At 73.4% G+C, this 115,343-nt stretch carries 85 protein-coding genes and 6 pseudogenes; 52 read left to right on the top strand and 39 right to left on the bottom strand.

Annotated elements, in window-relative coordinates:
• The first annotated feature begins 410 nt into the window (after positions 1 to 410).
• Complete coding sequence (locus ACZ7C5_RS18445) at positions 411 to 674, top strand: hypothetical protein (protein WP_401082731.1); 264 nt, start codon at positions 411 to 413, stop codon at positions 672 to 674.
• Positions 675 to 786: 112 nt separating this feature from the next.
• Here the strand turns inward: ACZ7C5_RS18445 and ACZ7C5_RS18450 are convergent, their stop codons facing one another.
• The gene (locus tag ACZ7C5_RS18450; RefSeq protein ID WP_401082734.1) at positions 787 to 969 is read right to left on the bottom strand and encodes a hypothetical protein; all 183 of its coding nucleotides are present in this window, start codon (positions 967 to 969) and stop codon (positions 787 to 789) included.
• Between the two features lie 510 nt (positions 970 to 1,479).
• On the opposite strand from ACZ7C5_RS18450, the gene ACZ7C5_RS18455 reads away from it, so the two are divergent.
• The 9 genes from ACZ7C5_RS18455 to ACZ7C5_RS18495 all read left to right on the top strand — a co-directional run bounded on the left by ACZ7C5_RS18455 (position 1,480) and on the right by ACZ7C5_RS18495 (position 15,089).
• Entirely contained in the window at positions 1,480 to 3,318 is a 1,839-nt protein-coding gene (locus ACZ7C5_RS18455) for a non-ribosomal peptide synthetase (RefSeq protein WP_470322970.1), read from the top strand.
• The gene (locus tag ACZ7C5_RS18460) at positions 3,315 to 6,278 is read left to right on the top strand and encodes a type I polyketide synthase (RefSeq protein WP_470322971.1); all 2,964 of its coding nucleotides are present in this window, start codon (positions 3,315 to 3,317) and stop codon (positions 6,276 to 6,278) included. The genes ACZ7C5_RS18455 and ACZ7C5_RS18460 overlap by 4 nt, the downstream gene beginning before the upstream one ends.
• Before the next feature lie 33 nt (positions 6,279 to 6,311).
• Positions 6,312 to 6,518, top strand: coding sequence for an MbtH family protein (locus ACZ7C5_RS18465; RefSeq protein ID WP_401082742.1), 207 nt, complete (start codon positions 6,312 to 6,314; stop codon positions 6,516 to 6,518).
• Positions 6,515 to 7,804 (top strand): MFS transporter, encoded by a 1,290-nt coding sequence (locus tag ACZ7C5_RS18470; RefSeq protein WP_470322972.1) that lies wholly within the window; start codon positions 6,515 to 6,517, stop codon positions 7,802 to 7,804. The genes ACZ7C5_RS18465 and ACZ7C5_RS18470 overlap by 4 nt, the downstream gene beginning before the upstream one ends.
• Positions 7,797 to 8,591 carry a thioesterase II family protein gene (locus ACZ7C5_RS18475; RefSeq protein WP_401082747.1) on the top strand — a complete coding sequence of 265 codons (795 nt, stop codon included), beginning with the start codon at positions 7,797 to 7,799 and terminating at the stop codon, positions 8,589 to 8,591. The genes ACZ7C5_RS18470 and ACZ7C5_RS18475 overlap by 8 nt, the downstream gene beginning before the upstream one ends.
• A gap of 8 nt (positions 8,592 to 8,599) precedes the next feature.
• A complete protein-coding gene (locus tag ACZ7C5_RS18480) occupies positions 8,600 to 10,345 on the top strand; it encodes an acyl-CoA dehydrogenase family protein (RefSeq protein ID WP_401082750.1) in 1,746 nt (581 codons plus the stop codon).
• Between the two features lie 76 nt (positions 10,346 to 10,421).
• Entirely contained in the window at positions 10,422 to 11,771 is a 1,350-nt protein-coding gene (locus ACZ7C5_RS18485; RefSeq protein WP_401082753.1) for a condensation domain-containing protein, read from the top strand.
• A 34-nt stretch (positions 11,772 to 11,805) separates the two neighbouring features.
• On the top strand, positions 11,806 to 13,668 hold the full coding sequence (locus ACZ7C5_RS18490; RefSeq protein ID WP_470322973.1) for a non-ribosomal peptide synthetase: 1,863 nt from the start codon (positions 11,806 to 11,808) through the stop codon (positions 13,666 to 13,668).
• A gap of 44 nt (positions 13,669 to 13,712) precedes the next feature.
• Complete coding sequence (locus ACZ7C5_RS18495; protein ID WP_470322974.1) at positions 13,713 to 15,089, top strand: hypothetical protein; 1,377 nt, start codon at positions 13,713 to 13,715, stop codon at positions 15,087 to 15,089.
• A 182-nt stretch (positions 15,090 to 15,271) separates the two neighbouring features.
• Here the strand turns inward: ACZ7C5_RS18495 and ACZ7C5_RS18500 are convergent, their stop codons facing one another.
• Both ACZ7C5_RS18500 and ACZ7C5_RS18505 read right to left on the bottom strand, forming a co-directional pair.
• The gene (locus tag ACZ7C5_RS18500; protein WP_470322975.1) at positions 15,272 to 16,849 is read right to left on the bottom strand and encodes an RICIN domain-containing protein; all 1,578 of its coding nucleotides are present in this window, start codon (positions 16,847 to 16,849) and stop codon (positions 15,272 to 15,274) included.
• 479 nt (positions 16,850 to 17,328) lie between these two features.
• Positions 17,329 to 18,519 carry a hypothetical protein gene (locus ACZ7C5_RS18505; RefSeq protein ID WP_470322976.1) on the bottom strand — a complete coding sequence of 397 codons (1,191 nt, stop codon included), beginning with the start codon at positions 18,517 to 18,519 and terminating at the stop codon, positions 17,329 to 17,331.
• Between the two features lie 466 nt (positions 18,520 to 18,985).
• Here ACZ7C5_RS18505 and ACZ7C5_RS18510 point away from each other — a divergent pair, with 466 nt between their 5' ends.
• Positions 18,986 to 19,873, top strand: a complete 888-nt coding sequence (locus ACZ7C5_RS18510; protein ID WP_470322977.1) for a YhjD/YihY/BrkB family envelope integrity protein — start codon at positions 18,986 to 18,988, stop codon at positions 19,871 to 19,873.
• Between the two features lie 503 nt (positions 19,874 to 20,376).
• On the opposite strand, the gene ACZ7C5_RS18515 is transcribed toward ACZ7C5_RS18510, so the two are convergent.
• Positions 20,377 to 20,934, bottom strand: coding sequence for an SMI1/KNR4 family protein (locus tag ACZ7C5_RS18515; protein WP_401082769.1), 558 nt, complete (start codon positions 20,932 to 20,934; stop codon positions 20,377 to 20,379).
• A gap of 350 nt (positions 20,935 to 21,284) precedes the next feature.
• Positions 21,285 to 22,388, bottom strand: a complete 1,104-nt coding sequence (locus ACZ7C5_RS18520; protein WP_470322978.1) for a hypothetical protein — start codon at positions 22,386 to 22,388, stop codon at positions 21,285 to 21,287.
• 254 nt (positions 22,389 to 22,642) lie between these two features.
• On the opposite strand from ACZ7C5_RS18520, the gene ACZ7C5_RS18525 reads away from it, so the two are divergent.
• A complete protein-coding gene (locus tag ACZ7C5_RS18525) occupies positions 22,643 to 23,944 on the top strand; it encodes an esterase/lipase family protein (protein ID WP_401082775.1) in 1,302 nt (433 codons plus the stop codon).
• A 404-nt stretch (positions 23,945 to 24,348) separates the two neighbouring features.
• Positions 24,349 to 25,791, top strand: coding sequence for an endonuclease/exonuclease/phosphatase family protein (locus ACZ7C5_RS18530; RefSeq protein WP_470322979.1), 1,443 nt, complete (start codon positions 24,349 to 24,351; stop codon positions 25,789 to 25,791).
• Between the two features lie 284 nt (positions 25,792 to 26,075).
• Here ACZ7C5_RS18530 and ACZ7C5_RS18535 read toward each other — a convergent pair.
• Positions 26,076 to 26,231, bottom strand: a pseudogene (locus tag ACZ7C5_RS18535) (DUF2637 domain-containing protein); the annotation flags it as partial.
• Positions 26,232 to 26,311: 80 nt separating this feature from the next.
• Here ACZ7C5_RS18535 and ACZ7C5_RS18540 point away from each other — a divergent pair.
• A complete protein-coding gene (locus ACZ7C5_RS18540; RefSeq protein WP_401082781.1) occupies positions 26,312 to 26,980 on the top strand; it encodes a 5'-3' exonuclease H3TH domain-containing protein in 669 nt (222 codons plus the stop codon).
• Between the two features lie 471 nt (positions 26,981 to 27,451).
• Here the strand turns inward: ACZ7C5_RS18540 and ACZ7C5_RS18545 are convergent, their stop codons facing one another.
• A complete protein-coding gene (locus ACZ7C5_RS18545) occupies positions 27,452 to 28,168 on the bottom strand; it encodes a flavodoxin family protein (RefSeq protein ID WP_401082784.1) in 717 nt (238 codons plus the stop codon).
• A 289-nt stretch (positions 28,169 to 28,457) separates the two neighbouring features.
• Between ACZ7C5_RS18545 and ACZ7C5_RS18550 the strand changes: the two genes are divergently transcribed.
• The 4 genes from ACZ7C5_RS18550 to ACZ7C5_RS18565 all read left to right on the top strand — a co-directional run bounded on the left by ACZ7C5_RS18550 (position 28,458) and on the right by ACZ7C5_RS18565 (position 31,948).
• The gene (locus ACZ7C5_RS18550; RefSeq protein ID WP_470322980.1) at positions 28,458 to 29,747 is read left to right on the top strand and encodes an extracellular solute-binding protein; all 1,290 of its coding nucleotides are present in this window, start codon (positions 28,458 to 28,460) and stop codon (positions 29,745 to 29,747) included.
• Entirely contained in the window at positions 29,737 to 30,654 is a 918-nt protein-coding gene (locus ACZ7C5_RS18555; RefSeq protein WP_470322981.1) for a carbohydrate ABC transporter permease, read from the top strand. The genes ACZ7C5_RS18550 and ACZ7C5_RS18555 overlap by 11 nt, the downstream gene beginning before the upstream one ends.
• Entirely contained in the window at positions 30,651 to 31,475 is an 825-nt protein-coding gene (locus ACZ7C5_RS18560) for a carbohydrate ABC transporter permease (protein WP_188301454.1), read from the top strand. Before ACZ7C5_RS18555 ends, ACZ7C5_RS18560 begins: the two co-directional genes overlap by 4 nt.
• Positions 31,476 to 31,606: 131 nt before the next feature.
• On the top strand, positions 31,607 to 31,948 hold the full coding sequence (locus tag ACZ7C5_RS18565) for a hypothetical protein (RefSeq protein ID WP_470322982.1): 342 nt from the start codon (positions 31,607 to 31,609) through the stop codon (positions 31,946 to 31,948).
• 65 nt (positions 31,949 to 32,013) lie between these two features.
• Here ACZ7C5_RS18565 and ACZ7C5_RS18570 read toward each other — a convergent pair whose 3' ends face one another.
• A complete protein-coding gene (locus ACZ7C5_RS18570) occupies positions 32,014 to 32,877 on the bottom strand; it encodes a PIG-L family deacetylase (RefSeq protein ID WP_470323114.1) in 864 nt (287 codons plus the stop codon).
• 331 nt (positions 32,878 to 33,208) lie between these two features.
• Between ACZ7C5_RS18570 and ACZ7C5_RS18575 the strand changes: the two genes are divergently transcribed.
• Positions 33,209 to 35,410: an SAM-dependent methyltransferase gene (locus ACZ7C5_RS18575; protein ID WP_470323115.1), complete on the top strand. Its 2,202-nt coding sequence runs from the start codon at positions 33,209 to 33,211 to the stop codon at positions 35,408 to 35,410.
• A gap of 18 nt (positions 35,411 to 35,428) precedes the next feature.
• Here the strand turns inward: ACZ7C5_RS18575 and ACZ7C5_RS18580 are convergent, their stop codons facing one another.
• Positions 35,429 to 36,214, bottom strand: a complete 786-nt coding sequence (locus ACZ7C5_RS18580; RefSeq protein WP_470322983.1) for a class I SAM-dependent methyltransferase — start codon at positions 36,212 to 36,214, stop codon at positions 35,429 to 35,431.
• A gap of 293 nt (positions 36,215 to 36,507) precedes the next feature.
• Here ACZ7C5_RS18580 and ACZ7C5_RS18585 point away from each other — a divergent pair, with 293 nt between their 5' ends.
• The 4 genes from ACZ7C5_RS18585 (at position 36,508) to ACZ7C5_RS18600 (ending at position 41,142) form a co-directional block, all read left to right on the top strand.
• Entirely contained in the window at positions 36,508 to 37,398 is an 891-nt protein-coding gene (locus ACZ7C5_RS18585) for a transglutaminase-like domain-containing protein (RefSeq protein WP_401082797.1), read from the top strand.
• Positions 37,399 to 37,494: 96 nt separating this feature from the next.
• A complete protein-coding gene (locus ACZ7C5_RS18590; protein ID WP_470322984.1) occupies positions 37,495 to 38,088 on the top strand; it encodes an ArsR/SmtB family transcription factor in 594 nt (197 codons plus the stop codon).
• Positions 38,089 to 38,127: 39 nt separating this feature from the next.
• The gene (locus ACZ7C5_RS18595; RefSeq protein WP_470322985.1) at positions 38,128 to 39,423 is read left to right on the top strand and encodes an MFS transporter; all 1,296 of its coding nucleotides are present in this window, start codon (positions 38,128 to 38,130) and stop codon (positions 39,421 to 39,423) included.
• Between the two features lie 294 nt (positions 39,424 to 39,717).
• On the top strand, positions 39,718 to 41,142 hold the full coding sequence (locus tag ACZ7C5_RS18600) for a pyridoxal phosphate-dependent decarboxylase family protein (protein ID WP_470322986.1): 1,425 nt from the start codon (positions 39,718 to 39,720) through the stop codon (positions 41,140 to 41,142).
• A 15-nt stretch (positions 41,143 to 41,157) separates the two neighbouring features.
• Here ACZ7C5_RS18600 and ACZ7C5_RS18605 read toward each other — a convergent pair whose 3' ends face one another.
• Positions 41,158 to 41,661 (bottom strand): DinB family protein, encoded by a 504-nt coding sequence (locus ACZ7C5_RS18605; RefSeq protein ID WP_470322987.1) that lies wholly within the window; start codon positions 41,659 to 41,661, stop codon positions 41,158 to 41,160.
• A gap of 113 nt (positions 41,662 to 41,774) precedes the next feature.
• Here ACZ7C5_RS18605 and ACZ7C5_RS18610 point away from each other — a divergent pair, with 113 nt between their 5' ends.
• Positions 41,775 to 42,203, top strand: a complete 429-nt coding sequence (locus tag ACZ7C5_RS18610) for a PPOX class F420-dependent oxidoreductase (protein WP_401082811.1) — start codon at positions 41,775 to 41,777, stop codon at positions 42,201 to 42,203.
• 81 nt (positions 42,204 to 42,284) lie between these two features.
• On the opposite strand, the gene ACZ7C5_RS18615 is transcribed toward ACZ7C5_RS18610, so the two are convergent.
• The gene (locus tag ACZ7C5_RS18615; protein ID WP_470322988.1) at positions 42,285 to 43,076 is read right to left on the bottom strand and encodes a putative protein N(5)-glutamine methyltransferase; all 792 of its coding nucleotides are present in this window, start codon (positions 43,074 to 43,076) and stop codon (positions 42,285 to 42,287) included.
• 338 nt (positions 43,077 to 43,414) lie between these two features.
• Here ACZ7C5_RS18615 and ACZ7C5_RS18620 point away from each other — a divergent pair, with 338 nt between their 5' ends.
• Positions 43,415 to 46,438, top strand: coding sequence for a DUF7507 domain-containing protein (locus tag ACZ7C5_RS18620; protein WP_470322989.1), 3,024 nt, complete (start codon positions 43,415 to 43,417; stop codon positions 46,436 to 46,438).
• Between the two features lie 103 nt (positions 46,439 to 46,541).
• On the opposite strand, the gene ACZ7C5_RS18625 is transcribed toward ACZ7C5_RS18620, so the two are convergent.
• From ACZ7C5_RS18625 to ACZ7C5_RS18645, 5 genes are all read right to left on the bottom strand, one after another.
• A complete protein-coding gene (locus ACZ7C5_RS18625) occupies positions 46,542 to 47,273 on the bottom strand; it encodes a TetR family transcriptional regulator (RefSeq protein WP_470322990.1) in 732 nt (243 codons plus the stop codon).
• Positions 47,274 to 47,404: 131 nt separating this feature from the next.
• A complete protein-coding gene (locus ACZ7C5_RS18630; RefSeq protein ID WP_470322991.1) occupies positions 47,405 to 48,256 on the bottom strand; it encodes an AfsR/SARP family transcriptional regulator in 852 nt (283 codons plus the stop codon).
• 315 nt (positions 48,257 to 48,571) lie between these two features.
• A complete protein-coding gene (locus ACZ7C5_RS18635; RefSeq protein WP_401082825.1) occupies positions 48,572 to 49,330 on the bottom strand; it encodes a ScbR family autoregulator-binding transcription factor in 759 nt (252 codons plus the stop codon).
• Positions 49,331 to 49,726: 396 nt separating this feature from the next.
• Positions 49,727 to 53,764, bottom strand: a complete 4,038-nt coding sequence (locus tag ACZ7C5_RS18640; protein WP_470322992.1) for an AAA domain-containing protein — start codon at positions 53,762 to 53,764, stop codon at positions 49,727 to 49,729.
• A 1,000-nt stretch (positions 53,765 to 54,764) separates the two neighbouring features.
• Positions 54,765 to 55,202, bottom strand: a complete 438-nt coding sequence (locus ACZ7C5_RS18645) for a hypothetical protein (protein ID WP_401082831.1) — start codon at positions 55,200 to 55,202, stop codon at positions 54,765 to 54,767.
• 341 nt (positions 55,203 to 55,543) lie between these two features.
• Here ACZ7C5_RS18645 and ACZ7C5_RS18650 point away from each other — a divergent pair, with 341 nt between their 5' ends.
• The 3 genes from ACZ7C5_RS18650 (at position 55,544) to ACZ7C5_RS18660 (ending at position 58,519) form a co-directional block, all read left to right on the top strand.
• Positions 55,544 to 55,960 carry an ArsR/SmtB family transcription factor gene (locus ACZ7C5_RS18650; RefSeq protein WP_401082834.1) on the top strand — a complete coding sequence of 139 codons (417 nt, stop codon included), beginning with the start codon at positions 55,544 to 55,546 and terminating at the stop codon, positions 55,958 to 55,960.
• The gene (locus ACZ7C5_RS18655; protein ID WP_470322993.1) at positions 55,957 to 56,445 is read left to right on the top strand and encodes an SRPBCC family protein; all 489 of its coding nucleotides are present in this window, start codon (positions 55,957 to 55,959) and stop codon (positions 56,443 to 56,445) included. Before ACZ7C5_RS18650 ends, ACZ7C5_RS18655 begins: the two co-directional genes overlap by 4 nt.
• A 283-nt stretch (positions 56,446 to 56,728) precedes the next feature.
• Positions 56,729 to 58,519, top strand: a complete 1,791-nt coding sequence (locus ACZ7C5_RS18660) for a glycoside hydrolase family 35 protein (protein ID WP_470322994.1) — start codon at positions 56,729 to 56,731, stop codon at positions 58,517 to 58,519.
• A 197-nt stretch (positions 58,520 to 58,716) separates the two neighbouring features.
• Here the strand turns inward: ACZ7C5_RS18660 and ACZ7C5_RS18665 are convergent, their stop codons facing one another.
• The 4 genes from ACZ7C5_RS18665 to ACZ7C5_RS18680 form a co-directional block, all read right to left on the bottom strand.
• Complete coding sequence (locus ACZ7C5_RS18665; RefSeq protein ID WP_470323116.1) at positions 58,717 to 59,697, bottom strand: hydroxyacid dehydrogenase; 981 nt, start codon at positions 59,695 to 59,697, stop codon at positions 58,717 to 58,719.
• A 122-nt stretch (positions 59,698 to 59,819) separates the two neighbouring features.
• Positions 59,820 to 60,749 (bottom strand): carbohydrate ABC transporter permease, encoded by a 930-nt coding sequence (locus ACZ7C5_RS18670; RefSeq protein ID WP_401085919.1) that lies wholly within the window; start codon positions 60,747 to 60,749, stop codon positions 59,820 to 59,822.
• Positions 60,746 to 61,705 carry a carbohydrate ABC transporter permease gene (locus ACZ7C5_RS18675; protein ID WP_401085922.1) on the bottom strand — a complete coding sequence of 320 codons (960 nt, stop codon included), beginning with the start codon at positions 61,703 to 61,705 and terminating at the stop codon, positions 60,746 to 60,748. The genes ACZ7C5_RS18670 and ACZ7C5_RS18675 overlap by 4 nt, the downstream gene beginning before the upstream one ends.
• Positions 61,702 to 63,045: an ABC transporter substrate-binding protein gene (locus tag ACZ7C5_RS18680; protein ID WP_188301890.1), complete on the bottom strand. Its 1,344-nt coding sequence runs from the start codon at positions 63,043 to 63,045 to the stop codon at positions 61,702 to 61,704. Before ACZ7C5_RS18680 ends, ACZ7C5_RS18675 begins: the two co-directional genes overlap by 4 nt.
• 252 nt (positions 63,046 to 63,297) lie before the next feature.
• Between ACZ7C5_RS18680 and ACZ7C5_RS18685 the strand changes: the two genes are divergently transcribed.
• Positions 63,298 to 65,238, top strand: a complete 1,941-nt coding sequence (locus ACZ7C5_RS18685; RefSeq protein WP_470322995.1) for a DUF2264 domain-containing protein — start codon at positions 63,298 to 63,300, stop codon at positions 65,236 to 65,238.
• A 5-nt stretch (positions 65,239 to 65,243) separates the two neighbouring features.
• Positions 65,244 to 66,023 (top strand): sugar phosphate isomerase/epimerase family protein, encoded by a 780-nt coding sequence (locus tag ACZ7C5_RS18690; RefSeq protein WP_470322996.1) that lies wholly within the window; start codon positions 65,244 to 65,246, stop codon positions 66,021 to 66,023.
• Positions 66,024 to 66,093: 70 nt separating this feature from the next.
• Here ACZ7C5_RS18690 and ACZ7C5_RS18695 read toward each other — a convergent pair whose 3' ends face one another.
• Together ACZ7C5_RS18695 and ACZ7C5_RS18700 are read right to left on the bottom strand one after the other, a co-directional pair.
• Positions 66,094 to 67,152, bottom strand: a complete 1,059-nt coding sequence (locus ACZ7C5_RS18695) for a substrate-binding domain-containing protein (RefSeq protein ID WP_401085933.1) — start codon at positions 67,150 to 67,152, stop codon at positions 66,094 to 66,096.
• A gap of 258 nt (positions 67,153 to 67,410) precedes the next feature.
• Positions 67,411 to 68,451, bottom strand: coding sequence for a LacI family DNA-binding transcriptional regulator (locus tag ACZ7C5_RS18700; RefSeq protein WP_401085936.1), 1,041 nt, complete (start codon positions 68,449 to 68,451; stop codon positions 67,411 to 67,413).
• A 120-nt stretch (positions 68,452 to 68,571) separates the two neighbouring features.
• Between ACZ7C5_RS18700 and ACZ7C5_RS18705 the strand changes: the two genes are divergently transcribed.
• Genes ACZ7C5_RS18705 through ACZ7C5_RS18720 form a run of 4 tightly spaced genes read left to right on the top strand, consistent with a single transcriptional unit; the run spans position 68,572 to position 72,765 of the window.
• A complete protein-coding gene (locus tag ACZ7C5_RS18705; RefSeq protein ID WP_401085939.1) occupies positions 68,572 to 69,726 on the top strand; it encodes a Gfo/Idh/MocA family protein in 1,155 nt (384 codons plus the stop codon).
• The gene (locus tag ACZ7C5_RS18710; protein WP_401085942.1) at positions 69,723 to 70,871 is read left to right on the top strand and encodes a dihydrodipicolinate synthase family protein; all 1,149 of its coding nucleotides are present in this window, start codon (positions 69,723 to 69,725) and stop codon (positions 70,869 to 70,871) included. Before ACZ7C5_RS18705 ends, ACZ7C5_RS18710 begins: the two co-directional genes overlap by 4 nt.
• Positions 70,868 to 71,689 (top strand): sugar phosphate isomerase/epimerase family protein, encoded by an 822-nt coding sequence (locus ACZ7C5_RS18715; protein WP_470322997.1) that lies wholly within the window; start codon positions 70,868 to 70,870, stop codon positions 71,687 to 71,689. Before ACZ7C5_RS18710 ends, ACZ7C5_RS18715 begins: the two co-directional genes overlap by 4 nt.
• On the top strand, positions 71,686 to 72,765 hold the full coding sequence (locus ACZ7C5_RS18720) for a glycerate kinase (RefSeq protein WP_470322998.1): 1,080 nt from the start codon (positions 71,686 to 71,688) through the stop codon (positions 72,763 to 72,765). The genes ACZ7C5_RS18715 and ACZ7C5_RS18720 overlap by 4 nt, the downstream gene beginning before the upstream one ends.
• A 111-nt stretch (positions 72,766 to 72,876) precedes the next feature.
• On the opposite strand, the gene ACZ7C5_RS18725 is transcribed toward ACZ7C5_RS18720, so the two are convergent.
• A complete protein-coding gene (locus ACZ7C5_RS18725; protein WP_401085948.1) occupies positions 72,877 to 73,290 on the bottom strand; it encodes a RidA family protein in 414 nt (137 codons plus the stop codon).
• A 230-nt stretch (positions 73,291 to 73,520) separates the two neighbouring features.
• On the opposite strand from ACZ7C5_RS18725, the gene ACZ7C5_RS18730 reads away from it, so the two are divergent.
• The gene (locus ACZ7C5_RS18730) at positions 73,521 to 74,153 is read left to right on the top strand and encodes a C40 family peptidase (RefSeq protein ID WP_401085951.1); all 633 of its coding nucleotides are present in this window, start codon (positions 73,521 to 73,523) and stop codon (positions 74,151 to 74,153) included.
• Between the two features lie 26 nt (positions 74,154 to 74,179).
• On the opposite strand, the gene ACZ7C5_RS18735 is transcribed toward ACZ7C5_RS18730, so the two are convergent.
• Entirely contained in the window at positions 74,180 to 74,656 is a 477-nt protein-coding gene (locus ACZ7C5_RS18735; protein WP_470322999.1) for a MarR family winged helix-turn-helix transcriptional regulator, read from the bottom strand.
• A gap of 90 nt (positions 74,657 to 74,746) precedes the next feature.
• Here ACZ7C5_RS18735 and ACZ7C5_RS18740 point away from each other — a divergent pair, with 90 nt between their 5' ends.
• The gene (locus ACZ7C5_RS18740; RefSeq protein WP_470323000.1) at positions 74,747 to 75,157 is read left to right on the top strand and encodes a VOC family protein; all 411 of its coding nucleotides are present in this window, start codon (positions 74,747 to 74,749) and stop codon (positions 75,155 to 75,157) included.
• 74 nt (positions 75,158 to 75,231) lie between these two features.
• Here the strand turns inward: ACZ7C5_RS18740 and ACZ7C5_RS18745 are convergent, their stop codons facing one another.
• From ACZ7C5_RS18745 to ACZ7C5_RS18775, 7 genes are all read right to left on the bottom strand, one after another.
• Positions 75,232 to 75,513: a hypothetical protein gene (locus tag ACZ7C5_RS18745; protein ID WP_470323001.1), complete on the bottom strand. Its 282-nt coding sequence runs from the start codon at positions 75,511 to 75,513 to the stop codon at positions 75,232 to 75,234.
• Positions 75,514 to 75,716: 203 nt separating this feature from the next.
• Positions 75,717 to 77,051, bottom strand: coding sequence for a threonine--tRNA ligase (gene thrS / locus ACZ7C5_RS18750; protein WP_470323002.1), 1,335 nt, complete (start codon positions 77,049 to 77,051; stop codon positions 75,717 to 75,719).
• A gap of 245 nt (positions 77,052 to 77,296) precedes the next feature.
• Positions 77,297 to 78,034, bottom strand: a complete 738-nt coding sequence (locus tag ACZ7C5_RS18755; RefSeq protein ID WP_470323003.1) for a leucine-rich repeat domain-containing protein — start codon at positions 78,032 to 78,034, stop codon at positions 77,297 to 77,299.
• Positions 78,031 to 78,606, bottom strand: a complete 576-nt coding sequence (locus ACZ7C5_RS18760) for a GNAT family N-acetyltransferase (protein WP_470323004.1) — start codon at positions 78,604 to 78,606, stop codon at positions 78,031 to 78,033. The genes ACZ7C5_RS18755 and ACZ7C5_RS18760 overlap by 4 nt, the downstream gene beginning before the upstream one ends.
• Positions 78,607 to 78,706: 100 nt before the next feature.
• Complete coding sequence (locus ACZ7C5_RS18765) at positions 78,707 to 79,504, bottom strand: hypothetical protein (protein ID WP_401085970.1); 798 nt, start codon at positions 79,502 to 79,504, stop codon at positions 78,707 to 78,709.
• Positions 79,505 to 79,745: 241 nt separating this feature from the next.
• Positions 79,746 to 80,954 (bottom strand): serine hydrolase domain-containing protein, encoded by a 1,209-nt coding sequence (locus tag ACZ7C5_RS18770; RefSeq protein WP_401085972.1) that lies wholly within the window; start codon positions 80,952 to 80,954, stop codon positions 79,746 to 79,748.
• Between the two features lie 224 nt (positions 80,955 to 81,178).
• The gene (locus ACZ7C5_RS18775; protein ID WP_470323005.1) at positions 81,179 to 81,667 is read right to left on the bottom strand and encodes a carboxymuconolactone decarboxylase family protein; all 489 of its coding nucleotides are present in this window, start codon (positions 81,665 to 81,667) and stop codon (positions 81,179 to 81,181) included.
• A 108-nt stretch (positions 81,668 to 81,775) separates the two neighbouring features.
• Between ACZ7C5_RS18775 and ACZ7C5_RS18780 the strand changes: the two genes are divergently transcribed.
• Positions 81,776 to 82,729: a pirin family protein gene (locus tag ACZ7C5_RS18780; protein WP_470323006.1), complete on the top strand. Its 954-nt coding sequence runs from the start codon at positions 81,776 to 81,778 to the stop codon at positions 82,727 to 82,729.
• Positions 82,730 to 83,188: 459 nt separating this feature from the next.
• Positions 83,189 to 84,223: a site-specific integrase gene (locus tag ACZ7C5_RS18785; protein ID WP_470323007.1), complete on the top strand. Its 1,035-nt coding sequence runs from the start codon at positions 83,189 to 83,191 to the stop codon at positions 84,221 to 84,223.
• Between the two features lie 886 nt (positions 84,224 to 85,109).
• Here the strand turns inward: ACZ7C5_RS18785 and ACZ7C5_RS18790 are convergent.
• Positions 85,110 to 92,543 (bottom strand): LamG-like jellyroll fold domain-containing protein, encoded by a 7,434-nt coding sequence (locus ACZ7C5_RS18790; RefSeq protein WP_470323008.1) that lies wholly within the window; start codon positions 92,541 to 92,543, stop codon positions 85,110 to 85,112.
• 200 nt (positions 92,544 to 92,743) lie between these two features.
• Here ACZ7C5_RS18790 and ACZ7C5_RS18795 point away from each other — a divergent pair, with 200 nt between their 5' ends.
• From ACZ7C5_RS18795 to ACZ7C5_RS18805, 3 genes and pseudogenes are all read left to right on the top strand, one after another.
• Positions 92,744 to 92,902, top strand: coding sequence for a hypothetical protein (locus ACZ7C5_RS18795; RefSeq protein WP_401086200.1), 159 nt, complete (start codon positions 92,744 to 92,746; stop codon positions 92,900 to 92,902).
• A gap of 345 nt (positions 92,903 to 93,247) precedes the next feature.
• Positions 93,248 to 93,409 (top strand): annotated as a pseudogene (locus ACZ7C5_RS18800) (pirin family protein); the annotation flags it as partial.
• Between the two features lie 307 nt (positions 93,410 to 93,716).
• Positions 93,717 to 93,974: pseudogene (locus ACZ7C5_RS18805) on the top strand (NAD(P)-dependent oxidoreductase); the annotation flags it as partial.
• 769 nt (positions 93,975 to 94,743) lie between these two features.
• Here ACZ7C5_RS18805 and ACZ7C5_RS18810 read toward each other — a convergent pair.
• Positions 94,744 to 94,995, bottom strand: a pseudogene (locus tag ACZ7C5_RS18810) (NF041680 family putative transposase); the annotation flags it as partial.
• A gap of 541 nt (positions 94,996 to 95,536) precedes the next feature.
• A complete protein-coding gene (locus ACZ7C5_RS18815; protein WP_470323009.1) occupies positions 95,537 to 96,502 on the bottom strand; it encodes an NmrA family NAD(P)-binding protein in 966 nt (321 codons plus the stop codon).
• A 102-nt stretch (positions 96,503 to 96,604) separates the two neighbouring features.
• Between ACZ7C5_RS18815 and ACZ7C5_RS18820 the strand changes: the two genes are divergently transcribed.
• Entirely contained in the window at positions 96,605 to 97,165 is a 561-nt protein-coding gene (locus ACZ7C5_RS18820; RefSeq protein WP_470323010.1) for a TetR/AcrR family transcriptional regulator, read from the top strand.
• A gap of 26 nt (positions 97,166 to 97,191) precedes the next feature.
• On the opposite strand, the gene ACZ7C5_RS18825 is transcribed toward ACZ7C5_RS18820, so the two are convergent.
• Positions 97,192 to 98,154 carry a zinc-binding dehydrogenase gene (locus tag ACZ7C5_RS18825; protein WP_401086207.1) on the bottom strand — a complete coding sequence of 321 codons (963 nt, stop codon included), beginning with the start codon at positions 98,152 to 98,154 and terminating at the stop codon, positions 97,192 to 97,194.
• Between the two features lie 87 nt (positions 98,155 to 98,241).
• On the opposite strand from ACZ7C5_RS18825, the gene ACZ7C5_RS18830 reads away from it, so the two are divergent.
• Positions 98,242 to 98,886 carry a TetR/AcrR family transcriptional regulator gene (locus tag ACZ7C5_RS18830; protein ID WP_401086210.1) on the top strand — a complete coding sequence of 215 codons (645 nt, stop codon included), beginning with the start codon at positions 98,242 to 98,244 and terminating at the stop codon, positions 98,884 to 98,886.
• A 198-nt stretch (positions 98,887 to 99,084) separates the two neighbouring features.
• Here ACZ7C5_RS18830 and ACZ7C5_RS18835 read toward each other — a convergent pair whose 3' ends face one another.
• The gene (locus ACZ7C5_RS18835; RefSeq protein ID WP_470323011.1) at positions 99,085 to 99,222 is read right to left on the bottom strand and encodes a hypothetical protein; all 138 of its coding nucleotides are present in this window, start codon (positions 99,220 to 99,222) and stop codon (positions 99,085 to 99,087) included.
• Between the two features lie 371 nt (positions 99,223 to 99,593).
• Here ACZ7C5_RS18835 and ACZ7C5_RS18840 point away from each other — a divergent pair.
• Together ACZ7C5_RS18840 and ACZ7C5_RS18845 are read left to right on the top strand one after the other, a co-directional pair.
• Positions 99,594 to 100,191: pseudogene (locus ACZ7C5_RS18840) on the top strand (IS5 family transposase); the annotation flags it as partial.
• The gene (locus ACZ7C5_RS18845) at positions 100,181 to 100,306 is read left to right on the top strand and encodes a hypothetical protein (protein WP_401086215.1); all 126 of its coding nucleotides are present in this window, start codon (positions 100,181 to 100,183) and stop codon (positions 100,304 to 100,306) included. The pseudogene ACZ7C5_RS18840 and the gene ACZ7C5_RS18845, both read left to right, overlap by 11 nt.
• 105 nt (positions 100,307 to 100,411) lie before the next feature.
• On the opposite strand, the gene ACZ7C5_RS18850 is transcribed toward ACZ7C5_RS18845, so the two are convergent.
• Positions 100,412 to 101,992 (bottom strand): MFS transporter, encoded by a 1,581-nt coding sequence (locus ACZ7C5_RS18850; RefSeq protein WP_470323012.1) that lies wholly within the window; start codon positions 101,990 to 101,992, stop codon positions 100,412 to 100,414.
• A gap of 86 nt (positions 101,993 to 102,078) precedes the next feature.
• Between ACZ7C5_RS18850 and ACZ7C5_RS18855 the strand changes: the two genes are divergently transcribed.
• From ACZ7C5_RS18855 to ACZ7C5_RS18870, 4 genes and pseudogenes are all read left to right on the top strand, one after another.
• On the top strand, positions 102,079 to 102,738 hold the full coding sequence (locus ACZ7C5_RS18855) for a TetR/AcrR family transcriptional regulator (protein WP_401086220.1): 660 nt from the start codon (positions 102,079 to 102,081) through the stop codon (positions 102,736 to 102,738).
• 162 nt (positions 102,739 to 102,900) lie between these two features.
• On the top strand, positions 102,901 to 103,332 hold the full coding sequence (locus ACZ7C5_RS18860; RefSeq protein ID WP_401086223.1) for a GNAT family N-acetyltransferase: 432 nt from the start codon (positions 102,901 to 102,903) through the stop codon (positions 103,330 to 103,332).
• 80 nt (positions 103,333 to 103,412) lie between these two features.
• A pseudogene (locus tag ACZ7C5_RS18865) lies at positions 103,413 to 103,709 on the top strand (IS982 family transposase); the annotation flags it as partial.
• Positions 103,710 to 103,795: 86 nt separating this feature from the next.
• Positions 103,796 to 104,170 (top strand): hypothetical protein, encoded by a 375-nt coding sequence (locus tag ACZ7C5_RS18870; protein ID WP_401086226.1) that lies wholly within the window; start codon positions 103,796 to 103,798, stop codon positions 104,168 to 104,170.
• 530 nt (positions 104,171 to 104,700) lie between these two features.
• Here the strand turns inward: ACZ7C5_RS18870 and ACZ7C5_RS18875 are convergent.
• On the bottom strand, positions 104,701 to 105,891 hold the full coding sequence (locus ACZ7C5_RS18875) for a cytochrome P450 family protein (protein WP_470323013.1): 1,191 nt from the start codon (positions 105,889 to 105,891) through the stop codon (positions 104,701 to 104,703).
• Positions 105,892 to 105,980: 89 nt separating this feature from the next.
• Entirely contained in the window at positions 105,981 to 106,859 is an 879-nt protein-coding gene (locus ACZ7C5_RS18880) for an alpha/beta fold hydrolase (RefSeq protein WP_401086231.1), read from the bottom strand.
• A gap of 170 nt (positions 106,860 to 107,029) precedes the next feature.
• On the opposite strand from ACZ7C5_RS18880, the gene ACZ7C5_RS18885 reads away from it, so the two are divergent.
• The 3 genes from ACZ7C5_RS18885 to ACZ7C5_RS18895 all read left to right on the top strand — a co-directional run bounded on the left by ACZ7C5_RS18885 (position 107,030) and on the right by ACZ7C5_RS18895 (position 115,276).
• A complete protein-coding gene (locus tag ACZ7C5_RS18885; RefSeq protein ID WP_470323014.1) occupies positions 107,030 to 108,967 on the top strand; it encodes an AfsR/SARP family transcriptional regulator in 1,938 nt (645 codons plus the stop codon).
• A 443-nt stretch (positions 108,968 to 109,410) separates the two neighbouring features.
• A complete protein-coding gene (locus ACZ7C5_RS18890) occupies positions 109,411 to 110,946 on the top strand; it encodes a lipase/acyltransferase domain-containing protein (protein WP_470323015.1) in 1,536 nt (511 codons plus the stop codon).
• A 31-nt stretch (positions 110,947 to 110,977) separates the two neighbouring features.
• Positions 110,978 to 115,276, top strand: coding sequence for an AAA family ATPase (locus tag ACZ7C5_RS18895; protein WP_470323016.1), 4,299 nt, complete (start codon positions 110,978 to 110,980; stop codon positions 115,274 to 115,276).
• Positions 115,277 to 115,343: the final 67 nt, after the last annotated feature.

Consider the following 115,343-nt stretch of genomic DNA (forward strand, 5'->3'; position numbering starts at 1 on the left):
GGGCATCCGTCACCCCGGTCGCCCGACGGCATCGGCCAGATGCCGATCACCCGGGGTGGCGCGTCCGGGCCGATCCCGTCGGTACACGCACAGCGGCGGCTCCCCGGATGTTCGCCCGCGTCAGGGCCCCGGCCGGCTCGCCGTGGCCGCCACCGGCCTTCACCGCGACAGGCATCCGGCCGGATGAAGTCGATCATCCTTCTCGTCCCCGAGGGGTGACAGGATGGCCGCGCCACGCACCCACCCTGACGGCAACGTCCGGAGATCTCGGAGGAACGGAATGAACCTGCGTCGCCCGGCCGCGACACTCGTGGCGGCCACTGCCCTTCTGCTCTGCGGTCCCCGCCCACGCCTCGGCAGATGACGGGAAGGCGCAACGGGAAAAGATCGTCACATGCGTCAACGCGGAGATGGAGAAGGAGAACACCGCGCGCAAGGGAAGGGAGGGACATCTCACCGACGTCCAGCTCAAGGCGCTCCAGAGGATCGTCGACGCCGAAGTCATGAACGGCCCCCTGCGGAAGGTATCGGTTGACGAGCAGAAGAAGATCCTGAAGAGGATTGAGACTGCGGCCAAGAAGGACAAGGACCTGCAGGACATCCCCACGGCGACGATCGACAGGATCCTGGTGGAGCTCAAGGACAAGGGGGCGTATTGCGAAGACCAGAAGTGAGACCTTCCGGGCCGGGAAGTGGCGCGGCGCGGTGCCTCACACCCTGCCGCACACCGGTCCCCGGCCCTCCCGAGGAGCCGGCGTACGGTCGGGCGCCGGTACCGAAGAAGAGTCAGTGGAACACGATGGCGTGACCGCCGGCGATGCTCGCCAGGCATGCCCGGTAGAGCTGGTACCAGGCGAAACGCTCGCTCTCGAACGGTCCGTCCACCGCGGGATCCGCAACCGGCCCGGCCTCCCCCGTCGCGAGGGGAACGCCCTCGTCGTCGAGGTCGATGCCGATCGACGACGCCATGCCCGACGGCGCCATGCCCGACGGCGCTGATCGCCAACGGCCCCGTGAACGCCGGCGCCACCTCGCCGAACCGGGTGATCGCCTCCGGTGCGGCGGCGATCGCGCTGGGCACCTACCTCGGCAGCCGAAGCTTCGGGGTTCGGCGGGGCAGGCGGCGATGGGGGGTGCGCCCGGACGCCGGGCACCCGGGACGACGAGGGCGCAGCAGCCACACATCCTGACGCAGGGCCAGGTCCAGGGCGGCGCCACCCCGATGTGCCTGGGCGAGAGTTCCCGGGGTTTCCGGGGAGTGTCCTGCGTGCTTGTTGATCGGATGTCTACCGGCGATTCCTACGCTCCGGTGCAAGCCCGACAGCAGCCATCCACAGCTGCCGTGACGTCGGAGGCCGCAGTGCCCCCGCCCGTCGGTTGTCCGGCGGACTGCCACGCGCCCTGTTTTGGAGAGGAGTTGGCCTCGTGAGGCCTGAACTGAGTCAAGAGGACGAGAGCCGAGCCGCTACCGCGGTCTGTGTGCCGCAACTGTTCGAGGAGCGGGTACGGGCCAGCCCTGACGCTGTGGCCGTCGTCGACCGCGACGGGTGCCTGACGTACGCGGGGCTCGACGCTGCCGCCGACCGGCTGGCCGGGGTGCTGGTGGCGCGTGGTGCGGGCGCCGAGAGCGTGGTCGCGGTGAACCTGCCGCGCGGGCGGGGACTGGTGACGGCGGTGCTGGCCGTGTTGAAGTCCGGTGCCGCCTACCTGCCGCTCGACCCGGCCCTGCCGGCCGAGCGCCGCAGGTACCAGTTGGAGGCCGCCGGTGTCACCCTGCGGATCGGCCCCGGGGGCGGTGAGGGGGTCGAGGTGGTCGACCTGCCGGCCGGCGAGCCGGCCGGGGGGTCCGCGCGGAACCCGGCGGTGGCGGTCATCCCGGGCGACCTCGCCTATGTGATCTTCACTTCGGGTTCGACCGGGCGCCCCAAGCCGGTGGCCGTCACCCACGGCTCGCTGGCCAACCACGCGGTCGCCGTCGGCGCGGCCTTCGAACTGACCGCGGCCGATCGGGTGCTGCAGTTCGCCGGTCCGGGGTTCGACGTGTTCGGCGAGGAGGTGTTCCCGACCCTGCTGGCCGGCGCCCGGGTGGTGGTGGCTCCCGACGCGGTGCCGTCCCCCGCGGAGCTGGAGGAGTACCTGCGCCGTGAGCGGGTCACGGTGGCCAACTTGCCGACGCCGTACTGGGACCAGTGGGTCCGCGACCTCGACGCCGAACCGCGGGAGGTACCCGAGGCCCTGCGGCTCCTGGTCGTGGGCAGCGACACCGGGCACACCCGTACGCTGGCCGGCTGGCGAGGGCACACCCCGGTGCCCGTGGTCAACGCCTACGGCTTGACGGAGACCACCATCACCGCCACGCTCCAGGCGTTCACCGGGGACTCGGTCCCCGAGGGGGAGACGCTGCCGATCGGGCGGCCGCTGGCCGGGGCACGGGCGTACGTGCTGGACGCCGACCTGGAGCCGGTCGCGGCGGGCGCCCGGGGCGAGCTCTACCTGGGTGGGGCGGTGCTGGCTCGTGGGTACCTGGGGCTGCCGGGGCTCACCGCCGACCGTTTCGTACCGGACCCGTTCGGCGAGGCTCCGGGCGGGCGGCTCTACCGCACCGGCGACCTCGTGGTGCTGCGCGCCGACGGTGCCCTGGCCTTCGTCGGGCGGGCCGACGACCAGCTGAAGATCCGCGGCCAGCGGGTCGAACCGGCGGAGGTCGGCGCGGCCCTGTGCACGCACCCCGCGGTGCGTCAGGCGCACGTGCGGGCGGTGGACGACGAGGCGGACGGCAAGCGGCTGGTCGCCTACGTGGTCGCCGCCGAGGTCGAGTCGTCGCAGCTGCGCGCCCACCTGGCCATGAGCCTGCCCGCCGCGATGGTCCCGTCCTCCTACGTGGTGCTCGACGAGCTGCCGCTGACCGCGAACGGCAAGATCGACCACCGGGCGCTCCCGGTGCCGACCGCCGGCGACGCCGCGTCCGGCGCACCGCGGGCAGTGGCGCTGACCGGCCTGGAGGAGCAGATAGCGGCCCTGTGGCGTGAGGTGCTGGGGGTCGGCCACGTGGGGCCGGACGACAGCTTCTTCGAGATCGGCGGTCACTCGCTGCTGCTCGTCCAGGTGCAGCGCAAGCTCAGCGGGGCGCTGGGGCGCCGGGTTCCCGGCGTCGCGCTCTTCGCCCATCCGACCGTCCGCAAGCTCGCCGCCCATCTGCGCGACGGCTCCGGGCCGGCCGACGGCGCGCTCGGTGACGAGCGTGCCGATCAACGCCGCAGCGGGAACTCCCGGCTCCAGCGGCGCCGCGCCCGCCAGAGCGCCGGGGGTGCCCGATGACGGAGGCCGCGCAGCCGGTGGATCCGGACAGCCCCTTCCTCGCCGTCGTCGGGATGGCCGGGCGGTATCCGGGAGCGCGCGACCTCGGCGAGTTCTGGGACAACCTGGTCAAGGGCACGGAATCGGTCACCCGCTTCCCCGGCGACCCGTCCACGCCCGAGTACGTCCCCGCACTCGGAGTACTGGAGGACGCGGACGGGTTCGACGCGGCGTTCTTCGGCTACTCGCCGCGCGAGGCACTGATCCTCGACCCGCAGCAGCGGCTGTTCCTGACCTGCGCCTGGGAGGCGCTGGAGGACGCCGGGTACGACCCCCGGTCCTGTGCCGGGCCGGTCGGCGTGTACGCGGGCAGCAGCCAGACCGGCTACCTGGACACGCTGATGGCCCACCGCGACCGGCTCGGCCCGGTCAGCGAGTGGCAGCTGCGGCTGGCGACCGGCATCGACTTCCTCACGTCGCGGGTCGCCCACCGGCTCGGTCTGACCGGGCCGGCGGTGACGGTGCAGACCGCCTGCTCCACCTCCCTGGTCGCCGTCCACCTCGCCGCGCAGGCGCTGCTGTCCGGCGAGTGCGACCTGGCCCTGGCCGGCGGGGCCAGTGTCAACGTCCCGGCGCGGCTGCCCGAGTACTCCGAGGGCGGTGTCATCTCGCCCGACGGGCGCTGCCGGGCCTTCGACGCCCGGGCCCGTGGCACCGTGGCGGGCAACGGTGTCGGCATCGTGGTCCTCAAACGGCTCGCCGACGCACTCCGGGACGGCGACCACGTCCGTGCCGTCCTGCGCGGCACCGCGGTGAACAACGACGGCCTGGACAAGGTGGGCTTCACCGCTCCGGGGGTGGCCGGCCAGGCGGAGGTCATCCGCGCGGCCCACCTGGTGGCCGAGGTCGAGCCGGACAGCATCGGCTACGTCGAGACGCACGGGACCGGGACGCCGCTGGGCGACCCGATCGAACTGGCCGCGCTGACCCAGGCCTTCCGGCGCGGCACCGACCGGCGCGGGTTCTGCCGGATCGGGTCGGTCAAGACCAACATCGGCCACACCGACGCGGCCGCCGGGGTGGCGGGCTTCATCAAGGCGGTGCTCGCCGTCCGGCACGGCCTGATCCCGCCGAGCCTGCACCACACCTCGCCCAACCCCGAGATCCCCTTCGCGGACGGCCCGTTCGTGGTGAACACCGAACTGCACCGGTGGCGCCCCGACGGTCCCCGACGGGCCGGGGTCAGCTCGTTCGGGATCGGAGGCACCAACGCGCACGCGATCCTGGAGGAGCCGCCCGCGCGGCCTCGCCCGCCCGCCGCGCCCGCGGACCATCTGCTGGTGCTGTCCGCCCGGACCGCCCCCGAGCTGGACCGCGCCGCCGCCAGGCTCGCCGAGCACCTACAGCGGCAGGCCGCCGGCGCCGCCGACCCCGGCCGGGAACTGGCCGACACTGCCTGGACGTTGCAGACCGGCCGCCGCGCCTTCGCGCACCGCCGGTTCGCCGTGGCCGCCGACCACACCGAGGCGGTCGAAGCACTGACCGGGGCCGGCGCCTCCGTCCACCCGCCGGTGGGCGGCGAGCGGCCGGTGGCGTTCGTCTTCCCCGGGCAGGGCGGACAGCACGTCGGCATGGGCCGCGAACTGTACGAGAACGACCCGGTCTTCCGTGCCGAGGTCGACGCGTGCTGTGCGCAGCTCGAACCCACACTCGGTCTGGACCTGCGGACGGTCCTGTACCCCGCCGGCGAGCAGCAGGGCGCGGCGGCCGAGGAGTCGCTGCGCGACATGGGCGTGGCCCAGCCGGCCGTCTTCGTGGTGGAGTACGCGCTCGCCCGGATGTGGGAGCAGCGAGGGGTACGGCCGGCGGCTGTCGCCGGGCACAGCCTCGGTGCCTTCGCCGCTGCCTGTGTGGCCGGTGTGCTCCGCCCGCCCGACGCCCTGCGGCTGGTCGCCGAGCGCGGCAGGCTGCTGCAGAGCCTGCCCGTCGGGGCGATGCTGGCCGTGCCGCTGGCCGAGCGCGACGCCACCGGACTCCTCGGCGACGGCCTGGAGCTCGCGGCCGTCAACGGACCGAACCAGTGCGTCCTGTCCGGGCCGCGGGGGACGGTCGACGCGGTGTTCGCACGGCTGACGGAGGCCGGTGTCGACGCGCGCCGGCTGCACATCGCCACCGCCGGACACAGCGCCCTGGTGGAGCCGATCCTCGACCGGTTCGCCTCCCTGGTCGCCGGACTCGACGTCAAGGCGCCTTCGATCCCCTGGGTCGGGGACACCACCGGGGAGTGGGTCCGCACGGACCGCGCCCCTGACGTCGGGTTCTGGACCGCCCACATGCGCCGGGCGGTGCGCTTCGGCGACACCCTCGCCACCCTGTTCGCCGAGCCCGACCGGATCCTGCTCGAAGTCGGCCCCGGCCTGACCCTGACCACCCTGGCCCGCCGGCACCCGGCCCGCACCGAGGCCCACCTGGCGCTGCCCAGCCTGCCGCACCCCGCCGGCGAGCAGTCCGCCCTGCGGACCACGCTGGCCGCCGCCGGACAGCTGTGGGCGGCCGGCGTCGAACTCGACTGGCCGCGGCTGCACGAAGGCCGCCGGCCGGGCCGGACTCCGCTGCCGACCTACCCGTTCAGCCCGCGGCCGTACTCACCGCTCCCCGCCGACGACCCCGCGCCGGCCGTGACCGCCCAGCCCGCGCCGACCGTCACAGACGACCCCGCGCAGACCGTCACCGCCGAGCCCGTACAGGACGGCGACACCGAGACACGACTCGCCCTGATCTTCGGTCAACTGCTCGGACTGGAGCACGTGGCGGCGCGGGACGACTTCTTCGAACTGGGCGGCGACTCCCTGATCGCCGTCCAACTCGCCTCTGCCGTCCGCGCGGCCTTCGACGTCCGCATCACCGTCAAGCAGGTCTTCACCGCCCCCTCCCCGCGCCGACTGGCCCGGGTGGTCGACGCCGCCCGGCAACCGGCCTGAACCGTCACCGACACACCGACCCGGAGGACAGCCATGTTCGAGGACGACGACGACCGGACCTACCAGGTGGTCCGTAACACCGAGGAGCAGTACTCCATCTGGCCGGCCGGCCGAGCGCTGCCCGCCGGGTGGGAGCGAACGGGCGGAGGGGGCAGCAAAGCGGACTGCCTCACCCTGATCGACGGCCTGTGGCGTGACCTCCGGCCGAGGAGCGTACGTGAACGGGCGGCCGCCCGATGACCCGAGCGGCCGCCCCGCCGGGACTGCTGCGCCACCAGGGCTTCCGACGGCTGTGGGCCGCCCAGACGGTCAGCGTGCTCGGCGCCCAGATCTCCGAACTCGCGCTGCCCCTCGCGGCCGTGACGGTACTGGAAGCCACCCCGTTCCAGGTGGGACTGCTGGCCGCCGTGCAGTACCTGCCGTTCCTGCTGGTCGGCCTGCCGGCCGGGGCGTGGGTGGACCGGATGCGCCGGCGGCCCGTCATGATCGTGGCGGACCTGGTCCGCTGCGCGGTCCTGCTGACCGTGCCGGCGGCCGCGCTCTACGGGGTCCTGAACCTGTGGCTGCTGTATCCGGTCGCCTTCGCGGTCGGGGTCATGACGGTCTTCTTCGACCTGGCGGCACAGTCCTTCCTGCCGACCCTGGTCGGCGAGGAGCGGCTCGTCGAGGCCAACACCAGACTCCAGCTGTCCCAGACCTCCGGCCAGCTGGCCGGCCCCAGCGTCGGCGGATTCCTGGTCCAGCTGTTGACCGCGCCACTCGCCGTGCTCGCCGACGCGCTCAGCTACGCCGGGTCGGCGGTCCTGCTCCTGCTGGTCCGGGTGGAGGAGCGGCCGGTCCGCGACGCGGTCCGGCCAGGACTGGTGGCGGAGGTCAGGGAGGGCCTCGGGTACGTGTTCCGGCATCGGCTGCTGCGTCCGATCGCGCTGAGTGCGGGGATCACCAACCTCTTCGGCCTGTTCGGCATGGTCCAGGCGATCCTGGTGCTCTACGCGGTCCGTGACCTGCGGCTCTCACCGGCCGGGTTGGGCACCACGCTCGCGATCGCGAACGCGGGCGTGCTGCTCGGCTCGCTCGCCAACGGCCGGGTGGTGCGGCGCCTCGGCGTCGGGCCGGCGCTCACCTGGTCCATCTTCGCGCTGGGCGGCACCCTCCTGCTGCTGCCGCTGGCCACCCCCGGCACCGCGATGCCCGTCCTGGCGGTCGCGATGGCCCTGGCCGGGCTGTGCGCCTCCGTCTTCAACATCAACCAGATCAGCCTGCGGCTGTCCGTCACCCCCGCCCCGATGCGCGGGCGCATGACGGCGACGCTGCGGTTCGTGGTCTGGGGCGTCATCCCCGTCGGGACCTTCCTCGGAGGCGCGCTGGTCGGCCCGCTCGGACTGCGCGGCGTCCTCTGGCTCGCCGGTACGGGCAGCGTCCTCGCCGGACTGCCGCTGCTGTTCTCCGCCGTGCACCCGCTGCGGGCCATGCCCGACGCCGCACCGACCGCCCGTCCGACGAACCAGGAGACCCTTCATGCCTGACGTTCCGGGGCACACCGCCCCACGCTGGCTGGTCAACCGCCGCAAGCGCCCCGACGCCGCGGTCCGGCTGTACTGCTTCGCCCACAGCGGCGGCTCGGCCGCCGAGTACGTCCGCTGGGGCGACGACGTGCCGGGCATCGAGGTGTGGGGCGTGCAACTGCCCGGCCGCGGCTCGCGGCTCGACGAACCGCGGTACACCCGGACCGGCCCGCTGGTTCACGATCTGGTGGAACAGGCCGCGTTCCGCGCACCGTTCGCCTTCTTCGGGCACAGCCTCGGCGCCCTGCTGGCCTACGAGACCGCGCGCGCCCTGCGCGCGCACGGCCTGCCCGGCCCCGAACGCCTGCTGCTGTCCGCCTGCCCGGCCCCGCACCGGCCCCGCGGACTGCCGCCGATCCACCACCTCGGCGACCGGGAGCTGTTCACCGCCATCCAGGGCCAGTACGGCTCGCTCCCCGACGAGGTGGCCGAGGACCCGGACCTGCTCGCGATCATGATGGCCTCGCACCGCTGCGACTTCGACATGGTCGACAGCTACCGCCACACCCCCGGCGAGCCCCTCGACCTGCCGCTGCACGTCTTCGGCGGCACCGAGGACCGGCTCCCCGCCGAGGAACTCGCCCGGTGGCAGGGCCACAGCCGCGGACCGTTCGCCCTGAACCTGCTGCCAGGCGGCCACTTCTACCTCCGCGAGCACCGCGCCGCCCTGCTCGCACTGGTCCGGGCCGCACTCACCGACCGCCGGCACGCCGGGTCGCCCGTCGACTCGCTCTCCCACGACCTGTGAAGGCAGACATGACTCACGACACCACCACCCCGGCCGGCTTCCTCGCCGAGCTCCACCTGGGGCACGTGCGCTGGGACCTGATCAGCCCCTTCCCCGCCCCGTCCGACGAGGACCGCGCCCGCGGTGACGCCGCCGTCGCCGAGCTGATGCGCTTCCTCCAGGAGACCGTCGACCCGACCGAGGTGGACCGCACCGCGAGGCTGCCCGACGGCTTCCACGAAGCCTGCGCCGCCCGCGGCTACTTCAAGCTCCAGGACCCGCTCGAACGCGGCGGTCTGGGCCTGACCGCCCACAACGCCTTCCGGATGATCCAGGCCGCCGCCAGTTGGTCGGTGACCGCCTGCTACGCCATGTCCGTCCACCTCGGACTGGGCGCCGGCGCCTACCTGCCGGTCCTGGCCGACGGCGAGCTGAAGTCCGAACTCGAACGGCTGCTCGCCTCCGGCGCGATCTCCGGCGACGCCGACACCGAGCCCACCGGTGCGATCAACCGGACCCGGGCCACCACCGCGGTGCCGACCGAGGACGGCACCGGATACCGGATCAGCGGCGAGAAGGTGTTCATCCAGAACGGCCCGATCGCCGGCCTGCTGAGGGTCTCGGCCACCGTGCACGACGGGGACCGGGAGTACATCCGGCTGTTCTTCGTCGACACCGCCGACCCCGGCTTCACGGTCAGCTCCTGGCACGAGTACCTGGGTCTCAAGGGCCTGCCCAACGCGGCCCTCACCTTCGACCGGGTCTTCGTCCCGCACAGCCGGGTCTTCACCCTCGACGGCCTGACCGCCGAGGACGAGTGGCGGCTGGCCCCCGAACTGCACACCATCAGCGTCCGGGGCCGGATGTACCCCATCTCGGCGCCCGCCCTGGCGATCGGGCGGCTCTGCCTGCACTGGTCCCGGGAGTTCGTCCGGCGGCGCTCGGTCGGCGGGCTCGGGCTGGAACGGTACGACGAGATCCAGCGCATCATCGCCGCCAACCTCGCCGAGACCTTCGCCATGGAGAGCGTGGTGGAGTGGTGCCTGCTGGCCGAGGAACGCCACCCGGGGATCGACCTGGACCCGGAGCAGACGGTGGCCAAGAACATCAACTCGATGACCAGCTGGCGCATCGTCGACCGCACCCTGTCCCTGCTGGCCGCCGAGGGCTTCGAGACGGCGACGAGCAAGGCCCGGCGCGGCGCCCAGCCCTTGCCGGTGGAACGGTTCTTCCGCGACGCGCGTGCCCTGCGGGTGGCCGGCGGGGTGGACTTCCTCGTGGACCACTGGGCGGCCAGGCACCTGCTCTCCCGCCACTACCCGAAGCCGCGGGCCATCGCCGAGGCCGCGACCGACCTCACCGCGGCGGACGACTGCCTGTCCCCGCGCAACCGGGACCACCTGCGCTTCGTCGCCGAACAGGCCGTGCGGTTCGCCCGCCTCAGCCGCGACCTGGTGGACCGGCACCCCGACCCCGAGGAGCTGTTCGCCGAGGAACGCGTGCTGATCCTCCTCAACCAGCTCTCCGCCGAGCTGTTCAGCATGTCCGCGGTGCTGGCCAATGCCGCCCGGCTGCACCGCGAGGGCACCGGACCGGCCCAGGACCTCGCCGACGTGTTCTGCACCGAAGCACGCCACCGCATGGCGGACGCCCGACGGCGCCTGGCCGACACCGACGGACCCGACCACGCCGGCGCCTGCGCCCAGTGGCTCCACGGCGACGGCCTGGAGTTCCTGCTCCGCGACACCGTCACCGCCACCCCACCCGCCTGCTGAGCAGGTGGTATCCGAGGCCGCCCCGGCCACCAGCCCCGCTCACCGAACGACCACCGACCCGGAAAGGGCCGCAGCGATGTTCAACCTCTCCCGTTCCCAGGAGATCGTCTGGCTGCACGAGGAACTCTTCCCCGAGAGCCGCGCCTACAACTTCACCGCCTCCCTCGACCTGCGCGGCCCGCTGGACGAGCCGGCCCTGCGGCAGAGCCTGGCGACCGTGCTCGCCCGCCACGAGGCGTTCCGCCTCGAACTCGATCCCGAGGACTTCCCACCGAAGCAGCGGGTGAACGCCGCCTGCGCACCGCGCTACCGCACCGTGGACCTGACCGGTGGCGAGGACCCCGAGGCGGCCTTCGAGGACCTGTGGCGCGAGCAGCACGACGAGCCCTTCGACACCGCCGAGGCGCCCATGGTGCGGTGGACCCTGATCAGGCTGGCCGAGGAGCACCACCGGCTGCTTCACACCGAGCACCACCTGGTGCACGACGGCTGGTCCTTCGGCCTGGTCCTGCGCGACCTGTTCACCACCTACCGCGCGCTGGCCCAGGGCATCCCGGCCGACCTGCCCGAGCCCCGCTCCTACCTCGAGCACGTCCGCCGGTCGGTGGCCGCCGAGGAGCGACCGGGCCACCGGGACGGAGCCGTGGCGTACTGGCGGGGCGCCCTCGACGGCGCGGCCTTCGACCTGCCGCTGCCCGGCCTGGACCCGGGACGGGTCCGCGACGTCCCGCACGGCGACCAACTGCGTCAACTGCTGGAGCCCGGGCCGGCCGAGCGCCTGCGGACAGCCGCCCACCGCCACGGGCACACCCCGTTCTCGGTCCTGCTCACCCTCTTCGCGGAGCTGCTGCGCCGCGAGAGCGGCCGGTCCGACCTGGTGATCGGCAGCGCGGTGGGCAACCGCCCGCCCGGCTTCCAGGAGTGCGTCGGGATGTTCGTCAACACCATCCCGCTGCGCATCCGCCTGGAGCCCGACGGCAGTGCGCTGGACGCGGTCGACGAGGTCACCGAGGTCCTGATCCGCTCGCTGCCGCACCAGGGCGTCCCGGTCCAGGACCTGGCCCGGGAACTCGGAGAACACTCCGGCACCGGCCTGGACAACCCGCTGTTCCACGTCATGTTCAGCGCGCATGACGCGCCGGTCCCGCACGTCGAGGGGCTGGACCTCGACGTGTCCGTCCACGAGGCGTTCAACACCGGCACCTCCCGCTTCGCCCTCGACGTGGTGCTGGTCCCCGACTCCCGCCGGACCGTCAACGCCCGCTCGGGCCCCGGCGGCATGCTGCTGATCTGGGACTTCGCCACCGACGTGTACGACCGCGCCCGGATCGCCGGACTGCAGCGACAGTTCACCGCGCTGCTGGAGGCCTACCTCGCCGACACCGCGACCGGCCTCGCGGCACTCACCGCAGCAGCCAACGCCTGACCCCACCGCCCACACCATGAACCGAGGAGACCGGATGACCTCCCACGAACCGACCGCCCATCAGCTGCCCGGCATCGCCTGGGGAGGTGAGCCCGCGCCCGCCCCCGCACCGGGGGCGGGACCACTCGAGTGGTTCGACAGCTGGCTGGCCAAGCAGCCCGACGCCCCGGCCGTCGTGGACGGCACCACCACCTGGAGCTACCGCGAGCTCGACCAGGCCGCCGCCCGGATCGTGCGGGCCCTCGGCGGCCGGGTCGCCCGCGGCCGGCTGGTGGGAGTCTGCCTGGAACGCTCCGCACCGCTGGTGGCCGCGGCGGTCGCGCTGGCCAGGATCGGCGCGGTCTACCTCTCCCTCGGCGCGCGGCCGGGGGCCGAGCGGGTGGAGTCGATCACCGAGGACGCCGGCATCAACTGCCTGCTCACCGACGGCACGACGCCGCCGCCACCCGGCTGGACCGTCGCGCCGGACGACGCGGTGGACGGGCTCACCGTCGCTCGGCACGGCGGACGGGCCGACGGTGCGCCCAGCGATGCCTTCTGCGCCGTCACCACCTCGGGCAGCACCGGCAGGCCCAAGATCGCACTGCTGCCGCAGGACGCGATCGCCAACCTGGTCCGCTGGACCTGCGACCGGCTCGAGATCGGCCCCGAGTCCCGGGTGGGCCTCTTCGTCGGCACCACCTTCGACGCGCACCTCAAGGAGCTGTGGGAGGCGTTGTCGTCGGGCGCCACCCTGTACGTCGCGCCCGAGGACGCCCGCGGCTCGATGGCCGAACTGTTCCAGTGGTGGCGGGAGTCGGGCCTCACCCACTGCCTGCTGCCGACCCCGCTCGCCGAACTCGCCTTCACCCAGCCGTGGCCCGCCGGCCTGGCCCTGCGCCACATCCTGGTGGGCGGCGACCGGATGCGGGTGCGGCCGCCCGAGCAGTGCGCGGCGGTCGTGCACAACGTGTACGGTCCCGCCGAGGCCTGCGTGCTCACCACCACCCACCGCGTGCGTCCCCGGAGCGACGACCCGACCGCCGTCGTGCCGATCGGACAGCCGCTGACCGGCTACACCGTCTTCATCACCGACGAGGACGGCCGGGTCCTGCCCCGAGGACGGGCCGGAGAGGTCCGGATCGGCGGTGCGGGCCTGGCGCTCGGCTACGTGGACCCGCAGCGGACCGCCGAACGCTTCGTGCCGGCCCCCGCGGGCCAACCGTACGTGGACCGCGTCTACCGGACCGGCGACAAGGCGGTGATGCGCGCCGACGGAACGCTGGAATTCCTCGGCCGGACGGACGACCAGGTGAAGATCAGCGGCGCGCGGATCGAACCGGCCGAGGTCGAGGCCGCCCTGGAGACCCACGACTCGGTCCGGCACGCCGTCGTGGTCCCCTACCAGGGCACCGGCGGCGGTCTGCGGCTGGCCGCCTTCCTCCTGCTCGCCGAAGGGGCGCGGGCCGACGAGGACGCCGTGCTGGCCGCCGCCCGCGCCCGGGTGCCGAAGCAGGCGGTGCCCGCCGTGGTCCGCTTCGTCGACGCCTTCCCGCTGAACGCCAACGGCAAGGTCGACCGCGCACTGCTCACCCGGCAGGCCGCCCCCGCGGCGTCCACCGCACCCGGGGCGGCGCCGACCCCGCAGACCCCGCAGACCCCGCAGACCCCGCAGGCCGAGGACCCCGAAGCGTTCCTGCTCGCGGCCTGCCGCCGGCTGCTCGACCAGCCCGACCTCACGATCGCCGACAACTTCACCGAATCCGGCGGGACTTCACTGGCCGTCGCCCGCCTGCTCGCGCTGATCGAAAGCACCTACCCGATCCGGGTCAAGGCCGCGGAGGTCATGCGCCAGCCCGACCTGGCAGCCCTGGCCGCCCTGGTCGCCACCCGCCTCACGGCGTCGGCGCGCGGCTGAACACTCCCGCCACGACCGCCCACGCGCCCCCTGAGAGGACTTCCATGGACCGCCCCACCCTGACCGAGCGGTATCTGGCCGAACTGAGCGAAAGCGCGCCCACCGCGGCCGAACTGCTCGGTCGTGCGCAGCACGACACCCTGCTCACCACCTACTACCGGAACCGCTTCCTGCCCCGCCCGCTCTTCCTCGGCCACGAAGAGCGCGAGCAGCTGACGGAAGACCTGGAAACGCTCCGCACCGCGCTGTTCAGCCTGCCCGACCGGCTCTTCGACGGCGACCTCGGCGCGTTCGCCCGTGCCGTCGGCATGACCGAGACCCAGATCGAGGTGATCCTGCGCAGCCAGGGCGCCGCCGCGACCCGCATGGCCCGTACGGACCTGTGCGTCGACGACAGCGGATTCAAGGTCGTGGAAGTCAACGTGACCAGTTCGCTCGGCGGCATGGACAACGGCGTGATGGCCCAGGCCCTGCTGGAGCACCCGCTCCTCGCCGACTTCGCCGCCCGGCACGGCCTCGGTTTCGCCGACACCGCCAGGGAACTGCTGCACACCATGTACGCCGCCACCGGGTTCGCCCCGGAGGCCCGGCCGGTCATCGCGGTCGCCGACTGGCCGAGCAGCTACCTGAGCGGCTGGGGCGCCTTCCTGAAGGAGTTCTGCGCCCATCTCCAGGCCCTGGGCGCCGACGCGCACCCCTGCCACATCGGCCAGCTCGACTACCGCGACGGCCGGGTCTGGCTCGGCGACCGGGCCGTGGACGTCATCCACCGGATCTTCCTCGCCGAGGACCTGCTCGAATCCCCCGAAGCCCCGGCGCTGATGGACCGGGTCGTCCGCGCCGCCGCGGCCGGCCAGGTGAAGCTGTTCGTCCCGCTGGACGCGGAGCTCTACGCCAGCAAGGCCACACTCGCGATGCTCTCGGACGAGAACAACCGGCACCTGTTCAGCGCCGGGGAGCTGGCGGCGTTCGACCGCATCCTGCCGTGGACCCGAACCGTCCAGCCCGGCACGGTGACGCTGGAGAGCGGACGGACGGTGGACCTGCTCGACTACGCCCGGGCCGACCGGCACGACCTCGTCCTCAAGCCGACGGTCCTGCACGGCGGCAGCGGTGTCGTCCTCGGCGAGGACGTGACCGAGGAGAGCTGGGCCGCTCACCTCGACGCCGCCCTGCTCGGCACGCCCTCCATCCTGCAACGCCGGATCCGCCCGGTCACCGAACTGTTCCCGGACGAAGACGGCACGTTGCAGCCATGGCTGACGGTCTGGGGCGTGTTCACCATGGCGCGCGGCTTCGCCGGCATCATGGCCCGCGGCACCCGCCTGGAAGCCAACGTCGGCGTGGTCAACGTCGCCACCGGAGCACACGGCGGCACCGGACTGTACGAGCTGCCACCCCGCGAGCGCACCGGCGAGTAGCCGGCTCCGGTGGCGAGGTCGCCGAGGCCCACCGCACGGCTCCGGCTCGGAGCCGTGCGGTGGGCCGTCGAGCGCATGGGTCCGTCCGAACAGCAGAGACCGCCCGGCGCTGGTGGCCCGAGCGGTCTCTGCGCGTGTCCCGGCACGTTTCCCGGTCCGCGCCGCGAGCGGTGGACGTCGGGTCAGTCGCGGGTGGTCCAGCGCTGGGTGGCGCTGGTCGCGGAGGGCGCCGTGAGCGTCGCGCCCATGCCGGACTGGTTGCCGGGGGTGTCGAGGACGTAGCCGGTGTTCGGGTCGGTGATCTTCAGGCTGCCGTCGTCGTTCCGGGCGACCCGCCACTTCTGGGACGCGGACTGCGGGTCGGACGGCTTCACCGTGACCCGGTAGCTCGGGTAGCCGCTGGACGTCAGGGAGAGGGAGGGGTTGCAGCCGTCGTGGATGCGCACCGTGCCGTCCGCGTTGGCGTCCAGCCGCCACTGCTGCCCGAGGTCGGACGGGCTCTTGTCGTAGATGGAGGCGTAGCTGTTGGGGAGCACCATGCAACCGCCGCCCTGGTGCGACAGCACGAGGTTGCCACCGTTGGAGAGGAAGTGGGGCCGGCCGTCGCCGACGGGCAGGGGCCCGTAGTAGATGGTGTGCTTGGCCAGCAGGTCGAGCGCCGCGCCGGTGGTGGCGAGGGGCGGGACGGCGGCGGGGCGGACGGTCTTGTAGTAGTCGGCGAACGTGGACGACGTGTGGTCGAGCATCACCTTGGCGGTCCCCTGCCAGCCCTGGTCGACCTTCCGCCACAGGTCGAGCAGGGAACCGGCGACGTTGCCGGAGACCGCGTCGCCGCTGTCCCAGCCGCTGCCGTAGGTGAATTCGGTGCTGTTCCCGTTCGACCACACGTAGCGGTTGTCGCCGAGCAGGTAGGCGGCGACGGCGTTGGCGAAGCCCTCGACCCAGGCGCAGGAGCGGTTGCCGGCCGCCCAGATGTACGTCGGGGCGCAGATGCCCTCGGGCGGTATGCCGCCGTAGAGGCGGTCCATCAGGAAGTGGCCGCCCTCGTGCAGGATGATGTGCTCGGAGTCGGGGTCGGCGTCGGGGAGGGTGATGGTGTTGTCGAGGTCGTACACCGGTCCCCTGGTCATGCCGGGGGCCCAGAAGACGGTGAGCTCGGTACAGGAGCTGCTGTTCGGCTCGCGGGCGCTCCAGCAGTCGCTGACCGGGTTGTTGCGGCCCCACCACAGGAGGTTGAGGGTGTCGAGGACGTGCCAGGCCCGGGAGGTCTGGGCCGGGGGCTTGATGACGCCGAGGGACGCGCTCGCAGAGAGGTTCTGCTGGACCGGCGAGTCGACGGTGTACCGGGAGGCGGGCACGTCCGGGGTCAGGACCCTCCACATCCTGGTGCTCTCGGAGGAGAACCGCACCCACATGCTGTTCATCGTCGTGGTGGTCGTGGGGGTGTAGCAGAGGGTGAAACCGCCGTCGGACACGGCGGTGAGGTCGTAGCCGCCGAGCGCGTGCGGGGTGTCGCCGGCCTTCTCGGTGCCCCACAGCTGGACGTTGGCGTTGCGGACGGGCTTGGTCCGGGTGGGCTTGGCCGGGCCCTCCTCCGCGTTCTGGTAGTCGTACTGGAAGGTGCCGCTCAGGCAGATCGGGCTCGCGGCGACCGCCGAGGCGGGGGCCGCCGCGAGCGGGACGACGGCGAGCACGGCGAGCAGCGCCGTGCCGAGGGCGGCGAGCCGTCGGGTCAGGCGGGTGCGCAGGGGTATGGCCATCGAGGTCCTCTCGGTGAGGCCGCCGGCCGCGACCGGGCATCGACACGGATGCGGGCGTTCGGCGGCGGTCGGTCACGGGTTCGCGTGCCCATGGTCGGTGCACGGTTCCGCTCGCGGTAGGGCGTACGGGAGGCGGGTGCGGCTTGCGAGGCGCCGTCCGCGCCGGTTGTGAATGAACTCCCGTGGGCGGGTGGCGGCTTGCGCCGTCGCCCGAACCGAGCAGGAATCTACACAGCTCAGTCACGAAGGGAGTGTCGTATTCCGTTTTTCCCCGCTCAGCGGTCACAACCGGCCACGCTTTGACTGGTTCCGGTCATGCGCCGGTGGCGCTTCAAGCCAACAACCCTTCCTGCATCACGAATTGACGCATCGCCATTTCGCAAATGGCTCACGAGCGGTTGCCGCTGCCCGTCGGCCGTCGCGAGCCGAGCGCGTATGCGGCCGTGACACCGGCCGCCGCCGCACCGGCCCACCCGGCCTCACTCGCCGGTCCCGCGCCTGCCGCCCACCCGTCCGGACGCGGCGAGCAGTGCCACGACGACGAGCACCGCGAGGAGCACCAGGACGAGCAGCAGTACGGTCAGCACGGTCGGGTGGTTCCACAGTGCGAACACCAGGGCCAGGACCAGCACCGCCGCGAGGACGAACCAGCGGCGGTGGGCCTCGGTCCAGGTGCCGGCCCGTCCGGTGCGCACCCCGTGCGCGTCGCCCCAGCGCGCGGCGGAGTCGGCGACGCCGTCCGCCCGCGCGCGGACGGCGCGGGGGAACCGTCCGGTGCCGGAGAGGTAGCCGCCGAGCGCCACGAGCACGCCCAGGACGATCGCGGTGCGCAGGCTGGTCCGCAGGAAGCGGAGCAGCGTGTCGAAGATCGCCGCAGCCGCGGCCGGAGACTGCACGGCCGGGGACAGACGGTCGAGATAGTGGTGCCGGACGATCACCAGGGCGATGGCCACCAGCAGGCAGGCGCCGGCCGCACCGAGGGCGGTGGTCACCAGGGCCCGGCGCTTGCGCCGCGCCGGCAGGACGCCGATCGCGCCGAGCAGCACGGTGAGGACGGGGATCCGGTTGCCGGCCACGTCGAGCGCGTGCGCGGCACCGCGGATCTCGGCCAGCTCGTCGGACTGGAAGAGCACCATCTGCTTGTTCACGTCCGGGATCCTCGCGGCCGGGGACACCCCCGCGGCCACCAGCTCGTCCTTCAGCCGGTCGACGGCCGTCCCGATGTCGAGGGTGACCGTGCCGTCGGCGACGCCGACCGCACCCCGGCCGTGACCGGTGAGGGCGTGCACCACGGCCGCGTGGGCGAAGCGGTTGGCCTGCGTCCACACCGTCGCGAACGCGTCGCTGCGCACGAACTCCGCCGCGGCCCTGGCGATCACCTGGTCGACGGCGTCGTCCAGTTTCGGCCCGAGTGCCTTGACCGCGGAGGCGGCCCTGGGCGGCAGGCCCTGCGACTGAAGCCAGGCGGCCAGGTCGGACGCGACCGCCGGGCCGTCCACCTTCACGTCCACCGCCTGGGTGAGCCGGTTGACCGCGGCGTCCTGAACGGCGGGGTCGGTCGCCAGCGGAGCGACCGTGGCGACGTACCGGTCGGTGTCCAGCGCGATGTCGTGCACCCAGACGGTGAGCAGCGACACCGGCACCAGGACGCAGGTCAGTGTGATCAGCACGGCCGAGGCTGTGCTCGCGATGATCCGCCCGGCCTTGGCGGGGCGTCCGGTCCCCGCGGACGAGCCTCCGTTCCCCGCCTCGTCCGTCCCCCGCGCGGAGGGAGGCCCCGGCGGCTCGGTCATCGGAACTCCCAGCTCTCCGCGCGGCCGTGGCACCGCTGACCACCATTGCCCCGTAGAGCCCGGCCACCGGCACCCCGGGGTGGTCCGTCCGGACGAGGCGAGGCCGACGGACCGCGCGCTCCCGTGCGGCCGCGGCCGGTGTGCTCTCCCGCGACCGGTGTGCTCTCCCGCGACCGGACCGTCCCGCCGGCGCGGCCCGGCTCTCCGTCCGTTGCGCCGAACGGCGGTCCTCCCGGGATGCCGCACACCATCCCGTCGCCCAGGCTTGGACGGAATCCCGGGTGCCCGCGCCGGCGACGGACCCCAGCGGCGGACGGAGTGCCGACGTCGGAGGGAGGACGGAGTGGCGGAACAGCGTGGTCAGCCCAGCCGCGCTCACTGGATCCGTGCCAGATCCGCCTGGCTGCGGGGGCGGACGGCGACGCTGCGCGACGCCCCGTTCCCGCGCCGGTTCGCGGCGCAGCTGATCCACATCCATGTGCTGGACACCGCCACCCGTCTCGCGGCGCAGGTGTTCCTGACCGCCCTCCCGGTGCTGTTCGTACTGGCCGCTTTCATGCCGCAGGAGGTGCGCAGCAGCGTCTCGGATTCCCTTCGTACCGTCCTGGGCCTCCACGGTGCCTCGATCGACGAGATCCGACAGGTGCTCCAGAGCGGCCAGAACACCACCACCGATGCCTTCGGCGTCGTCGGAATCCTGGTGACCCTGCTCTCGGCCACGAGTTGCAGCCGTGTCCTGCAGCGTCTGTGCGAACGGAGCTGGCACCTGCCCCATCTGGCAGGGCGCCTGGCGGCGTGGCGATGGCTCGCCTGGCTGCTGGTGTGGATCGTCGCCCTGACCGTCCAGGGGCAGGTCCGGACCGGATTCGGTGTGGGGGACGGCCTCGGGGTCATCCTCTACCTCGTCACGGCCACTCTTCTCTGGTGGTGGACGCAGCACCTCCTGCTCGGTGGCCGGGTCCCCTGGCTTCCCCTGCTCCCCGGGGCCGTGCTGACCAGTGCCGCGCTGACGGCGCTCGCCTGGGGATCGCGGCTCTACATCCCCCGCTCGCTGAACCGCAGCGTGGCGCAGTTCGGCCCGCTCGGCCTGGTGTTCACCCTGCTCAGCTGGCTCATCGTGATGTTCACGGCCATCACGCTCGGGATCGGCATCGGGTACGTGGTCGCGGGCCAGGGCCGACTGGCCCGGCTGCTGGGGACTCCGAACCCGGCCCCGGCGGACGAGGAATGACGGCAGGGCCCCGGAACGGACCGGCTCCTCCTCGGTTCCTCGGCACTCGTCGCCGACGCGGTCGCGCACGCGTCGCCGGGCGTCGTGAGTAGCACGCCCCATCCCGTCGGATCACGGTCCGCGTTGCTCTTTCCATCCGTGAGTTCAGGGTTCGAGGCCCCTGGCGGCCCCCTCGGAACGCTGACGGGTCCTGCACCGGGCCACCTTCGTCAGCCGGGACATCGACAGCAACTACGAACTGATCCACCGCCTCGAACCGTACGTCCGCCCGGCCGCCACCAGCACCGGCGCGCTGTCCGCCGCCACCCGGCAGGTGCTCGCCACCGAACTGCCCGAACTCCTGCCGCACGCCGTCGAGATCATCGAGTACCTCGGCCGGCACTTCGGCATCGACGACTGACCCCCGCCCGGCCCTCCGGTTCCCCGGGGGGGCCGGACCGTCGTCGGCGCCCGGGCCGAGCTTTCCTCGACCGGACCGAGTGGGAGCCGCACAGCGCCCTCACTCACGCGTCGAACCACGGCTTCCTGGCGGACCAGTGTTTCACCCAGCCTGCGAAGCCCGACTCGGCCGTCGTGAAACCGAACTCCGAGCCGAAGGGAACCGCGCCTTCCCCGCTGATGTTCCACACGTGCCCCCGGTGCGGACCCGTGACGATGAGGTGCCAGTACATCCCGCAGCCGTCGGTACCCAACACGATCGATCCGTGGCTGAAGACCTGTTCGAGGATCGGGTCGATCTCCTCGGAGGGCCTGGGATCCTCCTCCCACAACCACCTCGACGTCAGCGGGAAGGGCCTGCTCAGGTGACGCTCCGGCCGGCCGTCACCCCAGTCCCCGGGCATCTCCGCCAGTCCCACGAGCCCGAAGTCCGGTGGCCCGGAGCGTGAGCCGTCCGCGATCTCGGCAACGAACGTCCGGTACGGCTCGGGCAGGACCACGCCGTGCTCCGCCTCGAAGGCACCCACGGCCTCCCAACCCAGCGCCGACTCCCGGGCATCGTCGGCGTCGACGGCTGCTCGAATCGCAGCAAGATCGCGGGGATCCGCGTGCTCTGTGTCCATGCGGCCCATTGGTACCACCCGGCTCTGACAAGGGCGCAGGGTTGCGGCGCACGGCTCACTGCGACTTGACCCTGGTGCCACCCTTCTCGTCTTCGGCTCACTGGCAATGACGGACATGGGCTCCGCAACGAAGTCCTCTTCGAGGGCCGGCCCGTGCGGCCCGCCAGCGTCTGGGGCCGCGCCGATGAAGGCGCTGACCTGGTCCGCGGCCCGGTGCCCACGACGGCTGCCCAGGCGCTCTGGCGCGGCCTGCTGGTCGTGACCGTCGACGGCACGTTACTGCCGGTACCGGACTCCCCGGCCAACCTCGCGGTGTTCGCCAAGCACCGATGCCACGGCGGGGGTGGGGGCTATCCGCAGATGCGGCTGGCGCCCTTGGTGGCCTGCGGGACGAGGGCGGTGATCGGGGCAGTGATCGGACCGGCCAGTGTGATCCAGCGGCAGCGGGTCACAGCCGGAGGACGGAGCACCTGGAAGCGGTGGGCGTGGGCTTCGGTGTCCTCCCATAATCGGGCCTCGTAGGTGGCCATCAGGGCGAGCATCTCCCGGGCGGGCTGGTCGTAGTCCGCGGTCCAGGCCAGGCGGTCCAGGCCCGTATCGAGGTGGTCCCAAGCTGTGCGGGCGCGGTCGAGACATTGGCGCATCAGGCCGTCCTCGCCGACGCTGGAATGATGGATGGCCAATCGGGAAGCGGCCGGCGAGGCGTAGAGCGGGTCTTCGCGTGCGCTACCGGTCCAGGCGACCTGTTCCGCCGCCATCGCCAGGCTGTGCCGACCGAACAGCCGGTGGACCTCCGCCACAGGGGTCCAGGCCTGGGATTTGGTGGGTGGGTCGGCGGACATCTCGGCCAGGGTGACCGCCAGGCCGAGGCGGGCCTGCGCTGCATCAAGGTGACGCGCGGAGACGGCCGTCAGCATCGCACGCGAGACCAGGGACGAGGCGATGGCGAAGAGCCGTGAGCGAACTCTCTGGCCGGCGCTGCCCTGCTCCTGAAGCGCCAGGGCACTCTGGGCGAGGTCAGCGGCGCGCTGCTCGATCTCCTGGCCCGTGCCGAACCTGCGGTTTGGGCCGATCACCTCGATTGGCTTCCTCTCAAGCCGGTCGACGTCCGCCATGCCGATCTGACAGCGGCCGGCCGGGCGGTGTTCAGCGGCTGTACCGGTGCTGGGTGCGGGGACGCCGGCGGGCTCTGACAGGTCCTGAGAGCGGCGGGTTCCCCGGGGGATGAATCCCAGTTGGTCGGCGGGGCGACCGAGGACCGCCTGGAGACAGGCACGGTACAAGGAGGGTGGCCACCCCGTGCGTCCGGTCGTCCAGTTGGTGACGGTCCGTTCGGAGACCGTCCCGATTCGGCCGGTCAGCTCCTCGTATGCGCCGTTGACCTCGTCGGCCAATTCCACGCCGGACAAGCCGAGTTCTGCCATGCGGGCTCGAAGAATCACGTTCCCATCCACTCGCCCAGTGTAGTGACATGAGCACGTTCCGCACCGGGATTCACGCAAGCCGGGGCCGAGTTTTCGGGGGCGACCCCCCGAACCCTCCCGACTTTTCCTGGTGCGGACACGTCGGCCGCTGGTTGACTTGTCGTCACCTCCAGCGGTCGAGTGCCGCGCCCACCCGGAGGTCGGGTCACGGCGCCCGTCCGGCCTGAGGCCGGTCCGCTGGTCACCTCAGGAGAGCCGCTCCTACATCCACGTGGAGAGAACGAATGAAACCGAAATCGCCGCTGCCGCGGCTCGCGGTCGTCATGTTCATGATGATCGCGGTCTCTCTCGGGCTTGCCCCGGCTGCATCCGCTTCGGGAAGCGAGCCCCGCAAGCTCGCCCACCGTCCCATCGTCTTCGTCCACGGCTGGCACGGAGACTCCCGCACCTGGTCCGCGATGGAGCAGAGGGCCATGGACCGTACCGACTTCGGCTACGGTGCGGGCGAGCTGTGGCCGTTCGACTACAGCTCAGTGAGCAAACCGGGCAACGACAGCACGCCGATCGCGACCCTCGCGGGCATGCTCCGCCAGTTCATCCAGGATGAGGGCCTGGTGGACAAGTCACCCGACGGGAAGATCGACATCGTCGCCCACTCGATGGGCGGCCTGGTCGCCCGCACCTACCTGGTGAACGGCGGCGCCAGCACCACGGCGCACCTGGTCACCCTCGCGACCCCCAACCACGGCACCGTGCTCGGGAACCTCTGCCCCGGCCTCTGCGGTACCCAGGCTGCCGAGATGGGCGCGAAGTCCGACTTCCTCAAGTGGCTGAACGGCAAGCCGGAAACGTATGGGAGCACCCAGTACGCGACGTTCCGGTCGAACGTCGGTGATGAGCCCCTTGAGGCGGCGCTCTCCCCGTACCCCTACGCCTGCGACAAGGTGGTCTACGGGGTGGACGATGACGGCGAGCGCTCTGCCAAGTACACCGGCAGGACCAGCGTCCTCAGCGGCGCCGCCAACCTCGTCTCGCCCTGCGTCGGCCACGACCAGATCCAGGGTGATGACTGGACGGTGGACATGGCACTGCGCTTGATCTCGGACCCCAACGGCGCCCACACGCCCAAGGCCGCCCAGGTCCAGTGCGGGGACCTGACCGAGCACTGGGGCAAGGGCTCCGGTGTCAGGCCGGGCGGATGGGTCTCCGCCCACGCCCAGTCCTGCGTGGTCGCAACCGGCGCGCCGCACTCCCGCACCAAGTCCGTCTACACCGAGCTCCAGATCCGCGGCTGCGGGTACTACGGTCGCGTCGGTACGCCCTGGTACTACACGGGGTCCTTCGACGTCAACTGCGACGTGAAGGCGAAGGGCATCCTGTGGCGCAACGGAGTCTGGGCCGCGCACTCCCCCCATCTGGTGGCCAACGTGTACGAGCGGTGGCTGCAGGTCCGCACCGACACTGCCTCCGCCGACACGGGCTCCAAGGTGGCAGGGGAATGGTCCTTCGACGCCGATGCCTGGTGGGGTCACGAGTGGGAGGTCCACCACGCCAAGTCCCGAACCCCTTCGATGATCATCGCCTAATGTCCTTCACCGGGCTCCAGCCCGCCCAAGCCCAGGCCCAGTCCCGGCCCGCCGCCCGCCCCACCGCTCCTCCCGCCGCCCTACGGGCTTGCCCCGGTTCTCAAACCCGGCTGCCCGCAGCGGAGAACACCGCCTCGCGGCGGCTCCGACGGACGACCGTCCTCGGAGCCGTCCACGGCCGCCCGGCGTCCTCGGGCCCGCCCCCGGACACCCCCGAGGACGCCGGCTCTCCCGGCGGCGGGAACGTCATGGAGCCGACTCCGAAGCATCATCCGAACCCCGAACCGAAGAAGCGCGGCCAGGAAGACCTCGCGCTTCGCCCCAGCCCTGCGCAGCGGCCGACGGAGGTCCCGAAGGACTGAAGACCACAGCGAACCGGCCCTGCACAACTCTGAGGAGAGATAGTGAGAACCCTCGCAGCACTGATCGCCGGCGGGCTGATTGCCACGGCGGCGGCCCTGGGAACGCCCGCCGCGCACGCATCCCCCGCCGCCACGGCCACCCCGCAGCCGCGCATCCTCAACTACAACACCATGCTGCTGACGGTGGCCGGCGACTGGGACCACGAGAACCGGGCCAAGCGCATCGGGAACGCCGACTTCGTGCAGGGCAACGACGTCGTCGTCCTTGAGGAAGTGTTCAGAAACCAGAAGCCCGCGGCAGGCATTCTGTTCGATACCTTGAAGAACAACGGATACACCTACCGGACCCCCATCGTCGGTGCCACGGACGGGACCCGCCCCGGAGACAACCCCCGCTGGAACTCGTCCGACAACAGCCCGGGGTCCTTGAGGCTGGAGAACGGCGGCGTCGTCATCGCGAGCAAGCACCCCATCGACTACATGGCCTCGCGCGTCTACAAGGTGCGCCCTTGCGGGGCGGACCAACACGCGGCAAAGGGGTTCGCCTACGTCCGCATCAACTTCCACGGCACCTGGCTCCACGTCATCGGCACACACACCCAGGCGGACGACACGAACTGCGCCAAGGGCGCCGCTGAGGAAATCCGGCACAAGCAGTTCAGCGAGATCGACGCCTTCATCCGCGGGATGCACATCCCCGAGAGCGAGACGGTCGTGCTCAGCGGGGACATGAACGTCGATCGGCACTCGCCCGAGTATCACCGCATGCTCGGCGCGCTGCATGCCGAGGCACCGGACCACAACCTCGGGTGGCCGTACTCCTACGACACCCAGAACAACACGATCGCCAAGTACCGCGACGGCCGGCAGGTGAACTTCCCGAACAACCCCATCGCCCCGACGCAGGACCTCGACGACATCCTGCTTCGGAAGGACCACGCGCGTCCCGCGGTGTGGAACAACAAGACCCTCACCGGCCAGTACAACTGGGAGATGGTCTCCGCAAACCACCACTACGCGTACTCCGACTACAGCGACCACTACCCCGTAGTCGCCGGCGACGTGACCGAGCCGTCGGGCAGGTACGAACTCACCGTTGAGAAGGCCACCCTCAAGCGCTACAACTACAGCGACAACAAAACGTCCTACGATCCTTGGGACTTCGGCGAGATCACCGTCACCGGAGCCTCGGGCTCCACGCGCGACCACCAGACCGTGTGGACCAAGCCGTACAAGGGTGACAGCTACATGAAGGTCGGCACCGATTTCCCCCTGTCGGGGCTCCGCCGCGTCCGCTCCGACCATGGGTTCGCCGTCCACGCGGACGTCATGGACGGACACGGCGGCTTCATCCGCAACCAGACTGTCGCCTACGGGACAGCGTGGTGGCACAACGGAGACCCGGAAGGGCGGCAGACGGCCACCCTCGTCGGCGCGTACGGCGGCGACATCGAGATCACCTACACCGTAAGGAAGATGTCCTAGCCTCGGCCGGGCGCCCATCGCCTGGGCCCCTCTGCTGCCCGTCTCCGACCCGAACCTGCGGGCGGCGACGGGCAGCAGAGGGACACTCCGGCGAGGTAACGTTGCAGCATTCGTCAGTCCTACGGCCTCTGACGCATCGGCATCCGGGGGATCTCCGCAACAGGTCATCCGTCAGACCCACCGCCACTGACCGCCCGGCGACAACCACCTGCCGCATCCCGCCAACCGGGCAGATCACACCGTGCGGACCCGGAACGGGTCCGGGTCGTCGAGTACACACTCGGGTAGGTGAGGAAGTCCCGGACGTGGATGGCGACGGCCATCTGCTGGAGGGCGGAGAAGCTGAGTGCGCAGCCGGAGGCGCCGAGGGCGATGACGACGGCGCGGTCCCAGCCGGTGACGTGGGCGGTAGTCGGGGTGGTCACGGTGGTGGTGCTCATGCGGCCGTCCCGAAGTCGTCGCGGTTCGGCTGCTCGGTGCTGGTGGCGCTGTGGCCGGTCGAGGCGGCGCGGGCGGCGGCTTGCTCGGCGATCTGCCGGTGGCGGATCGCGCGGCGGGTTTCGCGGTAGAGCTTGAGGGCGTGCTCCGGGGTGATCTTGAGGAGCCAGGCGAGGCGCTCGACCGGGACGTCCTGGCGGTATCCGGCGAGGACGATCGCGCGGCGCTCGGCCTTGGTGACGGAGATGTCGCGTCCGGCCAGTACCGCGTTGACGCGGCTGTAGTCGAGGCGGCCGTTGATCTTGGCGTGCGGGGGTTCGCGTTCCTCCTCGGTGAGGCCGCCCTCCTCGACGACCGCGTGCGCATCCTCAACCGCTCCCGGAAGGCGTCCCAGCGGATCATCACCGCCGACGAGGTCCTCGCCCGCTACGGCGTCACCCCCACCCAGTGGCCCGCCTTCCGCGCCCTGACCGGCGACAAGTCCGACAACATCCCCGGCGTCCGCGGCATCGGCCCGAAGGTCGCCGCCACCCTGCTGCACGACGGCATGCGGCTGCCCGACCTGCCCGAATCCGGGCGCCTGACCGGCGCCAAGGGCACCGCGATCACCACCGCCTGGGCCGACGTCCTACGCTGGGAATCGATGATCACGGTTCGCCGCCACGTCGACGTCCCCGTCGCCCTCAGCGGCGAGGCCAGCCCCCAACTGCCAAAGCCTGCCGACGTCGTCGAGAAACTGGGACTGTGGTGAGCGGCGCCGTACCGGGCTCGGTCCTGGCCGCCTTCGCGCACCCCGACGACGCCGAACTGTGGGCCGGCGCCACCCTCGCCCTGCACGCCAGGTGCGCCACCGTCACCGTCCTCGTCCCGCACCACGACGAGGTCCGCGACATCGAGGCCCGCAAGGGCGCGGCCGTCCTCGGTGCCGAGCTGCGCCAGGTCTCCCGGCTCGACCACGCCACCGTGCCGGAGCTGCTATTGGAGGCTCAGCCGGACATCGTACGAACCCCGGTGAGCCCCCACAGAACGGCCACGCACCGTGCCGGCTTCCCCGGAAGCTTGCTCGCCCCCCTGCTCGAGTACACCAGCAGTACCAGGGGCGGGGAGGCGCACCGACCCGTCCGGCCACCGGGCATGGGCCACAGCGCCGGCTCCCCCGGCCGGCATGGCGATCAGCCGCACCCCGCCGGACTCCAGCCCCCTCGCACAGATGGCCGACGGCTCAGCGGTGTTCGGGGTTCTCGAAGTCGAAGCGGCAGCCCGCGTCCCACTCGGAGCGCTGGTTGCCGTAGGCCGGGATGCCGCCGGCGTCCTTGAGCATGCGGGCCAGGTGGAGCTGGTTCCAGGTCATGAAGGTGGCGTTGCGGTTGGTGAAGTCGTTCTCCGGACCGCCGGAACCGGGATCGAGGTAGGACGGCCCCGGGCCGGCCTCGCCGACCCAGCCCGCGTCCGCCTGGGGCGGGACGGTGTACCCAAGGTGCTGGAGGCTGTAGAGCACGTTCATGGCGCAGTGCTTGGCACCGTCCTCGTTCCCGGTGATCAGACAGCCCCCGACCCGCCCGTAATAGGCGTACTGGCCCTCCGAGTTGAGGATCGAGGAGCAGGCGTACAAGCGCTCGATGACCTTCTTCATGACGGAGGAGTTGTCACCCAGCCAGACCGGGCCCGCGAGGGTGAGGATGTCGGCCGCCATCACCTGGGAGTAGATCACCGGCCAGTCGTCGGTCTCCCAGCCGTGCTCGGTCATGTCCGGCCACACGCCGGTGGCGATGTCCAGGTCGACGGCGCGCAGCACCGCGACCTGGACGCCCTGGCGCTCCAGGACGCCGGTGCTGACGTCGATCAGGCCCTGGGTGTGGCTGCGTTCCGGGGAACGCTTGAGGGTGCAGTTGATCACCAGGGCGCTCAGGTCGGTGTACGTCGTCGTCGGGTCCGGCACCGGTTCCTCCTCCGTGTGGTCCGGGAGGCCGGGCGGGTGGCGGACTCCCCCGCCCAGCCCACCAGGCAGGCACCGCCGGCGCGCGTCAGGCTGGGCCTCCCGGCTGACCCCGTTCGGCTGTCCGGACGATGCGGAGACCCGGCCTTCGGCCGCCACCCCGGAGAGGCCGAGGCGCGGCGGCCTCCGCGGGCGCCGACATCGCCTTCCGGCCGAATGTCCGCGCCGCCGCTCGGACCGTGAAGCCGATGGGTAGTCAGAAAGACACCCCCACAGTGAACTTGGAGATTCCGTGGCCATTCGCATGCGCTACCGCCCCTTGGTCCTCACGTTGTTCCTGTCCCTGGCCGCGGCCGGGTGCAGCTCCGGCTCGGGCGGCGGATCGGAGGGCGGCGGCAAACTGACGGTGTGGCTGGCCGTCGACGCCCAGGAGAGTTGGCCGGAATTGGTCCAGTCCACTAATGACCGCTTCACCAAGGCCCACCCCGGGGTCAAGGTCGAGGTCCAGTACCAGCAGTGGCCGACGAAGAACCAGAAGCTGGATGCCGTCCTCGCCGGGAAGAACGTGCCCGACGTGGTGGAGATGGGCAACAGCGAGACCACCAACTACATCGTCAACGGGGCCTTCGCCACGGTCGACCCGGCCCGCTTCGACCAGTCGGACGCCTGGCTCCCGGCGCTCGCCGACGCGTGCCGCGACAAGGGCAAGACCTACTGCGTGCCCTACTACGTCGGGGCCAGGGTCGGCGTCTACCGCACCGACTACTTCGCCCGCGCCGGTGTGCCGGACGCACCGAAGACGTACCCCGAGCTCCTCTCCGCGTTCGACCGCCTCAAGGCCGCCTACGGCCCCGAGGACCCGAACTTCTCCGCCCTCTACCTGCCCGGCCGCTACTGGAACGCGGCGATGGCCTTCGTGAAGGACGCCGGCGGCGAGATCGCCGTGAAGGAGGGCGACCGCTGGAAGGCCTCGTTGTCCTCGCCGAAGTCCGTCGCCGGGCTCACCGAGTGGAAGCGGCTGATCGACACCTACTACGTCGGCGACCGCGCGAAGGACAACGGCGACCAGCCGGGCGTCGTCGGCCAGGGCCACGTGGGTGTGTTCTACGGCAACACCTGGGAGGCCGACGCCGCCGCCGACGAACGCTCCGGCGGGGACCCGAAGCTGAAGGGCAAGTTCGCCACCTTCCCCTTCCCCGGCCCTTCCGGGAACCTCCTGCCCCCGTTCCTCGGCGGCTCCACCCTGGCCGTGCCGGCCAAGTCGACGCGCAAGGAGCTGGCCGCCGACTGGATCAAGCTGTTCACCGACCGGGAGTCGCAGAAGACGCTGATCGCCGCGAACACCCTGCCCAACAACACCACCCAGCTGGCCGAGGTCGCCGCCGGCGGCATCAACGGTCCGGCCGCCCAGGCCGCGGCGACCGGAGGCTGGATGACCCCGTTCGCACCCGGCTGGACGTCGGCGGAGAAGTCCAACGTCCTGCCCGAGATGCTCGAACGGATCGCGAACGGCAAGGCGTCGGTCCAGGACGCCGCGCGGGAGGCCGACCGGCGGATCGACGAAGTGATCAATGAGCGCTGACCGGGTCCGGCGGCGGCGCCCTCCGACGCTGCTGCCGTACCTGCTGATGGCCCCGGCCGTCGTCGCGCTCGTCCTGGTGCTGGGCTACCCGCTCGTGGACATGGTCGTCCTCGCCTTCCAGGACATGACCCGCGAGCAGCTGTTCAGCGGCTCGACGCCGCCCTGGGCCGGGCTGGACCAGTTCCGCCGGATCCTCGGTGACGGCTTCTTCTGGACGGTGGTGCTCCGCACCGTGCTGTTCACCGCGGTGTCCGTCGTCCTCACCGTGGTCTGCGGGACGGCGACCGCGCTGCTGATGCACCGCGTCTCCCCGTGGGTGCGCGCCGTCATGTCGGGCGTGCTGGTCACCGTGTGGGCGATGCCGGTCATGGTCGCCGGGGCGATCTTCCGCTGGCTCTTCGACGCCGACTACGGGGTGGTGAACTGGCTGCTCTCCCGGCTGCCCGGGGTCGACCTGGCCCGGCACAACTGGTTCACCGATCCCTTGCAGGGCTTCGCCGTCATCGTCGCCGTCGTGGTGTGGGGCTCGCTGCCGTTCGCCGCCATCACCCTGCGGGCCGCGCTGGCGCAAGTGCCGCCCGAACTGGAGGAGTCCGCGGTGCTCGACGGCGCCCGGCCGTTCCAGGTCCTCCGGCACATCACCCTGCCCTCGATCAGGCCGGTGCTGCTCATGGTCACGACGCTGATGGCCATCTGGAACTTCGGCACCTTCAACCAGATCTGGATCATGCGCGGCGGCCAGCCCGAGCGCGAGTACTACCTGCTGGGCGTCTACTCCTTCATCGAGTCGTTCGCCGTGAACCGGTACAGCACCGGGGCGGCGATCGCGCTCGTGACGGTCGTGCTGCTGCTCGCCGGATCGGTCGTGTACCTGCGTCAGATGCTCAGGACGGGAGAGGTCGAATGAGACGAAAGCGGTCGCTGGGCCACGACCTGCTCGGGCTGCTCGTCGCCGCGGTGGTCGGGTTCCCGGTCTACTGGATGGTGCTCACCGCGTTCCGGCCCGCCACCGAGATCCTGAGGCTGCCACCGCAGTTCTGGCCGGGCCGGCCCACGCTCGGCAACTTCTCCAGGGCACTGGGCTCCGAGACGTTCTGGGCCAACGTCCGCTCCAGTGTGGTCATCGGCCTCGGCACCGTCCTGGTGTCCCTGGTCGTCGGCGTGCTCGCCGCCTTCGCGCTCGCCCGCTTCCGCTTCGCGGGCCGCAAGGCCTTCGCCGTGGTGATCCTCATCGTCCAGATGGTCCCGCTGACGGCCCTGATCATCCCGGTCTACCTGCTGCTGAACGACGTCGACATGACGGACAGCCTCAGCGGGGTGATCCTCACCTACCTGGTGTTCACTCTCCCGTTCACCGTGTGGATGCTGCGCGGCTTCATCGTCGGGATCCCCGTCGAGCTGGAGGAGGCGGCCATGGTCGACGGCTGCGGTCGCCTCGGCGCGTTCCGCCGGGTCGTGCTCCCCCTGCTCGCGCCCGGCATCGTCGCCACCTCCGTCTTCGCGCTCGTCCAGGCGTGGAACGAGTACGTCCTCGTCTACGTCCTGCTGTCGAGCCCGGACAAGCAGACGGTCAGCATCTGGCTGGTCTCCTTCCAGACCAGCTTCGGGACCGACTACGGCGGCCTCATGGCGGGTGCCACGCTGACCGCCCTGCCCGTCGTGGTGTTCTTCCTCATCGTCCAGCGGAGGATCACCTCAGGCCTCGCCGTCGGCGCGGTCAAGGGCTGAGCCCTGGCGCGGGAGGGGTGGGCGGCCGGCCGGAGGACCCTGGCCGGCCGCCAGGACCCTGTCCGGCCGCACGGCCGTTCAGTAGCATGGCCTCGCCTCCGCCCGTGGCTCCGAGGGGACGAGTGACCGCCGTGACAACCCTGAACGCGAGCAGCCTGTCCGTGGACGTCCCTGATGTTCTGGACGTCCCGGATGTCCTGGACGTCCTGGATGTTCTGGACGTGCACGACGTCCTGGACATCGATGTGGACGTCGACCTGCTGCTGGACGGCGACGACACCGTGCAGCCGCCCGACGCGGGAGTCCCGGTGTCCGGGGCTCCGGTGCTGATGACCCCGCCGCAGAGCACCCAGATGGACTTCGAGTTCGACGCGCAGGGGTGCGTCCAGCTCGACCCTCCCGTCCAGCTCGTGGTGGAAGCGCCGACGGCACCGGTCGGCCAGGCGGGAGCCGCCCGCGCGCGGACCCGCTGAAGAGCACCGGGGCGAGCGCCACCGACGGTGTGGTCCGCGCGAACCCGCGCGGACCACACCGGGGTTCAGCGCAGGCCGGCGAAGAGGTCGTTCTCCGGCAGGGCCGCCCCCGTGGGGTCCTGCACTCGCACGAAGGTCTCCACGCCCATCAGTTCGGTGAACCGCTCCTTGCCCATCTTCAGGAAGAAGATGTTCTCGCCCTGGCTGGCGTGCGCCGCCAGGGCGTCGAACTTCAGGCCGCCGAACTCGGTGGTGTCCACCCAGGTGGTGACCTCCTCGTCGGGCAGTCCGATCGGCGGGATCGCGTCCACCGCCGCGGAGCCCGCCTCCGGGGAACCCTCCTCCGCGGACTCCGGCTCCTCCCAGTCCGCGCCGAACTCCCGCATGACCTCGCCGAACCGGCGCATCGCCGAGTGCGGCGCCGTCGTCCAGTAGACCTTCGGCGTCGCGTCGGTCAGCTCCAGCGCCGCCATCGTGATGCGGTGCGCCTGGATGTGGTCGGGGTGGCCGTAGAACCCGTTCTCGTCGTAGGTGACGACCACGTCGGGCTGGTACTGCCGCATGAGTTCGGCGAGGCGGGCGGCGCCGTCCGCCACGGGCGTGCGCCAGAACGAACCGGGCGCGTCGTTGCTCTCCCAGCCCATCATTCCGGAGTCGGCGTACTCCAGCAGCTCCAGGTGGCTCACCTTCAGCACCTCGCAGCTGGCTTCGAGCTCCTGACGGCGCATCGCGGCCACGGCCGCCGGGTCGTGGCCGGGTTCGCCCGGCTTGACCCCGCCCGGCCCGTCGCCGCAACGACCGTCCGTGCACGTGACGAGGACCGTACGGATGCCCTCCGCCGCGTACCGGGCGAGGACTCCCCCGGTCCCGGTGGCCTCGTCGTCGGGGTGAGCGTGCACTGCCATGAGTGTCAAGGGCCGGTCAGTCATGAATACCATCCTCTGATCTATAAGTGCCGGCCCCCAGTCTGCGCCACGGGGGCGGGTGGTCGCCCGCAGTATCCGTCCGAGGGCGGGCGCCGTGGCGGCTGCCCGGGCCGGGTCAGCGACGCCCGGCGGCCAGGTGACGGGCAGACCGGCCCCGATACGGCTCAGCAGCCGGCCGCCGTGGACCCCGGGAGTGTCGAAGCTGCGCAGCCCGTCCGAGTCGTCGGCTCCGGCCCGCAGGACCTCGGGCACCAGCACCGCCTCGGCGGCGGGCATCCCGGCACCCGCGGGCCCGGGGTAGGCGTCGGCGAGGTAGGCCGTCCTCGGCTCCGGCATCGAGGCGGCCGGCTTCACCCGGGCGGACGAGCGCCTGCTCCGGGAGGCGGACCACGTCTTCCACTGCGTGGCCGACCCCGCCACGGTCGTCCGCATCAACGTCTGGCGGCCGGACGCCTACGACCTCGGCGTCCTCTACGACGAAGCCAAGGACCGCTACCTGACGTACGTCCAGATGTCCGAGGCCGTCCTGCACTTCGTCCGCGCCGGCCGGCGCGTGGCGGCGGTCTTCTACGGACACCCTGGCATCTTCGTCCTGTCCAGCCACCGCGCCGTCCGGATCGCCCGGCGCGAGGGGCACCGCGCCGTGATGCGGCCCGGCATCAGCGCCCTGGACGTGCTCTGCGCCGACCTCGGCGTGGACCCGAGCACCCCCGGCATGCAGACCTTCGAAGCCTCCGACCTGCTGATCCGGGGCCGGCGCATCGACCCGGGCCTGCACCTGGTGCTCTGGCAGGTCGGCATCGTCGGCGAACTCGGCTACCGGCGGGGCGGGTTCGGCAACCGCCATCTCCCCGTGCTGCTGGACCGGCTGGAGGAGGTGTACGGGCCGGACCACCCCGTGGTCAACTACGTCGGCGCCCGCTACCCCGGCCTCGACCCCGTCACGGACCACCACACCGTCGCCGCCCTGCGCGACCCGGCCGTGCGGCACACGGTCACCAGCGCCTCCACCTGGTACCTGCCGCCCGCCGTCGCCGCCCCGGCCGACCCTCAGGTGCTCGAACGCCTCGGCCTGCTCGCGCCCGGCCTGACCGTCCGCCCGCCCGACGGCCCGCTGCGGGTCATCGACGCGTACGGTCCGCGCGAACTCGCCGCCCTCGACGGCTTCGCCGACTTCCGCGTCCCGGCCGGCTTCCATTGGCAGGAGGACACCCCCGGCGCCCGCTTCGTCCTCGCGCTCGGCGAGGACAGCGCCCTGCGCGAGCACTACGTCCGCGACCCCGCGGCCGCCGTGGCGGACTGGGCCCCACCCGGCCCCGGGACACCCGACCACGGAACGGCCGATCACGGAACCACAGGCCCCGGAGCCGCCGGCCACCCGCCCGCCGGCCTCGGCCCGGCCGAACGCGCTCTGCTGGCCCGGCGCGAGGACCTGGCCGTACAGGCCGCCGCCCGCGGTGTCCGGCGGCAGCCGAGCCCGGAGGCGGCCCGGCGCCTGCGCACCCTGCTCACCCGCCCGTCGGAGGCGCGCGGCCTGTCGCGGGCGGCGGGCCCGCCGCCGGTCCGGCGGGACCTGGACGCCGTCCTCGCCGCCGCCCTGTACCCGTGGACCGGCCTGTACGGCACACCGGACGGCGACCTCTCCGTCTACGTCCTGGGCCGCGCCACCGACCCGCCCCGGCACCGGGTCCACCTCGACGGCCGCCCGGTCCCCGACCCGCGCTACGGGCACGGCGTGCTGCGCTGGCGCGCGGCGGACGGCGCCGCCGACGGCGAACTGCGCCCGGAGTCCGGCCGCGACGGGCGGCGCCGGCTGGTCGGCACCGTCGGAGGGCGCCGAGTGCGCCTGACCGAGTACCCGCTGCCCGAACTGCCGCCGCTCGCCGGCCTGGTCGGCGGCTACGCCTGCTCGGGCGTGCGCGTGGACGTCGCACCCGGCGCCCCCGGCTCGGCCCCGCGCCTGCGCGTCACCGTCGACGGCGAGCCGGCCACCGCCGCGGTGCTGATCGGACCGGCGGGCTTCGAGGTGGACGGCGTCACCGTCCCCTTCGCCCGGCGGCTGCCGGACGTCCCCCCGTGCCTCTACGGGACGTACCGGCTGCGGCTGCCCGCGCGGCCGGACGGCGCCGAACTGCGGGTCGCCGCGGACGGCGTCACGCTGGACGGCCGGGCCGTCCCCGGGGCCGGGCAGAGCGGCCGACGGCTCGGCTGGCGGCGGGGGCCCGCCCCCGTGCCGTCCGCCGACCTCGCCCTGCTGCTCGACCCGATCACCCTGCACCCGATGCTCCACGGCACCGGCCGGACCACGGACGGCGCACCGTTCCCGCTGCTCGGCATGGTCCCGGTCGGCGCCGAGACGGCCCGCGAGCTCGCCGCCCGGCCCCGGTACGGCATCCCGCCCGGCCCGTGGGCCCACCTGACGGCGCTCGCCGCCGAGGCGAGCCACCGCGGCGGGCTGTTCTGGTGGCACGGCTGGGAGCAGTCCGCCACCGCCCTGCGGGCCGTCCGGCGCGCCCTGCGGGAGGACGGACGGTAGGCGACCGGGGAAGGCGGCTCAGGAACCGTCGGCCCGGCGGACGATGAGCATGTCCTGGGTGTGCCCGATGGCGTAGCCGCCCCCGGGAACGGCGAAGTGCTCCTGGACGTAGGAGGTCAGCGCCGCGCGGGAGGGGCGGGGGTCGAGGGTGGCCAGGTCGGCGACGTTCACCATGAACTCGGCCACGGCCACCGCCTCGGCCAGTCCGGGCGCCCGGTAGTGGAGGTCGAGGGTTTCGAGGGCGTAGTCGTGTTCCGGGTGCCGCTCGCGCAGGCGGTCGGCGAGGGGGCCCAGGTCGTAGCGGACGCCGGTGAAGTGCGCGGCCATCCGCATGCAGGGGCTCTCCGGGTTCTGGAGCACGACCAGGAGGGTGCCGCCGGGAGCCGTCCAGTCCAGGGCTCGGGTGACGGTGCCGAGCCAGTCCGGCGCGGGCACGTAGTAGAGCACGTGGGAGAGGTGGACGAGGTCGGCCGGCTCCGGCGGGCGGGCCCGGTCGAGCGGCTCCGGGAGGACCAGGGCGTCGGGGCAGGCGGCGCCGAGCTTCTCGCGCATCGCCGCGCTGGGCTCCACCGCGATGGTGCGCTCGAAGGAGCGGCTCAGGTAGGCGGTGGTCCGGCCGTCGCCCGCGCCGAGGTCCAGCAGCACCCTGCGGTGCGGCAGGGCGGAGGCGATCTCGCCCAGCCGGGCGTGGGTGACCGGCTTCTCGTCCGTCCCGGCCAGGAACAGCTCGAACGCCCGGCGGTAGTCGGCGCTCGCCACGTCCAGCACCCGGACCGGGTCCTCGTCCTTCGTCCTGGTCTCCACCGGTCGGCCTCCCCCTTGTTGACGACGATTCGGGTGCCGCCATTGCACCCCGGTGGCCCGCCGCGGAGGTGCAGGGACGTTCCTGCCCGCGTGTCGCCGGCGCCTCCCGGCCGACACCTCCCGTCCGGCCGCCCCCTACCGGCCGCACCACCCCTACCCGTCGGACCATCCCGACCGGCCGAACCACCCCTGCCCGTCCGGCTCTTCTGGACAATCACCCCGAAAATTTGCCACGGTGAGGAGCAGCGGCCCAGCCATCGATCTTGCGGCCGAAGCCTCCTGGGAGTTCTCCCATGCCTTCCGCTGACTTCCCCGCCTTCTACCTCGGCCAGAGTGTCTTCTCCGACCCCGGCACCCACCTCCCCCGCTACGCCGACCTCCCCGGTGTTCCGGGCCAACTCGCCCGCATCGCCCGGAACCTGGTCATCCATCGCCTCGAAGGCCGGCTGTTCCACCACCACATCCCGGCGAACCGCCTCCACCACGACGCGGAGACCCGCTACCTCGACGACATCCTGGACCTGATCACCGACCGCGACCCGGCCCCGCTCACCCATCCCCGCTCGCCCGCCGACCGCTTCGTCGGCGTCTGCCGCGACCTGGCCCTGCTGCACTGTTCCTTCCTGCGCCATGTCGGCGTCCCGGCCCGGCTGCGCTGCGGCTTCGCCGACTACCTCGGCCCGGACGGCTTCCACGCCGACCACGTGGCCACCGAGTACTGGGACGACCGGCGCGGCTGGCTGCTCGCGGACCCGCAGCTGGCCGATCCGAGGGTCGCCGCCGACCTGCGGGTGGACTTCGACCCGATGGACGTCCCGCGCGACCGTTTCCTGGTCGCGGGCCAGGCCTGGCGCGCCATCCGCAGCGGCCGGGCCGCCGCCGGCTCCTTCGGCGTCCACCCGCCCGAGGAGGGCCCGCTGAACGGCGGCTGGTTCGTCGCCCACTCCACCAGGCTCGACCTGGCCGCCCTGAACAAGACCGAGACCCTCGTCTGGGACACCTGGGGCACCGCCTCCACCACCACGCCGCACAGCCCCTACGACGAGGTGGCCCACCTGACGACCGGCCCCGTCGACCTCCCCTCCGTCCGCCGCCTCTTCACCGAGCACGACGCCCTGCGCACCCCGAAGACCGTCCTCTCGCTGGCTCCCTTCAACGGCCCGCGCGAGGTCACCCTGCGCTGACCGCCACTCTTCCGTCCCGTCACCTCTTCGGCGGGCACCTCCAAAGAATACGAAATTTTTATTGCGCAACTTTTCCTTCGGATCTATCGTCGACGCATGCCCGAGAAGCCCCGGCCCGACCGGATCACCGACCTGTCCCGTCTGAAGGCGTTCACCAACCCGCTGCGGATGCAGCTCTACCGTCTGCTCTACGCCGTCGGCAGCGCGACCGCCTCACAGCTCGCCGAGCAGGTCGACCAGGCTCCGTCCCTGGTCAGCTACCACCTGCGCAAGCTCGCCGAGCAGGGCTTCGTGACCGAGGCGAGCGGCCGGAGCACCGACGGCCGGGAGCGGTGGTGGCAGGTCGCCTCCGAGGAGGGCTGGGGCTTCCGCGAGTCCGACCTCGCCGGCACGCCCGAGGGCGCCGCCGTCGTCGGCACGATCACCAGGGGCCTGGTCGACTTCCGCTCAGCCCAGTACCTCGCCTACCTCGGGCAGAGCGCCGCCTGGGGCAGGGAGTGGACCGACGCGGCCTTCAGCTCCGAGTGGCTGCTCGACCTCACCGCGGCCGAACTCGCCGAGATGGAAGAGGAGTTGCAGGCCATCTCGCGGCGCTGGCGGGAGCGCGGCAAGGCCGCCAGGACGGCCGGTGACACCGCGGGCCGCGAGCACGTGTCCGTCCACCTGTACGGGTTCCCCTTCCGCCCCTGACACCGGCACAGCCGGGTCCCCGAACCGTCGGAGCCCCTCATGACCCTCGCGGAAGCACCCCTTCCCGGCCGCGTCGCCGCACCGCCCGCCGCACCGCCCGCCCACCGCGACGGCAACGTGCTGCGCTGGCTCGCCGCTTACACCGCCTCGCTGATCGGCGACGGCGTCTACTTCGCCGCCCTCGGCTGGTCCGCCCAGCGCTCCGCGGGCCCCGCCGAGGTCGGCCTGGTCATGGCCGTCGGCGCCGCTCCGCGCGCCCTGCTGATGCTCGGCGGGGGCGTCCTGGCCGACCGGCTCGACCCGCGCCGGGTGATCCTCGGCAGCGACGCGATGCGCTGCCTGCTCATCCTCTCGGTGGCCGCCGCCATCGCGCTGACCACGCCCGCACTCTGGCTGCTGGTCGCGGTGGCGCTCGTCTTCGGCGCCGTGGACGCGCTGTTCGTCCCCGCCGTCGGTGCTCTGCCGCCCCGGATCACCAGTCCCGACCAGCTGGCCAGGGTCACCGGCCTGCGCTCGCTGTCGATGCGCCTCGGCCAGATCGCCGGACCGCCGCTCGGCGGCCTGGCGATGGGTCTGGGCGGCCCCGCCGCCGCGTTCGCGACCGCGGGCCTGCTGTTCGCGCTCTCCCTGCCGCTCCTGCTCTCCGTCCGGATCAGCCCGCTCGAAGCCCCCTCCTGCGAAGCCCCGGCGGGCGACACCCCTCCTGGCGACGGCACCGCGCGCGCCGACCTCCTCGACGGGCTGCGCTACATCCGCCGCCACCGCCTGATCGGCCCGCTGGTCGTGGCCGGAGCCGTCTGCGAACTCGGCCTCACCGGCACCCTCAACGTCGGCATGGTGCTGCTCAACGCCGAACGCGGCTGGGGCCCGTCCGGCTTCGGCTGGATCGTCGGCTGCTTCGGCGCCGGGGCCGCCGCGAGCGCCGCGCTGCTCGCCGTCGTCGGCCGGATTCCCCGGGCGGGCCTGACCATGGCCTGGACCCTGCTGGCGGGCAGCGTCGGCGCGGCGGCCATGGCGCTGGTCCCGCACCTGTGGACCGCCGCCGTCATCGCCGCCCTGGTCGGCCTGGGCGCGGGCGTCTTCGGCAGCCTGGACAGCACCCTCATCCAGACCGCCGCCGACCCCGCCTACCTGGGCCGGGTCACCTCCGTCACGATGCTCACCATGGTCGGCATCGCCCCGCTCAGCTACCCGCTGGTCGGCGCCGCCATCGGCGCCTGGGGCAGCGCCCCGGTCTTCGCCGGCTGCGGCGCCCTCTCCTGCCTCGGCGCCGTCCTCGCGCTCGCCTCCCCCGCCGTCCGCGGCGCCGAACTCCCCCGCGCCGCCGCCTGCTGAGCACCCTGTGCGGCACACGGGGGCCGGGCCGGCCGGGCGGTCACCAGGTGACCGGGAGCGCCTCGACGCCGTAGACCGTGGAGCCTTCACGGAAGCGGACGCCGGCCTCGGGGACGGCGAGATGGCGGCGGCAACGGGACCCACGAGTCCGAACCATCGACGGCATCCGTCGGATGGCCGGACTCACGACACCCGGCCCGAACCCGACGCGGGCCACCCGGGCCGGATTGGACCGGGACTGCGCCGCCCCCTGCCGTTAGCCTCGGCCGCACAGTCGATCAACGGAGAACCAGCATGCACCCCGAACTCGCCGCCGATCTCGGCCGGTTGCCCGACGTCCTGGAGGAGACCCGGCAGCGGGCGCTCGCCTTCCTGGCCGGCCTCGACGAGCGGCCCGTGGTCCCGCATCCGGAGCCGCCGGCCGGGGCCGGGCTCGCCGAGGAGGGCGGCGGCGCGCGGGCCGCGCTGGCCGAGTTCGCGGAGCGCTGGGAGCCACGGCTGTCGGCGAGCGCCGGGCCGCGCTACTTCGGCTTCGTGACGGGCGGCGCGACGCCGGCCGCACTCGCCGGCGACTGGCTGACCTCGGCCTACGACCAGAACTCCAACTCCTCGCTGGACCCGGCCGGTCAGCAGCTGGAGCGGGAGACGGTCGGCTGGCTGCGCGAGCTGTTCGGGCTCTCGGCGGCGCACCACGGCACCTTCGTGAGCGGCGCCACGATGTCCAACACGGTCGGGCTGGCCGTCGCCCGCGAGTGGCTGGGCGAGCGGCTCGGCGTGGACGTCGCCGAGGACGGGGCCGGCGCGCTGGGCCGTGTCCGGGTGCTGTCCGGCAGCGCGCACTCCAGCGTCGCCAAGGCGCTGTCGGTGCTCGGCCTGGGCCGGACGGCGCTGCGCGCGGTGCCCGTGCTGCCCGGCCGGGAGGCGGTGGACGTGGCCGCGCTGGAGCGGGCGCTGGCCGAGGCCGACGGGCCGTGCGTCGTGGTGGCCAACGCGGGCACCGTCAACACCGTCGACTTCGACGACCTGCGCGCGATCGCCGCCCTGCGCGAGCGCTACGGCTTCTGGCTGCACGTGGACGCCGCGTTCGGCGCGTTCGCCGCGCTGTCGCCGGAGCACGCGGAGCTGGTGGCCGGGCTGGACCTCGCCGACTCGGTCTGCGTCGACCTGCACAAGTGGCTCAACGTGCCGTACGACAGCGCCGTGCAGTTCACCCGCCGCCCCGACCTCCAGGCCCGGGTGTTCCGGAACGCCGCCGCCTACCTCGGCCCTCTCGGCGAGCAGCCCGACCTGGTCCACCTGACGCCGGAGAACTCGCACCGGCTGCGCGCCCTCGCCGCCTGGTTCACCCTGCGGGCGTACGGCCGCTCCGGGCAGCGGGAGATCGTGGAGCGCTGCGTCGCCGGCGCCCGGGCGCTCGGCGCGGAGGTCGCCCGGATCGAGGGCCTGGAACTGCTCGCCCCGGTGCGGCTGAACGTCGTCTGCTTCACCCTGACGACGGACCCGACCCCGGAGCGGCTCGCCGCGCTCGCCGCCGGCTCGGCCGACGAGGCCTTCCTCACCCCGACCCACTACGCCGGCCGCCCAGCGCTGCGCGCGGCGTTCAGCAACTGGCGCACCACGGAGGCCGACGTCCGGCGCACGGCACGGGCGCTGGCCCGGTCCGTCCGGAACGGGACGGCCCGGGCATCGGGCTCCGGGGCAGGCTCCACCGCGGACTGAGGCGGGCCGGCCCGGTCAGCTCCGGTCGTGGTCCCCCGTCCCGCCGTCGATCAGCTCGCGCAGGATGTCCAGGTGTCCGGCGTGCCTGGCCGTCTCCGTGGTCATGTGGATCAGCACCCAGCGCAGCGACACGGTGTCGCCCGACCAGGACGTGCCGAGGTCGTCCAGCGCGAGCTCGCCGATCACCTCGTCGGCACCGGCCCTGGCCCGCGCGTAGAACGCCAGGATGTCGGCCGTCGACTCGTGCGGCTCCACCCGCATGTCGGAGGCCTCGTCGGCGTCGATGTCGAACGGCTGCGGTCCGCTCTCCCGGCCGAACGCCTCCCGGAACCAGCCGAGTTCGGCGCCGCCGAGGTGCTTCACCAGCCCCAGCGGGTTCGTCCCCGAAGGTGTCATCGGGCGGCGCAGCTGTTCGTCGTCCAGCCCCTCCAGCTTCCACAGCACCGCGTCGCGGTGCCGGTCCAGCGCCGCGTGCAGGCTTTCCTTCTCCCCACCCGTGAAGGGCACGTGATTGCTCATGCGCGGGACCGTACCAGCCGCCACCGACAACGCCCGGAGAGTTCCGGCCCTCGCACACCCGGCCCGCGTGGCGGCCTTGCCTTCACACCGGTGTGAAGGTCGATCATGCTCCCATGACCGCCACACCTTTCGACCCGTACGCGCTGCTCGCGCAGAGCCGCCTGGGCGTCCTCGCCACCATCAAGGCGGACGGCCGGCCGCAGCTCTCCCCCGTGATGCCGTTCTACGACCGGGAGGCGAACGCCCTCCTGATCTCCACCCGGGACGGACTGGCCAAGACCGTCAACCTGCGCCGGGACCCGAGGGCCAGCCTGGAGGTGACCGGTCCCGACGGCCGCTCGTGGGTCACCGCCGAGGGCGTGGCGACCCTCAGCGGTCCCGGCACCGACCCCGGGGGCCCCGAGGTCGAGGCGCTGGTGGACTACTACCGCCGCGCCGCCGGCGAGCACCCCGACTGGGCGGAGTACCGCCAGGCGATGGTCACCGACCGCCGGGTGCTCCTCACCATCCCGGTCGACCACGTGTACGGCACCCACCTCTGACCGGCCGGGCCCGGCCACCGTCACGGGGGTGCGGTGGCCGGGCCCCGGTCGATCCCGAAGTCCCCTTCGCGATGCGGCTGTTCAGCGCCTGGTCGCGGTGACCACGGTGGCGTCCAGGTCCTCCTGCCGGCTCTCCAGCGCCACCAGCCCGGCCGCCCCGGTCACCGCGAGGGCCGCCGCCGCCTGCCGCTCGCTGGTCTCGAACAGCAGCGACCCGCCGGGCGCCAGCCACCGCGGCGCCTCGGCGACCACCCGCCGCAGCACGTCCAGCCCGTCCGCCCCGCCGTCCAGCGCCGGCCTGGCCTCGTGCAGCCGCGCCTCGGGCGGCAGCAGGCCGAGGTCACCGGTCGGCACGTACGGCACGTTGGCGATCAGCACGTCCACCCGGCCGCGCAACCCGGCGGGCACCGCCGTGAAGAGGTCGCTCTCGAAGACCCGCGCCCCGGCCCCCGCCAGGTTGCGGCGGGCGCAGCGGACCGCGCCCGGATCGATGTCGGCCGCGTACAGCTCGACCGGGTGCGCCGCCGCGGCCGCCACCGCGGCGCCCAGCGCGCCGCTGCCGCAGCACAGGTCGAGCACCACGGCGCCCGGGACGGTCAGCGACGCGGCGGCGGCGGCCAGGAACTCGCTGCGGCGGCGCGGGACGAAGACGCCCGGGTCGACGGCGATCCGCAGCCCGGCGAACTCGGCCCAGCCGACGACGTGTTCGAGCGGCCGCCCGGCCGCGCGGGACCGGACCATGGCGGCCAGGTCGGCGGGCGAAGCGGCGGCGGACAGCAGGATCCGCGCCTCGTCCTCGGCGAACACGCACCCGGCGGCGCGCAGCCGGGAGACCACCGAGGAACGGAGGGAGACGGAGGAGAAAACCGGCAAGAGAACCCCTTCGGGGGGAGACGGGAGAGCGAACGACTCCGTCAGGGCTCCCGCGAGGGCCGGCACCGCATCGGCGCGCCGTCCGCGCTACGCGCGCGTGGCGCCCGCACGGCCGCGCTCCGGGAGCACCCGCTCGGACATTCCGGTAATGGGTCTCACCTCCCTGATTCGCGGTCATACTCGGCGTCGGCCACCCTACCGCACCGCCGGGCGGGGATGATCGAAACGGATCCACCCGCCATCGCACAGGCGTGCGCGCTCGCTCGTCCGAGCTATTCGATAGGCCCACTGACAGTACATGTCGATAACAGACCGTAGCGATCGAGCATATTAACGCCATGACGAGACAATCCCGCGGACCGTCACGGCTTCGTGCTCGAACGGCCCGCCTCATCAGCGCCGCGGCCACCCTGGGTCTGCTCGGCGCCGGCCTCACCGCCCCGATCGCCCTGGCCGCCGCCCCCACCCACCACCCCGCCGCACCGCTGCCGGAGCGCGTCCGGGCCACCGGCACGCCCCTGCTCCAGGAGGCCTTCACCGGCGCCACCGCCGACTCCCGCTTCATCGCCGTCGGCTCCGCCTGCCTCACCGGCGCCGCCCCGGCGCAGCCCGGGCCCGGCGACCACCCGCTCGGCGGCTGCCCCACCGCCGAGACCGGCCCGGTGCCGCCGCTGAACAGCGCGCCGCTCGGCTACCTGCGGATCACCGACTCCGGCAACGACCAGAGCGGCGCGGTGCTCTTCGACCAGGCCCTGCCCGCCGGCAACGGCCTGGACGTGACCTTCGACCAGTGGCAGTACGGCAGCACCACGCCGAACACCCCGGCCGACGGCATCTCCTTCTTCCTGGTGAACGGCGACGTCTCGCTCACCCACCCCGGCGCCTTCGGCGGCAGTCTCGGCTACGCCCAGAAACTGCCCGACGACAACCCGAACCTCGCCTTCCTGCCCGGCGTCGACCGCGGCTACCTGGGCGTCGGGCTCGACGTGCTCGGCAACTACTTCGGCGACTGGGAGCAGCGCGGCAACGGCTGCTCCCAGCGCTCCCCCGCCGGCACGTCCTTCCGGGTGCCCGCGCCCGGCGCCAACATGGTCACCGTCCGCGGCCCCGGCGACGGCACCACCGGTTACTGCTTCCTGACCGCGACGACCAGCAACTTCACCACCAGCGCCCCCTGGCCCTCCACCCTGCCGGGCAAGCTCCAGGGCCCGCTCACCACGCTGCCGCCCGGGGTGACCCCGGACCAGGCGCAGACCCTGCTGGAGCCCTCGCGCCGCCGGGTCAACGTGCACCTGACCCCCGGGGCCTCGCCGGTCCTGACGGTCTCCATCGACTTCAACGACGGCACCGGCTCGCACCAGGTGCTCCAGACCCCGGCGCCGCAGCCGGCGCCCTCCACGTACAAGTTCGGCTTCGCCGGCTCCACCGGCCTGTTCACCGACGTGCACCTGATCCGCAACGTGGTGATCAACACCGACCAGCCGCTGCCCGAGCTGAACCTGGTCAAGCAGGCGCACGAGCCGCTGCCCGGGCTGATCACGGTGGGCACCCCGATCCCGTACGACTTCGTGGTCACCAACTCCGGGAACGTGCCGATCTCCAACCTGGCCGTCGAGGACCCGAAGGTCGGGCCGGTCAGCTGCCCGGTGAGCACCCTGGCCCCCGGTGAGACGGTCACCTGTACGGCGACGTACCTGGTCACCGCGGCGGACGCCGCCGCGGGGCACGTGGCCAACACGGCGCAGGCCACCGGGACCACCGACGGCGGCCCGGTCACCTCGCCGCCGTCCTCCGAGAACGTGCCGGTCATCGCCCCGCCGGGGATCAACCTCGTCAAGCACGTGGACGCGGCCGAGCCGTTCCACGTCGGCGACACGGTGCCCTACACCTACACGGTCACCAACACCGGCGGCACCCCGGTGGAGGCGCTCACGGTGACGGACGACAAGGTCACCGGGATCACCTGCGACACGACGGTGCTGGCGCCGGCGGGCAGCCCCGGGGACAGCACGACCTGCCACGGCAGCTACGTCGTGACGGCGGCCGACGCCGAGGCCGAGAAGGTGGTCAACCACGCCCACGCCGGCGGCACGTCGAACGGCCAGCCGGTCACCTCACCGGAGGCCGAGGCGACCATCACGGTGGTCGGTCCGTCGTCGATCGGCCTGACCAAGCAGGCGGACACCGCCGGGCCGGTCCACACCGGGGACACCGTGCACTACACGTACACGGTGACCAACACCGGGACGACCACGCTGAACAACCTCAGCGTCGCCGACGACCACGCCCCGCTGGTGACCTGCGACCAGACCACGCTGAACGCCGGCCAGAGCACCACCTGCCACGGCGCGTACACCGTGACCGCCGCCGACGAGCAGCTCGGCCACGTCACCAACACGGCCCAGGCGACCGCGAACGGCCCGCAGGGGCAGACGGTGCAGAGCCCGATCGCCCAGGTGACGCTGCCGGTGGTGGGCGTCGCCGTGCTCGGCCTGCGGAAGCAGGCCGACAGCGCGGGGCCGTTCCAGGTCGGCGACACCGTGCACTACACCTACACGGTCACCAACACCGGGACGGCGGCGGTGAACAACCTGACCGTGGCCGACGACCACGTCCAGTCGGTCTCCTGTGACCGGACCACCCTCGCCCCGGGCGAGAGCGCGACCTGCCACGGCACGTACACGGTGACGGCCGCCGACGCCCAGGCCGGGCACGTCACCAACACCGCGCACGCCAACGGCACCGGACCCCAGGGCCAGAACGTCCAGAGTCCGCCGGCCCAGGCCACCGTCGAGGTGGTCGGCACCGGCGAGTCCTCGCTGTCCATCACCAAGCGGGCCGACGTCGAGGGGACCGTGTACCCGGGTGACACCGTCACCTACACGTACACGGTGACCAACACCGGGACGACCACGCTGACCGACGTCACCGTCGACGACGACCACGTCCGGCAGGTGACCTGCGAGCAGACCACCCTCGAACCGGGGCGGAGCACCACCTGCCAGGGCACCTACACGGTGACCGAGGAGGACGCGCAGGCCGGCAGCATCACCAACACCGCCCGGGCCTCCGCCCGCGACCCGCAGGGCGAGACCGTGGAGAGCCCGCCGGTCGAGCTCTGCATCGTCGTCGCGCCCTGCCCGCCGAAGGGGCACGGCCACAAGGGCGGCCAGGGCTGCCACGGGTACCCGGGCCACCACCCGGTTCCGCCGCGGGGCGGCGGTTCTGGGGGGCTGCCGGACACCGGCGCGCCGACCGCCGCCGTGAGCGCGGCCGTGGGCGGGGGCGGGCTGGTGACCCTCGGCGGGCTGCTGCTCCTCCGCGCCCGGCGCCGTTCGGCCTCCGAACGGTCCGCGGCGTAACGCCGCCGTACGGTCCGCGATGCGACGCCGCTGATCCGTCGGCGGTCGGACCGCCCCCCGGAGCCCTCGGGCACCGGGGGCGGTCCCGTGTCCGGGGCCGCCGTCAGGCCGGCTGCGGGGCCGGCGGCTTGGTGCGGTAGCCGTCGGCCCCGCCCGGGGGCACCAGGCAGGGCAGCAGCCAGTCCCAGAGGGCGCCGACCCGGCGGGCGCGCTCCTCGGCGGGGCAGCCCTCGGCGAAGACGACCTCCAGGCCGCAGGCCACGGCCACCACCAGGGTCTCCGGACCGGGGCCGCCGGGGCGGTCGCGCAGTTCGCCCGCGCGGCGGGCGCCGGCCAGCAGTTCGCGCACCACTCCGGCCCAGACACCGTGGAAGCCACGCGCGTCGGCGAAGCCCGGCTGCCTGGGCTCCGCCGTGGCGGGGCCGGGTGCGGCAGCCGGGCCGGTCGCGGTGGGCCCGGCCGTGGTGGGGCCGGCCGTGGTGGGGCCGGCCTGCCGGCCCGTGTCCTCGCGGCCGAGGCGGAAGGCCGCCCGCACCACCGGGTCCGTTCCGAGGGCGTCGACCAGCCAGTGCCCCGCGTCGATCAGCCCCTGGAGCGGGGAGGAGGCCGCGCGCGGCTCCGCGCAGGCCGACCGCAGCGAGCGCTCGGCCTGCTCCGACACCGCCCTGGCCAGCTCCTCCTTGGAGGCGAAGTGGAAGTACAGCGCCCCCTTCGTCACCCCCGCGGCTGCGGCGATCTCGCCGAGGGTGGCCCCGGCGTAGCCGCGGCGGTCGAACAGCTCCGCCCCCGCCTCCACCAGCCGCCCACGCGTCCGCTCCGACCTCTCCTGGACCACCCGTCCCACAACCCCTCACGACGACAAGCAGGTTCCGACCAGACCCCGGCCGCCCGGGACGGGCGTCGCGGTCCCCGACGGCCGTCCGGGGTCGGCTCCGCCGACGGCGCCGGCCCGGACGGCCATCGGGTTCAGCCGACCCGGCTGAACCGGGCCGCCACAGCCTCCGGCCCGGCGCCCGCGACGGCGGGTTCGCGCTCCGCGCGCTCCGGCCCGGCGAGCAGGATGGAGCGCTGGAGCCGCCGCAGCCCGGCCGAGGGCTCCATGCCCAACTCCCTGACCAGGGTGTTCCGCAGGCGCTGGTAGGCCTCCAGTGCCTCGCCCCGGCGGCCGGAGCGGTGCAGCGCGATCATGTACTGGCCGTGCAGGCTCTCGTGGGTGCGGTAGCGGTCGACCAGGACGGTGAGTTCGGCGAGCAGCACCCGGTGCCGGCCGAGCCGCAGGTCCGCCTCGATCCGCTGGTCCAGTGCGCAGAGCCTGGTCTCCTCCAGGCGCCTTGCCTCGACGGCGAGCTGGCCGCCGACCGGGACGTCGGCGAAGGCCGGACCGCGCCACAGCGCGAGCGCCTCGCCCAACTGGCGGGCGGCGAGGGGGAAGTCGCCGCCGTCCATCGCCTGGTAGCCGGTGCCGGCAAGCCGCTCGAACTCCCGGAGGTCCACCAGCCCGCCACCGCTGTTGAGCATGTAGCCGCCGGGCGAGGTCACCAGGACGTCCTTCGCGCAGGACACCCCGGTGGCCGCACCGGCCGCGGCGAGCGCCCGGTCGATGAGCTCGCGCAGCTGGAGCACGTACGTCTGCACGGTGGTGCGTGCGCTGCGCGGCGGACGGCCGGACCACAGCTCGTCGGCCAGCACCCCGGCCGGCACCACCTGGTCGGCCCGTAACGCCAGCAGGGCGAGCACCTGCCGCGGCTTCGGCGCCGACGGCACCACCGACACCCCGCACACCCGGGCGTCCAGCGCCCCGAGCACCCGAATTTCCACGATGACCACCCCTCATCACACGGAACGCCGCAGTCTCCTCCGCCACGGACGGCACCCGGGTCGACACCCCCAGGGTCAACTGCCACCAGTCAAAAACAGGACGCGTGGTTTGTCAATACAAAACCGAACGTGCTGTTTGTTTCTCCAGGCCGCCCACTTCGCCACGCCATGCGATGGGTCGACAACTGTTCGTGATGATGATCGGACAAAGTCAAAGGCGGCGCCGGACCCCCGTGGTCCCGTCGCCGCCCGTTCGCCCGTACTCGCCCGGATTCCCCCCGGATTCCCGTGGGCAGGGGGGCCGGTGAGCCGATGTCAGCCCACGCCGGCCCCCGCCCGCACCTCGGCGCGCGCGGCACCGCCGGCCTGGCCGGCCGCCCCTCCGTCCGGGCCACCAGCCGGGCCACCGGCCTCGCCGCCGCCCTCCGCTGCCACCCGGGCCGCCGCGGCCTCCGCGACCACCTGGGCACCGCGGTTCGGCCCCATCTGGAGCGAACCGAGCACGCCGGGCACCGCGATGCTCGGCATCAGGTGCTGGAACAGCGCGGACACCCTCGCCTCCAGGTCCGCCCGGCCGCACAGCTTCTGGGACTGGATCTGCACCCCGGTCCACGCGGCGACGAGCAGCCACGCGGTGTCCGCCGGCACGACGTGCGGGAGCAGCTCGCCGCGCTCGCCGGCCTCCACCAGCAGCGTCTCGAACCGGCTGATCCAGCCGGGGATCGCGCCGCCGCCGAGATCGTCGAAGAGGTCCTGGCCGAGCGAGAGCCGGGCACCCGCGCTGAGCAGCGGGTCACGCGGCATCAGGTACGCCACCGCCATCCCGGTGTCCACGAACTCCTGGAGCTTGCAGCTCCGTTCCGGAACTCCGTCCTGGACGAACTGCTCCTCCACCACGCCCTGCGCCAGATCGCGCTTCGAGGCGAAATGGAAATACACCGCACCCCGCGTCACACCGGCCCGGGAGACCACCTCGCCGATGGTCGCGCCTTCGTACCCGAACTCGTCGAAGACCGAGGCCGCCGCCTCCAGGATCAGCCGACGAGTCCGGAGCGCCCGCTCCTGTCGTACCACCGAAACCACCCCGCCATGAGCTCCCGGAAAACAAAACCAAACACCCCGTATCTTAGCTGCGCCCCACCCACGACGGACAAGACGATGTCCATGAATCCCCCCGACCACTCCCCCTTCCTCACAACCCGTCAAGCCCCCGGAGGCCCAGTGGTGGCCATCCGTCCCGATCGCTCCGGGCGGTTCGGCCCCGCCGCACCGCCCGGAGACCAGAGAAACCGAACGAATGGTTTCTTCTGCATGACCCTTTCCGTGCACAGGTGACCACCGAGACGAGCGAGTCGTTGCCCGTCGCCGCCTGCCGTCCGGCTGAGGGCGCGCGAGAAGTCGGCCGGGCCGACGTCCGGGCCGACTTCTCGCGCGGCTCAGGGCGTCCGTCGGCTCCCCGCGCCCGCGGGGTCAGCCACCGGCCCCCTGGTCCTCGCCACCGGGCTCGTCGCGGGGCTCGTCACGGGGCCAGGTCTCGCGGTCGCGGACGTGGTCGTAGACGGGGACTTCGTCGGCCAGGACGTCGAAGTGGGCCAGCGGGGCCCACAGGGCGCGGTCGCCGACGACGTAGAGGCGGCGCTTGGCACGGCTGGCGGCGACGTTCAGCAGGTGCGGGGTGCGGGCCGCCCAGGTACGGGCGCCGGCGCGGCCCGCGCCGAGCAGCAGGATCACCACGTCGGCCTCCTTCCCCTGCGCCTTGTGGACGGTGGCGCACCGCTCGTCGAGGTGTTCGGCGGTCCATTCGGGGCGCTTGCGGCAGGTTTCGCGGGCCTCGGCGACGAGCGCGCGGAAGGGCGCGATGATCCGCACGCGTTCGACGCCGACGCCGTGGCGGTCGAGTTGGCGCAGCAGGAAGGTGAGGGCGCGCCGGTCGCGCTCGCCCCAGGGGGCGTCGGCGGGGCGGTCCGGGTCGGGGGTGTCCAGCCAGCGGCTGGGCAGGAGGCCGCCGCGGTCGGCGTCGGGGAAGGCCTGCGGATGGGTGCCGTGGACCATCAGGCCGCCGTAGGCGACCTCGTTGCTCACGGTGAACATCGGCTCCTCGCACCGGCGGTGGACGCGCAGGGGCGAGCCGACCCAGACGGTGTCCTCCTCGCCACCGGTGGGATCGGGCAGGTAGGTGCCGTAGCGGTTGACGCGGTCGGCGACGGCCTGGGCGGAGGTGGCGGAGGGCAGCCACTCCTCGTCGACGCCGTGGGCGAGCAGGAGCCGGTGTTGCAGCGCGGTCGGCATGGTGACGACGGGTTCGAGCTGGAGCGGGTCGCCGACGAGGACCCCGCGGCGGGCCCGCCACAGGGCGCCGACGGCGGCCTGCGGGGTGGCCTGGCCCGCCTCGTCGACGAGGACCCAGCCGATGGAGCCCCGGCCGAGGCGCGCGAACATGCTGCCGATGGAGGAGAAGGTGGTGGAGACCACCGGGACCAGCAGGAAGAGCGTCTGCCAGGCCTGCTGGACCTGCTCGTCGGGGACCGGCCCCGCCGTCCCGGCCATCAGCTCCACCAGCACCTGGAGGTTGCCGCGGACCCGCTTGGCCGTGTTGGCGACGAGCGCGCGGTGCAGGTCGAGGGCGCGCAGGAACAGGTCGCTGCGGGCGGTGCTCCAGGCCTCGTCGGACCAGGGGGCGCCGAGCTCCTGCTCGTGGTCCTCCAGGTGGAGCCAGTCCAGGGGCAGCGAGGGGAGGGCGACGGCCGCCTCGCGCAGACTGCGGTGGGCGGCGTCGACGCGGGCGGTGGCGGCCGTCAACTCGTCCTGGGCGGAGCGGACTTCGTACCGGGTCTGCCCGACGTCCGCCCGGGCGGCCAGCTCCGCCGTACGGGCGGCTTCCTCGTGGCCGCGGGCGCGGGTGGCGGCCGCGGCGGCCTCGGTGACGTCGGAGTCTGCACGGGTGCGCAGGTCGGCGGCGAGGTCCGCGGCGTGGGTGCGGCGGGCCACGTGGTCGTGGGCCTCCGCGAGGGCGGTGCGCTGCTCGACGAGCCGGCCGAGGAGTTCGGTCCGGGTACGGTCGCGGTGCTGCTCGGCGGCCTCGCGTTCGGCGCCGCTCTGCAGCAGCCGGCGCAGCCCCCCGCGCAGGCCCGGCTGGGCGCCGGGCGGCTCGTCGTGGAGGGCGGTCAGCACGTCGACCTCCCTGCGGTGCCGGTCGGCCCGTTCACGGGCCTCGGCCAGGAGGCCCCGGGCGTCGTCGAGAGCCTCGCGGGCCCGCGGGACGCGCCCGGCCGCCGCCCGGTGGGCGGCCTCGGCGGCGAGGGTGGCACCGCGGGCCGTCTCGACGGCCGCGCCGGAGTCGGCGTGCCGGGCCTCGGCGGCCCGCACCCGGGCGTCGGCGCGGGCGATGGCGGCGCGCAGCGCGTCGAGGTGGGGGCCGACCCGCTCCGACCGGGTGTCCGCCAGGGCGGCGGAGAGCCGGACGCGCTCGGCCCGCAGGCGCTCGACCTCGGCTTCGGCCGCCTTGAAGGCGGCGACGGCCTCGGGCCAGGAGGGGACCGGCTCGGCGGGCGCCTGGGCCTCGCCGGCGGGGGCCCGGTCCGTACGGCCGCCGCGCGGGGCACCGGGGGCGGGCCTGGGCGCCCGGGGCGGGACCCAGTCGCCCAGGACGGCGTTCATCCCGCGCAGCGGCGGAAGGCCGGCATCCGTGCGGGCGGCGGTCTCGTCCTCGGGCAGGCGGCCCCACCAGAAGCGCTCGGTGAACCTCGTCCGGTTGGTCTTGTTGCCGAGCACGGCGGCGACCAGCCCCCAGGCGGGCGCGCCGCCGAGCAGGGCGGAGGCGAGGTCGGAGAAGTGGTCGGGCCCGTCGTGCCAGTGCTCGTCGAGGGCGTCGGCGCCGGGCAGTTCGGCGGTGATGTTCTCCACGGCACCGTTGTTGGAGGAGGTCACCACGATCTCGCGGCCGGCGAGCCTCGGGTCGAGCCCGGAGACGGAACGGACGTGGACGCCCTGGCGGTCCTTGCCGCGCCAGGGCCCGCCGACGAACGCCTCCTCGGGCCGCCGGTAGCCGGCCATCACGGCGGCGCGTTCGACCACGAGGGCGGCGACCAGGTCGCGCAGCATGGTGGTCTTCCCGGTGCCGGGCGGACCGTTGACGGAGAACAGGCCGCCGGCGTCGCTGCTCGTGGCGGCGGTTGCGGTGGCGCCCGCGGTGGTGCTCGCGGCTCCCGCACGGTCGGCGAGCATGCGGTTGACCGCGAACTGCTGGCTGAGCGCGAGCGGGTACCGCGCCTTGGCGGGCCACCGCCCGGCGGGGACGAGCGCCGGGTCGACGCCCTCCAGCACGGTGAGGCGGTCCCCGCGCAGGTCGGTGCGGGCGCCGACGGAGACGGCCCGGCGGTCGGTCAGGTAGGCCTCCAGGGCGGGGCCGAGGCCGTGTCCCTTCCCGTCGCCGCCACCGCCGCCGTCGAGTGCGGCGCGGACCCGGGCGAGGTCGGGCGGGAGGAGGCTGTTGAGGAACGGCTGCGTGGAAGCGGGCTTCGCCTTCGGATCGCGCGGGCGGTGCACCAGCCGGCTCTGGACCCGGATCACCCGCGGGTCGAGGTGCTCCTCGACGCCGCAGAGGTGGGCGATCTGGGCGGTCAGCGCGACCAGGTCGGCGAGCGTGACCGGACGCGGGCCTGTATCGGCCTCCGGCTCCTCGCCGACCGGTTCCTCCCCGACCGGTTCCGTCCCTGCGGGCACGGCGTCCGTGTCGGCGGTGCCCGCACCCCCCGTCTCCGGACGGCGGACCGCCGTCCACGCGGCGACGCGCCGCACCAGCGGTTCCGTCGCCCCCTGCACCGCGGCCCCGGCGACCTCGCCGAACAGCGCACCGACCGCCGCGACGGCCGCGCCGCCCAGGATCTCCGCGAGCAGCTGCCGCCACCCACGGGCGGCCTCCTCCCCCGGCACGGGCAGCGGGTCCGGCAGCCCGCCGGGTATCGGCGCGTACGGGACGGGCGTGGCGGTCAGGCGCCCCACCGCGACCTCGAACGCCTCGCCCAACTCCTCGAAGCCGTCCAGCCACCCGGGCGCCGACGGCCCCGGATCGAAGAGCCGTCCGGTCGCCCAGGCGCACGCGGAGACCACCGACGTGTCCTCGACCGGCCGCCCGTACTCGTCCAGGACCAGCGCGAACATCGCGCTCCTCCCCGGCAGCACCAGCTCCTCGTCCGGCACCCCGGGATTCGGGTCGGTGCCCTTGGGCAGCACCGCGATCATCGCCTGGCGCAGCCGCTCCAGATCGAACACCCCGCCGTACACCTCGTGCCGCCACACCATCCCGCGCGGCGCCCGCCCGGCGGCCGTCTCCGGATGGTCGGACACCCACGGCAGCAGCGCCGCCGCGTGACCCGCGGCCGGCGTGACGTCCACGACGACGGTGTCCGAGGCCCGGGGCCGGCCGGCGCGCCGTTTGCGCGGCACCTCCGGAATCGACGGCGGACTGAACAACTCGACCGCCCGCCAGCACTCCAGCAGATCCCCCACCCGCCGGTCCCCACGCCCCACCCCGTCGCCCCCTACCTCACTCAGTGGCGCACACCCGCTTCGTGTGCCGATCAACTGGCCGCAGAATCTACCGGACGGTGCCCGTGGCAGGATCCCCACCGTGGGCATCCCCCGCCGCGACACCGCCGGCACATGGCACGATGTCCCCGGCACCTTGGCACGTCAACAGACCAACCGCGCTGCGTCGCAACGGGGTTGGCAAAGAAACCGCAAAGCCGCTACGCAGCCCCAGGTCACGAAGGGTCCTCCCCGCACCCGCGGGGGTCAGCCGTTCGACCTCCTCAAGGACGCGAGCGGCCGCTAGTCCTCCCCGCACCCGCGGGGGTCAGCCGTTGGGTTTGTCGCCGGCCGACCGGGCCCGCCTGTCCTCCCCGCACCCGCGGGGGTCAACCGACGACGCTGATCCGGGCCCTACTGCACCGGCGGTCCTCTCCGCACCCGCGTAGGTCAGCCGGATCGTCGGAGCACGTGGTCCTCCTGATCGGGGTTCTCCCCGCACCCACGGGGGTCAGCCGCCCATCGGCTGGTTGGCGAGCAGGGCGCAGGTGTCCTCCCCGAACTCCGGGGGTCAGCCGGTCGCCTCCGCGATGACCGAGTTCCCGGAGGTGTCCTCCCCGCACCCGCGGGGGTCAGCCAGCCATCGTCGTGTGGCACGAAGAATGGGGGGTGTCCTCCCCGCGCCCGCGGGGGTCAACCGGGCTACGACCCGGGCCGCAACAGCTTCGCCCAGTTCTCCCCGCAACCGCGGGGGTCAGCCGGTCATCAACAAGTCGATCATGCCGCTGCTGGCGTCCTCCCCGCAGCCGCTGGGGTCAGCCGACCGGGTCGCCTCAGGTGGCGACGAGCCCGCTATCCGCTCCGCACCTGCGAATTCAGCCGGGCCGTTCGGCCACATCGGCACTCGCCGCAAGCGTCCCCGGAGCCGGGCGAGATGCCGCCCCCGCCCATCGGGGGGCGGGGGCGGCTCGACGCACGCGGGTCAGGGCGCCGCATAGCGGGTGACGTTGGTGATCCGGCAGCTGACCTTGCCGGTGACCTGGGCCGCTCCGGGGGCCTTCTGCACGGCGGCCTGGTTCGGGGCGAGGTTGTTGGTGGCAGCGGCGCCCTCGGCGACGCGGGTGCCGGAGGCGTCGGTGAACTCCAGCTGCACGATGTAGTTGCTGCTCTTGCTGCTGTGGTTGGTGATCTTGACCTCGGCCTCGGGCATCTTCAGCAGGTCGTTGATCGTGCACTTGGTGATTTCGGCGTCCTTGGCGGCGTCGCCGCCACCGGCGGGGGCCGGAGCCGGGGCGCCGGCCTCGGTCGCGGCGACGGCGGGGGCGGTGCTCTTGCTGCTGGTCGTGGTGCTGGGGTCACATGCTGCCAGGCCGAGAACGGCGGCGCCGGCGGCAAGCACGGTGAGGGTGGTGCGACGCATTGATTCCCCTGGGACGTGGTGCGGGTAATGGGGCGAACGTAGCGATGCACACCTTTCGGTATGGGCGATGTGACGGGTTCGTGACCACTCCGGGACCTACCCGTCGGTCACAAACCCGGTGCTCAACACCCGCCCCTGCTCGCGTATTTAACGATGAGTCATCAATATTTCGAGCCCCGCCCGCTCCCGAAACGGATCGCCGCCGACGGGCCTCGCCGTGACCCCACCACGGCAGAGTCCTGCGACCCGCCCCAAGACTCTCAACCGATCGGTTGAATAAGGTCGCCGGGCGGCGTAGCGTTGTTCTCAACCAATCGGTTGAGGATGAACAGGGGTGTGCGGTGGCTGTCGACCAGCTGTCCCGGGCGTTCGTGGCGCTGGGCGATCCGACCCGGCGGGACATCGTGGCCCGGCTGGCGATCCGCGATGCGAGCGTCGGCGAGTTGGCGGAGTCCTACGCGATGTCCATGCAGGCTGTCTCCAAGCACCTGAAGGTGCTGGAGGAGGCCGGGCTGGTGAGCCGCAGCCGGGACGGGCAGCGGCGGCCGTGCCATCTGGAGCCGCAGGTGTTCGACCTGATGACGAGCTGGATCGAGCGGTACCGGCGGCAGGCGGAGGAGAGGTTCGGGCGACTGGACGCCCTGCTCGCCGAGATGGCCGACGACGAGAGCGACGACGAACACGCCGGCTCCATCCCCGACACCTCACAGACCGAAGAGAACGACCGACCCGAGCAGAGCGAAGGAGCCCCGTCATGACTTCCACCAACGGCCCCGAGACCCGCATCGAGGCGGACCCCCAGCTGCCCACCATCCGGATCGTCCGTGAGTTCGACGCACCGCAGGAGCGGGTGTTCCGGGCCTGGATCGAGCCCGAGCTGGTCGCCCGCTGGATCGGTCCGAAGGGCCACGACACGAAGATCGACACCTGGGAGGGCCGCACCGGCGGGCACTACCGCTACTCGATGCACCACGAGGGCCAGGAGATCGCGGCCTTCTACGGTTCCTTCCACGAGGTCCGGCCGGCCACCCGGCTCGTTCAGACCTTCACCTACGAGGGCATGCCGGACGGCGTCTCGCTGGACACCGCGACCTTCGAGCCCGCCGGGGACGGCCGCACCCGCGTCACCTTGCTGTCGGTGGTCGACAGCATGGTGACCCGTGACGCCATCCTGGCCAGCGGCATGGAGAAGGGCGTCATCGAGGGCTACCAGAAGCTGGACGCCCTGCTAGCCGGTTCCTGACCGGCCCCGATCGCCGCGAGTGCGCCCTGCCGGACCCGGTCCGGCAGGGCGCACTCGCCGTGCCGGACGGCGCATCCCCGACCACCCCCACCACCCGTCGCGCACAACCGGCCACCCTTCACGGAAAGCGCTTTCCAAGCGGCCTCGGACTGGGTAGGCTCGATCACCATGGCAGGCCTCCTGCCTCCCCTCCCGCAGCGTGCCGCGCCCCAGGCCACCGGCCGGCGGGACTGGCCGTCCGACGGCCGCACCCTCCCCGAAGCCCTCCGAAAGCTGGCCCCTGATGCTCGACCACGACGAAACCGGGTACCTCCGTGACGGGGTGCCGCACCGCGTAGTCTCCGGTGCCCTGCACTACTTCCGCGTCCATCCCGACCTCTGGGAGGACCGCCTGCGCCGGCTGCGCGCGATGGGTGCCAACACCGTCGACACGTACATCCCGTGGAACTTCCACGAACTGCCGACCGGCGCCTTCGACTTCACCGGCTGGCGCGACCTCGGCCGCTTCTGTCGCACCGCGGGAGAGGTGGGCCTCGATGTCATCCTGCGGCCCGGCCCCTACATCTGCGCGGAGTGGGAGTTCGGCGGCCTGCCCGCCCGGCTGCTCGCCGCCGACGGGATGCGGCTGCGCTGCGCCGACCCGGCCTACCTGGCCGAGGTGGACGGCTGGTTCGACGCCGTCGTGCCCGAGATCCTGCCGCTCCTGGCCGGCCGGGGCGGCCCCGTGGTGGCGGTGCAGATCGAGAACGAGTACGGCAGCTACGGCAACGACGCCGCCTACCTCTGCCACCTGCGCGACGGTCTGCTCGCCCGCGGCGTCGACTGCCTGCTGTTCACGGCGGACGGGGCGGAGGACGCGATGCAGCAGGGCGGCGGCGTTCCCGGCCACCTGGCCACCGCGACGTTCGGCTCCCGGCCCGCCGAGCGCTTCGAGGTGCTGCGTCGCTACCAGCCCGAGGGCCCGATGACGGCGATGGAGTTCTGGATCGGCTGGTTCGACCACTGGGGCGAGCCGCACCACGTGCGCGACGCCGCGGAGTCCGCCCAGGCGCTGGACGACCTCCTCGCCACCGGGGGCTCCGTCAACCTCTACATGGCCCACGGCGGCACCAACTTCGGCTTCTGGGCCGGCGCCAACCACACCGGCACCCTCCCGTCCGACGCCGGGTTCCAGCCGACCGTCACCAGCTACGACTACGACGCGCCGATCGGCGAGGCCGGCGAACTCACCGAGAAGTTCCACGCCTTCCGCGCCGTCATCGGCAAGTACCTGCCCCTGCCCGAGGGCGAGCTGCCCGAGCCCGCCCCCCGCGTCGCCCCCCAGCGGGTCCGGCGCCGCGCCGCCTCGGCCCGGCTCCTGGCGAACCTCGACGCCCTGTCCGAGCCGGTGCGCAGCCCGGTGCCCGAGCCGATGGAGAAGGTCGGCCAGTCCCTCGGCCTCATCCACTACCGCACCCGGATCTCCGGCCCGCGGCCGTCCATGCCGCTGCGCATCGACGGCATCGGCGACCGCGCCCACGTGTTCGCGGACGGCCGGCCGCTCGGCGTCCTGCACCGCGACGCCCCGGCGGAGACCCTGCCGCTGGAGGTCGGCCCCGAGGGCGTCGTGCTGGACATCCTGGTCGAGGCGCTCGGCCGGGTGAACTACGGCCCCCTGCTGGACGACCGCAAGGGCATCACCCGCGGCGTCTCGCACGGGCACCAGCGGCTGTTCGACTGGGAGATCCGTCCCCTGCCGCTCTCCGACCCGGGGCACCTGCGCTACGAGGACCCGGACCCGGCGGGCGACGCGGACCCGGCCTTCCACCGCTTCGAGGCCTCGCTCACCGAGCCCGCCGACGCCTTCGTCGCCCTGCCCGGCTGGACCCGCGGGCTCCTCTGGCTGAACGGCTTCCTGCTCGGCCGCTACTCCGCCCAGGGTCCTCAGCAGACCCTCTACGCCCCGGCTCCGCTGTGGCGGGCGGGCGTCAACGAGCTCGTCCTGCTCGAACTGGACGGCCACGGCGAGGAGATCGAGCTCCGCGACCGGCCCGACCTCGGGCCGCTCGCCGCCGCCCCCAGCTCCGAGTACTGAGCCCGCGGGAACTCGCGGGAGCCCGCACACCGGCGGCCGTGCCCCCTCCGGGGAGCACGGCCGCCGACCGCTGTCCGGAGCCTGGACCGGAAGCGGGACCAAAAAATGGGGATTCCACCGCGAAACGCCCGAGGGCCGCAGGAGTCGGGTGACTCCTGCGGCCCTCGGCGCACCGCCGGACGGGGGCTCCCCCCCGGTCAGGCGGTACGGTCCAGGTCGCCGCGCAGCACCGGGTGGGCGAAGGGGCTGCCGTCCGCGTAGCGGGCCAGCTCGTCCGCCGCCGCGGCCGCCATCCGCCACAGCTCACCGCCGAGCGAGCCGGCCACGTGCGGGGTGAGCAGCACGTTGGGCAGGTCGTACAGGGGCGAGTCGGCGGGCAGCACCTCCGGGACGGTGACGTCCAGAACGGCGCCGAGGCGGCCCGTGACCAGCTCCTCGACCAGGGCGTCCTGGTCGATCAGCGACCCACGGGAGGTGTTCACCAGCGTCGTCCCGTCGCGCATCAGGGCGAGCCTGCGGCGGTCGATCATGTGCCGGGTGCCGGGCAGTTCGGGCGCGTGCACGCTCACCACGTCGCTGCGCTCGCACAGTTCGTCGAGCGTCACCGAGCGGGCGCCCAGCGCGGCGGCCTCGGCCTCGTCCACGTACGGGTCGTGGAGCAGCAGCTCCAGGTCGAAGGGGCGGAGCAGTTCGAGGACGCGGCGGCCGATCCGGGAGGCGCCGACGATGCCCGTGATACGCCGGTAGTTGCCGGCCGCGGGGTAGGCGCCCTGCCAGTCGTGCGGGGCCCGCCGGGCGCGGTAGTCGGCGCTGAGCCTGAGCACCTGCTTGTTGGCGAACAGCACGTTGGCGACGGTGTACTCGGCGACGGGCAGGGCGTTGGCCCAGGCCGCCGAGGAGACCTGGATGCCGCGCTCCCAGCAGGCCGCGGTGACGTGGTGCTTGACCGATCCGGCGGCGTGGACGACGGCGCGCAGCCGGGGCGCGGCGGCGAGGACGGCCTCGTCGAGCGGCGGGCAGCCCCAGCTGCTGACGATCACCTCGGTCTCGGCGAGCACGGCGGCCGCCTCGGGGGAGGTGAAGTCGTCGACGACGAACACGGGATCGAGCTCGGCGAGGGTGGTGAGCCGGTCCATGGTCTCGTCGTCGACCAGCCGGCCGACGAGGTCCGGGGTCATGGCCAGCAGGGCGCGCGGGCGCCGTCGCGGCGAGGCGGGTGAACTCCCGTGCGCGGCGGTCGGGTTCGGCGGGTTGGACACGTGGTTCTCCGGCGCGGTCGTGGAGTCTGCTGTCTGGTGGGTCACTTGACGCTTCCCGCGGTCAGGCCGGCCTTCCAGTGGCGCTGGAGGCCGACGAACGCGACGACCAGCGGCACGACGGCCAGCAGCGACCCGGTGACGACCAGCGGGTAGAACTCGGGGAAGGCGTGGGTCTGGGTGTTCCACGAGTAGAGGCCGAGGCTGACCGGGAAGAGCCGGTTGTCGGAGAGCATCACCAATGGCAGGAAGAAGTTGTTCCAGATCGCGGTGAACTGGAAGAGGAACACCGTGACGAAGCCGGGCATGACCATCCTGAGCCCGATCGACCAGAAGGTGCGCAGCTCGCTCGCGCCGTCCGTGCGGGCGGCCTCCAGCACCTCGCCGGGGATGTAGCCGGCGCAGAACACCCGGGAGAGGTAGACCCCGAAGGGGTTCACCAGGGAGGGCAGGAAGACCGCCCAGAAGGTGTTGGCGAGGCCGAGTTCGGAGGCGAGCAGGTACATCGGCAGGGCCAGGGCCGTGGTCGGCACCAGCACGCCGAGCAGGACCAGCCCGAACAGCTTCTCCTTGCCCCGGAACTCGTACACGTGGAAGGCGTAGCCGGCGCAGACGCAGACGAGGGCGCAGAGCACGGCCCCGATGCCCGCGTAGAGCAGCGAGTTGAGGTACCAGCGGAAGTAGATGCCGTCGCCGGTGGTGGCGAGGGCGTGCAGGTTGTCGCCGAGGTGCCAGTTGGACGGGGTGAGGCCGTGGCCGCCGAGGAGGTCGCCGGTGTTCTTGGCGGCGGCGGTGAGCAGCCAGCCGAGCGGCAGCAGCGTGTAGGCGGCGGCCAGCACGAGGGCGCCGTTGACGGCGGCCTTGGAGAGCGTCCAGGGCGTGCGCGGGGCGCGGCCGCGGCCGGCCTTGGGCGCGCGCGGGCGCCTGCGGGTGTCGCGTTCGGGGGTGTCGCGTTCGGGGGCGAGGGTGGTCATGCCGGGTCCTCCGTGCGGCGGGCGGGGCGGGTGCGGGTCGCCCAGGTGACGAGGAAGGACAGGACGGCCGCGGTGATGGCGAGCAGCACCGAGGAGGCGGCGGCGAGGCCGTAGTCGCCGCGGTCGAAGGCGGCGGTGTAGGCGTACATGTTGGGAGTCCAGGTGCTGACGACGCCGGGTGAGGCGCCGTGCAGGATCATCGGTTCGGTGAACAGCTGGAGGGAGCCGATCACGGTGAACAGGCCGACCATCACGATCGAGGCGCGGATCAGCGGGATCTTGATGCTGAGGACGGTGCGCAGCGGGCCGGCGCCGTCCACGACGGCGGCCTCCAGCACCTCGCGCGGGACGGCCTGGAGCGCGGCGTAGAAGATGACGGTGTTGTAGCCGACCCACTCCCAGAGCGCGATGTTGACCACCGCGGGCAGTGGGTTGCCCAGCAGGTCGGGGCTGCTCCCGACGGAGTTCAGCGCCTCGATGACCGGGCTGATGCCGGGGGTGTACAGGTACATCCAGATCAGGGCGGCGATGATGCCGGGCACCGCGTGCGGCAGGAACAGCGCGAGTTGGAAGAAGCGCCGGGCGCGGGCCAGCGTGGAGTCCAGGAGCAGCGCGAACGTCAGGGACAGGCCGACCATCAGCGGGATGTACAGCAGGCAGTACAGCGCCGTGGTCCAGAAGCCCTCGCGGAAGGCCTGGTCGCCGAGGGCGCGGGTGTAGTTGCCGAGGCCGGTGAAGACCGTCTCGATGCCGCCGAAGCCGAGGCCGGAGCGGTGCTCCGTGTAGAGGCTGAGGTGGACGGCGTACCCGATCGGGACGAGGGTGCAGGCGGTGAAGAGGATCAGGAACGGCGCGAGGAGCAGGGCGGGCGCGCCGTACCGTCCGTACCGGCGCCGCCCGCGGGTGGGGCGGGCGGGCGCGGTACGGGCGGCGCGGTCGGTTGGAGCGGTGGTCACTGGGCGACCTTGATTCCGCGGTTCTTCAGCTCGGCGACGGTGGCCTGCTGCGCGGCGTCCACGGAGGACTGGACGGTGCCGCCCTGGGTGAGCTTGCCGAAGGCGTCCTTGAGGGAGGTGTTGGTGGCGCCCATGGCCGGGCCCCACTGCCAGCCGGGCTTGATGGACTTGGCGGCGTCGGCGTAGATCGCGTAGACGTCCTGGCCGCCGTAGAAGTCCGTCTTGAACGCGCCCTGGGCGACGGGCACCAGGGCCGGCGCGGCCGGGTAGGCGGAGGAGGTGCCGGAGGCGATGCGGGCGCTGAAGCCCTCGGGCGTGGTGGTGGCCCAGGTGGCGAACTCCACCGCGGCCTTGGCCTTCTTGCTGTTCTTGGAGACCGCGAAGGTGGTGCCGCCGACCATGCCGCTGGCGGGGGTGCCGTCCCAGGTGGGGACGGGGGCGACGGCCCACTTGCCGGAGGCGTCGGGGACGGTGCCCTTGAGCACTCCGCCGCCCCAGGAGGCGCCGAGGTAGCCGGCCGTCTCGCCCTTCTGGAGGGAGGCCGTCCACTGCTGGCTGAAGGACGGCATGACCCGGACGAGGTCGTCGTTGATCAGCTGCTGCCAGTAGTCGCTGACCTTCTTGGTCTCCGCGCCGGTGGCGTCGACCTTCCAGGAGTCGCCCGAGCTCTTGAACCAGTGGGCGTCGGCCTGCCAGGCCATGGCCTCGAAGGTGGTCGGGTCGTCGGGGAAGAAGGTGGCGATCCGGGCGTCCGGCTTGGCCTCCTTCAGCTTCTGGGCGGCGGTGCGGAACTCGTCCCAGGTCTTCGGCGCGGTGACGCCGGCCTGGTCGAGGAGGTCCTTGCGGTAGTAGAAGGCCTGCGGGGAGGCGTCCAGCGGCAGGGCCCAGGTGCTGCCGCCGAGGGTGGTCAGGTCCAGGGCCTGGTTCAGGTACTTGGACTTGACGTCGTCCGTGACGAACTTGCCGAGGTCCTGGACGGCCCCCTGGCTGACGAAGTCCGGCAGCTGCGAGTACTCGACGTTGAACACGTCGGGCGCGTTGCCCGCCTTGACCGCGTTGGAGATCTTCGCGTAGCCGCCGGCGACCCCGGCGGGGATCTCCTCGTACGTCACCTGGATGTCCGGGTGGGAGGCGTTGAAGGCGGCCACGACCTCCTTGGTGCCCTTGGCCCAGCCCCAGAAGGTGAGGGTGGTGGGCTTGCCGTCGTCGGAGCCACCGCTCGACGAACCGCTCGACGAACCGCTGCCGCAGGCCGCGAGGGACGTCACGCAGAGGGCGGACGCGACGAGGGCCGCGGCCAGACGGGGGGCTCTGCGGACCGGGGTGGGGGTGGTGGGCATGGCTCGTCTCCTGTCGGAGGGGTGCGAGGGGTGTGGCCATCCTGGGACCGCGCTCCGATCGAAGTCAAGCCTTTCTGATCAAATGATCCTCTTCGATCTGACATACCCGGCAACGTTCAGGCTTCTTTACGGGAATGCACCCTTTCCGTGATGTTCACCCCCGTCCGCGTGGATCATTTGATCAATACGATGGACGATCGATCTGGGGTTGTTCCCGGATCCGGTCCACCCGACCCGGCCGAGGAGCCCCGCATGCCCCCGATCGAGCTACCGCCCGAAGACCGCAGGCTCAGCCCCTTCACCGGCTGGACCAGGGCCCACTGGGAGGCCGCCGCCGACGGCCTGCTGGCCGCCGTCCGCCGCCACGCGGGCCCCGGACACGCGCTGATCGGGCTGCCGGGCGACCGCCCCAGCTGGTCGGGCCCCCGCTCGGACGGACTGGAGGGGTACGCCAGGACCTTCCTGCTGGCCGCCTTCCGCGTCGCGGGCGCCGGCGGCGACGACCCCCACGGACTGCTCCCCGCCTACGCGGAGGGGCTCGCCGCCGGCACCCGCCGCCCGACCGCCGAACGCGCCCTCACCGACGCCGACCCCGCCTCCTGGCCGGTGATCACCGACCGGGGCCAGGCCATGGTCGAGGCCGCCTCGATCGCTCTGGGCCTGCGGATCACCCGCCCCTGGCTCTGGGACCGGCTGGACCACGACGTGCGCGAACGGGCCGGCGCCTGGCTGGCCGGCGCCCTCCACCGGGCCCCGGTGGACAACAACTGGTGGCTCTTCCCGCTGACCGTCGGCGGCTTCCTCTCCGAGGCGGGCATCGACGACGCGGCCGCGGAGCAGGCCGTGGAGCGCGGCCTCGCGAGGATCGAGTCCTGGTACCGGGGCGACGGCTGGTACACCGACGGGCGCCCGCGCGCCTTCGACCACTACAACGGCTGGGCCTTCCACCTCTACCCCGTCCTCCACGCCCACCTGGGCGGCGACCGGCGACTGCTCGACCTGTACGGCGGCCGGCTCGCCGCCCACCTCGACGCCTGCGCGCACACCTTCGGCGCCGACGGCGCCCCCGTCCACCAGGGCCGCTCGCTCACCTACCGCTTCGCCGCCGCGGCCCCGCTGTGGGCCGGGGCGCTGTCCGGGCACACCCCGCTGGCCGCGGGCACCACCCGCCGCCTCGCCTCCGGTGCCCTGCGGTACTTCCTCGACCGCGGCGCGCTCGACGCCGAGGGCCTGCTCACCTCCGGCTGGCACGGGCCGTACCCGCCGATGGTGCAGCCGTACTCGGGCCCCGCCTCGCCGTACTGGGCGAGCAAGGGGTTCCTCGGACTGCTGCTCCCGCCGGACCACCCGGTGTGGACGGCCACCGAGGAGCCCGGGCCCGCCGAACTCGGCGACGCCGTCCGACCGCTCCCCCGCCCCGGCTGGCTGATCCAGTCCACCGCCGCCGACGGCCTCGTCCGGCTGCACAACCACGGCAGCGACGACCAGCCCGCGGACGAGGTGCTGCCCGACGACCCGCTCTACGCACGCCTCGCCCACTCCACCGCGACCGGGCCGGTGCTGGACGGTCCGCCGGACAACCACCTCGGGCTGGTGGTCGGCGGCGCGCTCACCGAGCGCGGCCCGATCCGGCCGCTCGGCGCCGGCGACGGCTGGGCCGCCTCCGAACACCGGCCCCGGACGGGCGGCGCGGAACTCCCCGGGGTCGTCGTGACCTCGCTCGTCCTCGCCGCCGGGGCCGAGGAGGTGCGCGCCCACCTGGTCACCGGGGCCGAACCCGGAACCGAGGTCCGGCACAGCGGGTGGGCGGTGGCGAGCGACCGCGTCGAGACCTCCGTGGCCGGACCGCTCGCCACCGCCACCGCCACCGGTCCCGACGGCGGGCGGCTCGTCTCGCTGCTGCGCCGCGCGGACGGCTTCAGCACGGCCGCCACCGACCCGCTGCCCGCGGGCACCGCGTTCGGCGCCGTCGGCGCGGTGCCCCGCGTCACCGGGCGGACCACCGGCACGGCCACGCTGTTCGTCAGCACCGCGCGGCTCGCCCGGGGCCAGGCGCACCCGCCCCTCACGGCCGTCGAGGTCCGGACCGAGCGGGTGCCCGAGGGCCACCGCCTCCACGTCCGCTGGCCGGACGGCGGGCGGCACACCGCCCTGCTCGCCACCGGCTCCGTCACCGTCCACCGGGAGGACTGACCAGCATGCGACCCGCCCTCTCCACCCTCGGCCTGCCGGGCCTCCCGCTCGCCGAGGTGCTCCGGCTGGCGGCCGAGCACCACTGGCAGGGACTCGAACTGCGGTGCGCGCCCGGCGAACCGGTGCACCCCGCCATGACGGCCGGCGAACTGCGCAGCGCCCGAAGGGAGTTCGCCACCCACGGGATCACCCCGCTCGCCGTCGCTTCCTATCTCGGGGTCGCCGCGCCCGGCGACGACGACCGGCTGGCCGCCGCCCTGACCGACCACCTGCGGCTGGCCGCCGACCTCGGGGCGCGCCACCTGCGCGTCTTCCCGCACGGCGCGGAGTCCGCGACGGGCGCCGCCGACCGGCGGGCCGCACGGCGGCTGGCCGCGGCGGCCGGCACCGCCCGCTCGCTCGGCGTCCGCATCCTGTTGGAGACCCACGACTCGCACCGCTCGGGGCGGGACGTGGCGCGCGTGCTCGGCCTCGTCGGCGATCCGGCCGTCGGCGCGCTGTGGGACCTGATGCACACCCACCTGGCCGGCGAGCGCCCGGCGGAGACCCTGGCCGCGCTCGCGCCCCACCTCGGCTACGTCCAGGTCAAGGACATCGCGGGCGAGGACGACCTCACGCCGCTCGCGCTCGGGGCGGGCGTGCTGCCGATCGCCGCGTGCGTACGCGCCCTGCCGGCGGACTGCTGGGTGTCCTGGGAGTACGAGGCGCCCTGGCACCCCGCCGCCGCCCCGCTGCCCGGGCTGCTGGGCCCCGGCGCGGCCTACCTCGCCCGGCTCGCGGCCTGAGGCCGGGGCGGGGCGGACTGCTCAGGGGCGCGGGCGGGCCTGACGCCCCTGGGCGCCGTCCGCCCGTGCCTCAGCCGGCCTCGCCCGCGCCCCCGCACGAGGTGCGGATCTCCAGCGAGGGCAGCAGTTCGAGACGGTGCACGGGCAGCGAGCCGCCGCGGTCCAGACGGCGCAGCAGCAGCTCCACGGCGGCCGCGCCCACGGCCCGCTTCGGCGGGGCGACGGCCGTCAGCGGCGGCGCGGCGAGGGCCGCGAACACGTCGTCGTACGCGATCAGCGCCACGTCGTCCGGCACCTGGAGGCCCCGCGCCCGCAGCAGCGGCGGAAGCTGGATGGCATCCTGGTCGTTGTGGACCAGGACGGCCCGCACGCCCCGGGCTGCGGCCTCGGCGATCCGCTCGGCGACGGCCTCGGAGTCGACGCCGGGGCGGCGGATGTCGATCACCGGCTGCGGTTCCAGCCCGAGCAGCGCCGTCCCCTCGGCGTAGCCGGTCCGGACCCGGTGCGCCGTCCAGGTGTCCTCGCGGGCGGCCAGCAGCACCGAGCCGTGCCCCAGCGAGACCAGGTGGCGCAGGGCGAGCAGCACGCCGTGCCGGTGGTCCGAGCCGACGGAGTCCAGCAGCGCGCCCTCGCCGTCGGCGGGCGGGCGGCGCTCGACGAGCACGGCGGGCACCGGGAGCCCACCGGTCCACGGGCCGTCCTCGCCGCCGGCCGGGCGCCAGTTGGGGGTCAGGAGCAGACCGTCCACCCCCGAGTCGAGCAGCTGTCCGACCTGGGCGCGGTCGTTGTCGGACTCGTACGGGGCGATCGCGAGCACCAGGCGCGCACCGGCGGCCGCGGCGGCCGCGCGGGCACCGCCGATCACCTCGTCGAAGTACGAACCGACGGTGGGGACGAGCATGCCCAGGACCCGGTCGGTGCCCCCGGCCGCGGCGGACTTGGCACGCGGCAGCGAGACGGAGCCGTGCGAGCGGTGCAGCAGCCCGTCGTCGGCGAGCGCCGCCACGTCGCGGCGGACGGTGACGGCCGAGAGGCCCATCCGGGTGGCGAGGTCCACCACCCGAACCGTCCTGAGGTCACGGACGACCTCCAGGATCCGGGACCGACGTTCCTCTGCCGTGATGGTCATGGCTTCCCTCCTGCGTGCCCGGTGCCGCACGGCAACTGATCAATCTACATCGTTCAATCGAAATACGATCGAACGAACACAGATGTGCTGAGTCGATCAGAACCACCGTACCGGTCACCCGATCATCCGGTCAGGTCCTCCCGCGTTCCCGGCCTGCGGAAACCCCGCCGCACCGCCGGACGGACGGACCGCCGAACCACGGACCGCCGGTTCACCGGACGTCCGGCACCACCGCACCGCCGGCCTGTGCTCCCCCGTTCACCGGGTCCGCGGGGCCGGCGCCGCGGTACTCCCCCGCAACACGACCCGGGTCGGCAGGGCCAGCCGGACCGGCCGTCCACCGCCCCCGCCGGACTCCAGCGCCAGGGTGACGGCTCCCGCGCCGAGCCGTTCCAGCGGCATCCGCACCGTCGAAAGCGCCGGTGCCACGTCGGCGGCGAACGGGATGTCGTCGAAGCCGGCCACCGACATCACGCCGGGCACGTCGATCCCCCGCACCCGGAGTTCGCCGAGCACGCCGACCGCGCAGACGTCGGACAGCGCCAGCACGGCGGTCGGCCACTCGTCCTGCGGGCGGTCGAGTAGCCGCCGCACCGCCTCGCGCCCCCCGTCGCGGGTGAACTCCACGTGCTGGACGGCCCCTTCGGCCGGTTCGATGCCCGCCTCGGCGAGCGCCTCGCGCACCCCGGCGAGCCGGTCCATCGGGACGCGCAGCCGCTCCGGCCCGGTGATCACGGCGAACTCGCGGTGCCCCAGGCCCAGCAGGGCCCGGGTCAGGTCGGCCGCGCCCCCGCGGTTGTCCGGCAGGACGGCGTCGTAGGCGGGGCCGTGGTCGGTGATGGTCGCGATCAGCCCGCCGTCCGCCCGGTAGTCGGCGAGCGCCGCGTCGACGGCGAGGACGGCGGCCGGGTCGGTGTGGGCGGACCCGGCCAGGACGATGGCCCGCACGCGCTGACCGTGCAGCATCCGGATGCCCCGTACCTGCGTCTCCGGCTCCCCGTCCGTGTTGATCACCAGCGGGAGCAGCCCGGCCTGCCCGGCGGCGTCGGAGACACCGCGGGCGATGGCCGCGAAGTACGGGTCGGCCACGTCGTGCAGCAGCACGCCGACGTTGGCCGTGGCGGCGCGGGCGAGCGCCTGGGCGGGGGCGTTCGGCAGGTACCCGAGGGCGTCGGCACTCGCCCTGACCTTCGCGGCCAGCGCCTCGCCGACCGTCCGGGCCGAGCCGTTGAGGGCGCGGGAGGCCGTCGCGAGCGAGACCCCGGCGTGACGGGCGACCTCACTGAGGGTGACACCCATCGACCGATTCCCCGCTTTCCCCGGCACCTGCGTTGACGTGCGCAGCATATCTCCCTAACCTCTCGGAAAGCGCTTTCCCACTGCTTTCCCACTGACCGCACCGGACCCGGAGGACCACGCATGACTCAGAGAGTGATCGGCGTCGTGATGAACGGCGTCACCGGACGAATGGGCTACCGCCAGCACCTGGTGCGCTCGATCCTGGCCATCCGCGAGCAGGGCGGACTCCCCCTGGAGGGCGGCGACACGCTGTGGCCCGAGCCGATCCTGGTCGGCCGCGACGCCCGCAAGCTCCAGGACCTGGCGGACCGCCACGGGCTGACCCACTGGACGACCTCGCTGGACGAGGCGCTGGCCCACCCGCTCGCCGAGATCTACTTCGACGCCCAGGTCACCCCGGCCCGCGAGCAGGCCCTGCGCACCGCCATCGCGGCCGGCAAGCACGTCTACACCGAGAAGCCCACCGCCGAGTCCCTCGACGCCGCGCTCGAACTGGCCCGGCTGGCCCGCGAGGCCGGGGTGTGCAACGGCGCGGTGCAGGACAAGCTCTTCCTGCCCGGCCTGCTCAAGCTCAAGCGGCTGGTGGACGGCGGCTTCTTCGGCCGCATCCTGTCGGTGCGCGGCGAGTTCGGCTACTGGGTGTTCGAGGGCGACTGGCAGGACGCGCAGCGCCCCTCCTGGAACTACCGCGCGCAGGACGGCGGCGGCATGATCCTCGACATGTTCCCGCACTGGCGGTACGTGCTGGACCAGATCATCGCGCCCGTCCGCTCGGTGTACGCGCACAGCGCCACCCACATCCCCGAGCGGGTCGACGAGCAGGGCCGCGGCTACCCGGCGACCGCCGACGACGCCGCCTACGGCGTCTTCGAGCTGGAGGGCGGGATCACCGCCCAGATCAACTCCTCCTGGGCCGTCCGGGTCGACCGGGACGAGCTGGTGGAGTTCCAGGTCGACGGCACCGAGGGCAGCGCGGTCGCCGGGCTGCGCAACTGCCGGATCCAGCACCGGGCCACCACCCCGAAGCCCGTGTGGAACCCGGACCTGCCGGCCACCGAGCGGTTCCGCGAGCAGTGGCAGCAGGTCCCGGACAACGGCGAGTTCGACAACGGCTTCAAGGCGCAGTGGGAGCTCTTCCTGCGGCACGTCGTCACCGGCTCCCCGTACACCTGGGACCTGCTGGAGGGCGCCAAGGGCGTCCAGCTGGCCGAACTCGGCCTGCGCTCCGCCCGCGAGGGCCGCCGTCTGGACGTCCCCGAGCTGGAGATCCGATGACCGAGCTGAACCTTCCCGGCCACGGCCGGCACCGGCTGGCCGCCCCCGAGCCGCTGGAGATCCCGGCGCACCCGCCCAGGAGCCGGACGGCCTTCGCCGCCGCGCACGTCGTCGCCGACCCGCTCGGCGGCAACGCCCCCGGCGCCCCGGCGGCCGTCGACTGGGACGCCACCCTCGCCTTCCGCCGCTACCTGTGGTCCCTCGGCCTCGGCGTCGCCGACGCCATGGACACCGCCCAGCGCGGCATGGGCCTGGACTGGGCCGCCACCCGGGAGCTGATCGTCCGCTCCGGCGCGGAGGCCCGCGCCGTCGGCGGTCTCCTCGCCTGCGGCGTCGGCACGGACCAGCTCACCGGCCCGGCCACGGACCTCGCCGGGATCACGGCCGCCTACGAGGAGCAGCTCGCGGTGGTCGAGGAGGCCGGTGCGCAGCCCGTCCTGATGGCCAGCCGCGCACTCGCCGCGCAGGCCCGCGGGCCCGAGGACTACCTCCGGGTCTACGGCCGGCTGATCGCCCAGGCCGGCCGGCCGGTGGTCCTGCACTGGCTCGGCGAGATGTTCGACCCGGCGCTGTCCGGCTACTGGGGCTCCGCCGACCTGGACGCGGCCACCGCGACGGTGCTCGCGCTGATCCGGGAGCACCGCGCCGGCATCGACGGCATCAAGGTATCCCTGCTCGACGCCGACCGGGAGGTCGCCCTGCGCCGCGCCCTGCCCGAGGGCGTCCGGCTCTACACCGGCGACGACTTCAACTACCCGGAGCTCATCCGCGGCGACGCGCTCGGCCACAGCCACGCGCTGCTGGGCGTCTTCGACCCGATCGCCACCCGCGCCGCCGCCGCGCTGCACGCCCTGGACGCCGGGGACACCGACCGGTACGACGCGCTGCTCGCCCCCACCCTCCCGCTGGCCCGCCACCTGTTCGCGGCGCCGACGTACCACTACAAGACGGGCGTCGTCTTCCTCGCCTGGCTGGCAGGCCACCAGAGCCACTTCACCATGGTCGGCGGGGCACAGAGCGGCCGTTCCGTCGTCCACCTGGTGGAGCTGTTCCGGCTGGCGGACGCCGCCGGGGTGCTGCCGGACCCGGAGCTGGCGGCGCACCGGATGCGGCAGTTCCTCGCGGTGGCGGGGGTGGAGGCGTGAACCGGATCTCGCTGAACCAGATCACCACCAAGGGCTGGAGCCTGCCGGAGGCGGTGCGCGGCTGCGCGGAGGCCGGCGTCCCCGCGATCGGGCTCTGGCGCGACAAGGTCGAGGAGGTCGGCGTCGGGGTCGCGGCCAAGCTGGTCCGCGAGGCGGGACTGGCCGTCAGCAGCCTGTGCCGGGGCGGATTCCTCACCGCCGAGGGCCCGGACGCCCACCGGGCGGCGCTCGCCGACAACCTCCGCGCGCTGGAGGACGCGGCCGAACTGGGCACCGACACCCTGGTGATGGTCGTCGGCGGCGTCCCCGAGGGCAGCCGCGACCTGGCCGGGGCGCGGGAGCGGGTCGCCGACCGGCTGGCCGAGCTCGCCCCGTACGCCGGTGACCTGGGCGTGCGGCTGGCGATCGAACCGCTGCACCCGATGTTCTGCGCCGACCGGGCCGTGGTCTCCACCCTCGGCCAGGCCCTCGACCTGGCCGAGCCCCACCCCGTCGGGCAGGTCGGCGTCGTCGTCGACAGCTACCACGTGTGGTGGGATCCGGACCTCGCCGCGCAGATCGCCCGCGCGGGCGCCCGGATCGCCTCCTACCAGGTCTGCGACTGGACGCTGCCGCTGCCCGCCGACGTCCTGCTCGGCCGGGGCCACGTGGGAGACGGGTGCATCGACTTCGGGGCGCTGACGGAGATGGTCACGGCCGCCGGCTACACCGGCTGGATCGAGACCGAGATCTTCAACCGGGAGATCTGGGACGCCCCCGGGGCGCGGACCCTCGCGACGGTGGTCGAGCGCCACCGGGCCCACGTGGAGAGCGCATGAGGGTCGTCCTCGCGCCGGACTCCTTCAAGGGGACGGTCACGGCGACGGACGCCGCCCGGGCGCTGGCCGACGGCTGGCGCTCGGTGCGGCCGGACGACGAGCTGATCGAGCGTCCGATGGCCGACGGCGGCGAGGGCACCATCGCCGCCGTCGCGGCCGCCCTGCCCGGCACCACCGAGCACGACGTCCCCGGCTGCACCGGCCCCGACGGGCGGCCGGTCACCGGGCGGTACGCCCTCCTGCCCGACGGCACCGCGCTGGTGGAACTCGCCGTCGCCGGCGGACTGCCCCTGATGTCGCGCCCCGCACCGCTCACCGCGACCACGCGGGGCACCGGCGAGACGGTCGCGGCGGCCCTCGACGCGGGGGCCCGCCGGCTGGCGGTCGCCCTCGGCGGCTCCGCCTCCACCGACGGCGGCGCCGGTCTGCTCGCGGCGCTCGGCCTGCGGCTGACCGACGTACAGGGCCGGGAACTCCCCGACGGCGGCGGGGCGCTGGTACGGGCCCACCGGGTCGACGCGACGGCCCTGCGCCCGGCACCGCCCGAGGGCGTGGTGCTCCTCACCGACGTCACCGATCCGCTGCTCGGCCCGGACGGCGCCGCCGCCGTCTACGGCCCGCAGAAGGGCGCGGGCCCGGACGAGGTCGCCCTGCTCGACCGGGGCCTCTCCCGGCTCGCCGCGCTCCTCGGCGCGGACCCGGCCCTGCCCGGCACCGGGGCGGCGGGCGGCACCGCCTACGGCCTCGCGGCCGCGTGGGGCGCCGTCATCCGCCCCGGCGCCGCCGCCGTCGCCGAACTCCTCCGCCTCGACCGGGACATCGCCACGGCGCAGCTGGTGATCACCGGTGAGGGCCGGTACGACGCCACCAGCCTGCGCGGCAAGGCGGTCGGCGAGGTCCTCGCCCGTGCCGCCCGTGCCGGTGTCCCCGCCAGGATCGTCGCGGGCGAGTCGGCCGACGACCGGGCCCTGACCCTCAGCGCGCTCGCGGGCGACCCGGCCTCCGCCCGGGAACACGCCGGGACGTGGCTGTTCCGCGCCGGCGCCCGCCTCGCGCACGAGGTGGCGGAGGGCTGAACCCTCGTCGTCCTGCGCGGCCGGACCGCCGGCCGCGCAGGACGGCACCGGGAGGACCGAGGTCGGCCAGGGACGGCCGGGGACGGAGCCGGGGACGGGCAGCCCGTCCGGTCAGACCCGCTCGGGCAGCACGGCCACGGCCTCCACCTCCACCAACTGGTCGTGGTACCCGAGCACCGAGACGCCGAGCAGGGTGCTCGGGGCGTCGTGCTCCCCCATGTAGGAGCGGTAGACGTTCCACACCTTCACCAGGTCCGCCTGGTCACCGGAGGCCACGTAGACGGTGGTCCTGGCGATGTCGGTGAGGGCCGCCCCGCTGTCCTCCAGCACGGCTATCAGGTTCCGCATCACCTGGTGGGCCTGGGCCTCGTGGTCGCCGACCGCGACCGTCCTGCCCTCCTCGTCGAGCGGGCAGGCGCCGGCCAGCCAGAGCGAGCGGGCGGGGGCGTCGACCTCGGCCGCGTAGGCGTAGTCCACCGCCTTGGTCAGACGCGTGCTGCGGATCAGCTTGACGGCGCTGCTCATGTGGTCTCCTCCGACGGTCCCGGCCGAACGTTCGCGCCCATCGTTGGCCTCTCCTGAACGACCGTCAAACCATTTACCGGCGAACTCCCCTCCGTTTCAAGGTTCCTGGATTCACGATTCACCGTTGCGGGTGATGGCGGACCCGCCCGCCGGCGCGGAATCCTGGTGCGGATCCACGCACCACCGCCCGCACCGCCGCCGCACCGCCACCGCCATCTGGAGGCACCGCCATGGAATCCCGACCGCACGGCCCCGACCAGTCCTCCGGAGTCCGCCGGCGCCGCATGCTCGGCCTCGCGCTCGGGGCGGGCCTCGTCCCGGCACTCGGCTCCGCCGCCCAGGCGGCCTCCGACCCCTCGCCCGGCACCGGGACGGCCCGGGTGCTGCCGGCCGCCGCACTGGGCCGCCGGGCCGCCGAGGTGGCCGCGAGCCAGATCGGCGTGCCGTACGCCTGGGGCGGCGGGGACCGGCTGGGTGCGGGCCTCGGCTTCTGCGACGAGGAGAACGGCTGGCTGAACGGCGTGTGCATGGGCGAGAAGACGGTCGGCTTCGACTGCAGCGGCCTGTCGCTCTACTGCTGGTACCGAGCCAGCCACGGCACCGTCGAGCTCGGGCACTACACCGTCGCCCAGTTCAACCTCAGCGCCCCCGTGGAGCGCGACGCGCTCGCCCCGGGCGACCTGCTGTTCTTCTCCCGCCCCGACGCACCCCTGCACCACGTCGGCGTCTACGCCGGCGAGGGCGCGATGATCCACGCCGAGCGCACCGGCACGCTGGTCGCCCGGGTCGAGAACGTGCTCGACATCCCGCGCTGGGCGGGCGAGTTCGCCGGTGCCCGCCGCCCGGGCCCGCCCGCGACCTGACCCGCCGCCCGCGTCGGCCCCTCCCGTCACACGCCGCCGCGCCGCTCCCCCGTCCCGTGGTGCACCAGCATCAGCAGTTCCTGAAGCGCCTGCCGCTGCCCCGCGTCCAGCGGCGCGAGCACCTCGTCCTGCACCGCCCGCGCCAGCGCGTCCAGTTCGGCCAGCAGCGCCCGTCCGTCGTCGGTGACGGAGACCGAGACCCGCCGCCGGTCGGCCCGGTCCCTGGCCCGTTCGACGTACCCGGCGGCGGCGAGCCGGTCGGCGACCTTGGCCAGGTCGCTCGGGTCGATGGCGAGGCGCCGCACCAGGTCCCGCTGGGCCTGCGGGCCGAAGTCGGCGAGCGCGGCCAGCACCGCCATGTCCCAGAGCCGCAGGCCGCGTTCGGCCAGTCGTTCGGCGAGCCGGCCGCGCGCCGCCCTGCCGACCCGGGAGAGCAGGTAGGTGCTGAGGTCCAGCAGGGTCGGCGGGAGTCCGTCTGCGGGGTGCGGGTTCTCGGAGGCCATGGCGGCAGTCTAGGGAATCTCCCTATAGTGGGTTTCGACCCATCAATTCGAAACCGGCCGAAGACCCGCCCCCCTGCCAGGAGTTCGCCCGTGGACGCCCTGTACCCCCGTCTGCTCGTCACCCGCTTCGCCGAGTGCTTCGGCTTCTACCGCGCGATACTCCCGCCGCTCACCGGCGCCGCCCTGGTCAAGGGCACTCCCGAAGGCCCGTACGCCAACTGGGACGTCGCCGACCAGACCCTCCTGGTCCTCTACGACCGCTCGGCGATGGCCGCCACCCTCGGCACCACCGGGCTGCCCGTCCGCCCCGCCGCACCCGCGCAGGACACCGCGATGCTGGTCTTCCGGGTGGACGACGTGGACGCCGCCCTCGGCCTCTGCCTGCGCCACGGCGGCACCCTGGCGGCACCGGCGGCCGACCGCCCGGAGTGGGGCCCCAACCTGCGCAGCGCCCATCTGCGCGACCCGGACGGCCACCTGGTCGAGCTCCAGTCCTACTGACCGGCGCGCGCCGCACGGGCTCGTGCCGTGTGCGCCGCGCGCCGTCAGGCGAGCAGCACGGGACGCCCGCCCGGTCACCCCTCCGGAGACGAGGGCCCGAAGGCACCGAACCCGCCCTCGCCCCGGGCAAGCACGGCGGCCCCGAAGTCCGGGGAACAGGCCCGCCCGAGGGTCTGCGAGGCGGCGTCGGCCCCCGGGACGTGCCCGAGCACGGCGGCGCAGTACTGGACGGCGGGGACGGGCAGCGGACGGAGCTCGGCGGCGGAGGCCGAGGCCGCCGGGGTGACGGTCACCGCCCCGGCGAGGGCGAGACAGCCGGCCAGAGCGGGAGCGGCGAGGCCGCGTGGGATGCGCATCGGGGTACCTCCGTACGGGTGGGGACAGCGGCGGCGCGCGGACTCGGCCGCCCGGCCCATTCGACGGGCGGCCGGCGCCCACGGGCCGGGCGACACTCCGCGCTCCGCACTAGTCGTACGTACGCCACCGGCGCGGCGGCCGGCCCCGCAGCGGGTCGTCCGTACAGTGGCGACCCGCCCCGCGCGGGAGCGCCGCCACCGGTTCAGCGCCCGGCGGCCTCCGCCCACAGCTCCGCCTCGCACGCCGCCACCAGCGCGCCGATCCGCGCCCACGCCTCCTCGGCCGGCAGCGGCTCCAGCCGGCGGCCGTCCCGCAGGCGCAGCGCGACCCGGTCGTCCACGGCCTCCCTGGCCCCGATCACCGCCTGGTACGGCACCAGCCTGGCCTCGCGGACGCGGGCACCGAGGCTGCCGTGCTCGGGCCCGGCGACCTCGGCGCGCAGTCCGAGGTCCAGGCAGCGCTGCCGGAACCGTTCGGCCTGCGGCACTTCCGCGTCGGAGACCGGCAGCAGCACCACCTGGACGGGCGCCAGCCAGGCCGGGAACGCGCCGCCGTACAGCTCGATCAGGTGGGCGACCACCCGCTCGACGCTGCCGATCACGCTGCGGTGAACCATCACCGGGCGGTGCCTGGCGCCGTCCGCGCCGATGTAGTGCAGGTTGAACCGCTCCGGCTGGTGGAAGTCGATCTGCACGGTGGAGAGGGTGAACTCGCGCCCGGCGCCGTCGGCGATCTGCACGTCGATCTTGGGACCGTAGAACGCGGCCTCGCCCTCCGCCGCCTCGAACGGCACCCCGGAGCGTTCCAGCACCTCGGTGAGCAGCGCGACCGCGCGCTCCCAGAGAGCCGGGTCGGCCACGTACTTGCCGCCGGCGCCGGGCAGCGAGAGACGGTAGCGGACGGGTACGACGCCGAGCACCCGGTGCGCCTCGCGGATCAGCTCCAGGGCGGCGACGGCCTCGTCGGCCGCCTGCTCCGGGGTGCAGAACACGTGGGCGTCGTTCAGCTGGATCGCCCGGACCCTGGTCAGCCCGCCCAGCACCCCGGACAGTTCGGAGCGGTACATGCCGCCCAACTCGGCCATCCTCAGGGGCAGTTCCCGGTAGCTGTGGGGGCGGGAGCGGTAGATCAGCGCGTGGTGCGGACAGAGGCTGGGGCGCAGCACCATCTCCTCGGAGCCGAGCTCCATGGGCGGGAACATGTCCTCGCGGTAGTGCGCCCAGTGGCCGGAGATCTCGTACAGCTCGCGCTTGCCGAGCACCGGGGAGTAGACGTGGCGGTAGCCGGCCCGGCGCTCGCGGCCGCGGATGAACTCCTCCAGGGAGTGCCGGATCGCGGCGCCGTCGGGGAGCCAGTACGGCAGGCCGGAGCCCATCAGCGGGTCGGTGTCGAAGAGGTCGAGTTCGCGGCCGAGCCTGCGGTGGTCGGGCGCGGCGTGGTCGTTCGCGGGGCTGTCCTGTGCGGCGTGGTCGTTCGCGGGGCAGTCGTTCACCGGGCGGTCCTGCGCCGGGCGGACGTTCGAGGGCTGGTCGGGCATGAGGGCGGTCTCCACTCGGGTCTGCGGGCGAGTGGGTCCGGGAAACGGCGAAGCCCCGGGGCACTCGCCCCGGGGCTTCGGACTAGGTCAGCAGTCAGCGCGCCGGGACTCTCTCCGGCGTCGTCGTGGCGAGTGCAGCGCGCTTCATGCGTTCCACGGTAGCAGTTCCGCGGTGGAGGCGTTGATCCTTTCCGGACCGGGGCCCGGCGCGCGGCCCCCAGGAGGGCGACGGACCGGCGGCCGGTTCAGAACAGCGTGACGCACCCGCGCGCGGCCAGTGCCGTCAGCAGCCCTGCGGAAGGACGCACCTCGTTCCACCGCAGGTCCAGCTTCTCCAGCGCGGGCAGCGTGCCCGGATCGGCCAGCCAGTCGGGCAGTTCCGCGATCCGGTTGCCACGAAGGTCGAGGCGGCGCAGCCGGGGAAGCCCGGCGAGCGCGGCGGGGAGTTCGGTGAGGGCGTTCTCCCTGAGCTCCAGCTCGCGCAGCTCGCCGAGCCGTCCGACGGAGTCCGGCAGGCCGGTCAACTCGTTTCCGCGCAGCCACAGTTCGCGCAGCGACGCGCCGAGCCCGCTGATCGAATCCGGCAGGGCGGTGAGCCGGTTGTGCTGCGCGCGCAGCTCGACCAGCGAGGTCAACGATCCGATGGCCTCGGGAAGTTCACCGATCCGATTCCCGCCCACGTTGAGGTAGCGCAGCGCGGTGAGCCGCCCGAGCGCCTCGGGCAGGGCGGTCAGCTCGTTGTCGTGCAGGTAGAGGAAGTCGCCGAGCCCGGTGAGGCCGAAGAGCTCGGCGGGCAGTTCGGCGAGCCGGTTGTGCCCCAGGTCGAGGGTCCGCAGGCTCGTCAACCGGCCGATGCCGGGAGGGAGTTCACGGATGCCGGTGTCCGCGAGGATGAGCACGGTCAGCTCCGTGCGGTCCCATACCCCGGCCGGGACCGCGTCGAGCGGCTGCCGCCAGAGGTTGAGCGTCACGTCCGCCGTCACCGCGCCTCCACCTCGTCCCGGCCGATGCGGTACTCGGTCAGCCGGCGGCCGTACCACCGGTCGGTCAGCCCGGTGCAGGTCATCCCGAGGCGCCGGCAGACCGCCGCCGACCGGGTGTTGTCGGGGTGCAGCACGGCCAGGATCTCCGTCAGGCCGTCCGCGAAGCCCTTGGCCAGGACGGCCCGCGCGGCTTCGGTGGCGATGCCCTGGCCCCAGCTGTCGGGGTGGAGGTGCCAGCCGATCTCGATCTCGCCGTCCCTCTCACCGTCCCCGTCGCCGTCCCCGTACGGCAGTGGCACCAGCAGGATCGTTCCGGCGATCGTGCCGGTGTCGCGTCGCTCGATCGCCCAGGCGCCGTAGCGGGGGTCCGCGGAGCGCTTCCGGCAGCGCTCGATGAAGGCCCCGGCCTCCTCGGGATCGGTCATGGCCTTCGGTGTCCGGCCGAGCCAGCGGGCCACCTCCCAGGGGGAGTAGAGGTCGAAGGCGCGAGCCTGGTCAGCCGTGGTCCAGTGCCGCACCACCAGCCGCTCGGTGGTCAGCACCGCCTCCGCGCCCCGTTCCGTTTCCGCCATGCCGCGCGCCCCTTCCCCGTCTCCGTAGGCCGTCTCCTGATCACCGTACGCAGCCGGGGCCGCCGGACGGAACTCGGGCACCACGCCCCCTCCCCGGCCCTCAGGTCGCGGGCGGCAGGTAGCGCTCCGCCGCGAGCTTGGCCACCGTCCGGAGCCTGGCGAAGTAGGCGGCGCAGTACTCCTCGTTGATCAGGGGCACGACCCTGTCGAGGTAGGCAATGGCCGCCCAGAGGACGGCGACGCCGCTGTCGTCGAGCCCGCCGTCCAGCTCCTGATGGATGAGGCCCGCGATGTTGGAGTCCGCGACGATCAGCGGCATCTCCGCGATGTTCTCCCCGACGAAGCTCTCCGGGAACCTCGCCGCCCGGCATTCCTCCCACAGCCGGGCGAGCCGGTCCGGTGCCGGCACCCCGCTCGCCTCCTCGGCTGTCAGGTCCGCCATCGGAGGCGGGCCGAGGAGCGCGGCCACGGCGTCGAAGACGGCACGGGTCAGCTGGACGGCCCGCTCCGGACTGATGGCACCGCTCGTCACCGTGCCGCGCGCGACCTTGTCACGGAGCCACAGACCGCGGTCGAGTTCGGCGGCCACCCCGCCGTCGAGGATCCCACGGGTGACGGCCCGCCCGATCAGTTCCCCCGTCGGCGCATCGACGGCCAGCCGCTCGGCGAGGACCTGCTCCAGGGCGTACAGCGCGTGGGTGACGGCCACGGTGGCGAACTCGTACCGCTGGTAGGAGTACCGGATGAGCTCCCGGGAGGTCTCCAGCGCGCTCATGACGGCCATCGACGCCCCGGCGGGCAGCTGCAATCCGGCGATCACGTCCTGCATACCGGGAAAGTCGGGGGCGACGCCCCAGGAACGCGGGTCCAGTACGGGCTCCAGCCCCGAGGTGTTCACCGGTGCAGTATCACCACCGGGCGAGACCGGTGCCACAGGTTTTCGGTCGGGTGCTCGGCGCCGGGCCGCATCCGGGCACCCGGGCGCCGCCGAGCTGCGCCGGTCCGGGGACGGCGCAGCTCAGCTCAGCTGGTCAACGGCCCGGTGCCGCGACCGGCCCCTCGGCCCGGTTCTCAAGCGGTCCGGCACCGATCACGGGTCACCGGCACCGATCACCGGCGTCGCGGTCACCGGTCACCGGTCACCGGTCACCACAGAAGGTCGCCTCCAGGAAGGCCCCCTCCGCCCCGATCTGCGCACCCATCTCCTGCGGCGTGCCGCGCATGGTGACGGATATCGCGACCTGTCGGTCACCCGAGCTCCACAGCTGCGTGGCGTAGCCGGACACCCCGCCGTCGTGCCCGACGATCGGGCCGCAGGACAGCTGCCCCTTGGCCAGGCCCAGCCCGTAACTCAGGCCCGTCGGCTGCCCGTTGACCTCGATGGGGATCGTCGTGGTCATCTCCCGCAGCAGCTCCGGCTTGAGCAGCCTGCCACCCAGCAGGGCCTGTTCGAAGCGGTTCAGGTCACTCAGGGTCGAGATCAGCTCGCCCGCGGAGTTCGCCCAGGAGACGCTGGCCTCGGTGACGTCCCGGTCGCTGACGTCCTGCGGCCCCGGGCCCTCGACCACCGTCAGGTAGCCGTGCGCGTGCCGGCCGCGAATGCCGGTCGCGGTGCCCGGGAAGTACGTCGACTCCAGGCCGAGCGGGCGCAGGATGCGCGCGGTGATCTCCTGCGCGTAGCCGTGCCCGGTGACCTTCTCGATGATCATGCCGAGCAGCGTGTAGTTGACGTTGGAGTAGCCGAACGTGCTGCCCGGCGGGAAGTTGGGCGCGTGCGCCACCGAGGCGGCCACCACCTGGGCCGGGGTGATGGTGCGGGTCATGCCGCCCTGGTCCAGCCAGTTCCGGATCGCCGCCGGGTCCTGCTGGTCGGGGAAGAGGCCGCCCTTCTCGTTGGTCGCGTCCCAGAGGCCGGAGCTGTGGTTGAGCAGCTGGCGGACGGTGATCCGCGCACCGTTCGGGACGAGGCCGGGCAGGTAGCGCTCGACCGGGTCGTCCAGGCCGATCCGGTGCTCCCCCACCAGCTGGAGCACGGTGGTGGCGGTGAACGTCTTGGTGACGCTGCCGGCCCGGAAGCGCCCGTCGGTACGGACCGGCGCGTTGGTGGCCAGGTCGGCGACGCCCGACCGTCCGCGCCAGGTGCCCTTCCCGTCCTTGATCTCCGCGATCGCGGCGACCGCGCCCGCCGCGGTGATCGCCCGCAGACCGGCCGTCCGGCGATCGTCGCCCTTCCCCGGCTTCGCCGCGTCCGCCGACTGAGCCGTGACGACCGGCACAGCCGCGGCCACCGGCGCCGCCAGCGCCAGACAGACCGCCGCCCCCACCAGCACGGAAACCGTACGACGCATCATCATCTCCCCAAGTCCCCCGGCGGGCACCGCCCCGCCTTCGCCGCCAAGCCTCCCGGGCGCCCGGCGATCAGTCATCAGCCGCTGGGAGGAGCCGACGGTCCGTCACCCACCGGAGGGCGTACGCCGAACAAAGGACTCCGCTTGTCGCTTCGACCGCCGCCCCCTTCGCCCTCGACTGTCGGCCCCCTTCGCCCACGGCCGCCGGACGGCGTCTCCTCCGGCTACCGGCCCGGGGCCGGGCGGACCGGGTGCTTGCTCAGGATCGACACCCGGTTGAAGGCGTTGATGGCGATCGCCACCCACACCACGACGGAGATCTCCCCGTCGCTCAGCACTTCGCGCGCCACGCCGTACGCGGCCTCCTGGAGCGCCGCGTCCGCCGGGGAGGTGGTCGCCTCGGCCAGTCCGAGCGCGGCACGCTCGCGGTCGCTGAACACCTCGGTGTCGCGCCAGGCCGGGAGCACGCCCAGGCGCTGACTGGTCTCGCCCTCGCGGATCGCGGCCCTGGTGTGCACGTGCAGGCAGTAGGCGCAGCCGTTGATCTGCGACACGCGCAGGTTGACCAGTTCCACCAGCCGGCGGTCCAGCCCGGCCTCGGCCGCGGCCTCGCGCGCCGCCTCGGCCGCGGCCAGCAGCGCCTGGTACACCCGGGGGGTCCGCTTGTCGATGAACACCCGCTGGTCCGTCGCGACCACCGTCACATCACTCACCTGGGACTCCTCCGTCTGATCACTCGGGCCGGGCCTGCTGTCACCCGCCACTCTGCCATGGCATGATAGTTGAATCCAGAACTAACTGGCACCTGGGAGGGACCCACCGTGAGCACCGTCGAGACCGGCCTCGCCGAGACGCCCGCCGCCGAACCGCGGGTGGAGGTCCTGCCCGCCAGGGACGTCCCGCTCGGCGGCCCGCGCGCGATGACCGTACGCCGTACGCTGCCGCAGCGCTCCCGCACCATGATCGGCGCCTGGTGCTTCGTCGACCACTACGGGCCCGACGACGTCACGAGCACCGGCGGCATGGACGTCGCCCCGCACCCGCATACCGGGCTGCAGACCGTGAGCTGGCTGTTCACCGGCGAGATCGAGCACCGGGACAGCCTCGGCGTGCACGCCCACGTCCGGCCGGGCGAGGTCAACCTGATGACCTCCGGCCACGGCATCGCCCACTCCGAGGTCTCCACCCCGGCCACCACCGTCCTGCACGGGGTCCAGCTGTGGGTCGCCCTGCCCGAGGAGCACCGGCACACCGCACGCGACTTCCACCACCACGCGCCCGCCCCGGTCGCCCTCGACGGCGGCGAGGCCCGGGTCTTCCTCGGCACCCTCGCCGGCGACACCTCCCCCGTCCCCACCTTCACCCCGCTGCTCGGCGCCGAACTCCTCCTGCGCCCGAACGCCACCATCACCCTCGACGTCGACCCCGCCTTCGAACACGGCCTGCTGGTCGACAGCGGCGACGTCCTCCTCGCCGGCACCCCGCTGCGCCCCGCCGAACTCGGCTATCTCGCCCCTGGCCGCACCACCCTCACCCTCACCAACACCGCCGGCACCGACGCCCGGCTCGTCCTCCTCGGCGGCACGCCCTTCGAGGAGCAGATCGTCATGTGGTGGAACTTCATCGGACGCACCCACGAGGACGTCGTCCGGGCCCGCGCGGAGTGGCAGGCCGCCTCCGACCGCTTCGGCGCCGTCCAGGGCTACCCCGGCGACCGCCTCCCCGCCCCGGAGCTCCCCGGCACCCCCCTCAAGCCGCGCGGAAACGCGCGCTGACCTGCACGTTAGACGCTCGGGGGTGTGGTGACCCGGGCCACCACACCGCCCCTGCGCTCACCTCGAAGCGGCCCCTGTCGGCACTCGCTTCCGCACTCGACGCATGACACCGTTCGACCATCCGCGACAGCGTCCGACAGGACCAATGCTGACCCAATGCCGAGTTTGCCAACGGTCCATCAGAACAGATCGGGACGCTCCCGGATTCCGGGAAGTCATCGTCGGGTGCCGCCGCGAGAACCAACGAATGCCCTGGCACGCCCCCTCGTCGGTTGCCGAAGGACGGCCACCACCGGACCGGGGCAAGCCGGAGAGAACGGCCACCATGCCGCCCGCGCCGCCACCGACGATCTTGCTTCAGGCCAGTTATTAGGCCCGAGGCCTCCTGCGGGTCGTTCCGAGCTCACTCCCCCGGCAAGAGCCCGTCGGCCCGCCCCGACCCGGCGCTAGGGTGACCTCATGGCTGACGCCCCGACGACAGCAGCACCTTCGGTCGAGGCGCTGGACGCCCTCGTCGAGCGTGCCTGCGAACCTCCGACCGGCATGTCCCGGGCGAAGCAACTGCGCTGGGTCGCCGGCGAACTGCGCACCGCCCTGGAGCGGGGCGCGATATTGCCCACGGCCGCCGGCTCACTCGCCCAGCTCTTGGCGCCGGACACCCTCACCGACTACCTCGCCGCCGCCGAGCGGGGCCGACTGCGGCGCAAGCCCGCCGCACGACCGGGCCAAACCTCACCCGCGTCCATGCGCGTCCGGGAGGACTGCCTCCGCATCCTCGGCACCCGGGCCGGCATCGCCGTCACCCTCCCGGAGCGCAACCCGCCGAAGGTCGAGCTCCGGCCCGTGGTCGCCGCCCGCCCGCGCAGCATCCTGCTCGACCACCTGGAACACTCGGCCCGCCCCGGCCGGTCCGACTCCCGCAGCCGGATCCTCGCCATCATCGGCACCGTGCTGGACACCGGCTGCCGCGCCGGCGAACTCTGCGCCCTGCACACGGACGACGTCGACCTGCACCGCGGCACGATCCGCCTCACCCGCCTCCCCCAGCACCGCAACCCGCACACCACGCCCGCCACCGAAACAATCACCCTGTCCGGGCCCACCCGGGCTGCGATGCGCCACTGGCTCACCGTCCGCGGCCACCTCGTCGCACGCGACACCACCCAGCCCGTCGGCCCGGGCAACGAGACCACCGACGCCCTGTGGGTGAGCATCGCCCCCAGCGGCCACCCCCGCCCCGGCCTGCCCCTGCACTTCCGCGGCCTGGCCCGCGCCTACGCCCGTGCGATCCACGACCTCAACACCGAGATGGCCACAGAACCCGGCTGGCACCCCCTGCCCCAACGCATGGAACAACTACGCCGCGCCATCGAAATCGAACCGGCCGACCCCGACGGTGCGACCTTCCTCCGCCGCACCCCCACACCTGCCGCCAGCCCCGAGACAACGGCACAGGCTCGGGCGCTTCCTATAGATCATCTGATCGTTGGTTGATGTGTGTCATAGACCAATGCGCAGTGGGCGCGGATGGAGCCCTTGTTGCCGGACCGATCGCCGAGGCGGGTTGGGCGGTGGCGTGGACCATCGACCACGTCCGGAGACCCAACAACTAGCGCCCCAGAACCCGCTTGACCCCCAGTCAAGGGGTTCACTTATTGTCGACAGCCGAGGCCTTGAGGCCTCGGCTTTTTCCCAACTTCACTGAAACAGGAGAGAGCTGAGACTCACTATGGACGGCGGGAGCTGACGGATCCCGAACCCGGTCGATGCTCAGTCAGGTTCAAGTTCGTATATAGATGTCCGAAAGCGCCCACGGGCGCTCATGGGCGCTCACCCAACCTGGTCCCCAAGTCCCCGGAGCCACCTTCGTCACCGCGAGTAACAGCAATCTGTCGGCCCTTCAGCAGGTCCCTGCTGCCGACTGCCGCAGCTCAGAAGCGGATGGCGAGGACACGCTCAGGGAAGCTCATGGGACAGCGTACGCAGCGGGGCAGGGTGCACCGGCGATGCGGGTGCCGGGGCGCGGGCGGGCGGCAGTTGGGTGCGTGGTGTGTGCGGTTGCTGAAGGTACAGCGCCGGTGACCAACCGTCGCCGCCTCCTCCTTGCGGGGTGCGGGCGTCGCTCCGCAAGGCAGGCCCGACTTCTCGGCACGAATCTGACATTCGATCAGACCGCAGGTGCGGCAGAGCGGCGTGATCGTCCTAATCGAATCGACGCGCCTCCCTCCCCCCGCGTGCCTCGTGTGACAGAACAGCATGTTCGCCGCTGACCTGTGAGATCAGCGGCGAACAGCTACGGACGACCAGCGATTTGCGGCACAGCCGGCTGGTCACGATCTCCACCGCCGGGTCCCGGCAGCGGGCCCCGGGGAGCGGCGGGTTACTCGACGACGCCGTAGTAGTCCGCGAGGAACCGGCGGACGGCCTCCTCGTGGGGCAGGATCTGCGGCAGGTGCGTGGCGAGGGCCGCGCGGACGGCCTCGGCGAGGGCGGTGGTGGAGCCGCTGGCGTGGCGCACGTACGGGTCCAGGCGGCGGACGAGTTCGTAGTTGGACGCGATGTCGGCGCGGATCAGGTCCTGCTCCAGCGGGGGCGCGTCGGCGGCGGGCACCGGCGGCAGGATGCGGGAGACGAAGGTGACCCGGTGCAGGACGCGCCAGCACGGCGGTTTGCGGTCGGACTGCCGGGTCTGGCGCAGCGCCGCGGCGTTGGGGGCGGACGAGGTGGCGAGCCAGAGTGGGTCGACGACCTTGTGGAAGAAGTCGTCGAAGTTGTCGCCGGACTCGTGGAGGTAGAAGCTCATGAACCGGTAGGCGTCGACCTTTCCGGGCACCCGGCGGGGGCTGCCGTCGGGTGCGAACCGGGCCTGCCCGTCGGCGCTGTACGCCTGGAGGTCGCCGGAGGGGCTGCAGGTGACGTCGAGGGCGTAGGAGCGGGAGGCGTCGCGGGAGCGGGTGCGGGTGACGCTGTGGCTGCCGCCGAGGCTCGCGTCGAGCTGGGCGCCGATGCCGATGCCGAAGACCTTGAAGCCGAACTCGGCGCCGACGGTGGCCATGTCCTTGACGGTGTAGGAGCCGGCGGTGGTCTCGGAGACGGAGTCCGTGGTGGTGGTGGTCTCGGCGAAGAAGCCGCCGTCGGCGGTCCACACGTAGGTGTTGGCGAGGTCGCACACGACTCCCCCGTCGGCGGCGGCCTTTCCGGCGGTCCCGCCCCGGTTGTCGCCGATCGGGCCGACGAAGGTCTCGGCGATCCTGGCAGCCCGCTGCTGGACGGGGTCGGGGGTGCCGGTGGCGGTGGAGACGCTCTCGTAGTAGCTGCGCAGCTGCTGCTGGCGGCGCTGGATCGCGCGCTTGAGGGCGTACGCCTCGCGGGGCTTGTAGTAGCTGTACTCGCCGTACTGGCGGGCGTTCGGGTAGGCCGGGTCGAGGACCTTTCCGCGTTCGTCGAATCCGACCCCGCCGTCGAGTGTGCCCTGCTTGGTGTACTGGGGGTTGATCGGGAAGGTGACGATGTTCCAGTCCCTGGGGATGTCGGGATTGGGCGTCATCCGGTACGCGACCAGCGTGCCCGTGTGCGCCAGCCGCAGCGCGAAGACGTCGGCGGTCAGCGACTGCACGAGGGCGAAGCCGGTGTTGGCGGGCTGGTAGCGGCGGCCCAGCGCGGGGTTGAGCAGGTGGGCCGGGTCCTCCCAGTGTCCGGTGAGGGCGACGCTGGTGGCGCGCGCGGTGTCGGTGGCCTGGGCGAGGGTGGTCGCGTCCGTCCAGGTGTTGGTGAACTCCAGGGTGTTGTCCAGGGAGAAGACGGCGCCGCCCTCGACCGCCGGCTTGGCGGTACCGATGCCGAGCGGGGCGGTGATGAGCAGGGTGCTGGCGTCGTAGGTGTTCTTGAACGCGAAGTGGAAGGCGGTGTCCACGCTGCGGTCGCGCGAGGAGGACAGCGACTCGGTGACGGCGTCGGCGGTGGTGAACTCGACGCTGGAGGCACCCCGGTAGTCGTTGCCCTGGCCGGTGAGGTTCTCGGAGGGCACCGGCGGGGCGCCTTCGACGTAGCCGACGAGCTGGGGGTCGTACTGGACCTGGCTGACCCACTCGCTGACCAGGTCGCCGACCTTGTAGCCGGTGACCAGGCGCCAGCGGCCCTCCTCGGTGAGGTAGGCGTAGGCGCGCTTCATGACGCCGGCGGCGGTGCCGTCGGCCGCGAACTGCATGTCGGCGTACTCGCCGGCGGCCGGGGCGGCGGCGATGGTCTCGTGGAAGGGGGTGCGCACGCCGGAGAGTGCGGATCGCACGGCCGCGGTGTCGGTGGAGACCGGCGCCGTGGAGAGGACCACGGCCGGGGCGGCGCCGGGGCCGGGCCGCAGGTGGTTGCCGCGCAGGCCCATGTCGCGGACCTCGTCGGCGGCGCCGGAGGTGGAGTCCCGGTCGAAGGGCCAGTAGCCGATCAGGTCCTCCTTGTCGCCCTTGAGACGGGTGAAGAGGTTGTCGCTGATCTGCTCCGCGGTGCGGGCGGTGCGCCAGACACGGACCTCTTCGAGGGTGCCGTCGAGACCCTCGGTGACAGTGCCGGCGGCCAGACGCGCGCCGAGGGTGAACTGCCGTTCCCCGTAGGCCGTCGGGCTGTCCGGGTCGGTCGCGGCGAGCGGCTCGGCGGCCAGCGGGAGGCCGTTGCGGTAGAGGCGGAAGACGCTGGCCCTCGGGTCGGTGTCCCGCGTCCAGGCGGCACCGCGCAGCCGGGCGCTGTGGGCGCGGGTGGTGTCGGTCGTGGTGCTGCCGCTGTTCTCCTCGAAGGTGAACCGGGCCACCAGTCCGCTGTCGCGCGGGGAGACCGGGGTGCCGATGGCGGCGGCGTCGCGGGCCTTGTTCCAGATCCGGACCTCGCCGAGGACGCCGCGGGCGCCGTGGGTGCGCAGGCCGTCCCGTATCCGCCCGATCTCCAGGACGCCGCTGCCGCTCTCGGCGCCGGGGCCGGTGTAGCGGGAGGTCCCGGCGGGGGCGCCGTCGATGTAGAAGGTGATGTCGTCCCAGGCCCGGACGTCGACGCCCTGGACGACGTCCACGGTCTGGGTGGTGGCGGCTCCGTCCGGGCCGGTGAGGGCGATCTGCCGGGTCCCCCGCTGCTCGGTGGTCTCGCGGCCGGCCCGTTTGACGACGGCGATCCGGGCGAAGCGCCCGGCCGGCACGGCGGCGGTGGAGACGAACCGCCGGACGACCGGGCCGGCCTCCTCGAAGGCGAACTCCAGCCGGCCGTCCGGGCGTACGGACAGCTGGTAGGGGACGTGCTCATCGCCGCCGAGGCGGCCGCGGCCGATCAGGCCCTGGGTGGTGCCGAGACGCTCCAGCGTGCCGAAGACCTCCAGGGTGAGGTCGCCGGTGAGGTCGAGGGAGTCGTCCGCGTCGCCCTCCAGCCAGGACGAGCCGTCCAGCCGCACGGCCCAGGACTGCTCGAACGCCGAGGCCACGTGGGCCCATTCGCCGGTCGGGAAGACCTCCCGGCTGCGCACCACCCGGTCGCCCACGCCGGACACGAGGCGGTAGCCCTTCGCGTGGGACTCGCCCGCCTGCGGGGTGCCGCCGAGGACGCCGTGGCGGCCGTGCCCGGAGACGTCCAGGTACTGCTGGTCGCCGCAGGTCCAGGATCCCAGCAGCCCGGGCAGCCCTCCGGCGACGTTCTGCCGCATCAGGTCGCGGACCTCGTCGGCCGTCCGGGCCCGGTTCCACACCCGCAGGCTGTCGATCCCGCCGCGGAAGGAGGCGGCGGCGCCGAGGCCGCCGAGCACGAGCCGTCCGTCGCGCGCGACGGTGCGAGCGGAGGAACGGCGGGCGGCCTCGACGCCGTCCCGGTAGAGGATCTGGGTGCGGGTGGCGGGGTCGAGGACGGCGGCCCAGTGGTGCCAGTCGGTGTCGGTGTACGACGCGGCGGTGGTGAGGACCTCGTCCCCGAGGGCGAACGAGACCGTCCCGGCCTGCTCGTAGGACAGCGACAGCGCGCCGTCGCCGTCGCCGTAGGAGAGCAGCACCTCGCGTGCGGTGTGCGCGGCCGTGGCCCGCCTGGCCCACAGCTCGACGGTCACGGCCGTCCCGGCCAGGGCGAGGCCGTTCACGGACACCTGGTCGTCGCCGCCGTCGAACACCACCGCGGTGCGGGCCGTGGCGTCGGCGAGCAGCAGGCTGTAGGGGGCCTCGGCATCGTTGGCGGCGTGCACGAGCCGGGCCGTGCGGGTGGCCCGGTAGGGGTTGACCCACGCCTCGACGGTGACGTTCGAGGCGGTCGTGGTGGTGGGCAGGGCCGTGGCGGGCAGGGCGAGGTACTGGTCGGTGCCGTTGAAGGCGAAGGCCCGGCCCGGGGAGGAGCCGCGCCAGCGGCAGGCCTGTCCGAGGACGGCGTCGACGGCGGTGCCGTCCTGCACCCTGGCGTCGGCGGAGACCGCCGCGACGGTCACCAGCCGCGAGCCGCGGGAGAGGTCCGCCCCGGGCCGCTCCGCCCGCGCCAGCGCGGGGTCGTACGGGACGAGGTCCACGGGCGAGCCGAGATCGGGGCGGCAGGGCCGGTCGATCCGGAGCTCGGTGACCCCAGCCGGGGCCGACTCGGTGAGCAGCCGAACGCCGTCGCCGGTCGACAGGTACGCGGGTGCGGCGATCGGCGTGCCGAGCGGGGCCGCCAGACGGAGCACCGCGCCGTCGACGGGTTCCGGCCTGTCGGCCCGGTCGGGTTCGGCGGCGGTGCCGAGGGTCTGCGGTGCGGCGGCCGCGCCCGAGAGCACGGCGACGAGCGTGCCCGCGCGCCGGGGCAGCGCGTGCCAGACCTCACGGTCGCCGGGCAGGCCGACGGTGAGGTCGCACAGCCCCGGCCGCCCCTCGACCGCGGTCACGGTCACGCCCGCCCGGGCCAGGTCCACGCCGGCGTCCCGGGCGGTGAACAGCAGCGAGCCGTCCCCGCTGCCGAGGGTCTTGGTGCCGCGCACCACCCGGGTGTCGTAGTAGGCGGCGAAGAACTGGTCGTTGAGACCGCGGAAGTACAGCGCGACCTGGCCGGTGGCGCTGTCCATCAGGAAGGGCCGCGAGGCGGTGCGGGCGAAGGACAGCAGCCCGCCGCTCACACCGAGCCCGGTGGCGTCGACGCCCAGGTGCGCTGCCGGGACGGTCAGGTCGTCGGCGCCGGACAGGCCGTCGGTGAACCGGGCGAGTTCCTCCTGGGCCGTCGTCAGGGCCGCCTCGCGCACGGCGAGGTGGAGGGTGACGGTGTTGAGCCGCTCCCGGGCGGACAGCAGCGTGTCGAGCTGTGCCCGGGTGGCCTCGTGGGTGCCGCGCGCGGCCGTCAGCGCGGTGTCCGCGCCGGAGGTGGAGGTGCGGACGATCCGGCAGCGGGCCTCGCCGCCGGCCAGCACGGTGGAGCCGGTGTACTGGGCCATCCGGGTGCCGGGGCCTCCGCGCAGGCAGATCGTCTTGCCGCTGTGGTAGGCGATGAGCTGGTAGGTGCCGCCCGGCTGGGGCACCACGGAGAACAGCTCGTTGTGGGCGGCGTTGCTCGTCGCGTCGTACAGCTGGACGTGGCTGCCCTCGTCGCCGGTGCCGCCGTAGACGTTCATCTGGTAGGTGCCGTTGCGGATGTAGTACAGCGGACGGCCGCTGCGGTCCGGCCAGCCCGAGTAGACGAACCGCCAGTAGCTGGTGCTCGGGGCGTCGCTCCAGCCGATCACGGGGTTCTTGTGGAACAGCCGGTTGCCGTCGGGGACGATCCAGCAGGTGCTGCCGTCGGGCCGGGTGAAGGAAAGCTGGGCGGTGCTCCAGTCCGACGGGTTGTCGCGCTGGAGCTCCCACCGCGCCTCGGCGGCGGTCAGCGTCTGCCGCGCGGTGGCCACGACGGCTTCCTGGGCGGGGATGCCGGCGCAGGTGCCGGTGAGAGTGGCCGACTGGGACCGCAGCTCGGCGATCTCGGCCTGCAGGCCCTTGATCCGCTGCTCCAGCGCGCTCTGCCGGTCCAGGTCCTCGTGCTCCCGGGTGGCCAGCTCGGGGAGGGTCAGCACGTCGGCGACCTGCGCGAGCCGGCCGTCGGCACCGACGGCCAGGTCGAGCACGGCCAGGCGCGGCTCAGCCTCCGGCGCCGCCGCGTCACCGGTGGCGCAGGACAGCAGCACCCGGGCCTGGTGCTTGGCGGGCTTGGGCTCGCCCCGGTATCCGGCGGCCTGGGTCTCCTGCTGGTGGTAGAGGAGCGCCGACGGCGCGGACAAGACGGTACGGCCGGCGAAGGAGAAGCTGTCGCGGCGGATGCCCGCGTGCTCGCCGACCGGTGCCGTCGAGGTCACCCAGGACACGGCACCGGTGAGTGCCGCGTGCCGCGCGTGGTCCGTCTGGTCGTGCGCCACGGCGCCCGAAGCCTCGTCGAAGCGGTAGTACGCGACCAGCCCGGGCTCGTCGCCCACCAACCGGTGGACCCGGTCCTGCCGGAGCTCGTCCTGTGCCCGTGCACGCTCCCAGATCCGCAGCTCGTCGGCGTCGAACGCCACACCGCGCCCGGCGCCGCCGAGCACCGCGTCGCCGGTACCCGCCCGGGGCGTGAACGGGCCGCTCCCGCACGGCAGTCCGTCCACGTAGAGGGTGGCCGTGCCGTTGCCGCAGACGGCGGCGAGGTGCGCGTACTCGCCCGCCGCCAGGGCCCGGGTGGCGGTGACGACGCTGTCCGCGCCGCTGAGCCGGGGCACGCCGCCCTCGGCGAGTTCCAGCACGACGCCGTCGGCGTACAGCGTGGTGGCCGAAGCCCGCTCGGGCCGCAGCCACAGTTCGACGGTGAACTCCGGCCCGCGCGGCACCCCGGGGACGGTCGCCGCCGCGTCGGGCCCGGCCAGGCGCAGCGCCGTCTCGCCGGCACCGGCGCCCGATGCCAGCGGCACCAGCGGCGCCCCCGTGAACGGGCAGGTACCGGGCTCCCGCTCGTACACGGCGCTCCGGTAGGCGGGGTCGGGGCTGGTCCAGGCCCGGTTCCCCCGGGTGTCGAACAGCCCGTCGGGGCCCTGCTCCACGCTCAGCGCGTCGATCCGGGAGGTGGCCGCGTTGTGGGTGAAGAACTGCCAGCGGCTCGCGCCCGCGACGCTCGTGGGCACGAGCAGCGCGGTGAACCGGCCTTCGGTCAGGTTCCGGACGAAGCCGAGCACCTGGGTCGGCTCGCGGAACGGGCGGCCCTCCATGTCGGTGCTGCCGAGGCTGTCCTTGGCCGAGTCCGGCCGGTCCTTGCTGCGGCTGCGCCGGTAGCGGATCTCCCGGACGGGCTTGAGCACTCCGTCCACCAGCAGGAAGCGGTCGCACAGCAGCGCCGCATCCACCAGCGGGGCCCCCGCCGCGCCTCCCGACGCCCGGCCCGGGGCCGCCTCGCGCACGGCGTCCGGGTGGTCGGCGGGCACCGACTGGCGCAGCACCACCACGTGCGTGCCGTCCGACAGCACCTGGAACGGAAGGGCGGCGGTGAGCCGGGCCGTGCTGGACAGGAACGGGTCGCTCTCCTGCGGGTCGACGACCTGCCCGGCCTCGGCCTCGACGCGCCCGCCCTTCTTGACCCGGGGCATCGCCACGGTGCCGAGCGCCGCGTACCCGACGCGGACGAGCTCGTCGGGGAAGGACAGTTCCAGCGGGTCCTCGCTCCAGTAGGCGGCGTCCGCCTCGCCCCGGGCGGGGTCCTGGGCTCCGAGCGCCAGGACCGAGTACACGATGCGCCGCCGGTCGTCCATCGCGAACGCCACGGTCGTCCCCTGATGACGGATCACCGTCGTCGACGTGTAGGTGCGGTCGCTGTAGACCTTCACCACGCCGTCACTGACACCCATGAACCCGCTCCCTAGGCTGCCGTCATCGCCATGACAAACACCACGGAGCCTACAGAAAGTGCAATCCCCTTCACCAGAGCGTGATTTCGGCCATTGCGTACCCGGGCGGGCCGGGCTCGTCCCCGCACCGGGACCGACAGCCCCGCAGGGAGCGATGAGGGCTGCCGGATCGGACTCCCCCTCCTCTGCTCGACCTCTCCGTGCTGCACCCCGGGGCCACGATCGCCTCCGACGCGATGCCGTGGGTGAGGGCGGACGGCTCGCTCGTCGAGTCGATGAACGGCCAGCCGCTGCCCGAGGACGCCTTCGCCCACCCCTGGACGCGCGCCCCGGCCAGCCGATCCGCCGCCACTACGTGACCCGGCCGACCCCTCAGCCCGCGGTGCCGAGGGCGTCGGTGTAGGGACCGGACGGTCCTGCGGCGGCGGAACCAGGAAGCGGGGCAGCGGCCTGGGTAGGACGGCTCGTGGTCAGTACGGCGAGTGCGGCGAGGTGTTCCGCGTCGACCATGGCCCGGGGGAGGTAGAGCGTCTTGTCGTGCCACAGCGGGGGGTGCGTGACCGCGCAGCCGTAGGTCTGCCGCAGGTACGCCTCGGCGCGGGCAGGGGCCTCGTGGTGGGGGGCGTCGGAGGCGGTCAGGATCTGTACGGAGTAGGCGCTCTCCTCCGGGGTGCCCTGCCAGATGCCCCAGGAGCCGTCCTCGCTGGAACTTCATCGGGCGGTCCCACGAGGACATCGTCCGGGCCCGCGCCGAGTGGCAGGCCGCCACCGACCGCTTCGGCGCCGTCCAGGGCTACCCGGGCGACCGCCTCCCCGCCCCCGAACTCCCCGGCACCCCCCTCAAGCCCCGCGGCCGCACCCGCTGACCCCCGCCCCAGCGGCTGCGAGCCTCCGACCCTGCCGCACTCCCCGCCTCGACCCTCCGCCTTGACCCCTACGAGCCTCTGCCCAACCCGCAGGGCGCTCACCTCGCACGACCTGTGCTTCACGGAGTCGGACCCGCCTGTTCCAGCATGCGGCCTGACCGACGCTGACTCCATTCCGACGTCGCTGACGTGTCGTCAGACAAATGCGGGCCTCCGACGAGGAACACAGGCAGGGCTTTCACTCCGGGGTTCTGGAGCGAGCGGACGAAATCCCGGCGTTCGAGATGGGGTTGGATAGCGCGACCGGGTGGAGTTCGTCGCCTTCGGGGTGCAGGCTGACGAACGGCCGCTGCTGGAGGAGGCCTTCGTCGGCCGGCACACCCGAGCCACCAACCGCTCCCGCAAGTTCGACTTCCGCCTCGACGACCTCCTCGGCCGCGACATCCACGGCATGACCGTCGGCGTCATCGGCACCGGCAAGATCGGCGAGTGCCTCGCCCGCATCGCCGCCGACTTCGGCACCCACCTCCTCGGCTGGGCCATCGCCCCCAACCCCGCCTGCCGGAAGGGGTACCTGGCTGTGCGAATGCCCGGAACCGACCTACGCGCTGGTCCATCCCGCCCGGGCGACGGCGACCTGACGACGCCCGGATCCGGCACCAGGCAACGGGCCCTGGCCCGGCTCATCGGCGGTGCTGCCGTTCAGCCGTCGCACGGCGGTCCAGCGCCAGGTCGATCCGGCTGCCTTGAGCCATTGCCACCGGCAGCAGGCCGCGTAGCCCACGCTGAGCAGCACCGGCATCCCGGGCCGCGAGCCTCCGCAAACGCCTCCGCCCCCGCTCGCACCAGCGCACCAGGTTGTCGGCGCGCTAGACCAGGCATGGGGAGGCGCCATCGGCCAGGCGGTTCACCACGTGGGCCGTACCGCAGCACCGGCCGGGGACCTCCGATCCGGAACCGGGCTGGTGGGGTCGGCGCCAGCCGGTCGATCCGCACGGTCTCGCCGCACGACGGCCAGGTCCGCGAAGGCGTGTGCGGCAGCGGCCTGCTCGACGTCGGGTACGCGCCCCTCGCGGTCGACACCGGCCAGCACATGATCGACGGAGCCCGGTACCTGCGTGGGATCGGCGTCGACACCGAGGTCTGCTCGCTTGTCGCCTACCACTCCTCGTCGGAGTGGGAGGCGGCGGAGCTGGGCCTGTCGGACGCGCTCGCGGAATTCCGCCGGCCGCCGTCGGAACTGCTGGACGCGATCACGTACTGCGACCTCACCAGCGGTCCTGACGGCTCCGTGGTCGACCCAGTGTCCCGACTCGACGAGGTTCTCAGCCGGTACGGCACCGGCGGAACCCTCGGCGGACCCGGGCCAGGGCCAACATCGCTGCTGGCAGCGGGCGTTCCCACGGGCGGCACAGGTCGGCGGCGAGCGGGCGGGCCAAGCGGAGCTGGGTGTGGGCGACGATGACCAGGCAGGTCCACAGGTCGGCGGTGTCCGGTGCGCGGAAGTGCGGCGCCGCCCAGCCGAGGGTGCACTTGAGCAGGCGGAAGGTTTGCTCAAGGTCGAATCTACCCAGAAAGGTGCGCCAGATCCCTTCAGCTTCGTTACTCGACATCTCGAAGCATGAGGGGCGGCCGCCTCTGCTGTCTCGGGAAGAACCGCAGATCAGCAGGTCGGGTGACCTCCGAGGTTAAACAACAAGCTCAGCCTGCGCCGAATGATCCGAGCCGAGAACCACACGCCCACGGAGGGGTAGCCCGCAGGGCCTTCCACCCCTTATGAACTGGCCGACCGGCTTGTCAGCATGGGCCAAGCCTACTCGTACCTGCCGTCATAAGAAGTTCGATCGCCAGGTCGGGTCGCGAAGGGGCGGTCTACGCTGTCGCGCGGGCAATCGGAGCAGGTCGCGGCGGGCGGGGGATCGGATGGCGTGGGAGTTGGGGATGGCCGGCTTCGTGGAAGGTCCGCCGCGAGCATTTCGCGGCGGACCTTCGGCTCCCCTGTCCGCCCGCTCGACGGGACGGGCCCGGCCGACGCGTGCCGTCGGACTGCGACGGACCGGATCGGGTCGTCCACCTCCGGCGGCTGGGTGCCTCGTCGGGGAGGCCGCCGCCGACGGAATCGGTCCGTCAGGTCCCTCCGTGCAGGACGTCGGTGGCCGGAAGGTCCGCTGAAGAGGTCTCCTGTCGCCCGTTGTCGCGGAGCCGGTCCTGCGCCCACTTCTCGAAGGTCGTGAGGGGCAGGCCCAGATCCTTCGCGAAGCCGGGTCGGGCGGGCTGTGGTTCTTCGTTGATGCCGGCCTGCGCGAAGCCCATGTCGGGCATCCCGGCGGCGGTTGCTTCCTCGCCGGTCATGTCGGGTGCCGCCAGTTCGACGCCCAGGGCACGGGAGAGGGTCGCGGCGATGTCCGTCATGGACAGGAAGTCGCCGGCCAGTTCGAGTTCGACCCCGTCGAGCCGTTCCGGCTCGGCGATGGCCGCGGCGGCGGCCGCGCCGATGTCGGCGACGGCCACGAGGGAGAGCCGGGTCGCGGGCTTGAGCAGGGTGACCAGTCCGCCCTCGATGCCGCGGGGGAACATGATCCGGGCGGAGGGGAGGAAGTTCTCCATGAAGAAGCCCGGCTTGACGAGGGTCCAGTGGGCGAAGCCCGCGTCACGGACCCGGTCCTGGATCCCGGCCTTGGCGCTGTAGTACGGCTCCATCCACGCCCACCGGTCCTTGACCCAGCCGACATGCTGCCCCGCACCGGAGACAGAGGTGTGGACGAACTGCGGGACCCCCGCGGCCCGGGCTCCTTCGATCAGGTTGACGGCCTGCGCGACCTCGCCCTCGAAGCCGCGGCCGTCCATGTCGGGCATCTGGACGGAGAACACCGCACGCGCCCCCTCGGCGGCCCGGCACACCGAGCCGAGGTCGTCGAGGTCGCCGGTGACCAGCTCGACGCCCAGCGCCTCGATCTCCTTCGCCCGGTCGGTGGCGGGGTCGCGGACCAGCCCCCGGACGGGAATCCCCGCGGCGATCAGGGCGCGCGCGGTGGCACCGCCCTGCCGGCCGGTGGCGCCGGCGACCAGAACGGGAACGGACTCTGTGGTCATGAAGCTCCTCCGCCGAGTACCCGGATGCAAACGGCGGGGCCCGCCGTTTATATCCGGTACGATACGGAGGACCCCGCCACTTAGCAAGCACGGAGACGCCCCATGACCGGCCAGCGCGCGGACGCCCGGCGCAACCACGCCCTGATCCTCGCCGTGGCGGAAGCCGAGGTCGCCGCGCACGGCGCCGACGCCTCCCTGGAGCAGATCGCCCGTACCGCCGGAGTCGGATCGGCCACCGTCCGCCGGCACTTCCCCACCCGAAGAGCCCTTCTGGAAGCGGTGTTCGGCAACCGGATCGATGCCCTGTGCGCCCTCGCCACGGAACTCGCCGGCGCCGACGACCCCCGGTCCGCACTGCTGGACTGGCTGAGCGCACTCACCACGTACGCGTCCTCCGCGCGCGGCATGGCCGGCGCGCTGCTCCAGGACGGAGCGGACGACGCCGATCACGTGAACGCCTGCGCGGCCCGCCTCGGCGGCGCCGTGGACCCGCTGCTGCACCGTGCCGCCCGGTCCGGTGCGGTGGCGCCCGAGGTGACCACGGCCGACCTGATCGCGCTGGTCACCGGCCTCACGCTCGCCACGGAGCACCACCCGGACCCGGCCGCCGAGGCGCACCGGCTGCTCGCCCTGACCGTGCGGGGCATCAGCCCGCGCAGCTGATCCGCACAACGCGGCGGACGCCGGGCTCAGGGCGTCAGGACGACCCTCCCGAACACCTCTCCCGCGTCCATCGCGCGATGGGCCGACGCCGCCTCCTCCAGCGGCAGCACCTCGTGCACGACCGTGCGCAGCCTCCCGCCCGCGGCAGCCGCGAACTGGGAGGACCGCACGGCCTGCCGGTCGGGCCCGGGCACGGTGTCAGAGCTGAAGGTGGCGAACGACAGCGACCTGCGGAAGCCGTCCATCAGCCGCATGCCGAAATCCGCCGGCGGCGGCCCGCCGACCACGCCGACCGCCACGTAACGCCCGTTGGGGTTCAGCCTGTCCACGAAGACCGGGAGCTGCGCACCGGCGACGACGTCGATCACGACGTCGAAGCCCTCCGGCGTGCCAGGTCCCCCCTCACCCGCGCGGCCCAGGACGTGGGTCGCGCCCAGGTCCTTCAAGCGGGCGCCGCGCTCCGCTGAGGATGTGGTGACCGCCACCGCGCCCGCCCCGCCGCCGGCCGCGAGTTGGACGGACGTGATCCCGATGCTGCCCGCCGCCCCCCGGACGAGGACCTCGTCGCCCGGCGCGAAACGGGCCTGCTTCAGGGCGAAGTGGGCGACGACGCCGGAGCCGCCGAGGGTCACCGCCTCCGCGCCGCTCAGGCCGTGAGGCAACGGCGTCACAGCGTCGACCGGGGCGACGGCGTATGCGGCGTACCCGCCGGACAGGCCGGTGAACGCCCACACCTTCCGCCCGGTCCACGAGCCGTCCACGCCCTCTCCCACCGCGGAGACGGTTCCGGCGACCTCGCTGCCCGGGAGGTGGCCCGCCCGGAAACCGTAGGAGGCGAGGGTCCCGCGGCGGATGACGGCATCCACTCCGCCCACCCCGATCGCCTCCACGGCGACCTGCACCTGCCCCCGTGACGGAAGGGGCACAGGCAGGTCGGTGACCTCCAGCCCGTCTGGATCACCGAACGTCCTGATGACGACAGCCTTCATGATGTCTCCCTGAGCCGGTGGAGGGACGGCGACGCCGCGTTCGGACCGTAACGGACAGCTCCGTCCGCCCGACTGAAACGAGAGAGAATGACCGGCCGATTGACTCAGTCCGCACGCCGCGACGCCCACGACAACCGGGCCCGGATCCTGCACGCCGCCCGCGTGGTGTTCGGCGAGGACGGCTTGGGCGCGCCCGTCCGCGAAGTCGCCCGGCACGCAGGCGTGGCCCCCGCCACGCTGTACCGTCACTTCCCTACCAAGCGGGCCCTGATAGCCGAAGCCTTCGCCGAGCAGCGCCGGGCCTGCCACACCGCCGTCCGCGACGCCCGCGCGGACTCGGACCCCTGGCACGGCCTCCAGAACCTGATCCAGCGGATCTGCGAACTCCACGCACACAGCCGCGGATTCGCCGACGCCTTCATGACGGCCTTCCCCGAAGCCTCCGACTTCACCGCCGACCGCGGACGGACCGTACGGGCGGTCACCGAACTGGCCCACCGCGCCCAGGCCTCCGGCCGGCTCCGCCCCGGCTTCGTCGTCGACGACCTGATCCTCATGCTCATGGCCCACCAGGGCCTCCAGGATGTTCCTCCCGCTGCCCGGCTCGCAGCCTCCCGCCGTTTCGCCGCCTACGTGATCGAGGCGTTCCGCGCGACACCCGGGACGGGAGCCCCCGCATCGCTGCCGCCGGCCCCGGACCTGCGGCCCGCACGCTCACCCGGCCCGTCGTGACCCCGTCACCACCACGGTCCGCGGCGCCGGCCAGCCGGCGCCTTCGCTACCGAAGCCGGGCCGCGGCCGGCAGGACGCCTGCGGGGCCCGGTCGGCGCTGGCACACGTCCCTTACACGCCTGGAACAACAGGATGCCTCCGTCGACTCCACGGTCAACCGGGCCCACCATCGGCGTGCCGCCCAGTAGGACAGCGGCCTCACCTCGCCGCGCCGGTCCGCCAGACCGGCATCCCGGCTGACGGCAGGCCGTCCTCCTCCAGGTAGGCCGCGAGGTAGGCCAGCCCCTCGGGCGACGTCGGGACGGGCTGCCGGGCCCGGGTGCCCTTCGAGATCACCCAGAGCCGGCCCTTGGTCCACTCGACGTCCCCGGGGCCGACGCCCAGCAGCCCGGAGGCACGGGCTGGAGGCGATGTAGTTGGCGAGCAGGGCCTTGTCCCGCGCGCAGCGCATCTGCGCGAAGAGCTCGTCCCACTGATCGTCAGGTATCGACCGAGGGTGCCGCATATGCACCTTCGGCCGCGGCCGGGCCCTGCGGAACGGCTTCCGGTCCTCCAGCGGCGACGGGTGGGCCAGGGCCGCCCGGCGGGCGGCACTCTCGGGTACCGGGTTGACCAGCGGACCCCGGCCGAAGGGCTGGTGGAACGCGTAGAAGCCGTGGACGACCGTCAGGTTGTGAGCGATCGCCTCAGGTGACCCGAAACGGGAAGAACGGCGACGCATCCGGCGCCAGCGCAGGCTCCGGCTGAAGGAAGCCCTGCTCGGACGCTCCAGGGGTGGGCAGACCAGCAAGATCCACGTTGCCGGTGAGCGGAAGTGCCGCCCGCTGGTGTTCATCCTGACCGAGGGCCAGGCCGCGGACAGCCCGCAGTTCATCCCCGTGCTGGAGAAGGTCCGGGTTCGCGGACCCGTCGGCCGTCCCCGCACCCGACCCGGCGCGGTCGCCGGGGACAAGGCCTACTGGTCCCGCGGCAACCGTTCCCACCAGCGCAAACGCCGTATCAAGGCGGTCATCCCGGAGAAGAAGGACCGGGTCGCCAACCGGAAGTAGAAGGGCAGCCGGGGCGGCCGGCCCGTCAGCCACGACGCCGAGCTCTACAAGGAGCGGAACACCGTCGAGCGCCTGATCAACAAGCTGAAGGCCTGGCGAGGCATCGCGACCCGGTATGACAGGAGCCCGGAAAGCTACCTCGCCGGCCTTCCACCTCCGCGGCGCAATGATCTGGATCAAGGACCTCACGCCGAACCCATTGATCACGACCGAATACGCGGCCCGGTGCTGCTCCTCGCAAGTTCGTGGAGGGTGACTTCGCCAGCCGCGACGACCTGATCGAGAAGCTGGAGGCGTACGTGATCGGGCACAACGAGACCGCGCGGCCCTACCGGTGGATTTTCGAGGGCACCCCGCTCAAGGCAGCCTGATCACCACCCCTCCACGCCCACGGTCCGAGCCGCGCGCCTGCGATGCGTACGAATTCCGCCAAGGCGGGAACGTAGTGCAGCGGTCTGACCGCGTCGGAGAGGTATCTACGCGTTGTGGGATGACACCGACACCTTGCCCGTTTCCGGCGTCTTCTCAGGTTTCGCGGTCGGCTGCTCAGCGGTCGGTCGCTGGCGCAGCCAGACGAGGGCCGCTACGGCGCCGAGCAGGGCGACCAGGGCGCAGAGTTGCGTTCCGTGGTTCATCGCGGTGGTGAACGCCTCGTCCGCGGCGGCGACCAGTCGGCCGGCCGGATCGGGGAGCAGCTCGGCGGCGAGCAGGTGAGCGGACGTCAGGTCTTCGGCGGCCGGGGAGGGTGCGCCCGGCAGGGTGGTGGCCAGTTGCGAGCGGTAGGAGGCGGAGACGAGGGTGCCGACCACTGCGATGCCCAGGGCTCCGCCCAGTTCGCGGACCACGCTGTTCACCGAGCTTGCCATGGGCGACTTCTGGCGGGGCACGGCGGCCACGGTTGCCGTGCTGGCCGGCGCCATGACGAGGCCCATTCCCGCGCCCACCGCTCCCATGGTGAGTGCGAGCACGGCAAACGGCGTGCCGACGGTGACGAGGGAGAGGCCGCCCAGGCCGGCGGCCATGACGGCGAGTCCGGCGGCGATGGTGTTCCGGGGGCCGAACCGGGCGGTGCTGCGGTCACTGGTCGCGGCGGTGGCCGCCATCGCCAGCGCGAACGGCAGAGCGCCGAGCCCAGCCGCGAACGGGCTGAATCCGTGTACGAGTTGCAGGTACTGGGTGTAGCCGAACAGCACGCCGAACAGGGCGAAAAAGGTGATCCCGAGGATGCCGCTCGCGACGCTGAACGTCCGGTCGGCGAACAGCCGCACGTCGACCATCGGGTGGGCGGTACGGAGTTCCCAGCGGGCGAACGCCGCGAGCAGCACGGCCGCCGCGCCGGCCTCGACCGCGGTGGCGGCCGTCAGCCAGCCGCGTTCGGGGCCCTGGACTACCACGTCGACCAGGGCGGCCAGGCCGGTTGCCGAGAGCAGCAGACCGGGGATGTCGAGGCGACCGGTACGGAGGCCCGGCAGGGCGGGGACCAGCAGCAGGATGGCAGTGAGCGCGACGGCGACCAGCGGCACGTTGATCCAGAAGACGCTGCCCCAGGCGAAGTGGTCGAGCAGCAGCCCGCCCGTGACCGGGCCGGCCACGATGCCGATACCGGCGGTCGCGGACCAGACGGCGATGGCCCTGCCGCGCTCCCGGGGGCCGAACAGCGCCACGATGATCGAGAGGGTGGCCGGCATGACGAACGCCGCACCCAGCCCCATCACCGCGCGGAACGCGATGAGTTGCCCGGTCGAGCCGGACAGCGCGGCCGACGCCGACGCCACGGCCAGCACCGTCAGGCCGCCGACCAGCGCGCGGCGGTGCCCGAACCGGGCGCCGAGACTGCCCGCGGTGATCAGCATCGCAGCGAACACCAGGGTGTAGGCGTTGTTGATCCACTGAAGGTCGGCGGTGGAGGCCGACAGTGCCTCGGCGAGTGCGGGCAGGGCCGTGTTGAGCACAGTGTTGTCGATGGTGGTGACGACCAGCGCCAGACAGAGCGCCACCAGTGCGGGCCTGCGGCGCGGGTGACCCGACTCCGGGTGGGGTGTGCCTTCGATGCCCATAATGTCCTTACGGTCGTAATCTTACGAGTGTGAGCTTTCTGGCCGGGACGCTACATCGATCGGCTAACACCTGTAAAGTTGCGGCCATGAAGAAGGCCCCCACAGCTACCGACCTCCCCGCCGACCAAGGGGAGGACGCTTCGCCCCGGGCCCGCAACCGGCGCGGGCAGGGCCTGCTACTGCGCGAGGAGATCATCCGGGCGGCGACCGCCCTCATCGTGCGCACCGGCTCCGACCAGGCCGTCACCCTGCGTTCCGTGGCCCGCGAGGCCGGCATCGCCGCCCCCTCGATCTACGCGCACTTCCCCGACCGGAACGCCATCGTCGAAGCGATCGTCGTTGAGGCGATCACGCAACTCCACCAGGCGGTCACCGCCGCCGTCGCAGCGCACGACGACCCGGTCGAGGCGCTGCTCGCAGGCTGCGCCGCCTACGTCGACTTCGGCGTCCGCGAACCCGCCCGCTACCGCGTCCTCTTCGGCTGGGCCCGCCCCAAGCCCGAAGCCCCCGCCACCGACGTTCCCGGCCGCCAGGGACTCGACGCCTTCCAGACCCTCGTCGACAACCTCGATGCCTGCGTACGCGCCGGCCGCTCGTCCAGCACCGACCCCTTCGCCGACGCCGTGACCCTCTGGACGGCCCTCCACGGCCAGGTCACCCTCCGCGCCGACCTCCCCGACTTCCCCTGGCCCCCCACCGACACCGTGGAACAGATGACCCGCCGCCTCGGCCGCATCAACCCCTGACCCGTCCGACGAAGCATGGCGTCATACGCTCCACGCCCACACCGCTCCAGGAACTTGCACGGAGCGGCACAACCAGGACGAGTCATTCCGAAGTGATCGTGATCCGGCAGTTGCTGCTCAGGGCGGCGGCTCCCGGCGACAGGAGGCTGCTTGAATGCATCCATGAGCACCGATCTGCCAGACGGCTTCGAGATATCCGCTGACCCGGACCGTCTTGACCACGCGGTCATTCACGAGTGGCTGTCGAAGGATGCGTACTGGGCGATGGGGCGATCCCGGGAGAAACAGGACGCGGCGATGGCCAACTCCCTGAACTTCGGGGTCTACGACAGCGGCACCGGTGTCCAGCTCGGCTACGCCCGGGTGGTCACCGACAAGGCCACGTTCGCGTGGCTGTGCGACGTCTACATCGCTCGCAGCGGCCGAGGGAAGGGCCTGGGGCACGCTCTCGTCACGGCCGTCTGCGAGCATCTCGAGCCCTACGGACTACGCCGTGTGCTGCTGGCCACCGCGGACGCTCACGCGATCTACGCCAAAGTGGGCTTCGCGTCACTCGAGAAGCCGGAGAAGTGGATGACGCTCGGCGCGCAGTAGGCCCGTCCGCGCTTCGTCCGGCGGCGCCCCTTCACTCAAAGACGGCCGGACAGTGCAGGCAGGGCGTCCAAGATCGTTCTGTGACAAGCGACCTGGACACCCTGCTCACCGCACTGTACGTAAAGATCGACGACGAGATCACCGACACCCGCTGGCTGGGTCGGCCGCCGCAGTTGACGGACTCCGAGCTCGTCTGCCTCGCTGTGGCCCAGGCGCTACTCGGCTTCGCGTCGGAGTCCAGGTGGCCGCGGTTCGTCGGCACCCGCCTGGGCGGCATGTTCCCCTACGTCCCGAAACAGCCGGGCTGGAACAAGCGGCTGAGGGCTGCTCTGCCGCTGATCAAGCGGGCCATACGGCTCCTTGCGACGGACACCGACTCACCCGCGCCCTCCCGGACCTTCGGCAGGCGGCGGCCGACCCGCAGAACGCGCGGTCGTGGATCGCGATCAGCACCGCGGCGGCGGTGGCGGCGGGCGACGGGCACCTGTGGAAGACGCAGCTGGAAGGCAACGGCGGGACGTGGACGCCGTCCGACCCCACCAAGTCCGGCGGGGCCCCGGCGACACCGAAGACGGGGCCCGCCGTGGTGGTGCACGACAAGGACATCAGCGTCTTCACCGTCGACCCCGACAGCCACCGCCTGCGGGAGACACGGCAGAAGGAAGGCCTGGGGCCCTGGACGACCGGCGACCTGACCGAAGGCGGCACGACGCAGGTCGTCCTGAGCCTGTTGCCGGCCGCGGTCGGGGATCCCGAGGCCGAAGTGACCCGGGTGCACGCGGTGGACAGCGACGGCGCGCTCCGGATGTGGAGCACGGGGCCCGGGAGCCACACGTGACCCCGCCGCCCCTGCTGGAACGCCGCTTGTGCCCGCGACCGGGGCGCGGACGGCGGTGGTTGGCCCGAGGCCGTCTTCGTGTCCGCCCCGGCCAGGAGGAGCTCCGGGTCGCGCCCCCGGGACAAGGGGTCGCCCCCGCGTGCGCGACCGCGGCGCGCGGGGGCGCCGCGACCGGGCGGCGGCCGCGCTCGGGGGCGGAGCGGAAGAGCGTTTCCGTACCGGTGCAGCGCCCCGACTCCCCCGCCGGCCGGCCTTGGCCACGTGAAGGTCCTGGGAGGTGATCTGCCCGAGGGCGCACATCCGGTGGTGGGCGGAGCAGGCGCTCGGGAGGTTCCCGAACACGTCCGGGCCGCCGCCCCTTGCGTGGTCGAGGATGTGACAGCGGTCCTGAGCGGGGAACCGGCAGCCCTGGAACGGGCGGGCGAAGCCGACGCCGGGGCCGAGGTCGCGCTTGAGGTGCTCGGGCAGCTCCGGACGGTCACTCATGTCCCCATACCGCCACCCGGGTTCGTGATCGATCACCGGGGCCGTCACGTCGCGTCGTGGAACCGCACCGGCAGGCTCGCCAGTCCCCTCAGCAGGGTGCTCGGCCGCCGGAGGAGGTCTGCCGGGTCGGCATCGAGGGCGAGGCGGGGGCGGCGCTCGATCAGGGTCCGCAGGGCGACGGCGGCCTCGACCCGGGCGAGGGGGGCGCCGAGGCAGTGGTGGATGCCGTGGCCGAAGGCGAGGTGGCCGGCGGGCTTGCGACGGATGTCGAACCGGTCCGGGTCGGGGAAGTGGAGCGGGTCGCGGGAGGCCGCGGCCAGGGAGACGAGGACGCTGTCGCCGGCCGGGACGGTGGTGCCGCCGATCCGGACCGGTTCGGTGGCGAAGCGGAAGGCCGCGGCCCCCACCGGGCCGTCGTGGCGCAGGGTCTCCTCGATCGCGCTGTCGACGAGGCTCGGGTCGGAGCGCAGGGCGGCGAGCTGCTCGGGGTGGGTGAGCAGGGACAGCACCGTCCCCGAGATGAGGTTGACGGTGGTCTCGTGTCCCGCGACGAGGAGGAGGAAGGCCATCCCGAGCAGTTCCTCGGCGGAGAGCCCGTCGGCGGCCGGGGCGACGAGCGCGCTGAGCAGGTCCTCACGCTGGTCGGCCCGCCGTTCCTCGATGAGGGCCGTGAGGCGAGCGGTCATGGCGCCGGCCGCCTCGCCGACGGCCTGCGGCGAGCTGGGCGTGACCAGTTCGGTGGACCAGGCCCGGAATCCGGCGCGGTCCTCCGCCGGTACGCCGAGCAGTTCGCAGATGACGGTCATCGGCAGTGGCAGCGCGTAGGAGGCGACGAGGTCCGCGGAACCCTCGGCGGGCAGGGCGTCGACCAGGGCGTCGGCGATCTCCTGGACGCGGGGGCGCAGCGCCCGGATCCGGCCGGCCGTGAACTCGGCGGCTACCAGCGCGCGCAGCCGGGTGTGCTGGGGAGGGTCGCTCTGGAGCATGTTGACCCCGAGGGCGTGGCCTCCGTCGTCGGTCCAGGTGGAGGAGTGCCGGATGTCGTTGCTCAGCCGGGGATCGGTGAGTGCGGCGCGGACCTCCTCGCGGGCGACGACGAGCCAGGCTTCGCCGGATCCCGGTACGAGTATCCGGTGGACCGGCCCCTTTTCGCGCAGGGCCGCGTAGGCGGGGTAGGGGTCGACGGTGACGTCGATTCCCGTGGGAGACAGTTCCTGGAGCGTCGGAGCGGGCATGGATGCCTCCTGAAAAACGGGGAGTGCCCCCCGGTTGGTGGACCCGATCGTACCAAATCGGGGAGGGTTCCCCATTTTCAGGCGGTCGCTCAGCGCGCCAGCAGGCTCCGGATCGCCGCCGCGATCTCCTCGGGCGCCTCCTCGGCCATGAAGTGCCCCACCCGGGTCAGCCGGTGGTCGAGGTCCGGCGCCCACGCCCGCCACACCGCGGCGGCGTCGTAGCCCAGCTGAGCGCCCCAGTCCCGCTGGACCACGGTCACGGGCATGGCCAGCTGCGACCCGGCGTCCAGGTCCGCCTGGTCGTGCACGACGTCGATGCCGGCCGACGCCCGGTAGTCCGCGACGATCGACGGCACCGCCGCGGCGCTCGCCCGCAGGTACTCGGCCCGCACGGACTCCGGCAGGGCGGCCGGGTCCCCGGCCCAGGCGTCGAGGAACGAGCCGAAGAAGGCGTCGGCGCTGTTGGCGATCATCGTCTCCGGCAGACCGGCCGGCTGCGCCATCAGGAAGAGGTGGTAGCCGACCGCCGCCGGCACGCCCCGCAGGACGTCCCACATGTCGAGCGTCGGCACGACGTCGAGCAGGCCCAGGTGCGTGACGGTCTCGGGGTGGTCCAGCCCCGCCCGGAACGCGACCAGCGCGCCCCGGTCGTGGCCGACCAGGGCGAAGCGCTCGTGGCCGAGCGCCGCGGCCAGGGCCACGACGTCGGCGGCCATGGTGCGCTTGGCGTACGACTCCGGGTCGGCGCCCGCCGGCTTGTCGCTGGCGCCGTAGCCCCGCAGGTCCGGACAGATCACCGTGTGCTCGTCCGCGAGCCGTTCGGCGACGTGCCGCCACATCAGATGGGTCTGGGGGAAGCCGTGCAGCAGCACGACCGGGCTGCCGCTGCCGCCGACGGCGGCGGCCAGCTCCACACCGTCCGCACCGGGCAGGCGTACGAGGTCGAAGCCGGGAACAGTGAGCGTCATGGGAGGACCGTCCTCTCGGGTCGGGGGGGTGACCGGGCCCGCTCGGACCGGTCGGGGTGACCGGGCCGGAGTGAACCGGTCGGGGTGCGACCCGGCCAGCGTGGACGACGTCGATCAGCAACCGATCAGTACGGTTGGGCGCGGCCCGCTCCGGCACGGAGGATGGGGGCATGCGAATCGACGTGCTGGGTGCCGTGCGGGCCCTCCGCGACGACGGGAGCCCCGTCGACCTGGGCGGGCCCCGCCATCGGGAGGTGCTCGCCCGGCTCGTCGCCGCCGAAGGACGGATGGTCACCACCGACACCCTGGTCGACGACCTGTGGACCGACCCCCCGGCCCGCGCCGTGGGCGCCCTGCGCACCTTCGTCGCCGCCCTGCGCCGCGCCCTCGAACCCGGCCGGCCGCCCCGCACCCCACCGCGCCTGCTCGTCACCGAAGGCCCCGGCTACGCGCTGCGCCTGCCGCGCGAGGACGTGGACGTCCACCGGTTCCAGGACGCCCTGGTCCGCGCCCGGCGCGACCCCGGCGCCGTGCCCGACCTCGACGCGGTGCTCGCGGCCTGGCGCGGGCCCGCCTACGCCGACGTCACCGACTCCGCGTGGGCGCGGCGCGAGCGGACCCGGCTGGAGGAGTGGCGGCTGGAGGCGGTGGAGCTGCGTGCCCGCGCCGCCCTCGACTCCGGGGAAGGGGCCGGCCTCGTCGCCGAACTGGGCGCCCACGTCGCCGAACACCCCTGGCGCGAGCCGGCCTGGGGACTGCTCGCCCGCGCGCTGCACCAAGCGGGCCGCCGGGCCGACGCGCTGGCCGCCCTGCGCCGTGCCCGCGCGATGCTCGTGGACCGGCTCGGACTGGACCCCGGCGCCGAACTCCGGCGGCTGGAGGCGGACTTCCTCAACGATGCGGCTCCCCCGGAAGGCGCCGGCACCGTGTGGAACGGCCCCGGTGTACGGCTCGGCCCGCGCACCACCGTGGACCTGGCCCGCACCCTCGCACTGGCGGGTGGCGACGCCCTCGTCCGCTCTCGGCGCGACCGCCTCGCCGCGGTCCGGGCCGCGCAGCGCACGGGAGACCTCCGGTTGACCGCCCGGATCATCGGCGCCTACGACGTTCCCGCCCTCTGGAGCCGGGCCGACGACCCCGAGCAGTCCCGCGCCGTCGTCGCGGCCGCCGAGCACACCCTCACCGCGCTGGGCCCCGACGGCCCCGCCGACCTGCGCGCCCGCCTCCTGGCCACGATCGCCGTCGAGAGCCGCGGCGCGGACCTGTCCGGGACCGAGCGGGAGCGCGCGCTGCGGGCGGCCCGGCAGGCCGAGGCGCTGGCACGGGACCTGGCCGATCCCGCCGTGCTGGCGTTCGCCCTCAACGGGGTGTTCCTGCAGACCTTCACCCGCTGCGGGCTCGCCGCCGCACGGGACCGCATCGGCGCCGAGATCCTCGACCTCGCCACCTGCCACCGGCTGCCGAACTTCGTCGTCCTCGGACGACTCGTCCGCCTGCAGAGCGCCTCGGCCCTCGGCGACCTCGACGCCGCGGCCGCGCACGCCGAAGCCGCCGAACGGCTCGCCGCCACCACCGAGGCGCCCCTCGTCCCCGTCCTCACCGCGTGGCTGCGGGCCCGGACCACGGCCACCCGCAGCACCGAACCCGGCGGACCGGGCGCCGCCACGGCCGCGGAGCGGTACCGCACCGCCGAGGCCGCCCTGCGCACGGCCGGCATGCCGGGGCTGCACCGCGGCCTGCTCGCGCTCGCGCTCCTGGGGCTGCGCCTGCTGCACGACCGGCCCGCGCCCACCGACCCGCGCCTGGACTGGGGCCCCTACCGGCCGTGGGCGCTCCCCCTGGTGCTGCTCGCCCAGGACCGGGTCGAACAGGCCCGCACCGCACTCGCCGCCGTGCCCGAACCCCCGCACGACCACATGCAGGAGGCCCTGTGGTGCCTGACCGCCCGCGCCGCCGTACACCTGGGCGAGCGCACGGCCGCCGCCCGCGCCGAGGCCGCCCTGCGCGCCGCCCCCGCGGAACACGCCGGCGCCGCGAGCGGAATGCTGACCCTCGGCCCGGTAGCGCGGTACCTGGCGGAGGCACGGGCGTGCGCCGGGACCGGGTGAGCGCCGACGGCCGGCGACCGGGCCCGCTCACTCCCCCTGGGACCAGGCGGCGACCGACAGGGACACGTGGACGCCGAAGTCGACGAGCCCGGTCGCGGCACGGATGCCCGCGTGGAGCGCGTCCACGCGCTCCTGCCGGTCGGCCGCCCCGCGGCGAACCACGTCGACCTGATCCCGATCACCACCGGCAGGCCGCCGCGGTCCAGGGGGCCAGCGGACCCAGCGGCCGGAAGCGGATCTCGACGTCCCCCGGCGGCACCTGATACACGGTTTCGAAGGACGGAACCACGGTGCGGCCGTGGGAGCCGGCGGCAGCGGGACGAGCCACGACATCGGCCGCCGCCGCGCCGCCCACCGCACGCCCGCACCGGTCGTTCACGGCTCGCGGCCGTTCTCGACGAAGCCGCACGCGTGGCGGGTCCGCTCCCCTATCGTCGGGTGCCATGGGGAACATGGGGGCCGGCGGGTTCGGCGGTGCGGTGCCCTGGTCGGGTGTGCCACCGGTGTTCGAGGACCGGACGCCGGACGCGTGTGTCGTGGTACCGGGCATCATGGGCAGCGTCCTGGAGGACGCCGCGACGGGCCGCCCGCTGTGGGGCGTGGACCTCGGGATGTTGACGGGTGCGTCGACCGGTGAGGAGCTGTTCGGCGCGCTGCGGGCGGACGAGTCGGAGCGGGCCGCCGACGCCGACACCTTCCGGCGGGCGCCGCTGACCCGCGTCCGGGCGACCGGGCTGCTGGCGAAGCCGTGGTGGCTTCCCGTCCTGGAGGGCCTGGACCCCTACGGCGAGGCGGTCAGGAGCCTGCGGAAGGTCGCGCTGGCGCCGGAGGCGGTGGCGCCGTTCCCGTACGACTGGCGCCTCGCCGTCGCCTACAACGGCGCGGTGCTCGCCCGCGCGGCCCGCGCGCACCTGACCCGCTGGCGCGAGCGGGTCGCCGCCCGGCCCGACTGGAGGGCCGCCGGTGGACGGGAGCCCCGGCTGCTGTTCGCCGCGCACTCGATGGGCGGGCTGGTGGTGCGGGCCGCGCTGGAGCACGACCCCGAACTCGCGGCCGACACCCGGGCGGTGGTCACCGTCGGGACCCCGTTCCTCGGTTCCGTGAAGTCCGTCCTCACCCTCAACCTCCGGCACGCCGGGGCGAAGCCGGCCAGGCTGCTGCGACAGGTGCAGGCGATGGCCGCGACCCTGCCGGGCATCCACGACCTGTTGCCCGGCTACCGCTGCCTGGACCGCGGACTGTCGGTCGACCGCCTCACCCCCTCCGATGTCGCCCGGCTCGGCGGCGACGAACACCTGGCCGCCCGCTCGCTCGACGAGCACACCCGCCGCTGGGAGCACCCGTACGCGATGCCCGGGCACCGCGTGATCGTCGGCGAGGCACAGGCCACCGTGCAGACCCTCGACGAACAGCGGCACGCCGGGCACCCGGTCGCCGTCGGACGGCACCACTCCTTCGACGCCGGCGCGGACGGCGACGTCGTCCGCGACCCGGCCACCGGCATCCCCGCCCGCCGCGACTCCCGCGGCGACGGCACCGTCCACACCCCGTCCGCCCAGGCCGGCGGCACCGAGGCACGCACCTACGTCTTCGGCCAGCACGGCACCCTGATGCGCCACGACGACGTCCTGCGCCAGCTCCGCAACATCGCCCTGGAACGCACCCCGGGTCCTCGCCTCTCCGGCGCCAGCGCCGGACCGGGCCTGGAGACCCCCCAGCTCGGCGGGACGTTCGGGCAGCCGCTCACCCTCCACGCAACCGGCCTCGACACCCCGGCCAGGGGGAGCCTCACCGTCCGCAGCGCCACCACCGGACGCATGGGCCATCCCCTCACCCTCCGCCGCGACCCCGAGCGCACGGACGGCGCCCTCGCCGCCCGCTTCACCGCCGACGCGCCCGACCTGTACCGCGTGACCCTGGACGTCGAGGACCACGTACCGATCACCCAGCTCGTCCTCGTCAGCCCGCCCGACGCCTGAACCCGCCCGACGCCTGAATCGGAACCCCGCCTTGACCACACCCGTCGGCACCGACCGGAACGCGACCGAACCGCCCCCCGAGGGCGGAGGGATCGAGCTGTTCCCGGTGAACTTCACCGCCTACCGGCAGCACCCCGCCCTGGACACCGAGGCCCACGTCCGGGCGATCGCCGACCTGCTCGCTCCCTACGGTCCGCGCGTCAACAGCTGGACCGTCCCCGAGGACGAACGGGACCGGCAGGCCGTCGAGGACCGGCTCGGCGCATGGAAACGGCCCACCGCCTCCCGCGGCGGCAACACGGTGCTCTACTGGGTCGGGCACGGCAGCACCGAACACCTCGCCCACCACCGCACCCCCGCCCCCATCGACGACGGAATCTCCCCGGAGGAAGTCGCCCGCGCGATCGGCAGCCGCCAGATCCACCCCGACAACGAGGACGGTTGGGCGATCGTCGTCATCGACGCCTGCTTCTCCCGGGACTTCGCCCGGGAGGTGCACCGCGTCCTCCTCGGCAGGAAGTACCGCGACGCCGGCCGCTACCTGCTGCTGTCCACCGCGGCCGAGGGCTACGCCGAACTCGGCGCCTTCACCGGCGCCCTCCGGCACGTCCTGACCGTCACCTTCCGCGGGAAGCCCGACATCGGCCTCGCCGAACTCGGCGTCGAACTCAACCGTGAACTCCGCGGCGGCTACCGCGGCGACAGGGCCGTGCACGGCGACCGGCTCGTGCGTCTCACCCCCGACGTCGCCACCACCGTGTCCGCGCCGCTGGACCAGCTCGCCGAACTCCAGGCCGTCATCGACCGGCTGCCCGCCGACGAGCAGCGTCACTTCCTCCCCAAAGCGTCCGGTGCCGAACTCGGCGAACTCGCCTGGTACTTCCACGGCCGCACCGAGGAGCGCGACCACATCCTGCGCTGGCTGGCCACCGCCACCCGTGGCGCCCTCGTCGTCACCGGCCCCGCCGGCTCCGGCAAGTCGGCCCTCCTCGGCCACGTCCTGCTGCACACCCGTTCCCGGCTGCGCGACGTCCTCGTCCGCCACGGCCACCTGACCGCGCTGCCCACCGAAGTGCCGTGCCCGGACGACCCGTTCGACCTCGTCGCCCACCTCTCCGGCCTCACCCTCGCCCGCACCGTCCAGCTCGTCGCCGAAGCCGTCGGCCTGCCCGACCTCGTCCGGCAGGCCGAGGACGGTCAGCCACCCGCCGTCCTCGCCGCCCGACTCGTCGCCCGGCTGCGCGCCCGGCCGACCCGGCTGACGCTGCTGTTCGACGCCCTCGACGAAGCCGACCAGCCGCTGCTCATCGCCGCCCTCCTCCTGGGCCCCCTCGCCGCCCTGCCCGCCGTCCGGGTCGTCATCGGCACGCGCCGCTCCACCCACGAAGGCCCCGACCGGCCCGCTCCCACCGACACCGACATCCTCGACGCGCTCCGCCCCCGGCCGGTCCGCCGCGAGGCCGGACCGCGGCCCGGCGTCGAACGCGTCGAGGTGAAGCAGGACCCGAAGGCCCTCGCCGGATACCTGCGTGCCAAGCTCGACGCCGCCAGACACCGCGGCGCCCTCGACGCCGACGAGGCGACCATCGAGGACGCCGTCCACCGGCTCGTTGCCGACCACCAGCAACACGGCGCCGAACCACAGCAGTTCCTCTACGTCCGGCTCGCCGCCCACGAACTCCTCAACGACCCCGGCCTCCTCACCGACCCCACCCCCCTGATCGGCCGCACCCACCGCCAGCTGTTCACCCGCGCCCTCCAGCGACTCCAGCGCGCCAACCCGGACTACGCCCCACTCCTGCGCGCCCTCGGCCTCGCCCAGGGCCGCGGCCTGCCCGCCCAGGACGGCATCTGGGCCCTCACCGCCGACGCCCTCGACAGCCGCACCGACACCGGCTCCGACACCGGCAGCAGCATCCCCGAGCTGCTGCGCGACGCCGCTCCCTACCTCACCCTCGACCACGAACACGAGCGGAGCGTCTACCGCCTCGCCCACCGCACCTTCACCGAACAGTTCACCGCCGCCCCGGACACGGCGCGCGGCCACGCCCTCCTCACCGCCGCCCTCGCCGGGCACGGCCGGCAGTGCCTGGGCGCGCAGGAGGACGCCACCGCCCCGCCGGACGCGGTGGTCAGCCCTTACGTCCGCCACCACCTCGCCGCCCACGCCCGCCTGGGCCACACCGCCGGAGCCCTCCACACCCTCGCCGACCACACCGAGGTCCTCGACGCCCTCGACCTCACCAGCATCACCGCCGCGGCCTTCGACCACGGCCTGCCCTCCCACGAACTGCCCCCGGCCATCGCCGGGACCGTCCTGCTCCAGCACCACGCCCGCGACACCGCCGCCACCGAGCAGTCGGCGAACAGTACGGCCGGCTGGCGCCGCTGGTGGCGCCGGCTCGGCACCAGCTACATCCAGGGCGCCCCGCCCCCGGCCGAAGCGCGCCCCCGCGACCCGCGCGGCTGGCCTCCGGAACTGACCGTCGGCGAAGTCCGGCAACGTAAACTCCACCTGCAACTCACCGGCCACACCGACAAGGTGAACGCGGTGGCACTGTTCACCGCGCCCGACGGCACTCCGCGTCTGGCCTCGGCCGGTGCGGACCGGACGGTGCGGATCTGGGACCCGGCCACTCGCGCCCAGGACGGCCCCTCCCTCACCGGCCACACCGACGCGGTGCGTGCGGTGGCGGTGTTCACCGAAGCCGACGGCACCGTGCGGCTGGCCACGGGCGGGGACGACGGGGCGGTGCGGATCTGGGACCCGGCCACCGGAACCCAGGACGGTGTCCCCCTCACCGGCCACGGCAGCGGAGTCGCCGCGGTGGCGGTGTTCACCGCACCCGACGGCGCCGTGCGACTGGCCACGGGCGGCGACGACGGGACGGTGCGGATCTGGGACCCGGTGACCCGCGCCCAGGAGGGCCGGACCCTCACCGGCCACACCGACAAGGTGACCGCGGTGGCCGTGTTCACCGCACCCGACGGCACCGTGCGGCTGGCCACAGGAGGCCATGACACGACGGTGCGGATCTGGAACCCCGCCACCGGCGCCCAGGAAGGACCGACCCTCACCGGCCACAGCGGCATCGTGCGTGCGATGGTGGCGTTCACCGCGCCCGACAGCACCGCACCCGACGGCACCCCGCGCGTGGCCACGACCGGCGCCGACGGGACGGTGCGGATCTGGAACCCCGCCACCGGCACCCAGGAGGGCGACACCATCACCGGCCACAGCTTCGGAGTGGCGGCGATCACGGTGTTCACCGCGCCCGACGGCACCCCGCGCCTGGCCACCGGCTGCTATGACGGGGAGGTGCGGGTCTGGAACCCGGCCACCGGCGCCCTGGAAGCCGTCCCCGTCACCAGCGACGACCACTGGGTGAGCGCGGTGGTGCAGTTCACCGCGGCCGACGGCACCCCCCGCCTTGCCACCGGCGGCGAGGACCACACGGTGCGGATCTGGAACCCGGCCGCCCGCCCCCAGGAAGGCGAACCCGTCGACGACAGCATCTACGGAGTGATGGCCGTCGCGGTGTTCACCGCGCCCGACGGCACGCCGCGCCTGGCCACCGCCGGCCACGACAAGACGGTGCGGATCTGGAACCTGACCACCGGCAGGCAGGAAGGCGCGCCCCTCACCGGCCACACCAGCTGGCTGCGCGCGATGGTGGCGTTCACCGCGCCCGACGGCACGCCGCGCCTGGCCGCCGGTGACGGCGACGGGACGGTACGGATCTGGAACCCCGCCACCCGTGCCCAGGAGGGCGTGCCCCTCACCGGGAACGGCAGGGCAGTGGATTCGCTGATGGTGGTCACCCTGGCCGACGGCACGCCGCGCCTGGTCGCCAGTGACGGCGACGGGACGGTGCGGGTCTGGAACCCGGCCACCTGCACCCGGGAGGACGGCCCCATCACCGGGAGCACCAGCGGGGCGCGGAAGGCGGCGGTGTTCAGCGCGGCCGACGGCACGCCCCGCACGGCTGTCGGCGGCGAGGACGGGACGGTGCGGGTCTGGAACCCGGCCACCGGCGCCCTGGAGGGCGCGCCCCTCACCTGCCACGACCACTGGGTGAGCGCGGTGGTGGCGTTCGACGCGCCTGACGGCACGGCGCGAGTGGCCAGCGCCGGCATCGACAAGACGGTGCGGATCTGGGACCCGCACACCCGGACCGGGCAGACGCTGACCCTGGCGGACGGGGTCGAGGCACTGGCGGAAGGCCACGGACTGCTCATCGCGGGCACCCGGTCGGGCTACCTCGCGATCGACATCGCGTCCCTGCCCACCGACCCTGCCGGCAGCGGCACCCCGGACGCCCCGCTGTGACCAGGCGCCCGAGGCGGCCACCGGCGCCTGAGCCGTGGCACGGTGCGGAGCCCGGCCGCCCGAGCAG

This window comes from Kitasatospora sp. NPDC036993 (assembly GCF_055607525.1).

Coding starts and splice junctions, on each gene's coding strand:
- ACZ7C5_RS18445 (WP_401082731.1), top strand. CDS start 411: ATGGAGAAGGAGAACACCGCGCGCAAGGGAAGGGAGGGACATCTCACC.
- ACZ7C5_RS18450 (WP_401082734.1), bottom strand. CDS start 969: ATGGCGTCGTCGATCGGCATCGACCTCGACGACGAGGGCGTTCCCCTC.
- ACZ7C5_RS18460 (WP_470322971.1), top strand. CDS start 3,315: ATGACGGAGGCCGCGCAGCCGGTGGATCCGGACAGCCCCTTCCTCGCC.
- ACZ7C5_RS18465 (WP_401082742.1), top strand. CDS start 6,312: ATGTTCGAGGACGACGACGACCGGACCTACCAGGTGGTCCGTAACACC.
- ACZ7C5_RS18470 (WP_470322972.1), top strand. CDS start 6,515: ATGACCCGAGCGGCCGCCCCGCCGGGACTGCTGCGCCACCAGGGCTTC.
- ACZ7C5_RS18475 (WP_401082747.1), top strand. CDS start 7,797: ATGCCTGACGTTCCGGGGCACACCGCCCCACGCTGGCTGGTCAACCGC.
- ACZ7C5_RS18480 (WP_401082750.1), top strand. CDS start 8,600: ATGACTCACGACACCACCACCCCGGCCGGCTTCCTCGCCGAGCTCCAC.
- ACZ7C5_RS18485 (WP_401082753.1), top strand. CDS start 10,422: ATGTTCAACCTCTCCCGTTCCCAGGAGATCGTCTGGCTGCACGAGGAA.
- ACZ7C5_RS18490 (WP_470322973.1), top strand. CDS start 11,806: ATGACCTCCCACGAACCGACCGCCCATCAGCTGCCCGGCATCGCCTGG.
- ACZ7C5_RS18495 (WP_470322974.1), top strand. CDS start 13,713: ATGGACCGCCCCACCCTGACCGAGCGGTATCTGGCCGAACTGAGCGAA.
- ACZ7C5_RS18500 (WP_470322975.1), bottom strand. CDS start 16,849: ATGGCCATACCCCTGCGCACCCGCCTGACCCGACGGCTCGCCGCCCTC.
- ACZ7C5_RS18515 (WP_401082769.1), bottom strand. CDS start 20,934: ATGGACACAGAGCACGCGGATCCCCGCGATCTTGCTGCGATTCGAGCA.
- ACZ7C5_RS18525 (WP_401082775.1), top strand. CDS start 22,643: ATGAAACCGAAATCGCCGCTGCCGCGGCTCGCGGTCGTCATGTTCATG.
- ACZ7C5_RS18555 (WP_470322981.1), top strand. CDS start 29,737: ATGAGCGCTGACCGGGTCCGGCGGCGGCGCCCTCCGACGCTGCTGCCG.
- ACZ7C5_RS18560 (WP_188301454.1), top strand. CDS start 30,651: ATGAGACGAAAGCGGTCGCTGGGCCACGACCTGCTCGGGCTGCTCGTC.
- ACZ7C5_RS18570 (WP_470323114.1), bottom strand. CDS start 32,877: ATGACTGACCGGCCCTTGACACTCATGGCAGTGCACGCTCACCCCGAC.
- ACZ7C5_RS18585 (WP_401082797.1), top strand. CDS start 36,508: ATGCCTTCCGCTGACTTCCCCGCCTTCTACCTCGGCCAGAGTGTCTTC.
- ACZ7C5_RS18590 (WP_470322984.1), top strand. CDS start 37,495: ATGCCCGAGAAGCCCCGGCCCGACCGGATCACCGACCTGTCCCGTCTG.
- ACZ7C5_RS18595 (WP_470322985.1), top strand. CDS start 38,128: ATGACCCTCGCGGAAGCACCCCTTCCCGGCCGCGTCGCCGCACCGCCC.
- ACZ7C5_RS18600 (WP_470322986.1), top strand. CDS start 39,718: ATGCACCCCGAACTCGCCGCCGATCTCGGCCGGTTGCCCGACGTCCTG.
- ACZ7C5_RS18605 (WP_470322987.1), bottom strand. CDS start 41,661: ATGAGCAATCACGTGCCCTTCACGGGTGGGGAGAAGGAAAGCCTGCAC.
- ACZ7C5_RS18610 (WP_401082811.1), top strand. CDS start 41,775: ATGACCGCCACACCTTTCGACCCGTACGCGCTGCTCGCGCAGAGCCGC.
- ACZ7C5_RS18620 (WP_470322989.1), top strand. CDS start 43,415: ATGACGAGACAATCCCGCGGACCGTCACGGCTTCGTGCTCGAACGGCC.
- ACZ7C5_RS18645 (WP_401082831.1), bottom strand. CDS start 55,202: ATGCGTCGCACCACCCTCACCGTGCTTGCCGCCGGCGCCGCCGTTCTC.
- ACZ7C5_RS18655 (WP_470322993.1), top strand. CDS start 55,957: ATGACTTCCACCAACGGCCCCGAGACCCGCATCGAGGCGGACCCCCAG.
- ACZ7C5_RS18660 (WP_470322994.1), top strand. CDS start 56,729: ATGCTCGACCACGACGAAACCGGGTACCTCCGTGACGGGGTGCCGCAC.
- ACZ7C5_RS18665 (WP_470323116.1), bottom strand. CDS start 59,697: ATGACCCCGGACCTCGTCGGCCGGCTGGTCGACGACGAGACCATGGAC.
- ACZ7C5_RS18670 (WP_401085919.1), bottom strand. CDS start 60,749: ATGACCACCCTCGCCCCCGAACGCGACACCCCCGAACGCGACACCCGC.
- ACZ7C5_RS18680 (WP_188301890.1), bottom strand. CDS start 63,045: ATGCCCACCACCCCCACCCCGGTCCGCAGAGCCCCCCGTCTGGCCGCG.
- ACZ7C5_RS18685 (WP_470322995.1), top strand. CDS start 63,298: ATGCCCCCGATCGAGCTACCGCCCGAAGACCGCAGGCTCAGCCCCTTC.
- ACZ7C5_RS18690 (WP_470322996.1), top strand. CDS start 65,244: ATGCGACCCGCCCTCTCCACCCTCGGCCTGCCGGGCCTCCCGCTCGCC.
- ACZ7C5_RS18695 (WP_401085933.1), bottom strand. CDS start 67,152: ATGACCATCACGGCAGAGGAACGTCGGTCCCGGATCCTGGAGGTCGTC.
- ACZ7C5_RS18700 (WP_401085936.1), bottom strand. CDS start 68,451: ATGGGTGTCACCCTCAGTGAGGTCGCCCGTCACGCCGGGGTCTCGCTC.
- ACZ7C5_RS18705 (WP_401085939.1), top strand. CDS start 68,572: ATGACTCAGAGAGTGATCGGCGTCGTGATGAACGGCGTCACCGGACGA.
- ACZ7C5_RS18710 (WP_401085942.1), top strand. CDS start 69,723: ATGACCGAGCTGAACCTTCCCGGCCACGGCCGGCACCGGCTGGCCGCC.
- ACZ7C5_RS18720 (WP_470322998.1), top strand. CDS start 71,686: ATGAGGGTCGTCCTCGCGCCGGACTCCTTCAAGGGGACGGTCACGGCG.
- ACZ7C5_RS18725 (WP_401085948.1), bottom strand. CDS start 73,290: ATGAGCAGCGCCGTCAAGCTGATCCGCAGCACGCGTCTGACCAAGGCG.
- ACZ7C5_RS18730 (WP_401085951.1), top strand. CDS start 73,521: ATGGAATCCCGACCGCACGGCCCCGACCAGTCCTCCGGAGTCCGCCGG.
- ACZ7C5_RS18735 (WP_470322999.1), bottom strand. CDS start 74,656: ATGGCCTCCGAGAACCCGCACCCCGCAGACGGACTCCCGCCGACCCTG.
- ACZ7C5_RS18745 (WP_470323001.1), bottom strand. CDS start 75,513: ATGCGCATCCCACGCGGCCTCGCCGCTCCCGCTCTGGCCGGCTGTCTC.
- thrS (WP_470323002.1), bottom strand. CDS start 77,051: ATGCCCGACCAGCCCTCGAACGTCCGCCCGGCGCAGGACCGCCCGGTG.
- ACZ7C5_RS18760 (WP_470323004.1), bottom strand. CDS start 78,606: ATGGCGGAAACGGAACGGGGCGCGGAGGCGGTGCTGACCACCGAGCGG.
- ACZ7C5_RS18770 (WP_401085972.1), bottom strand. CDS start 80,954: ATGCGTCGTACGGTTTCCGTGCTGGTGGGGGCGGCGGTCTGTCTGGCG.
- ACZ7C5_RS18785 (WP_470323007.1), top strand. CDS start 83,189: ATGGCTGACGCCCCGACGACAGCAGCACCTTCGGTCGAGGCGCTGGAC.
- ACZ7C5_RS18790 (WP_470323008.1), bottom strand. CDS start 92,543: ATGGGTGTCAGTGACGGCGTGGTGAAGGTCTACAGCGACCGCACCTAC.
- ACZ7C5_RS18815 (WP_470323009.1), bottom strand. CDS start 96,502: ATGACCACAGAGTCCGTTCCCGTTCTGGTCGCCGGCGCCACCGGCCGG.
- ACZ7C5_RS18820 (WP_470323010.1), top strand. CDS start 96,605: ATGACCGGCCAGCGCGCGGACGCCCGGCGCAACCACGCCCTGATCCTC.
- ACZ7C5_RS18825 (WP_401086207.1), bottom strand. CDS start 98,154: ATGAAGGCTGTCGTCATCAGGACGTTCGGTGATCCAGACGGGCTGGAG.
- ACZ7C5_RS18830 (WP_401086210.1), top strand. CDS start 98,242: ATGACCGGCCGATTGACTCAGTCCGCACGCCGCGACGCCCACGACAAC.
- ACZ7C5_RS18850 (WP_470323012.1), bottom strand. CDS start 101,992: ATGGGCATCGAAGGCACACCCCACCCGGAGTCGGGTCACCCGCGCCGC.
- ACZ7C5_RS18855 (WP_401086220.1), top strand. CDS start 102,079: ATGAAGAAGGCCCCCACAGCTACCGACCTCCCCGCCGACCAAGGGGAG.
- ACZ7C5_RS18860 (WP_401086223.1), top strand. CDS start 102,901: ATGAGCACCGATCTGCCAGACGGCTTCGAGATATCCGCTGACCCGGAC.
- ACZ7C5_RS18875 (WP_470323013.1), bottom strand. CDS start 105,891: ATGCCCGCTCCGACGCTCCAGGAACTGTCTCCCACGGGAATCGACGTC.
- ACZ7C5_RS18880 (WP_401086231.1), bottom strand. CDS start 106,859: ATGACGCTCACTGTTCCCGGCTTCGACCTCGTACGCCTGCCCGGTGCG.
- ACZ7C5_RS18885 (WP_470323014.1), top strand. CDS start 107,030: ATGCGAATCGACGTGCTGGGTGCCGTGCGGGCCCTCCGCGACGACGGG.
- ACZ7C5_RS18890 (WP_470323015.1), top strand. CDS start 109,411: ATGGGGAACATGGGGGCCGGCGGGTTCGGCGGTGCGGTGCCCTGGTCG.